The sequence below is a fragment of the Amycolatopsis sp. w19 genome (assembly GCF_051373225.1).
Lineage (GTDB): Bacteria > Actinomycetota > Actinomycetes > Mycobacteriales > Pseudonocardiaceae > Amycolatopsis > Amycolatopsis japonica.
The window spans coordinates 336709-424207 of the sequence record NZ_JBPQFM010000005.1; the positions used below are offsets into that span (position 1 = coordinate 336709).

The 87499-nt window shown below is 69.2% G+C and carries 82 protein-coding genes, 3 tRNA genes and 4 pseudogenes (1 of these 89 cut by a window edge); 43 read left to right on the forward strand and 46 right to left on the reverse strand.

Features of this window, described 5'->3' with window-relative positions; all coding sequences use genetic code 11:
- A protein-coding gene (locus ACSMFO_RS14415; protein ID WP_436458968.1) for a hypothetical protein crosses the window boundary here: on the forward strand, positions 1 to 2494 show its 3' portion. Its footprint begins 248 nt before the window's first position; 2494 of the gene's 2742 nt are visible here — the last part of the coding sequence; its start codon lies beyond the left edge, outside the window; the stop codon is at positions 2492 to 2494.
- A gap of 100 nt (positions 2495 to 2594) precedes the next feature.
- On the opposite strand, the gene ACSMFO_RS14420 is transcribed toward ACSMFO_RS14415, so the two are convergent.
- Positions 2595 to 3098 (reverse strand): hypothetical protein, encoded by a 504-nt coding sequence (locus ACSMFO_RS14420; protein WP_436458969.1) that lies wholly within the window; start codon positions 3096 to 3098, stop codon positions 2595 to 2597.
- A gap of 34 nt (positions 3099 to 3132) precedes the next feature.
- Here ACSMFO_RS14420 and ACSMFO_RS14425 point away from each other — a divergent pair, with 34 nt between their 5' ends.
- Positions 3133 to 4251: a hypothetical protein gene (locus ACSMFO_RS14425; protein ID WP_436458970.1), complete on the forward strand. Its 1119-nt coding sequence runs from the start codon at positions 3133 to 3135 to the stop codon at positions 4249 to 4251.
- 71 nt (positions 4252 to 4322) lie between these two features.
- On the forward strand, positions 4323 to 5165 hold the full coding sequence (locus tag ACSMFO_RS14430; protein ID WP_436458971.1) for a class F sortase: 843 nt from the start codon (positions 4323 to 4325) through the stop codon (positions 5163 to 5165).
- A gap of 182 nt (positions 5166 to 5347) precedes the next feature.
- On the opposite strand, the gene ACSMFO_RS14435 is transcribed toward ACSMFO_RS14430, so the two are convergent.
- The 3 genes from ACSMFO_RS14435 to ACSMFO_RS14445 all read right to left on the reverse strand — a co-directional run bounded on the left by ACSMFO_RS14435 (position 5348) and on the right by ACSMFO_RS14445 (position 12100).
- Entirely contained in the window at positions 5348 to 6076 is a 729-nt protein-coding gene (locus ACSMFO_RS14435; RefSeq protein WP_436458972.1) for a dienelactone hydrolase family protein, read from the reverse strand.
- A gap of 294 nt (positions 6077 to 6370) precedes the next feature.
- The gene (locus ACSMFO_RS14440; RefSeq protein WP_436458973.1) at positions 6371 to 7579 is read right to left on the reverse strand and encodes an amidohydrolase family protein; all 1209 of its coding nucleotides are present in this window, start codon (positions 7577 to 7579) and stop codon (positions 6371 to 6373) included.
- A gap of 60 nt (positions 7580 to 7639) precedes the next feature.
- Positions 7640 to 12100, reverse strand: a complete 4461-nt coding sequence (locus tag ACSMFO_RS14445) for a DUF6531 domain-containing protein (RefSeq protein ID WP_436458974.1) — start codon at positions 12098 to 12100, stop codon at positions 7640 to 7642.
- Between the two features lie 213 nt (positions 12101 to 12313).
- On the opposite strand from ACSMFO_RS14445, the gene ACSMFO_RS14450 reads away from it, so the two are divergent.
- On the forward strand, positions 12314 to 13840 hold the full coding sequence (locus ACSMFO_RS14450) for a nucleobase:cation symporter-2 family protein (RefSeq protein WP_436458975.1): 1527 nt from the start codon (positions 12314 to 12316) through the stop codon (positions 13838 to 13840).
- A 25-nt stretch (positions 13841 to 13865) separates the two neighbouring features.
- Here ACSMFO_RS14450 and ACSMFO_RS14455 read toward each other — a convergent pair whose 3' ends face one another.
- Both ACSMFO_RS14455 and ACSMFO_RS14460 read right to left on the reverse strand, forming a co-directional pair.
- Positions 13866 to 14585, reverse strand: coding sequence for a MerR family transcriptional regulator (locus ACSMFO_RS14455; protein WP_436458976.1), 720 nt, complete (start codon positions 14583 to 14585; stop codon positions 13866 to 13868).
- Between the two features lie 20 nt (positions 14586 to 14605).
- On the reverse strand, positions 14606 to 15439 hold the full coding sequence (locus ACSMFO_RS14460) for an alpha/beta fold hydrolase (RefSeq protein WP_436458977.1): 834 nt from the start codon (positions 15437 to 15439) through the stop codon (positions 14606 to 14608).
- 183 nt (positions 15440 to 15622) lie between these two features.
- Here ACSMFO_RS14460 and ACSMFO_RS14465 point away from each other — a divergent pair, with 183 nt between their 5' ends.
- The gene (locus tag ACSMFO_RS14465; RefSeq protein WP_005149851.1) at positions 15623 to 15826 is read left to right on the forward strand and encodes a cold-shock protein; all 204 of its coding nucleotides are present in this window, start codon (positions 15623 to 15625) and stop codon (positions 15824 to 15826) included.
- A gap of 102 nt (positions 15827 to 15928) precedes the next feature.
- The gene (locus ACSMFO_RS14470) at positions 15929 to 16573 is read left to right on the forward strand and encodes a GNAT family N-acetyltransferase (RefSeq protein ID WP_436458978.1); all 645 of its coding nucleotides are present in this window, start codon (positions 15929 to 15931) and stop codon (positions 16571 to 16573) included.
- Here ACSMFO_RS14470 and ACSMFO_RS14475 read toward each other — a convergent pair.
- Both ACSMFO_RS14475 and ACSMFO_RS14480 read right to left on the reverse strand, forming a co-directional pair.
- Positions 16563 to 17210, reverse strand: a complete 648-nt coding sequence (locus ACSMFO_RS14475; protein WP_436458979.1) for a response regulator — start codon at positions 17208 to 17210, stop codon at positions 16563 to 16565. The two genes, ACSMFO_RS14470 and ACSMFO_RS14475, sit on opposite strands and share 11 nt — an antisense overlap.
- Positions 17207 to 18403: a sensor histidine kinase gene (locus ACSMFO_RS14480; RefSeq protein WP_360124627.1), complete on the reverse strand. Its 1197-nt coding sequence runs from the start codon at positions 18401 to 18403 to the stop codon at positions 17207 to 17209. The genes ACSMFO_RS14475 and ACSMFO_RS14480 overlap by 4 nt, the downstream gene beginning before the upstream one ends.
- A 140-nt stretch (positions 18404 to 18543) precedes the next feature.
- On the opposite strand from ACSMFO_RS14480, the gene ACSMFO_RS14485 reads away from it, so the two are divergent.
- Positions 18544 to 19632: an alpha/beta hydrolase family protein gene (locus ACSMFO_RS14485; protein ID WP_436458980.1), complete on the forward strand. Its 1089-nt coding sequence runs from the start codon at positions 18544 to 18546 to the stop codon at positions 19630 to 19632.
- 244 nt (positions 19633 to 19876) lie between these two features.
- On the opposite strand, the gene ACSMFO_RS14490 is transcribed toward ACSMFO_RS14485, so the two are convergent.
- On the reverse strand, positions 19877 to 20833 hold the full coding sequence (locus ACSMFO_RS14490; RefSeq protein ID WP_436458981.1) for an SDR family NAD(P)-dependent oxidoreductase: 957 nt from the start codon (positions 20831 to 20833) through the stop codon (positions 19877 to 19879).
- Between the two features lie 56 nt (positions 20834 to 20889).
- Between ACSMFO_RS14490 and ACSMFO_RS14495 the strand changes: the two genes are divergently transcribed.
- Both ACSMFO_RS14495 and ACSMFO_RS14500 read left to right on the forward strand, forming a co-directional pair.
- Positions 20890 to 21282 carry a MerR family transcriptional regulator gene (locus ACSMFO_RS14495; RefSeq protein WP_038520341.1) on the forward strand — a complete coding sequence of 131 codons (393 nt, stop codon included), beginning with the start codon at positions 20890 to 20892 and terminating at the stop codon, positions 21280 to 21282.
- A 106-nt stretch (positions 21283 to 21388) separates the two neighbouring features.
- Entirely contained in the window at positions 21389 to 22375 is a 987-nt protein-coding gene (locus ACSMFO_RS14500) for an MCE family protein (protein ID WP_436458982.1), read from the forward strand.
- A 15-nt stretch (positions 22376 to 22390) separates the two neighbouring features.
- Here the strand turns inward: ACSMFO_RS14500 and ACSMFO_RS14505 are convergent, their stop codons facing one another.
- Both ACSMFO_RS14505 and ACSMFO_RS14510 read right to left on the reverse strand, forming a co-directional pair.
- Positions 22391 to 22813: a hypothetical protein gene (locus ACSMFO_RS14505; protein WP_174492075.1), complete on the reverse strand. Its 423-nt coding sequence runs from the start codon at positions 22811 to 22813 to the stop codon at positions 22391 to 22393.
- The gene (locus tag ACSMFO_RS14510) at positions 22806 to 23171 is read right to left on the reverse strand and encodes a hypothetical protein (protein WP_073846130.1); all 366 of its coding nucleotides are present in this window, start codon (positions 23169 to 23171) and stop codon (positions 22806 to 22808) included. Before ACSMFO_RS14510 ends, ACSMFO_RS14505 begins: the two co-directional genes overlap by 8 nt.
- A 425-nt stretch (positions 23172 to 23596) precedes the next feature.
- Between ACSMFO_RS14510 and lanKC the strand changes: the two genes are divergently transcribed.
- The 4 genes from lanKC to ACSMFO_RS14530 all read left to right on the forward strand — a co-directional run bounded on the left by lanKC (position 23597) and on the right by ACSMFO_RS14530 (position 29866).
- Entirely contained in the window at positions 23597 to 26140 is a 2544-nt protein-coding gene (gene lanKC, locus ACSMFO_RS14515; protein ID WP_436458983.1) for a class III lanthionine synthetase LanKC, read from the forward strand.
- Between the two features lie 39 nt (positions 26141 to 26179).
- Positions 26180 to 26323 carry a SapB/AmfS family lanthipeptide gene (locus ACSMFO_RS14520; protein WP_123798255.1) on the forward strand — a complete coding sequence of 48 codons (144 nt, stop codon included), beginning with the start codon at positions 26180 to 26182 and terminating at the stop codon, positions 26321 to 26323.
- Positions 26324 to 26465: 142 nt separating this feature from the next.
- Positions 26466 to 28133, forward strand: a complete 1668-nt coding sequence (locus ACSMFO_RS14525; RefSeq protein WP_436458984.1) for an ABC transporter ATP-binding protein — start codon at positions 26466 to 26468, stop codon at positions 28131 to 28133.
- The gene (locus ACSMFO_RS14530) at positions 28130 to 29866 is read left to right on the forward strand and encodes an ABC transporter ATP-binding protein (RefSeq protein ID WP_436458985.1); all 1737 of its coding nucleotides are present in this window, start codon (positions 28130 to 28132) and stop codon (positions 29864 to 29866) included. Before ACSMFO_RS14525 ends, ACSMFO_RS14530 begins: the two co-directional genes overlap by 4 nt.
- Here the strand turns inward: ACSMFO_RS14530 and ACSMFO_RS14535 are convergent.
- Both ACSMFO_RS14535 and ACSMFO_RS14540 read right to left on the reverse strand, forming a co-directional pair.
- Positions 29822 to 30241: an acyl-CoA thioesterase gene (locus ACSMFO_RS14535; RefSeq protein ID WP_081975695.1), complete on the reverse strand. Its 420-nt coding sequence runs from the start codon at positions 30239 to 30241 to the stop codon at positions 29822 to 29824. The two genes, ACSMFO_RS14530 and ACSMFO_RS14535, sit on opposite strands and share 45 nt — an antisense overlap.
- Positions 30235 to 31467: a hydroxyacid-oxoacid transhydrogenase gene (locus tag ACSMFO_RS14540; RefSeq protein ID WP_360092814.1), complete on the reverse strand. Its 1233-nt coding sequence runs from the start codon at positions 31465 to 31467 to the stop codon at positions 30235 to 30237. Before ACSMFO_RS14540 ends, ACSMFO_RS14535 begins: the two co-directional genes overlap by 7 nt.
- Positions 31468 to 31638: 171 nt before the next feature.
- Here ACSMFO_RS14540 and ACSMFO_RS14545 point away from each other — a divergent pair, with 171 nt between their 5' ends.
- The 3 genes from ACSMFO_RS14545 (at position 31639) to ACSMFO_RS14555 (ending at position 34198) form a co-directional block, all read left to right on the forward strand.
- Positions 31639 to 33300: a thiamine pyrophosphate-binding protein gene (locus ACSMFO_RS14545; protein WP_255355312.1), complete on the forward strand. Its 1662-nt coding sequence runs from the start codon at positions 31639 to 31641 to the stop codon at positions 33298 to 33300.
- A 260-nt stretch (positions 33301 to 33560) separates the two neighbouring features.
- Positions 33561 to 33731, forward strand: coding sequence for a hypothetical protein (locus ACSMFO_RS14550; RefSeq protein WP_162836881.1), 171 nt, complete (start codon positions 33561 to 33563; stop codon positions 33729 to 33731).
- A gap of 263 nt (positions 33732 to 33994) precedes the next feature.
- A complete protein-coding gene (locus ACSMFO_RS14555; protein WP_005163378.1) occupies positions 33995 to 34198 on the forward strand; it encodes a cold-shock protein in 204 nt (67 codons plus the stop codon).
- A gap of 70 nt (positions 34199 to 34268) precedes the next feature.
- Here the strand turns inward: ACSMFO_RS14555 and ACSMFO_RS14560 are convergent, their stop codons facing one another.
- Both ACSMFO_RS14560 and ACSMFO_RS14565 read right to left on the reverse strand, forming a co-directional pair.
- On the reverse strand, positions 34269 to 34931 hold the full coding sequence (locus ACSMFO_RS14560) for a response regulator (protein ID WP_436458986.1): 663 nt from the start codon (positions 34929 to 34931) through the stop codon (positions 34269 to 34271).
- On the reverse strand, positions 34928 to 36187 hold the full coding sequence (locus ACSMFO_RS14565; protein ID WP_436458987.1) for a sensor histidine kinase: 1260 nt from the start codon (positions 36185 to 36187) through the stop codon (positions 34928 to 34930). The genes ACSMFO_RS14560 and ACSMFO_RS14565 overlap by 4 nt, the downstream gene beginning before the upstream one ends.
- Before the next feature lie 198 nt (positions 36188 to 36385).
- Here ACSMFO_RS14565 and ACSMFO_RS14570 point away from each other — a divergent pair, with 198 nt between their 5' ends.
- From ACSMFO_RS14570 to ACSMFO_RS14600, 7 genes and pseudogenes are all read left to right on the forward strand, one after another.
- Positions 36386 to 37255 (forward strand): ATP-NAD kinase, encoded by an 870-nt coding sequence (locus ACSMFO_RS14570; protein ID WP_436458988.1) that lies wholly within the window; start codon positions 36386 to 36388, stop codon positions 37253 to 37255.
- A 113-nt stretch (positions 37256 to 37368) separates the two neighbouring features.
- Positions 37369 to 38499: pseudogene (locus tag ACSMFO_RS14575) on the forward strand (GAF domain-containing protein).
- Positions 38500 to 38565: 66 nt separating this feature from the next.
- Positions 38566 to 38688 carry a hypothetical protein gene (locus ACSMFO_RS14580; RefSeq protein WP_255432399.1) on the forward strand — a complete coding sequence of 41 codons (123 nt, stop codon included), beginning with the start codon at positions 38566 to 38568 and terminating at the stop codon, positions 38686 to 38688.
- A gap of 8 nt (positions 38689 to 38696) precedes the next feature.
- Complete coding sequence (locus tag ACSMFO_RS14585) at positions 38697 to 39824, forward strand: sensor histidine kinase (protein ID WP_436458989.1); 1128 nt, start codon at positions 38697 to 38699, stop codon at positions 39822 to 39824.
- Positions 39821 to 40459 (forward strand): response regulator, encoded by a 639-nt coding sequence (locus ACSMFO_RS14590; protein ID WP_436458990.1) that lies wholly within the window; start codon positions 39821 to 39823, stop codon positions 40457 to 40459. Before ACSMFO_RS14585 ends, ACSMFO_RS14590 begins: the two co-directional genes overlap by 4 nt.
- A 106-nt stretch (positions 40460 to 40565) precedes the next feature.
- Positions 40566 to 41951 (forward strand): hypothetical protein, encoded by a 1386-nt coding sequence (locus tag ACSMFO_RS14595; protein WP_436458991.1) that lies wholly within the window; start codon positions 40566 to 40568, stop codon positions 41949 to 41951.
- The gene (locus ACSMFO_RS14600; RefSeq protein WP_360092796.1) at positions 41951 to 42916 is read left to right on the forward strand and encodes a glutamate ABC transporter substrate-binding protein; all 966 of its coding nucleotides are present in this window, start codon (positions 41951 to 41953) and stop codon (positions 42914 to 42916) included. Before ACSMFO_RS14595 ends, ACSMFO_RS14600 begins: the two co-directional genes overlap by 1 nt.
- A gap of 43 nt (positions 42917 to 42959) precedes the next feature.
- Here ACSMFO_RS14600 and ACSMFO_RS14605 read toward each other — a convergent pair whose 3' ends face one another.
- The 4 genes from ACSMFO_RS14605 to ACSMFO_RS14620 form a co-directional block, all read right to left on the reverse strand.
- On the reverse strand, positions 42960 to 44429 hold the full coding sequence (locus ACSMFO_RS14605; protein ID WP_436458992.1) for a hypothetical protein: 1470 nt from the start codon (positions 44427 to 44429) through the stop codon (positions 42960 to 42962).
- 20 nt (positions 44430 to 44449) lie between these two features.
- On the reverse strand, positions 44450 to 45004 hold the full coding sequence (locus tag ACSMFO_RS14610) for a DUF3558 family protein (protein ID WP_436458993.1): 555 nt from the start codon (positions 45002 to 45004) through the stop codon (positions 44450 to 44452).
- Between the two features lie 10 nt (positions 45005 to 45014).
- On the reverse strand, positions 45015 to 45431 hold the full coding sequence (locus ACSMFO_RS14615) for a hypothetical protein (RefSeq protein ID WP_436458994.1): 417 nt from the start codon (positions 45429 to 45431) through the stop codon (positions 45015 to 45017).
- A gap of 94 nt (positions 45432 to 45525) precedes the next feature.
- On the reverse strand, positions 45526 to 46278 hold the full coding sequence (locus ACSMFO_RS14620) for an ESX secretion-associated protein EspG (RefSeq protein WP_436458995.1): 753 nt from the start codon (positions 46276 to 46278) through the stop codon (positions 45526 to 45528).
- Between the two features lie 137 nt (positions 46279 to 46415).
- Between ACSMFO_RS14620 and ACSMFO_RS14625 the strand changes: the two genes are divergently transcribed.
- Positions 46416 to 49091, forward strand: coding sequence for a tetratricopeptide repeat protein (locus ACSMFO_RS14625; RefSeq protein WP_436458996.1), 2676 nt, complete (start codon positions 46416 to 46418; stop codon positions 49089 to 49091).
- Between the two features lie 67 nt (positions 49092 to 49158).
- Here ACSMFO_RS14625 and ACSMFO_RS14630 read toward each other — a convergent pair whose 3' ends face one another.
- From ACSMFO_RS14630 to ACSMFO_RS14655, 6 genes are all read right to left on the reverse strand, one after another.
- Positions 49159 to 49743: a PaaI family thioesterase gene (locus ACSMFO_RS14630; RefSeq protein WP_038520311.1), complete on the reverse strand. Its 585-nt coding sequence runs from the start codon at positions 49741 to 49743 to the stop codon at positions 49159 to 49161.
- A gap of 9 nt (positions 49744 to 49752) precedes the next feature.
- Positions 49753 to 51168: an MFS transporter gene (locus tag ACSMFO_RS14635; RefSeq protein WP_038520309.1), complete on the reverse strand. Its 1416-nt coding sequence runs from the start codon at positions 51166 to 51168 to the stop codon at positions 49753 to 49755.
- Positions 51169 to 51382: 214 nt separating this feature from the next.
- Positions 51383 to 51841: a hypothetical protein gene (locus ACSMFO_RS14640; RefSeq protein ID WP_436458997.1), complete on the reverse strand. Its 459-nt coding sequence runs from the start codon at positions 51839 to 51841 to the stop codon at positions 51383 to 51385.
- A 4-nt stretch (positions 51842 to 51845) separates the two neighbouring features.
- Positions 51846 to 52403, reverse strand: coding sequence for a SigE family RNA polymerase sigma factor (locus ACSMFO_RS14645; RefSeq protein WP_436458998.1), 558 nt, complete (start codon positions 52401 to 52403; stop codon positions 51846 to 51848).
- Entirely contained in the window at positions 52404 to 52748 is a 345-nt protein-coding gene (locus ACSMFO_RS14650) for a hypothetical protein (protein WP_436458999.1), read from the reverse strand.
- 285 nt (positions 52749 to 53033) lie between these two features.
- Positions 53034 to 54275 (reverse strand): L,D-transpeptidase, encoded by a 1242-nt coding sequence (locus ACSMFO_RS14655; protein ID WP_436459000.1) that lies wholly within the window; start codon positions 54273 to 54275, stop codon positions 53034 to 53036.
- 421 nt (positions 54276 to 54696) lie between these two features.
- On the opposite strand from ACSMFO_RS14655, the gene ACSMFO_RS14660 reads away from it, so the two are divergent.
- Positions 54697 to 54900 (forward strand): cold-shock protein, encoded by a 204-nt coding sequence (locus ACSMFO_RS14660; protein ID WP_003097368.1) that lies wholly within the window; start codon positions 54697 to 54699, stop codon positions 54898 to 54900.
- Positions 54901 to 55018: 118 nt separating this feature from the next.
- Here ACSMFO_RS14660 and ACSMFO_RS14665 read toward each other — a convergent pair whose 3' ends face one another.
- Positions 55019 to 55438, reverse strand: a complete 420-nt coding sequence (locus ACSMFO_RS14665; protein WP_016330848.1) for a hypothetical protein — start codon at positions 55436 to 55438, stop codon at positions 55019 to 55021.
- Positions 55439 to 55985: 547 nt separating this feature from the next.
- Here ACSMFO_RS14665 and ACSMFO_RS14670 point away from each other — a divergent pair.
- The 5 genes from ACSMFO_RS14670 to ACSMFO_RS14690 all read left to right on the forward strand — a co-directional run bounded on the left by ACSMFO_RS14670 (position 55986) and on the right by ACSMFO_RS14690 (position 57574).
- Positions 55986 to 56243: a hypothetical protein gene (locus ACSMFO_RS14670; protein ID WP_020633070.1), complete on the forward strand. Its 258-nt coding sequence runs from the start codon at positions 55986 to 55988 to the stop codon at positions 56241 to 56243.
- Between the two features lie 126 nt (positions 56244 to 56369).
- On the forward strand, positions 56370 to 57149 hold the full coding sequence (locus ACSMFO_RS14675) for an SCO6745 family protein (protein WP_436459001.1): 780 nt from the start codon (positions 56370 to 56372) through the stop codon (positions 57147 to 57149).
- Between the two features lie 145 nt (positions 57150 to 57294).
- Positions 57295 to 57367 (forward strand) — tRNA-Glu (locus tag ACSMFO_RS14680).
- Between the two features lie 28 nt (positions 57368 to 57395).
- A tRNA-Asp gene (locus tag ACSMFO_RS14685) sits at positions 57396 to 57469 on the forward strand.
- A 31-nt stretch (positions 57470 to 57500) separates the two neighbouring features.
- Positions 57501 to 57574 (forward strand) — tRNA-Phe (locus ACSMFO_RS14690).
- Between the two features lie 125 nt (positions 57575 to 57699).
- On the opposite strand, the gene ACSMFO_RS14695 is transcribed toward ACSMFO_RS14690, so the two are convergent.
- Positions 57700 to 58479, reverse strand: a complete 780-nt coding sequence (locus ACSMFO_RS14695; protein ID WP_038520293.1) for a S1 family peptidase — start codon at positions 58477 to 58479, stop codon at positions 57700 to 57702.
- A 157-nt stretch (positions 58480 to 58636) separates the two neighbouring features.
- Between ACSMFO_RS14695 and ACSMFO_RS14700 the strand changes: the two genes are divergently transcribed.
- Complete coding sequence (locus ACSMFO_RS14700; protein ID WP_436459002.1) at positions 58637 to 59458, forward strand: arylamine N-acetyltransferase family protein; 822 nt, start codon at positions 58637 to 58639, stop codon at positions 59456 to 59458.
- A 4-nt stretch (positions 59459 to 59462) separates the two neighbouring features.
- Here the strand turns inward: ACSMFO_RS14700 and ACSMFO_RS14705 are convergent, their stop codons facing one another.
- A complete protein-coding gene (locus tag ACSMFO_RS14705; RefSeq protein WP_037333121.1) occupies positions 59463 to 59762 on the reverse strand; it encodes a GNAT family N-acetyltransferase in 300 nt (99 codons plus the stop codon).
- Positions 59759 to 62536, reverse strand: a complete 2778-nt coding sequence (locus ACSMFO_RS14710; protein ID WP_436459003.1) for a sensor domain-containing protein — start codon at positions 62534 to 62536, stop codon at positions 59759 to 59761. Before ACSMFO_RS14710 ends, ACSMFO_RS14705 begins: the two co-directional genes overlap by 4 nt.
- Before the next feature lie 246 nt (positions 62537 to 62782).
- On the opposite strand from ACSMFO_RS14710, the gene ACSMFO_RS14715 reads away from it, so the two are divergent.
- Positions 62783 to 63304: a hypothetical protein gene (locus tag ACSMFO_RS14715; RefSeq protein ID WP_038520286.1), complete on the forward strand. Its 522-nt coding sequence runs from the start codon at positions 62783 to 62785 to the stop codon at positions 63302 to 63304.
- On the opposite strand, the pseudogene ACSMFO_RS14720 reads toward ACSMFO_RS14715, so the two are convergent.
- Positions 63301 to 64686 (reverse strand): annotated as a pseudogene (locus ACSMFO_RS14720) (nucleobase:cation symporter-2 family protein). The gene ACSMFO_RS14715 and the pseudogene ACSMFO_RS14720 overlap by 4 nt on opposite strands.
- A 52-nt stretch (positions 64687 to 64738) precedes the next feature.
- On the opposite strand from ACSMFO_RS14720, the gene ACSMFO_RS14725 reads away from it, so the two are divergent.
- Both ACSMFO_RS14725 and ACSMFO_RS14730 read left to right on the forward strand, forming a co-directional pair.
- Entirely contained in the window at positions 64739 to 65953 is a 1215-nt protein-coding gene (locus ACSMFO_RS14725) for an NAD(P)/FAD-dependent oxidoreductase (protein ID WP_125731913.1), read from the forward strand.
- Between the two features lie 32 nt (positions 65954 to 65985).
- The gene (locus ACSMFO_RS14730; protein WP_073846192.1) at positions 65986 to 66708 is read left to right on the forward strand and encodes a Clp protease N-terminal domain-containing protein; all 723 of its coding nucleotides are present in this window, start codon (positions 65986 to 65988) and stop codon (positions 66706 to 66708) included.
- A gap of 306 nt (positions 66709 to 67014) precedes the next feature.
- On the opposite strand, the gene ACSMFO_RS14735 is transcribed toward ACSMFO_RS14730, so the two are convergent.
- Entirely contained in the window at positions 67015 to 67188 is a 174-nt protein-coding gene (locus ACSMFO_RS14735) for a hypothetical protein (protein WP_228694757.1), read from the reverse strand.
- Between the two features lie 240 nt (positions 67189 to 67428).
- Here ACSMFO_RS14735 and ACSMFO_RS14740 point away from each other — a divergent pair, with 240 nt between their 5' ends.
- Entirely contained in the window at positions 67429 to 67824 is a 396-nt protein-coding gene (locus ACSMFO_RS14740; RefSeq protein ID WP_228694755.1) for a hypothetical protein, read from the forward strand.
- An 82-nt stretch (positions 67825 to 67906) separates the two neighbouring features.
- Here the strand turns inward: ACSMFO_RS14740 and gndA are convergent, their stop codons facing one another.
- Positions 67907 to 69346 (reverse strand): NADP-dependent phosphogluconate dehydrogenase, encoded by a 1440-nt coding sequence (gene gndA, locus ACSMFO_RS14745; protein WP_038520275.1) that lies wholly within the window; start codon positions 69344 to 69346, stop codon positions 67907 to 67909.
- Positions 69347 to 69731: 385 nt separating this feature from the next.
- Complete coding sequence (locus ACSMFO_RS14750; RefSeq protein WP_073846193.1) at positions 69732 to 70640, reverse strand: MBL fold metallo-hydrolase; 909 nt, start codon at positions 70638 to 70640, stop codon at positions 69732 to 69734.
- Between the two features lie 220 nt (positions 70641 to 70860).
- Here ACSMFO_RS14750 and ACSMFO_RS14755 point away from each other — a divergent pair, with 220 nt between their 5' ends.
- Genes ACSMFO_RS14755 through ACSMFO_RS14765 form a run of 3 tightly spaced genes read left to right on the forward strand, consistent with a single transcriptional unit; the run spans position 70861 to position 73407 of the window.
- Entirely contained in the window at positions 70861 to 71718 is an 858-nt protein-coding gene (locus ACSMFO_RS14755) for a helix-turn-helix domain-containing protein (protein ID WP_037335949.1), read from the forward strand.
- A gap of 1 nt (position 71719) precedes the next feature.
- Entirely contained in the window at positions 71720 to 72535 is an 816-nt protein-coding gene (locus tag ACSMFO_RS14760; protein WP_073846194.1) for an SAM-dependent methyltransferase, read from the forward strand.
- 14 nt (positions 72536 to 72549) lie between these two features.
- Positions 72550 to 73407 carry an SAM-dependent methyltransferase gene (locus ACSMFO_RS14765; protein ID WP_436459004.1) on the forward strand — a complete coding sequence of 286 codons (858 nt, stop codon included), beginning with the start codon at positions 72550 to 72552 and terminating at the stop codon, positions 73405 to 73407.
- Positions 73408 to 73413: 6 nt separating this feature from the next.
- On the opposite strand, the gene ACSMFO_RS14770 is transcribed toward ACSMFO_RS14765, so the two are convergent.
- Together ACSMFO_RS14770 and ACSMFO_RS14775 are read right to left on the reverse strand one after the other, a co-directional pair.
- A complete protein-coding gene (locus tag ACSMFO_RS14770; RefSeq protein WP_038524575.1) occupies positions 73414 to 73674 on the reverse strand; it encodes a hypothetical protein in 261 nt (86 codons plus the stop codon).
- Positions 73675 to 73679: 5 nt separating this feature from the next.
- Positions 73680 to 73952 (reverse strand): hypothetical protein, encoded by a 273-nt coding sequence (locus ACSMFO_RS14775; RefSeq protein WP_240596030.1) that lies wholly within the window; start codon positions 73950 to 73952, stop codon positions 73680 to 73682.
- A 306-nt stretch (positions 73953 to 74258) separates the two neighbouring features.
- On the opposite strand from ACSMFO_RS14775, the gene ACSMFO_RS14780 reads away from it, so the two are divergent.
- Entirely contained in the window at positions 74259 to 74513 is a 255-nt protein-coding gene (locus ACSMFO_RS14780; protein WP_038520263.1) for a DUF397 domain-containing protein, read from the forward strand.
- 57 nt (positions 74514 to 74570) lie between these two features.
- Here the strand turns inward: ACSMFO_RS14780 and ACSMFO_RS14785 are convergent, their stop codons facing one another.
- The 7 genes from ACSMFO_RS14785 to ACSMFO_RS14815 all read right to left on the reverse strand — a co-directional run bounded on the left by ACSMFO_RS14785 (position 74571) and on the right by ACSMFO_RS14815 (position 80991).
- The gene (locus ACSMFO_RS14785; RefSeq protein WP_436459005.1) at positions 74571 to 75119 is read right to left on the reverse strand and encodes a hypothetical protein; all 549 of its coding nucleotides are present in this window, start codon (positions 75117 to 75119) and stop codon (positions 74571 to 74573) included.
- Positions 75112 to 76245 (reverse strand): hypothetical protein, encoded by a 1134-nt coding sequence (locus ACSMFO_RS14790; RefSeq protein ID WP_436459006.1) that lies wholly within the window; start codon positions 76243 to 76245, stop codon positions 75112 to 75114. The genes ACSMFO_RS14785 and ACSMFO_RS14790 overlap by 8 nt, the downstream gene beginning before the upstream one ends.
- Before the next feature lie 18 nt (positions 76246 to 76263).
- Positions 76264 to 76671 (reverse strand): FixH family protein, encoded by a 408-nt coding sequence (locus tag ACSMFO_RS14795; RefSeq protein ID WP_083649904.1) that lies wholly within the window; start codon positions 76669 to 76671, stop codon positions 76264 to 76266.
- The gene (locus tag ACSMFO_RS14800) at positions 76668 to 78116 is read right to left on the reverse strand and encodes a hypothetical protein (protein WP_436459007.1); all 1449 of its coding nucleotides are present in this window, start codon (positions 78114 to 78116) and stop codon (positions 76668 to 76670) included. Before ACSMFO_RS14800 ends, ACSMFO_RS14795 begins: the two co-directional genes overlap by 4 nt.
- A 99-nt stretch (positions 78117 to 78215) precedes the next feature.
- The gene (locus ACSMFO_RS14805) at positions 78216 to 79067 is read right to left on the reverse strand and encodes an oxygenase MpaB family protein (RefSeq protein ID WP_436459008.1); all 852 of its coding nucleotides are present in this window, start codon (positions 79065 to 79067) and stop codon (positions 78216 to 78218) included.
- Positions 79064 to 79612, reverse strand: a complete 549-nt coding sequence (locus tag ACSMFO_RS14810) for a TetR/AcrR family transcriptional regulator (RefSeq protein ID WP_162483774.1) — start codon at positions 79610 to 79612, stop codon at positions 79064 to 79066. The genes ACSMFO_RS14805 and ACSMFO_RS14810 overlap by 4 nt, the downstream gene beginning before the upstream one ends.
- Positions 79609 to 80991 (reverse strand): amidase, encoded by a 1383-nt coding sequence (locus ACSMFO_RS14815; protein ID WP_436459009.1) that lies wholly within the window; start codon positions 80989 to 80991, stop codon positions 79609 to 79611. The genes ACSMFO_RS14810 and ACSMFO_RS14815 overlap by 4 nt, the downstream gene beginning before the upstream one ends.
- A gap of 76 nt (positions 80992 to 81067) precedes the next feature.
- Here ACSMFO_RS14815 and ACSMFO_RS14820 point away from each other — a divergent pair, with 76 nt between their 5' ends.
- Positions 81068 to 82072, forward strand: coding sequence for a D-cysteine desulfhydrase family protein (locus tag ACSMFO_RS14820; protein WP_436459010.1), 1005 nt, complete (start codon positions 81068 to 81070; stop codon positions 82070 to 82072).
- A 78-nt stretch (positions 82073 to 82150) separates the two neighbouring features.
- Here the strand turns inward: ACSMFO_RS14820 and ACSMFO_RS14825 are convergent.
- Positions 82151 to 82702 (reverse strand): annotated as a pseudogene (locus tag ACSMFO_RS14825) (DUF998 domain-containing protein); the annotation flags it as partial.
- A 53-nt stretch (positions 82703 to 82755) separates the two neighbouring features.
- A complete protein-coding gene (locus ACSMFO_RS14830; protein WP_436459011.1) occupies positions 82756 to 83529 on the reverse strand; it encodes a protein phosphatase 2C domain-containing protein in 774 nt (257 codons plus the stop codon).
- A gap of 62 nt (positions 83530 to 83591) precedes the next feature.
- Between ACSMFO_RS14830 and ACSMFO_RS14835 the strand changes: the two genes are divergently transcribed.
- Positions 83592 to 83801 carry a sigma factor-like helix-turn-helix DNA-binding protein gene (locus tag ACSMFO_RS14835; RefSeq protein ID WP_004559389.1) on the forward strand — a complete coding sequence of 70 codons (210 nt, stop codon included), beginning with the start codon at positions 83592 to 83594 and terminating at the stop codon, positions 83799 to 83801.
- Positions 83801 to 84325, forward strand: a complete 525-nt coding sequence (locus ACSMFO_RS14840) for a Clp protease N-terminal domain-containing protein (RefSeq protein WP_436459012.1) — start codon at positions 83801 to 83803, stop codon at positions 84323 to 84325. Before ACSMFO_RS14835 ends, ACSMFO_RS14840 begins: the two co-directional genes overlap by 1 nt.
- 291 nt (positions 84326 to 84616) lie before the next feature.
- Here the strand turns inward: ACSMFO_RS14840 and ACSMFO_RS14845 are convergent, their stop codons facing one another.
- Complete coding sequence (locus ACSMFO_RS14845; protein WP_037333077.1) at positions 84617 to 85249, reverse strand: YczE/YyaS/YitT family protein; 633 nt, start codon at positions 85247 to 85249, stop codon at positions 84617 to 84619.
- A 61-nt stretch (positions 85250 to 85310) separates the two neighbouring features.
- On the opposite strand from ACSMFO_RS14845, the gene ACSMFO_RS14850 reads away from it, so the two are divergent.
- Positions 85311 to 86765 (forward strand): PLP-dependent aminotransferase family protein, encoded by a 1455-nt coding sequence (locus ACSMFO_RS14850; RefSeq protein ID WP_436459013.1) that lies wholly within the window; start codon positions 85311 to 85313, stop codon positions 86763 to 86765.
- A 514-nt stretch (positions 86766 to 87279) separates the two neighbouring features.
- Here the strand turns inward: ACSMFO_RS14850 and ACSMFO_RS14855 are convergent.
- A pseudogene (locus ACSMFO_RS14855) lies at positions 87280 to 87499 on the reverse strand (hypothetical protein); the annotation flags it as partial.

Consider the following 87499-nt stretch of genomic DNA (forward strand, 5'->3'; position numbering starts at 1 on the left):
GCCCGGCTCGTCAGTGAGTGCTTCCGGAACGAGCGGCACCGCCAGCCCGGTCCCCGCGGGGGACCTCCCGACAGCGCAGATCCCGACCGTCGGCAAGTTCCTCAGCGGCGACGTGCTCAGCGGTGGCGTCTTCACCGGCGGCCTGTTCGGCGGCGAGACGAAGCAGACGTCCGTCGACCCGAACCAGTCCGGCGGCCACTCGACCGGGGACACCACCCATGAGGGCGGCGGCGACGCGTGCGACTTCTTCCTGCAGCACATGTGGAAGAACGAGGACGGGATCCCGCTGCTGGGCAGCAACTCGCACGCCCTGACCTACCACACGGACCCGGCGTACAAGAACCTGATCCTGTCCATGGCCAGCGGTGCGATCGGCAACTCGCACATGCCGGTCATCGACGCCTACGGCGGGCCGCTGGGCTGGATCCCGATCTTCAACCCCTCGCATGTGCGGGGCCACGGCACCGACTACCTCACGATGGCGACGGGATGCGGCGGCATGGGGCTGCCCATCGACACCAAGACCATGGCCGTCGACATGTCCCGGCTGCCGACGCCGGAGAAGGTGATCAACTTCGTCCAGAAGGGGATGCCGAGCGTTCCCGACCCGGCGAGGGTCCTGGCACCGGACTACCTCTACAACACCCTCCAGGTCGCCGAGATCATGAACCGGCTCGGCCCCGGCACGGTGTTCACCCCGGACGAGTACCTGTCCTTCGCGGGCAACAACTTCGACGCCATGCGCCTGCTGTGGCAGACCGCGTTCGAAAAGGTGAGCAGCGGCGACCCGGCCGCGGTCCTGGACGTCCTGAAGGTCACCGACAACATCAAGACGTTCGAGTCGCTCGGCATGCCGGGCCTGCCCGGCTCGGGTGGTGACACGGCGACCGGGAGCTTGCCGCTCGTCGGTCCCGCCTTGGGCGGCGTTCTCGGCGGTTCGCCCACCAAGCCGGGCACCCCGGGGTCGTCTCCGCTGCGACCGGGCGTCCCGGCCATCGGCGGCACGCCGATCTCGGGTGAGGGTCCGACCATCCCGGCCGGCTCGCCGGTCTCGGGTTCGGTCACCTTCACGAACACCGGCACCGAGACGCTCACCAACCTGAGCGGTTCGTTCCCCGGCGGCACCGTCACCCCGTCCGCGACCTCGGTCGCGCCGGGCGGCACCGTCACCTACACGTTCACGGCCCCGGCGAAGCCGGGTTCGCAGAGCGCGAAGCTGACGATCACCGGCACCAAGCCGAACGGCTCGACCGTCAGCTCGGAGATGACGATCCGTTATGTGGGCAAGCCTGCTCCTGGTACGCCTGCTCCTGGTACGCCCGGTACCCCGGCTCCTGGTACGCCGGGACAGCCTGGCACGCCGCTCCCGGGTCTGCCTGGCCTGCCTGGTCTGCCGAGCCTGCCGGGTCTGCCCGGCGCCGGGCAGCCGGGTGTCGGCGGGATCCTCTCGCCGGTGACCGGTCTGCTGGGCAACGTGGTTCCGGGCTCGACCCCGAAACCGCAGCCGGTCCCGCAGCCGACGCCGCAGCCGACTCCGACTCCGGTTCCGACGCCGCAGCCGGTTCCGGTCCCGCAGCCGCACCCGACGCCGCAGCCGCAGCCGTCGGCGAGCATCTCCATCGGTACCCCGCTGGTGAACGGGAAGGCCGCGGGCAGCGCCCCCGGTCCGAACGTTCCGTCGGGCAGCCCGGTCACCATCACGATTCCGGTGACCAACAACGGCACCGTCCCGGTGTCCGGGCTGGGTGGCAACACCTCGCTCGGCAAGCTGAACTGCGGCTCGGCCCAGCTGGCGCCGGGCAGCACGGCCCGCTGCACGGTCACCACGACCGCGCGGCCGGGCTCGAACACCGCGCAGTTCAACTTCACCGTGTCGGGTCCGAACGGCACCCAGCAGAGCAAGGCCTGCCGGATCTTCTACACCGGTACGCAAGCGGGCGCGGGCAAGCTGTCGATCACCGGCAAGCCTTCGGTCAACGGCGCCGTGGTCGGCTCGAACTCGACCGCGACCGTGCCCGCCGGCAGCACGTCCACCATCAAGGTGCAGATGACCAACACCGGCACCGCGCCGATCGCCGACCTGCGGGGCACCTCGCAGAACGGCCGGGTCACCTGCAACGGGACGACGCTCGCGCCGGGTGCCAGCACTCAGTGCACGATCACGTTCACCGCGAGTCCCGGTGCCAAAGCGGTGAAGGCGACCTTCACCGGCAAGGACGCTTCCGGCAACACCTCGACCGTCGGTTTCTCGCAGAGCTACACCACCACCGGTGTGTGCACCTGCGACCCGGCCTCGTCGACCGCCACGACCGGAGCGGCCACCTCGGCCACGTCCGCGAAGGCAACCACGTCGACCAAGTCGGCCAGCTCAGCCACGTCGTCGACCGGCTCGACCACGTCGACCGGGCACACCACGTCGACCGGGCACACCACGTCGACCGGGCCGGCGGTCACCTCGCCGCTGTCCATGATCACCGGCGCGGGCACGCACTGACAGACATCGGCTGACGACAGCCGGACACCGCCGAGACAACTGATCAGCCTCAGCAGAGCGTGGAAAGGTTTCTCATGCGTACCTGGGTAAAACGGTCCATTCAGGCCGGGTTACTCGCAGGTGGCTTGATGCTCCTCGGCGTGGGTGTGGCCCACGCCGAGGAGGACACCGGGCCTTCGCGAACAAGTGACCAGGCGACCGACACGACCGCGGGCACCAGCCCGCTGACCACCGTGACGTCGCTGGTGTCGGGACTCGTGCAGCCGCGGCAGGCGGCGACGAACACGACCTCGGCATCCGCGTCGACACCCACCACGACGACAACAACCAGCACCGGCTCGGCTACGTCGCCGGGCACCGCGTCGGCGACTCGGCCGGTCTCGCCTGTGGCGCGAGTCCTCGCACCGGTCAGCTCCGCGCTGACCGCGCGATCCGACTCGTCCAGCCCGGTGACCGCGGCCACCTCGGCAATCACCGGGGAACCCGCGGGAAGCGGAGCCACCAGCGTCGCCGGGACAGTACCGACGGCGGCAACATCCGCCGGCACCACCACGGGTGACGACACGGCCAGTGCCGCCACGACCACGTCGACTCCGGCAGACACCGGCGGCGACAGTGGGTGCTCGTGCCACCTGACCATGGGCACGCCCACGGTCGACGGCACCAACGCCGGATCACCGGACACCGCCGTACCGGTCACCGCCGGCCGACCGGCGACCGTGTCCGTCCCGGTGACGAACACGGGTTCCGGCACGGTCAGCAACGTCAGCGGCACCACCGCCGACGGTGCGATGACCTGTTACGACAGCACGCTGACCGCCAGTGAAAGCACCGTGTGCACCGGGCCGTTCACGCCGACCGCGGACACCACCGCGGCACCGGTCACGGTCACCGGCACGACGGCGAACGGTGAGCAGGCCGGCACGACCGGCACCGCCCACGTCACGCCCGCCGCCAGCCCGGCGCCGGGTACCGGCGGCGACACCGGGTGTTCGTGCGACCTGACCATGGGCACGCCCACGGTCAACGGCACGGACGCCGGATCACCGGGCAACGCGGTACCGGTCACCGCCGGGCAGCCGACGACGGTGAGCGTGCCGGTGACGAACTCCGGCACCGGCACGGTCAGCAACGTCGAGAGCACCACTCCCAATGGCGCCTTGACCTGTGGTGACAGCACTCTGGCCGCCAATGAAAGCACCGTGTGCACGGGAACGTTCACGCCGTCCGCGGACACCACCGCGGCACCGGTCACGGTCACCGGCACGACGGCGAACGGTGAGCAGGCCGGCGCCACCGGCACGGCTTACCTCGCCCCCGCCGGCCCGGCACCGGTACCCGTTCCGGCACCGGCTCCGGCTCCGGCTCCGATGCCGGTACCGGGCACCGGCGACCCGCACGGTGACCCCGGAACCCATCCGGGTTCGCCGACCAGCGGCGGAACCGGCGGCACGACCGGTCACCAGACCGGTGGCTCCGGGCACGGCACCGTGGGTGCCGGTCAGGGAGTGGTCATGGTGGGGAGCGGTCTCGTTTCCCACGCGGCCGGAGCGCACAGCGGTTCGGCGGAAGCGTCCCTCCACGGCGCCTCCGGCGAGCACGTCGACGCCGGATACCCGGTGCCCGCCGGTGCTGTCGAGGCCGGTGGCGGCGGGACCGCTGACGATCAGTGGCCCGTCGGCGGCGGACTGGCGTTCCTGGTGATCGCCCTGCTCATGGTGACGGCGGTAGCCGCGCGCCGTCGTCACTTCCGATAGGGGGAACGGTGTGGTGTGGCCTTGCCCCGGCCACACCACACCATCCCTCCTCGTTCGACGACTGGAGAGGCATGGCTGTCGAAACCATCCGGACCCGGCTGCTCCTGCTCGCGCTGCTCGGCCTGTCGTGGATGCTGGCGGCCGTCACGTTCTTGCCGGGCAACACCGGTTTCGCCGTGGTGAGCGCGTCTTTCGTGATCATCGTCGGCGTCGGCTGGGAGACACTTCAGCAGGCCGGTCGGCAGCTGCGCCGAGGCAAGGACCGGCCGCGTCCCGGGTTCGGCGCGATCACCTCCGCCTTGGCCGCCGCGGCGGCATTGGGGCTGGTGATCAGCCTGACCACGAACCCGATGCCGGCTCCGCCCGCGCCTGCCATGGCGGCCCCACGACCGTCCCCGCCACCGGTGGTACCGGCCAGGACGGTCGTCGATCCCGCGGTCCGCGTGAACCCGATCGCGGTGCACATCCCCAAACTCGGCGCCGACTCGTCGCTGATCGAGCTCGGCCTCGACGCGAACCGGCGTATGCGGACACCGCCGGTGACCACGCCGATGCAGGCGGGCTGGTACGAGCCGGGACCGGCGCCCGGCCAGGCCGGGCCCGCGGTGATCGTCGGTCACGTCGACGGCGCGTCCCAGCCCGGCATCTTCTACCGGCTGCACGAACTCGCGTCCGGTGACCGCGTCACCGTCGAACGCGCGGACGGTTCCGTCGTCACCTTCGTGGTGCGCCGGACCGTCCACGCCCCCAAAGATCGCTTTCCCACCAAGGAGGTCTACGGCCGCACCGCCGGCCCGGAACTGCGGCTGATCACCTGCGGCGGTTCCTTCGACCGAGCCGCGCGCTCGTATCGCGACAACGTCATCGTTTTCGCTCGGCTCGAAGGAGACGACGGCCACGACCGGCATGGGTGAGCACACGCTTCGCCGAACGTCCGCGTCCTCGTCGTTCGCCAGTCCGCGCAGGATCGGCTCCGACACCACGGCGGGATTGGCGGCCAGCCGTTCATGGATCTCGCCGGGTCGGATCGTCGCGGTTCCGCTCAAGATACGGCCTGAAGCCGGGGCCGCGGCCGGTACCGCCGCGGCCCCGGACGTCACTTCAGGTGCCGGGCGAGGAACCGGCCCGCGGCTTCCCCGGCGAACGACGGGACGCCCGTGTGCCCGCCCATGTTGGCGTTCAACGTCTTCTCCTTGGAGCCGAAGGCGTCGAACAGATCCAGCGCCTGCTGCCGGTCGTTCCCTTCGTCGTCCCACTGGAGCAGGACGTGCAGCGGGATGGTGACCTGCCGCGCCTCTTCGAGGATGCTGCGCGGCACATAACTCCCGGCGAACAGGACGGCGGCTTCGACGCGCGGCTCGACCGACGCCAGCCGCGTGCCGATGGCGATCACCCCGCCCGAGAACCCGACGGGGCCGCCGATTTCAGGCAGTGCGAGGAGCGCGTCGAGGGTGACTCGCCATTCGGGAACGGCCGTTTCGACCAACGGCAGGACGAGCCGGTCGACGATGTCGTCGGTGACCGGCTCGCCGGCCTTCAGCACGCGCTGCAGATCGGCGCGGGCCTCGTCGACGACGGTGAAACGCGGCCGGTCACCGGCTCCGGGGAGCTCGATGGTGGCCGTGGCGTAGCCCTCCGCCGCGCAAGCGAGGGCGCGGGCCACGAGCCGCGGGTGCATCCTGCCCAGTCCGCCGGGATGGCCCATCAGGACCAGCGGGACCGGCGCCGCGGACTCCGGCGTCCACAGGATGCCGGGAATCTCGCCGAGCGTGAATCCGCGCTCGAGGACACCATCTTCGAGGCGTTTTTCGGAAGTGAAGTGCATGGTCGTGCCTTTCGGGAGTGCTCATGAGACGGCGCTCCCGGACGACCTATCGCCCGACCGTGACCCCGGAGGGGAGCACCCATGTCGAAATGTCCACGGGTACCACCTCCTCGTTCGCTCGCACGGCCTCCGGCAAGGTAGCAGCGGCCGCGATCAGGTGCCAGCGGTTTATTGAGAGGTAAGACCTGTAGCCGGGCGGTTTCGCATGACCGCAGGGACGACACACGTGATCAGACGGACGACACGCGTGTCCGGGCGGACGACTCGTGCCGGACCCGGCCGCGTGCCAACGGTTTAACCCACCACCGAAAGCCCGTCCGCCACGACGACGCCGTCGTGCAGCACCGTACGGTCCTTGCCCCGGTCCATCACCGCGCTCGTCGGGGTCTCGCCGTCCACCAGCACGAGGTCGGCACGGTCGCCGACGGCCACCCCCGGCCGGTCGGCGATGCCCGCCAGCCGCGGGACGTCGTGGCTCATGATCGACGCGCCGCCCATCGTGGCGACGGCCAGCGCCATCTCGATCAGGTCGTCGCGGCGGAAGCCGTTCGTGAAGGCGAGTTGCCAGGTGCGGTCGAGCAGGTCGCAGTTGCCGTACGGGCTCCAGTAGTCCCGCTGGCCGTCTTCGCCGAGGCCGACGCGCACGCCCGCGGTCGTGAGGTCCGCGAGCGACAGCTGGCCGTCGGTCGACGGCGCGACGGTCGCCATCGCGATGTCCAGTTCCGCGAACGTGTCGATCAGCCGGCGGCTCACCGATTCCGAGATCGAGCCCAGTTCGTACGCGTGCGACAGGGTGACCTTGCCGCGCATGTCCAGCGCGCGGACCCGTTCGATCACCAGATCGGTGGAGAACACACCCAGGTGGCCGGGTTCGTGCAGGTGGATGTCGACCTCGACGCCGTACTTCTCGGCGAGCCCGAACACGACGTCGAGATGCCCCTTGGGATCCTTGTCGAGCGAGCACGGGTCGATCCCGCCGACGACCGTGGCGCCCGAGCGCAGCGAGGCCTCCAGCACGTCCACGGTGCCGGGCTCGCGCAGGATCCCGGCCTGGGGGAACGCCATGATCTCGACGTCCGCATGCTTGGCGAAGCGCTCCTTCGCGGCGAGGACGGCGTCGAGCTTCTCGAGCCGGCAGTCGACGTCCACCTGCGCGTAGGTGCGCACGCGGGTGGTGCCGTTGGCGATCATCCGCTCCAGCGTCCCGGCGACGCGCTCGGGCAGCGGGACCTCGGCGTTTCGCCAGTTCTCGCGGTCGTTCAGCATCATCGCCCACACGCCGGGCGCGCCGGTGTGCGGCCGGAACGGCAGGCCGATCCGCGTCGAGTCCAGGTGGACGTGCACGTCGCTGAACGACGGGAACAGCAGCCGCCCGCGTCCGTCGACGGTGTCCGGCGCCGTCGCGGCGGCGGGATCGTGCGGCCGTACCGCGGTGATCCGGCCATCGGCCACTGCGACGTCGCTGCGCTGTCCACCCCAGGGGCGGACGTCACGGATCAACAAGGGAGCACCTTTCTCGACGAGCTCCCTTTGGTATACCAAAGTGCTCCTTCAGGAGCAACGTCAGGTGTCCCGGTACGGACGCTTGTGGCCGGTGATGGAGTTGTGCTTGGTGATGTCGACGCCCATTTCCTGCAGCCGTGGGTACTCGGTCACCTTGAACACGTTGTCGTCACGGCGGTACGGGAAGGTGTCGAACCCCTTGCCCGGCCAGCCGGGGAAGACCACGTGCGTGTCCTTGGTGGAGTTCTTGGCGAAGGTCTCGGAGACGAAGTCCCATTTCTCCTGGACGAGTGCCTTGTTCGGGTCTTTGGGATCGTTGATCCAACCGGGCATCCGGATGCCGTGGTCCTTGAGGATCCCTTCGAGCGTATTGCCGCCGTCCTTCTTCGCGATCTGCTCGGCCGTATCCATGACCGGGCCGAGGTACTCTTCGGACCCGTCGGTCTTGCGCCGCTTGTGCCCGCCTGACCAGAAGTAGTGCTTGTCGGCCTTCAGGATCTGTTCGAGTTCCGGCTTGAACGCCTCGAACTCCTCTTTCGTCATCTTGTCGACGCGCTTGTAGTGCCCCCTCGGGCTCCTTCGCGGCGGGATCGGTTGGCCCCTGTTGCCGATCGGCTGGGGCCGCGGCTGGTTGCCCGGACCGCTCCGCCCACAGGGCGGGACGAGGCCGAGCGGGTCGCCGATGAGCAGCGGCTGATCGACGTAGCCGACGGGGTTCGGCGCGGCCGCGAGGCCGAGCGGGTCCTGGCTGAGGTAGCGCGAGGTCCGCGGGTCGTAGTACCGGAAAACGTTGTAGTGCAACCCGGTTTCCTCGTCGCGGTGCTGGCCGGGGAAGGCCAGCGGCATAGACGCGGTGTCCGCGCCGGGCAGCGGCACACCCCAGAAACTGCTGCGGTCCTGCCAGACGAGCGTGCCGCGTTCGTCGAGCATCTCGGTCGGCGTGCCCGCCGGTGACGTGATCACGGCGCGGAACGTCACGTCTTCCGCGGCGCCGGTGCGCTCGATCTGCACGACCGGACGGTCGTCGTCGTAGCGTTCCCAGGTGAAGAGCCGGTAGGACTCGTCGGCGGGGTCGTAGTCCATGCGCTCGACCACGTTCATCCCGCTCCACAGGAAGCGGACGTCGTGCGTGAGTTCGGCCTCGCCGTCCTGATCGATCAGCCAGCGGCGTTTGGCGAACCGCCGCCCGAGCGGGTCGTAGTGGTACGTCCAGAGCGCGCCGTCGGGAGTGCGCACCGAGCGCAGCCGGTCGAGGTGATCCCACTCGTAGGCGCAGGACCGGTCGGCGGTGACGCGGCCCCGCTCGTCGGAGTCGTAGACGCCCTCGTCGTGGGTGAGGTTGCCCGCCGCGTCGTGGGCGAATCGCTCGACTCCGGCGGGTCCGCGTACCTCGCTGACCCGGCCCGCGGCGTCGAAGGCGAGCCGCCACGGCCGGATCGCGTCGTCGACGGCGGCGAGCCTGCCGTCCGGGCGGTAGCCGTACACGCGCTTCCCGACCCCCGCGATCTCCTCTTCGGCGAGCCGGTCTTCCGCGTCGAAGCGCCGCTGGAGCACCACAGTGCCGTCGACGCTGCGCGTGATCTCGCGTTCGGCGTCGTCGTAGCCGAATTCGATCTCGTGCCCGGCGATCTTCAGCGACCGCGGCAGTCCCGATTCGGTGAACCGCCACTCACTGTCCACACCGGACGATGTCCGGCGCAGGAGCGCGTCGCCTTCGTGACGCCAGCACACCCCGAGCCCGTTGATCGTGTCGACGACGACCTGATCCCCGTCGTCGTGCGCCATCTCGACCCGCGACTCGACGTTCTCGGCGACGATCAACCTGCCGAGCGCGTCGTATTCGTACCGCGTGACGTCGTCGGGCGTGCGCCGCGCCACGACGTTGCCCTGGAGGTCGTAGAAGTACTCGGTCGCGTCGCCCGTGCTGCTGGTCATGCGAAGCAGTTGCCCGGCGGCGTCGTAGGTGTAGCCGATCCGGCGGCCGTCGTAGTCGGTCTCCTCGACGAGCCGTCCCGCGGCGTCGCGGACGTAGCGCCAGGTGAGGCCGTTCGGATTCGTCACCGAGGTGAGCCGCAGTTCGCCGTCGTAGGTGAACAGCGTGCGCGCGCCCGCCGCGTCGGTCTCCTCCAGGACGAGGCCGAACGGGCCGTACTTGCGGCGTCGCGCGGCACCGGTCGCGTCGCGGTGCTCGACGACGTGGCCTTCCGCGTCGTGCACCCACGTCTCGCGGCCACCGTCGGGACCGAGCCGCCACGCGCGGCGGCCGTCGGCCGTCCAGCCGAGCTTCGCCGCGCCGCCGGACGCCGTGTACGTGAGCCGCGGGCGGCCGAACAGGTCGCGGTCGCCGGGGCGATCCGTCACGGGGGCGTCGGTGAGCGGGTCGGGCGCGTCCGGGATCTCCATCGGCAGCCCGGTGCCGGTGAGGGTGGTGGCCGGATCGAACGCGGGGACCGTCCGCCGGACGTCTCCCGCCGAGAGCCGGACCTCGCCCTCGGCGTGTGCCAGCGACACCGTTGCCCCGCCGGGCCGGTGGACGGCCACCAGTTCGCCGTGTTCGTCGTATTCGTAACCGGTCTCGCGGCCGATTTCGTCCACTGTGGACAAAAGCTCGTCGCGCCGGTTCCAGCTGTAGCGCTGGGAGTTGCCCAGCGGATCGATCCGTTCGATCAGTTGCTTGGCGTCGTTGAGGCGATACGTCCACGTGTGGCCGACGGCGTCGGTGTGCCGGGTCGTGCCGGGCTCGTAGGCGAACGTCGCGTTGTAGTAACCACTCGCGCCCACGGCGCGGACGCAGCGTCCGGCGTCGTCGTAGACGTAGCGGTACCAGGTGCCCGTGCGGTCCTTCCAGCCGACGAGCCGGTGCCCGAAGTCGTAGTCGAGTGTCATCGGGCGCCCGGCGTAGTCCGTGACGGTGCTCAGCTGGCCGTGCCGGTTGTAGGCGAAGCGCACGAGCGGCGGCTGCCCCGGAGCGCCGAGCGCGACGATCCGCCCGTTCGCCGTGCCGATCGCGATTTCGACGCCGTCGTCGCGGCGGAGTCCCACGGGAGAGCCGTCGGCCGCGTACGCGAATTCCGTGCGCCCGCCGTTCTGCTCGATGGCCACGAGCGGCAGGATCCGGCCCGCGCCGGCGAAACGCAGTTCGCGATCGCCCATCGACAGCCGGTAGCCGTCCGCCGCGCGGCGCAGCCGGTGCCGCGGACCCTGCACCGGCAGCACGGGCGTGGCCGCCGGAACGGGATAGGTGAGCACCATGCCGTCTTCGGCGTAGAACAGGACCCGATCGCCCGTGAACGCCAGCCTTTGGTCCATTGTGGACGTCCAAGAAGGACCGAACCAGCGTCCGGCGGTGTAGGACGAGAGATGCGTGCGGGAGAGCTCCAGCTCCGCCGCGTCGCCGGGCAACGTCACGTCGACCTGCTTCATGACGACCTCACCGGTCGCGACGTCGACGGGGTCACCGCAGTAGTTCTTGGAATCCGAAGGCGTCGAGCGGTCCCCGTTGCCGTCCTTCTTGGTGGTGTCGTTGTTCCCGCCCCGGTCCCGGTCGCCTCCGCCGCCGGCGCCGCTGCTGTTCGTCTGGTCGTTGTCGGACTTGGTGTTGGTGCCCTTGTCGTTGGAGTTGCCGCCACCGTTGTTGTTGCCGTTGTCGGGTTTGCCGTCGGCGCTGGAGCTGGTGGTGCCCTCGTCGGGATCCTTGTCCTTCTTGGTGTCGAGCCCGCGATCGTTGCCGCCCTTGGTCTTGGGCGGCGGCGGGGCGTCGACCTTCCCGCCCTTCAGTTTGCGCAGGGCCTTCGCCGCGTCGTCGAAGAGCGAGTCGGCCCGCTTGAGCAGCGGCATCAGGCCTTTGAGCGCCTTGACGAGTTTGGTGGTGATGTCGGCGATCTTCGCGGCGGTCTTGGCGACCGCGGTCACCACCTGCGGCACCACCCAGGTCAGCCCGATGCCGAGGGTGAACAGCACCTGCAGCGCCCAGCTGATGAGGTGGCCGACGAGTTCGGCGATGATGTCGCGGACGAGGGTGCGGACGGCGGCGACGACCTCGCCCGCGGTCTTGACCCCGCTGGAGGCTCCTTCGCAGCCCTTCTGCGCGGCCGTGAGGACGTTGACGGTGTCCGCCGAGCGCTCGCGATAGCGGTCCGCCGCGTCACCGGCCCAGGTCTGCAGGTCGGCCTTGACCAGGTCGGTCAGCTCCGTGCCGACGGCGCCGAGTTCCTTGGCGATGTTGGCCCAGGTTTCGGCCTGCGCCTTGATCTGGTCGGCGTCGCCGGTCAGGGCGTCGAGCGCGTCGGACAGCGGGCCGACGTGTTCGAGCAGCCAGCCGACGCCCGCGGCGAGGATCGACCCGAACGGATCCATGGCCATCGAAAGCGCGTCGAGAGCCGTCCCGACGGCGCCCATCGCGACGGCGGCCCAGTCGCCCTTCTCGATGCCTTCTTTGAGGTCGTTCGCCGATTCCAGCAGCGGAACGCCGGTGTGCCCCTTGGTGGAGTCCTCACGTTCAGCGACCAGCGGATTCGCCATGGTGTGCCGTCTTCCTGCCTTCGGGATCTCGCCGACTGGGCCAGGCGTTTCTACCATCGCCGCGCCCTGGCTCCTTGTGCGGGAAAGGATCTTTGTCCGCGCGCCGGAAGGACGACCCGTACGGGCAGGGGCTTGCAAGTTCTGCCATGCGGAAGTTAACCTCCGCAGATTGAAATTGCCCGGCATCGCTCGCTTCTACCGAGAGGCGGATCCATGGTGAAGAGGACGCAGGCCGAAACGGCCGCGAGCGGCAGGCCCGAGGACGAACGGCTCGGGATCGGCAAGAGTTTCACTTACGGCATCCAGCACGTCCTGACGATGTACGGCGGGATCATCGCGCCGCCCCTGATCATCGGCGGTGCCGCGGGCGTTTCGACGGCGGAGATCGGGCTGCTCGTCGCGTCGTGCCTGTTCATCGGCGGGCTGGCGACGATCCTGCAATCGTTCGGCGTCCCCTTCTTCGGCTCCCGGCTGCCGCTGGTCCAGGGCACTTCCTTCGCCGGCGTGGCGACGATGACCGCGATCGTCGCGGACGGCGGACTGCCCGCCGTCTTCGGCTCGGTGATCGCGTCCGCGGCGCTCGGCCTGCTCATCACGCCGGTGTTCTCGCGGCTGGTGAAGTACTTCCCGCCGGTCGTCACCGGGACGGTCATCACCGTGATCGGGCTCAGCCTGATGCCGGTCGCGGCCCAGTGGGCGATGGGCAACAACACCAAGTCGCCGGAATTCGGTTCGGTCTCCAACGTCGGGCTGGCCGCGATGACGCTGGCGATCGTGCTGCTGCTCAGCAAGGTCGCCGTCCCGGCGATCTCCCGGCTCTCGATCCTGCTGTCGATCGTGGTGGGCACCGTACTGGCCGCCGTGCTGGGCAAGGCCGATTTCTCCCAGGTCTGGGACGGCCCGATCTTCGCGGTTCCGGCGCCCTTCGCCTTCGGCATGCCGACCTTCGACGTCGCCGCGATCGTGTCGATGTTCATCGTCGTACTGGTGACCCTCACGGAGACCACGGCCGACATCCTCGCGGTCGGCGAAATCGTCGACACCCGCGTCGGCAAACGCCGGATCGGTGACGGGCTGCGTGCCGACATGGCGTCTTCGGCGATCGCGCCGGTGTTCAACGGCTTCATGCAGAGCGCGTTCGCCCAGAACGTCGGCCTCGTCGCGATCACCGGGATCCGGAGCCGGTTCGTGGTGACCGCCGGCGGCGTGATCCTGCTGATCCTCGGCATGCTCCCGGTGCTCGGCCGCGTGGTGGCCGCGATCCCGTATCCGGTGCTGGGCGGTGCCGGTCTCGTGCTGTTCGGCACGGTCGCCGCGTCCGGCATCAAGACTCTGTCCAAAGTGGACTACAACGGGAACATGAACCTGGTGATCGTCGCGGCCTCGGTCGGGATGGGCATGATCCCGATCGCGGCGCCGGAGTTCTATCACCACTTCCCGGCGTGGGTCGGCACGATCTTCCATTCGGGGATCAGCTCCGCCGCGCTCACGGCCGTCGTGCTGAACCTGTTGTTCAACCACCTCAAGCCCGCCAAGGCGGGCAGTGATCCGTCGGTGTTCGCGACGGCGACCAGGGTGATCGACTACTCCGACCTGAAAGCCTTCTCCCGGCTCGAAAACGGCGACAAGATCGTCGACGGCAAGATCGTGGACGCCGACGGCAAACCGGTCGAGGTGCGAGACGAGGAAGGCAGGCCGGTGTCCTACCGGATCGGTTCGGAGCCCGACGCACACGGGTGAGCGAGGCCGGGCGGGGAACTCTGAACTATCCGCGCTGGGCGCGCCGCCGGGCGAGCTCGCCGACAACGCGTTGCCACGCCGGGGAAGCCTCGGAGACACGGGAAACCACCAGCTCGCCGTACCCCGGACGGCCGCCCCGCCGCTCGTGTTCGACCGCCCAGGCGTCCAGGTCGTCGATGAGCGTGTCCAGGCGCGGATCGCGCGGGTCCCAGCCGACGGCCTGATCACAGGCGAGGTACACGCGGAGCGTCTCGGGATCGTCGAAGGCGGCGTTCTTCTCCCGGACCCGTTCCGGCACGGCGCGGGGATCCAGCGCCCGCATCAGGATCCACGCGTCGCGTTCGAGCAGCACCCGCCGCTCGCTGACGCCGAGACCGCGCATCCGCTCCAGGAGGGCGACCACGTCGGGCGGCAGGACGAGCCGCTCGCCGCCGGTCAGTTCGGCGATCCGGAGGCGGTTTTCGGCGAGCCGGTCGATCTTGCGCCGGAGTTCGGCGTCGATGTCGGAAATGGCGGCGGCGAACTCGGCGGGCTCCGCGTGCAGCAGCGCGTCGACGCGGGCCAGCGGCACCCCGGCGTCGGCGAGGGTCCTGATCCGGATGAGGTCCACCGCCGCTTGCGCGGTGTAGCGGCGGTAACCGGAGGCGTCCCGTTCGGGCTCGGGCAGGAGGCCGATGTGGTGGTAGTGGCGGACGGTGCGCACGGTCACGCCCGCGGTCGCCGCGAGCTGGCCGATCGTGAGCACCCGTCCTCCTCTTCCTGAGCCTAGAAGCCTTCGACGACGTCGCGGATCGCCTGGACCACCGCGTCAGGGCGATCGAAGCAGAGCCGATGATGCAGTGTGTCGGTGAGGACGCGTTGTTCCCCTCGGGAGAACCCGCCGACCCGGGCCGCGTCCATCTTCATCTTGGCCTCGTCGATCTCCTGCGGCGGATGCGCGACGACGGTGAGCGCGATCGCCGGGACGTCGGGCAGCTCCGGCCCGGATCGCAGTTCGGTGGCGAGCGCGACCAGCCCGGTGCGCTCCGCGGCGCCGATGCGCAGCCACTCGTCGCTCACCTTGGCGTCGACGAGCGCCTCGCGCACGTCTTCCGGGTAGTCCTCGCGCAGCTCGGCGTACATCGCGCGAAGGGCGGCGCGATCCGGACCGGGTGACGGCCGCCCGGCCGCCGACAGGCTCGCCTCGGGCGGCATGAAGCCGTCCCAGTCGGGATGGAGGGCGTCCAGGAAGACCAGCCCGGCCACGTCGCGCGGATAGAGCTGCGCGAACCGGTGCGCGTAGAGGCCGCCGAGTGAGTGCGCCGCCAGCACGTACGGGGCGGGAATGTCCAGGCTGACCAGCAGCTCGCGCAGTTCCGACGCGACCGCGGTGGCGGTGCGAGGCAGGGGGAGGGCGTCGCTGTGGCCCGTCCCGCCGCGGTCGTACACCACGGCGGTGGTGAACCGCGCGACCTCCTGCTGGACGCCGAAGTAGTCGAGGCCGACCGCGCCGGCGCCCGGCAAGAACACGACGGCGGGCCCACCGTCACCCGATCGGTGCACGAAAAGGCGGCGGTCGTCGATCTCCTGGAGTCCTCCGACAGGGGGTGTGTTCGTCATGCGGCAAGGCTCCGACCCTGACGCAGGGTCAAGGTCAAGCAGCCGGGAAGGTCGACGCTGACCTGGGGAAATGACCCGGTTCGGGATGGCAGCGTGTGCGAACGGGCAAGACCTGCGACAATGGACGGCGAGATCGGGGCATCGAATGGGCTCAGACTCGCTATGAAGAGCAGGTAAAAAAGTATGGCTCAGGGCAGCGTTAAGTGGTTCAACGGCGAAAAGGGCTTCGGCTTCATCGCTCAGGACGACGGCGGACCGGACGTTTTCGTGCACTACTCGGAGATCCAGGGCAGCGGTTTCAAGTCCCTGGACGAGGGGCAGCGCGTCGAGTTCGAGATCGGCCAAGGTCAGAAGGGCCCGCAGGCCCAGCGCGTCGTCGCCATCTGACTTTCTTCACGCCGAAGGCCTCCATCCGTACCGGGTGGGGGCCTTCGGGCGTTTCGGCTACCGATATCGTCGAAGCATGCTTGTGATCGTTCGTGAGCACCCGTGCGGCCGGACGCGGTGAGCCGCTCCGCCCTGGAGCCCGAGCAGGTCGGGCGGAAAGTGCGGTTGCGCGAGGTCGGCCTCCGGGACCGCCGGGTCCTGATGGGCTTCGACCGCGACATGGCCCGCGAGGCGACGCCGCTGATCGGCGGCGGGCACCGGCATTGGGCTTCGCACCGTTCGGGGTCCGCCGGCGACGACATCCACTTCGGCATCGAGACCGTGCGCGGCCGGATGCTGGTCGGCTCGGTCTGCACCATCGGCGCCGACCCCGCGACCGGCCGGTTCGGCTACGGCATCGGGATCGCGCCGCGCCACCAGCGCTGCGGCTACGCCACGGACGCCATCACCGTCCTGCTGGCGCATATGTTCGGACAGCGCGGCTTCCGCAAATGCGAGGTCAGCGTCTACGGCGGCAACCTCGCGTCGCTCTCGCTGCACGGCGGCCTCGGCTTCCGCGAGGAAGGCAGGCTGGCCGACACCGAGGTGGTGCGTGGCGAGATCAAGTACCTGGTGCGGATGGGCATCACGGCCGAGGAATTCGCCGCACGACCACCGGACGCCCTCGGCGACCTCGGCAGGCGTGGCCAGCACCGGCGGCCCCGCCGTGGCAAGCACTGGCGCGCGCCCGCCGCGGTCAGCGGCTGATCAGCCCGGACTCGTAGGCGAACACGACCGCCTGGACGCGGTCGCGGAGGCCGAGCTTCGTGAGGATGCGGCCGACGTGCGTTTTCACCGTCCCCGGTGAGAGGAACAGCAGTTCGGCGATCTCGGCGTTGGACAGGCCCCTGGCCAGCTGCTGCAGCACCTCGTTCTCACGTCCGGTGAGCAGGGCGAGCCGGTCGTCCGGCGGCGCCGCGGGCAGGCCGGTGACGACGCGGTCGAGCAGCCGCCGGGTGACGGTCGGCGCGAGGGTGGCCTCGCCGGAGGCGACCACGCGGACGCCGGAGAGCAGATCCGGCGCCAGCGCGTCCTTGAGCAGGAAGCCGCTGGCCCCGGCCTGGAGCGCTGCGTAGACGTACTCGTCCAGGTCGAACGTGGTCAGCACCAGGACGCGGGCGCGGTGGGCCGCGGCGATCGCGGCGGTGGCCTCGACGCCGTCCATCTCGGGCATCCGGATGTCCATGAGCACCACGTCCGGATCGAGGTCCGCCACCAGCGCGACGGCTTCCGCCCCGTCGCCTGCCTCGCCGACGACGGCGATGTCGTCCGCGTTGTCCAGGATCATCCGCAGGCCGGTGCGCACGAGCGACTGGTCGTCGGCGATGACCACCCGGATCGTCATGACGGCAGGGTCGCGCGGACGGCGAAGCCGCGTTCCGGACGCGGTCCCGCGTCGAAGGTGCCGCCCAGGACGTTCACCCGTTCCCGCATGCCCTCGAGGCCGTGCCCGGCGCCGGACGGCTCTTCCGTCGCGGTGCCGTCGTCGGTCACTTCGATCTCCAGCGTCTCGGGCCCATACCTCATCACGATAGTCACCGACGCCGCCGGACCGGCGTGTTTCAGGACGTTCGTCAGCGCTTCCTGCACGATCCGGTACGCCGCCAAGTCCACTGTGGACGGAAGTGGGCGGGGTTCCCCTTCGACCAGGAACTCGACCGGCGTCCCCGCGGAACGGATGTCGGCGGCCAGCCGCGGCAGGCGTTCCGCGCCCGGTTGGGGCTCCCAATCCGGCTCGTCCTGGCCGAGCGCGCCGAGCAGGCGCCGGATCTCGCCCAACGCGGTCCGTCCGGTGCCGACGATGGCGTCGAGCGCTTCCCGCGCCCGTTCCGGCCGCCGTTCCAGTTCGGCTTGGGCGCCCTGCGCCTGCAACACCACCACGGAAAGCGCGTGCGCGACGACGTCGTGCAGCTCGCGGCTGATGCGGCCGCGTTCGGCGGCCACGGCCAGCGCGGCCTGGGTGTCCCGCTCGCGTTCGAGGTCGGCGGCCCGCTGTTCCAGCACCGAAAGGCGGATCCGGCGCTGCCGCGTGTTCAGCCCGGCGAGCCACGCCACCGCGAGCGACAACCCGATGCCGGCGAAACCGCCCCAGTCCTGCACCTGGTCGTCTTCGGGTCCGGGAGGTGCCAGCCGATCGATGATGATGATCCGCGGCGGTGGCGGAGCCGGTTCCCGCGTATTCGCGTCGGCGGCGTGGATCGCCCACGCTCCGGCGACCAGCAGGCTCGCCGCCAGCAGGGCGAACGAAAGCCGTCGCGACCCCCAAGCCGCGACGGAGAAGAGACCGATCAAGGCCACGACGTCGACCGGGCGAAGATCGTTGCCCATGGCCAGATGCAGGAGTGAGACCGTCGCGCCGGTCGCGAAAGTGATCGTGGGATTACGGTGCCGGACGAGCAGGGAAGCCAAGGACACCAAGGAGGTCAGCCACCAGTCGAAGCCCTCTGGATCGTCGGCCGAGACCACAGTGGACAGTCCGATGAGCACGGTCAGCCCGATGTCCACGGCTTTCGGGTGGTTCCTGAGGAAGGAGAGCACCGGCCGAGCGTAATCCCGGATGGGGGCCTCGCGGATCCCTCTCGCGGCAGACATCGGGATACGACCTGCGGCAGACGCGCGAATACGACGACGGGTCCCAGGCTGGACGCAGGAAGATCCCCGACAGAAACGGAATCCTCATGAGAAGGCTTCTCGTCGCGCTGGTCGCCCTCGCCGGCATGGTTTCCTTGGCGAGCCCGGCCGCGGCGGCTCCACGACTGAAGTTGCCGCCGCCGACCGGCTCGCATCCCGTCGGCTCCAGCGATCTGCATCTGATCGACTCTTCGCGCAAGGATCCCTGGGTGCCGGCCGGGCCGCGCGAGCTGATGGTGTCGATGTTCTACCCCGCGCTGGTGCCGTTCGGCCCGAAGCGGCCCTACCTCACCTCGGCCGAGGCCAAGGCGTTCCTGACCGAATCGGGCCTGCCCGACGTCGACCCCGGGCTGCTCTCCGGGCTCCGGACCAGCGCCAGGGTCGACGCCCCGCCGCTCCTGGGGAGGCACGCGCTCGTCGTCCTGTCGCCGGGATTCGGCAAACCGCGCACCACGCTCACCGGCCTGGCGGAAGAGCTGGCGAGCAAGGGTTTCGTGGTCGCGCTGATCGGCCACAACTACGAGTCCCACGGCACCGCGTTCCCCGACGGGCGCGTCACCGAATGCGCCGCCTGCGGATCCGACTCCACGTTGCTCCCGCCGATCCGCTCCGCGGACGTCTCCTTCGTGCTCGACACCCTGACCAAGCCTTCCTCGCGCTGGGCCCGGCTGATCGACCGGACGCGGATCGGGATGGCGGGCCATTCCATCGGCGGGTACAGCGCGCCGACCGCGATGGTCGACGACCAGCGGATCCGGGCGGGCGTCGACATGGACGGCAGGCTGTGGTCGCCGATCCCCGCGTCCGGCATCGACCGGCCGTTCCTGCTGCTCGGCCGCGAAAGCGAGTACACCCCGGCCGGCCCGGACACGACCTGGGCGGGCAGCTGGCCGAACCTCACCGGCTGGAAGCGCTGGATCAGCGTCGCGACGGCCGGGCACGCGTCCTTCACCGACGTCGGCGTCCTCGGTGAGCAGCTCGGCCTGACCAAGCCCGGCCTGCTCGGTGGCGAGCGCGGGATGCGGCTGACCAGGGCGTACGTCTCGGCGTTCTTCGACGCGAACCTGCGCGGCGGGCACCAGCCGTTGCTCGACGGGCCGGTGGCGGACAACCCGGAGATCAAGTTCTGGAACTAGCCGAGGGGGACCCCGGTGAGGCCGGGGCCGAGTGGGGAAGATTCCGGCCGTCCAACGTCCAGGATCTTCCCCACTCGGTCGTCCGCCCAGGGGCGTGACCGGCACGATCACGGTTCAAGACCAGGACGGCCACCGCGACGATGAAGGAATTGGGACACTCAACGTCCCAATTCCTTCATCAACGACTCCCTGTGCGGAGGAGCCAGGACACTCGTCGGCGGAGACAGCGGCCGACACGTTCGCCTTAGCCGATCGACAACCCGGTGAGGCCGGCGGAGAACTTCCACAGCCGCTCGGCCTCACCGGCGTCGATCGCGTACGGACGCACGCCGACCCACTCGCCCTCCTCAGCGGCGATCTCGGCGACGTCGCAATCCTCGCAGTAGAGCCCACCGAGTCCGTCGAGCCGCGGCGACGTCGCCGCCCAGACCTGGGTGGCCGCGCCCTGCTCCGGCGATTTGAACTCCGGGTCGGCCTGGTTCCCGTGCTCGTCGATCCAGCCGCGCTCGACCATCTCCTCCGGCCGCAGATGCCGCTGCAGGGGAGTGAGGATGGCGCCCGGATGCAGGCTGAACGCGCGGATGCCGTGTTCGGCGCCGAGCTTGTCCAGGTGCACCGCGAACAGGACGTTCGCCGTCTTGGCCTGGCCGTAGGCGAGCCAGCGGTCGTAGCCGCGCTCGAACTGGACGTCGTCCCAGCGCATCGGCGACGAGTGGTGCCCGGACGAGGCCACCATGACGACGCGGGCGCCGCCGCCGGCCTTCAGAGCGGGCCAAAGCCGGTTCACCAGGGCGTGGTGACCGAGATGGCAGATCGCGAAATGCGACTCCCAGCCGGGGCCGACCCGCCGTTCCGGCGCGGCCATGATCCCGGCGCTCGCGATCAGGATGTCGATCGGGCGGCCGCTGCTGAGGAAGCGGCCGGCGAAGGCCTCGACGCTCGCCAGATCGGCCAGGTCGAGCTCGCCGACCTCGGTGCCGGGGATCCCGGCGAGGGTGGCCCCGGCGTCGGCCGGACGGCGCGCGGGGACGACGACATGCGCGCCGGCGTTCGCCAATGCCCGCGTGGTTTCCAGGCCCAGTCCCGAATATCCGCCGGTGACGAGGGCGAGCCTGCCGGAGAGGTCGATGCCGTTCAGTACTTCTTCGGCGGTGCTGCGCGCGCCGAAGCCGGAGCCGATCTTGTGTTGTGCGGTGGTCATGAGGCGGACGCTAAGAGCTAGAGGGCTCTCTAGGTCAAGGCGCTATCGTCGGTCCGGTGACGGAACTCGCGATCGGCCAGGTCACCGAGCGGACGGGCCTCAGCGTCCACGCGCTTCGCTTCTACGAGAAGGAAGGGCTGCTCGCGGCACCGGTGAAACGGGACGCGAACGGGCGCCGCGTGTACACCGAACACGACGTCGACTGGCTGCTGAACTGCACGAAGTTCCGGGCGTCCGGAATGCCGCTCGCCGTCATCCGCGAATTCGCCGAACTCGTCCGCCAAGGGCCGGGAAACGAGGAAAAGCGGCTCGAACTGCTGCGGGAGCACCAGAACACCGTCCGCGACCGGATCGCCGAGCTGGCCGACTGCCTGGAACTGATCAGCCGGAAGGTCGAGGTCTACGAGGAGCACGTCGCGCGGGGGACCGCGAACGAGCTCTGGCGTTAGGGTCCACAGTGGACAGACGTTGCCACCCGATCGGTGCAACGTTTCGCCTGGCGATGGGCAAGGGCGGCCCCTAAGCTTTGCCGCTCGTGACCTGCGAGGTGAGACGATGAGGTCCTTCGGCGCGGTGGATCCGGTCAAGGTGGCGCTCGCCGGGCTCACCACGATGGCCCTCGGCATGGCGGCGGCGCTCAACGCCGACGCTTTGCCGGTGATCGGCGGCGGCACGACGTATTCCGCCGAATTCTCCGACGCGGGCGGACTGCGCGCCGACAACGACGTCCGGATCGCCGGGGTGAAGGTCGGCAAGATTTCCGAAATCGACCTCGAAGGCGATCGCGTGCTCGTCTCCTTCCGGGTGAAGGACGCCTGGGTCGGCGACGCCACGAGCGCGTCCATCCAGATCAAGAACGTCCTGGGGCAGAAGTACTTGGCGCTCGACCCGCGTGGCGAAGCGATCCTCGACCCCGGAGACCCGATCCCGCTGCGGCGGACCACCGCGCCGTATGATGTCCTTGAAGCGTTTCGGGATTTGTCGAAAACCGTCGACGCCATCGACGTCGGCCAACTGGCGAAAAGCTTCGACACGATTTCGGCGACTTTCGCCGATACGCCCGCCGACGTCCGCTCCGCGCTCGACGGGATCACGAAGCTCTCCGGCACCATCGCCTCCCGGGACCGGCAGCTCCGGACGCTCGTCGCGAACACGCGGCAGGTCTCGCAGACCCTCGTCGACCGCGACACCGAGGCCCAGCGGCTGATCCAGGACGGCAACGCGCTGCTGCGCGCGATCTCCACCCGGCAGCAGGCGATCAAGGACCTGCTCGACGGCTCGAAACGGCTCGCGACCGCGCTCGACGGCATCATCGCCGACAACGACGGGCAGCTGGGGCCGGTGCTCGAACAACTCGACCGGCTGACGTCGATGCTCCAGCGCAATCAGGATTCGCTGGCCAAGGGGATCGCCGCGTTCGCGCCGGCGATCCGGGTGCTCACCAACGTCGCGGGCAACGGCCGCTGGATCGACGGCTACCTGTGCGGGCTGGTCCTGCCGACGTTCGGCCCGCTCAACGAAAAGGGCTGCTTCGAGAAGTGAGCGGCACGCTCTCCGTCAGGGCTTCGTCCGCCGCAACCAGAACAGCCCGATCACCGGCAGCACCAGCGGGATGAAGAGGTAGCCCTGCCCGTATACCGACCACACGGTGGCGTGGGGGAAGGCCTCGCGGTCGAAAAGGCTGAACGTGCCGACGGTCAGCACGCCGAGCAGTTCGACACCGCAGGCGATCAGCGCGATCCGCCACCAGCCCGCGCCGCGGCGGGCCAGCGCCACGGTGGCCAGCAGGTAGACGACGGCCGCGAACGCGGAGAGGGCGTAGGCCAGCGGGGCTTCGTGGAACTTGGTGCTGATCTGCACGGCAGCGCGTGAAGTCGCCGCCAACGCGAAGATCGCGTACACGGCGACCAGGATCCGCCCCGGGCCGGAGGCCTTGTCCGTCGCGGTGTCCACCGTCTTCTCCTCGGTTTCTTCAGGCACTGGCGCCCGCCCACACCTCGTGCAGCCGGAGCACCATCACCGGGATGGCGAGGCACGCGATGCCGAGGATCGCGGTGCTGGCCCGGGTGCGCTCGGCCAGCGCCCAGAACGTTCCGAGCGGGAGCACGACCAGGCAGCCGATCAGGTAGGCGAGATAGGTGGCCATGCTGCCGGGGCGGCCGCCGCCGATCAGCAGGACGACACCGATCACGAGCTGGGCCACCAGGAGTACTTCGATCACGGCGAGGCCGGCGAGTAGTGCGTTGTCCGGCAACTTCTTGCGCGCCGCCTGGACGAAACTCCACGCCGCGACCAGCGTCGCGCAGATCGCGACGGTCACCGCGAACCCTGTGATCACGTCGGCCTCCTTACCCGCTCCACCGGCGACAACGTACCTCCGGGCCGATCATCGCCGACGGGCGACCGGTGGGCCGCGTGGCGGGCGCCACGAGACGAAGAGTGGTCCAGACCTCGGGTGAATAGATCACGAAGCGCGGCCGGTTGGCGCTCTGTCAATTTCGTTGCGCATTATTGCGTTCAGTGCCTCCACCTGGGATTACGACGCCGGTGCGTTCCTGTTACACACCGACCGGGTGGTTGGAATCCGAGTTGATCTCACGCTGGGTACCCCTACCATTCGGTAGTTTTCGAATTCACGTCCCTGAACAGCCCATCCGAACCCCCGATATGGCGGATTGGCCGTTCGGGGTCCGGCGGGTGGAATATTCTGCATCGCGATGGTGCACATGGCCCATCCGATTGGTGCCAAGGAGGGGGCGCTCGATGGACGTCCGGTACGAAGCGTATTGCTTCGCCGATCCACTGTTCTTCGATGAACAGCGGGAAACCGGGGACGCCGCCGACGATTTCGCCTCCCTGTTGCCCGCTCCCGGGGACGGCTGGCGCACCGGGGTGCGCGGAGTGTGGCGGTTACTGCACCCTGTTGCTCGAAACCTTCCCTTGCAGGGCTGGAAAATCCACGTGTCGGCAGGTTTGGGCAACGCCGAGCGGGTGCTCGTGAAGGTGCACGAGCATTGTGTCGAGCACGCCGTGTCCTACAAGCATCTGCGTTCGCGGACGACCCTGCTGGCCAGGAATTCGAAATACGCCCCGCGTGACGGAAGCGGTAAGTTACTGACTCTTTATCCGGCTGACAACAACGAGCTGGAGCGTGTTCTCACGGCGTTGTCGGCGAAGCTCGACGGCGAGCCCGGCGCGTACATTCTCAGTGATCTTCGGTATGGTGCCGGCCCGCTCTACGTCCGCTACGGCGGATTCGCCGAGCAATGGGTCGAACTCGACGGCAAGCGGGTCCTCGCGATACGCAAACCGGACGGGACGCTGGTCCCGGACAAGCGCGAACCGACCTTCTCCGTACCCGACTGGGTGGCGATTCCGGAGTTCCTCGCGCCTCATCTCGCAGCTCGCAAGAGCGGCGGTGCGGATCAGTTCCCCTATCAGGTGAAAAGTTCTCTGCACTTCTCCAACGGCGGCGGCGTGTACCTCGCCGACCGGAAGGCCGACGACGAACGAGTGGTCCTCAAGGAGGCCAGGCCGTTCGCCGGCCTGGACCGGGACGAGGTCGACGCCGTCGAACGCCTCCGCCGTGAGCACGAGGTGCTGGAGCGGCTGAAGGGCATCGACGGCATCCCCACCGCCTACGACCGCTTCACCGTCTGGGAGCACCACTTCCTGGCGATGGAGTACATGCCCGGCGTCTCGCTCGGCAACTGGCTGGCCCGCAACTACCCGCTCACCCGGCGCGACACCACCGAGGCCGACATCGCCGCGTACACCGAACGCGCGCTGGCGCTGGTCCGGCGGGTGGAGGCGATGGTCGGCGAGGTGCACGGCCGCGGGATCGTCTTCGGCGACCTGCACTCGCTGAACATCCTCGTGGACGGGGACGACGACGCGGTCTCCCTGATCGACTTCGAGATGGCTTCGGACATCGAAAGCGGCACTCGGCCCGCGCTCGGCGCGCCCGGCTTCCGTGCTCCGAGGGACCGGAACGGGTTCGAGGTCGACGAGTACGCGCTCGCTGTCCTGAAGCTGTGGATCTTCCTGCCGCTCACGACGCTCCTCGAACTCGCCCCGGCGAAGCTGCGCGGGCTCGCGGACTTCGTCCAGCAGCGCTTCGACGTCCCGGAGGGCTACGCCGACTCGATCGTCGCGGAGCTCGCACCCCGGAACGTGCCGCCGCTCACGAGCGCCACCGAGCTGGACCAGGAACGGCCGGATTGGGCGCTGGTCCGCAAGCAGATCACCGAGGCGATCCTCGCCAGCGCGACCCCCGAGCGCACCGACCGGCTCTTCCCCGGCGACATCGAGCAGTTCCGCGTCGGCGGAGCGTGCTTCGGCTACGGCGCGGCCGGCGTCCTCCACGCGTTGAAGGCGGTCAGCGGTGAGCGGCATCCCGCGCACGAACGCTGGCTGCTGGACGCGATCCGCCGCGATCCGCCCGGACGGCCGGGGTTCTACGACGGCTCGTACGGGATCGCGTACGTCCTCGAAGAGCTCGGTTACCGCGAAGAGGCCACCAGGCTCTTGGCGGCGTCGACGACGCTGGTCGAGCAGACCACCGACCACGGTCTGGAAGGCGGCCTGTCCGGGATCGGGCTCACTCAGCTGCACTTCGCGGTGGCCCGCAAGGACAACGAGTTCGGCAGGCAGGCGCTCGCCACCGCCGTCCGGCTCGCCGAAGCGCTGGAGATCGCCGACCCGCCTGGCGACTTCGGCCGCGCCGGGTTGCTCAACGGCTGGTCCGGTCCGGCGCTGCTGTTCGTGCGGCTGTTCGAACGCACCCGCGAAGAAGGCTGGCTGTCCTTCGCCGACCAGGCGCTGGAGCGGGACATCGAGGAATGCGTCGAGTCCGACGACGGCTCGCTGCAGGTCCGCGACGGCGAGACCCGCACGTTGCCCTACGCGGGTGTCGGCAGTGCCGGGATCCTCATGGTCGCCGAGGAGCTGGCGAAGCACCGTCCCGACGCGAAGGCGTTGAAGAGCCTTCCCGGCCTGCGTGAAGCGTGCCGCGGCGAGTTCGTCATCCACCCCGGGCTGCTGTTCGGCAGGGGCGGGCTGATGACCGCGCTGGCCATGGGCGCCGAACCGGACCAGCGCGTCCGCGACGCCATCGACCTGCATCTTTCCCGGCTGGCCTGGTACGCGGTGCCGTACAAGGGCGGCCTGGCGTTCCCCGGCAACCAGCTGCTGCGGCTGTCGATGGACGTCGTCACCGGCGGCGCGGGCGTCCTGCTCGCCTTGGCCGCCACCCTGGACGGGAAGGCCGCGCTGCCTTTCCTGTCCTCCCGAACTGCCGTCCGATGAGGGCGGCGGACCAAGAGGTAACTAGTGAAAGGGAACACCATGGAACTGGTTCTCGACCTGCAGGCCCTGGAAGCCCCCGAGGTTCTCGAAGGTGGCGGCGGTGGCAGCCACGGCGGCGCGAGCAACCTCAGCCTGCTGGCCTCCTGCGCGAACAGCACCGTCAGCCTGCTGACCTGCCACTGAGTCACGGCTGAGCACTGAAGGCGCGGGAGCGGCACAGGCCAAGTGCGCCGCTCCCGCGTCTTCATTTTGCCTTCCGGTTCATCTCGTTGGGATCACGGTGTCCGCCGGCGCGGTCGCGGGGTCACCAGGACTAAGGAGTGGGATGGCGGGTTCCGCCGATCGGTTGCTGGTCACGGTGACCGCACTGGATCGTCCCCGCCTGATCGCGCTGATCTTCAGCGCGCTCGCCGGGACGGCGGCGGGGCTGCTCCTGCCCGGCGCGCTCGCCGCCGCGGTCGACGCCGTCGTCGCCGGACGGCCCAGCCTGCCCGAGGTCACCTGGCTGATCGTCCTCGGCGTCACCGAAATCGCCGTCGGCCTGATCGGCGGCATCCTCACCGCGCGGATGACCGCGTCCGCCACGGCCTGGCTGCGCCGCAAGCTCGCCGACCGCTATCTCGCGCTCGGCACCCGATCGACCTTCGCCGACGGTGACGCGATCAGCAGGCTCACCGGTGACTGCACCGGCGCGGGACTGGTCGCCTCCGTCGTCGTGCAGCTCGGGTCGACCACCCTCATCTCCGGTGGGGCCGTCGTCCTGCTCGCGCTGATGGACTGGCGGCTCGCGCTCGTCTTCCTCGGCAGCATCCCGTTCGGCCTGATGCTCGCGCGCACCCACCTGAAGAACACCGCCGACGACGTCCTCACCTATCAAGAGGTGTCCGGCGAGCTCGCGGCGAGGATGGTCGACGCCGTCGCCGGGCTCCGCACGATCGCCGCGTCGGGCACCGCCGACCGCGAAGCCGACCGTGTGTTGCGGCCGTTGCCGAAGCTGAGCCTCGCCGGCCGCGGGATGTGGCGGACGCAGGCCCGGATGGTGTGGCGGTCCGGTCTGCTGCTGCCCGCGGTCGAGCTCGCGGTGCTCGCCGCCGCCGGTTTCGGGGTGCTGGAAGGCAGGCTGACCGTCGGCCAGGTCCTCGCGGCCCTCGGCTACGTCGCCCTCGGCATGGGCCTGATCACGCAGATTCCGTTGCTCACCACACTTTCCCGCGCGCGGTCGTGTGCGTGGCGGATCACCGAGGTGCTGGAGGCGCCGGTCCCTGAACCGGGTGACCTCGGCGTCGTCCCCGGGCGGGGCACGCTCGAACTGCGCGGCGTCACCGTCGAGGGCGCGTTGCGCGACGTCGACCTGCTCGTGCGGGGCGGCCGGTTCACCGCGGTCGTCGGGCGGTCCGGTTCGGGGAAGTCCGCGCTGGTCAACGTCCTCGGTGGGTTGCTGACCCCGGACGAGGGGACGGCGACGCTCGACGGCCGTCCGCTGGAGAAGCTGCGGCCGTACGAGCTCCGCGCGGTCGTCGGGTTCGCCTTCGAGCGGCCCGCGCTGCTCGGCGCGACGATCGGCGATGCCGTCGGCTACGGCTCGTGGGCCGGGGAGGCCGCCGTACGCGCCGCCTGCCGGTCCGCGCAGGTCGACGACCTGATCGTCCGGCTGCCGGACGGCTACCGGACGCCGCTCAGGGAAACCCCGCTCTCCGGCGGGGAGGCGCAGCGGATCGGGCTGGCGCGCGCGATCGCGCACGCGCCGCGGGTGCTCATCCTCGACGACGCCACCGCCAGCCTCGACACGGTCACCGAAGCCGCCGTCGAGGAGGCGATCGAACGCACTTTGCCCGGCAGGACCAGGGTGGTGGTGACGCATCGCGCGGCCACCGCGTCGCGGGCGGACACGGTGGTGTGGCTGGAAGACGGCCGCGTCCGGGCGGTCGGCACCCATGACGAACTGTGGCGGACTCCGGCTTATCGCGCTGTTTTCACCGAGGGTGCGCAATGAGCGTCTGGGGGCTCTACCGCTCGGCGCTGGCCGGGCAATGGCGCGGCGGGCTGGTGCTGCTGGCCTGCTCCGTACTGGAGAGCGCGCCCGCGTTCTTGTCCGGTCGCCTGGTCGAACTCGCGGTTGACGAGGGGTTTGCCGCGGATCGGCCAGGCACCGGACTGCGTTGGCTCGCGGTCTTCGGGCTGGTCGCCGTGATCGGCGCGTTCGGTTCGCGGCTGGTGTGGCATCAGCTCGGCAAGGTCGTCGAGCCGTTGCGCGACGCGCTGGTGACCGCCGTCGTGCGCGGGGTCCTGCACGATCCGGCGCCACCGCGGAATCAGCCGGACGCCAGCGGCGTCGCCCGCATCACCCAGCACGTCGAGGTGGTGCGTGACGCCACGGCCGGACTGCTGGTGCAGGCGCGCGGGATGATCGTGACGACGGTGGCGGCGCTGGCCGGGTTGTTCACCGTCGCCGGTTCGCTCGCGTTGATCGTCGCGATCCCGGTGGTGGTCTCGGTCCTCGTGTTCGCCTGCCTGCTCCCGTCACTGGCGCGGCGTCAGCGCGCGCTCGCGCTGGCCGACGAGCGGACCGCCGAGGTCGCGGGCGCGTCGTTGTCCGGTATGCGGGACATCGTCGCGTGCGGCGCGGAACCCTTGGCCGCGCTGGAGCTCTACGACGCCATCGACACGCAGGCCAAGGCGGCCGTGCGGGTGGCGCGGTCCGGGGCGGCCCGGACGGTCGTGATCGCGACCGGTGGTTTCGTTCCGTTGCTCCTGGCGTTGCTGGTGGCTCCAGGCATGGTCCAGGCCGGGGTGCTCACCGCCGGTGCCGCGCTCGGCGCGCTGGTCTATCTGGCGACGACGATGCAGCCGGCGTTGCGCGGGCTGGCCGCGACCGCGAGCACCGTGGTGCTGCGGCTGATCGTCGCGCTGCGGCGGCTCGCGGAGACCGCGCAGGCCGAACCGGAACCCGACGGAACGGCCGAACCCGACGGGACCGCGATCTACGTGCGCGACCTGACCTTCAGCTGGGGCGCGGCCGCGCAACCGGTGGTGCGAGGACTCGATCTCCACCTGCGGCCCGGCGAGCGGCTCGCGGTCGTGGGGCCGAGCGGTATCGGCAAGTCGACCTTGGCCGGGCTCCTGACCGGCATGCTCGAACCGCAGGGTGGCCGGGTGCTGCTCGGCGGGGCGCCGGTCCGGGAGGTCCCGGCGGCGCTGCGGCACCGGATGATCGCGCTGATCCCGCAGGAGGCCTACGTCTTCGCGGGGTCCGTGCGGGACAACGTCGGCCTGTTCGCGCAGACCGCGATGGACGGCGAACTGCTGGCGGCGGTGCGGGCCGTCGGCGCGGAACCGCTGGTCACGCGGCTGGGCGGGCTCGACGGCGAGATCGGGCACGGCACGCTGTCCGCCGGTGAGGCGCAGTTGATCGCGCTCGCCCGGGTGTACGCGAGCGACGCGACCGTCGTCATCCTCGACGAGGCGACGTCGCACCTCGACCCGCCCGCCGAAGCCCGCGCGGAACGGGCGTTCGCCGAGCGGGGCGGGGTGCTGGTGGTGATCGCGCACCGGCTGACGTCGGCGCTGCGCGCGGACCGGGTCCTGGTGATGGACGGCAAGGAAACCGCCCTCGGCACCCACCTCGAACTCATGGACCGGTCCACGCGCTACGCCCAGCTCATGCACGCGTGGTCGCCGCGGCTACCCCAGCCCAGTGCGCAGTTCTTCCAGCGCGCTCCTGAGTAGCCCCTCGACGGGGACCGGCCGCCGGGATTCACGATCGACGAAGACGTGCACGAAGTGACCTTCCGCGATCACCGTCTCCTTCGAATACATCCCGACCTCGTAGCGGACGCTGGACCGGCCGAGATGGCCCACCCGCAGGCCGACTTCGAGTTCTCCCGGGAACGACACCGAAGCGTGGTACTTGCATTGGGATTCCACGCACAACCCGATGACCTCACCGGTCTCGATGTCGAGTCCGCCGCGTTCGATCAGCCAGGTGTTGATCACGGTGTCCATCACCGAATAGTGGACGACGTTGTTGACGTGTCCGTAGACGTCGTTGTCCTTCCACCGCAACGGAACCGTCTGCCAGTGCGGATACTCGGCGTTCACCACAGCGTCACCGATTCCCGCAGGATGACGGCGAGGTCGGCTTCGGACGCCTCGCGCGGCGCCGTCGCCAGCAGCCGTTGTTGTTTCACCGTGCCGGAAACCAGTGAGTCCACATCGGACTCGGTGTAGCCGACGGCGCCGATCCCGTTGGGGATCCCGATCTCCCGCATGATCTGCCCGAGCACCGCGGGCAGATGATCCCGCAGATCGCCCGGCCATTCGTAATCCGGCGCGAGCAGCCGAGCCACCCGGATGTGCCGTTCGGGCGCGGCGTCGAAGGTGAACCGGAACGCCGCCGGCGCGGTCAGCGAGACGGCCATCCCGTGCGGCACCATCGCTTCGTCGCCCGGGTACCCGGACGGGTGGAAGTCCCGCACCTGCCCGGCGATCGGATACGCGTTGGCGTGCGGGATGTGCACCCCGGCGTTGCCGAACCCGAGCCCGGCGAACGTCGCCGCGAGCGCCATCGCCTCGCGCGCCTTCATATCGGAGCCGTCGCGCACGGCCGCGGGCAACGCCCACGACAACAGCCGCAGCGACTGCTCGGCGAACATGTCGGCCAGCGGATTCGAGCCACAGTAAGGAACCCGGTCCTCCGGCCGCTTCCGGTCGAACTCGGTGTACGGCTTGGCCGTGTAGCTTTCCGCTGCGTGGCAAAGGATGTCCATCCCGCTCGCGGCGGTCACCTCGGGCGGCTGCGAGACCGTCAGCCTCGGGTCGACCACGGCGAGGCTCGGCCGCATCCGGAGATGGCTGATGCCGCTCTTCACCCGCAGCGACAACACGTCCAGCACGCAGACCGTGGTGCTCTCCGAGCCCGTCCCGGTGGTGGTCGGCACCGCGACCAGCGGTTTCAGCGGCGAACTCGGGGCGCGGCCGCCGCCGACCGGCGCGTTGACGTAGTCCATCAGGTCGCCGTCGTTGCTGGTCAACAGGTTCACCGCCTTGGCGGTGTCGATGGCCGACCCGCCACCGACGGCGACGAAGGCGTCCCACTCGCCCTGTCCCCGGGCGAAGTCGACGGCCTTCCGCATGCTGACGTCGGTCGGCTCGACATGCACGCCGTCGAAGACGACGGCTTCGATGCCATAGGTCTCGATGCCTTCGGCGATCCGTTGTGGCCAGCCCGTCGCGGCGACACCCGCGTCGGTCAGGACGAGCACCCGGCGAGCGCCGTACTGGGTGAGGTCGTAGCCGATCTCATCGCTCGACCCGGTGCCGTACTTCAAGGCAGGCGCCCCGTAAGTGAAAACAGTTTCACGTCCGGCGGTGGCTGAGGTCACGTTTTCGTGCTCCCTTGCTCGAACACGTTCCGAATATCGGACATTCCGCCGCTCCGGGGTTGCCGGAATCGGAAGATCGCTTGACGGCACCGATCACCGCCCGCCTAAGCTCTTCTCATTAGATACCAACCGGGAGCGTCCGTCGCCCAGACGGCCGTGCGGATCCTGACCGAGGCGCAGATCCACCGCGTGTACGCGGTGGTGGGTGAGTCCTTCCTGGATCTGCTCGACGCGCTGCAACGCGAGCGCTCGATCACCTTTGTCTCGGCGAGGCACGACTCCGGCGCCGCCTTCATGGCGGAGGCCGAAGGCAAGCTCACCGAGCATCCCGCGGTCCTGCTCGCCGGCCGCGGCCCGAACGCGGCGAACCTCGCGATCGGCGTCTCCACGGCGTACCAGGACGAGAGCCCGATGGTCGTCCTCCTGGAGAACCCGCCGCAGGATCCCGGCCCGACGAGCGAGCTGCCCACCGCGGACCTGACCGCGATGTTCGAGCCGATCTCGAAGTGGACCGGCCGCGCGGAATCGCCGGACGAGGTCCCCGGCCTGCTGGTCGAGGCGCTGACCCGCTGCCGTGAAGGGCGGCCGGGACCCACCGTCGTCGCCGTCCCCGCCGATTTCTGGGGTGTCCCGTTCGACTCGGCCAAACCGGTCGCCTCCGTGCGGCCGCCGGCCACCGGCGCGCTCGGCCGGACCGCCGAGGCGGTCGCGCAGCTGGTCGACGAGGCCCGCTACCCGGTGGTGATCGTCGGCGGCCGGGCCCGCGCGGCGCGCGACGAGCTGATCGCCGTCGCCGACGAGCTCGCGCTGCCGGTGTACAACGCGTTCCGCCGTCAGGACGCCTTCCCCGAGAACCACGCGCGCTACGCCGGCCATCTCGGCATCGGCATCCCCGCGCGGCAGCTCGACGCGCTGGAGCGCGCGGACCTCGTACTCGCGCTGGGCACGCAGCTCGACGAGGTCACCACCCAGTCCTTCCGCTACCCGACGCCGTCGCAGACGCTGGTGCTGGTCGGCACCGGGATCGAGCCCGCCCGCCGCGGCGGCCTGACCTTCCGGGTCGACTCCGAGGTGGAGCCCTTCCTGCGTGAACTGCGCAATGTCGCCTCGCCTCGGCAACGGCGCGCGTCGGCCGCGAACGCCGCGGTGCACACCTTCATGACGCCGCCCGACACCAGCGGCGCCACCCGCGTCCACCCCGCCGACGTCATCCGCGCGGTGCGCAAACTCGCGCCGGAAGACGCGATCGTGACCAGCGACGCGGGCAACTTCGCCCAGTTCATGCACCGCTACTGGTGTTTCACCGCGCCGCGCAGCCAGCTCGGGCCGAGCAACGCGGCCATGGGTTACGCGGTCCCCGCGGCGGTCGCGGCGAAACTCGCCGAACCACGCCGCACGGTGATCGCGATGGCGGGCGACGGCGGAGCGCTGATGACCGGGCAGGAGATCGAGACCGCCGTCCGCTACCGGGTGCCGGTGACCGTGCTGGTGTTCCAGAACGGACTGCACGGCCCGCTCGCCGTGCACCAGGCACGCAAACACGGGCGGCTGTCGGGGGTCACCGTCCCCGTCACCGACTTCGCGTCGTGGGCGCGCGGGCTCGGCGCAGCCGGGTACACCGTGGACGATCGGGAAGAGCTGGAGCCGATCATCGCGAGCGCGCTGGTGCGGCAACGGCCTTGTGTGATCGACATCCGTACGGATCCGGACGTGGTGACGCCGGACATCCGGCTGACGAGCCTGCTGGGCGCGTCGAGGCAGCAGCAGGGCGGCCAGTAGGGGCCGCCACGCCGATTACCGGGCGGTACTTTTTCTCAGGGGATACACAGAAACCCTTGTGGTGCCGCCTTCACCTGCCCCAAAGGGTGGGAACGAGGTGACGACTCGGCCGACTTTCGGTCGCGGACACCGGATTTTGTCGGTCGGCCGTGGCACAATCGCGGCAACACCGAGAGTCCGATATGGACCGGGGCAATGGCCGGTGGGGTTGTTGGCACGCAGTACGTACCTAGAGCGTTGTGTTGACACTGGGAGAAAACATGGCTGACGAAGCGAAGCCACAGGACAAGTCCGTTTCCGGCGTGGTGCCGGTGCTGTTCAGTGCGGACGCGGAGACCCACGACATCGCCGTCGTGGCCACGAACCGGGAGGCGTTGCGCCGCTCGCCGTTCGGCAACGAGGCGCCGCTGCGCGCGGCCAGCGGGGAATAGCCCGGCCGGTGACCGCTCCGGACGGAGAGGTACAGTCGGCGAAGGTGCAGTGCGGCTGCGCACACCCGAGTGATGGCGCTTGTCGGCCTGCGTGAGGTGTGCTTTACTGCACCAGGTCTCGATTTTTGTGTTCGTGTTGGTTCACGCTCGCAGAACTCAGCGGGCGTAGTGTCTCCTCGTGTTTCCGGGGAAGCAAACCGTCTGGTCATGACCCGGGCTGCCGACGTGGCTTCCTGTTTGTTTGTGTTGCATATGGAGATTTTATGACTCAGGGCACTGTGAAGTGGTTCAACTCCGAGAAGGGGTTCGGCTTCATCACTCCCGACAACGGCGGCGGCGACGTCTTCGTGCACTACAGCGAGATCAAGGGCAACGGCTTCCGTACCCTCGAGGAGAACGCCCGCGTGGAGTTCGAGATCGGGCAGGGCGCGAAGGGTCCGCAGGCCACCTCGGTCACCGTGATCTGATCCAGGTTTTCCAAGCAGGGCCGCCATCCCCTCGGGGAGGCGGCCCTGCTGCTTTTTCCGGGACCGTTCTTCACGCGGGGGAGACGAGTCCCGCCTCGTACGCGAGCACGATCGCCTGAGCGCGGTCCCGCACCCCGAGTTTCGCCAGTATCCGGCCCACATACGTCTTCACGGTCTGCGCCGACAGCACCAGATCCGCGGCGATCTCCGGATTGGACCGTCCTTTCGCGATCAGCCGCAGCACTTCCCGCTCGCGTTCGGTGAGCACGTCGAACCGCGCCGGGGACGGCCGCGGAACCGGAGCGGTGGCCACGAAGTTCGCGATGAGCCGCTTCGTGACCGCGGGGGAGAGCAGCGCTTCGCCGGCGGCGACCACTTCGATGGCGTTGATCAGTTCGGCGGACGGCGCGTCCTTCAACAGGAATCCGCTCGCGCCCGCCCGCAGTGCCTCGTAGACGTAGTCGTCCAGATGGAACGTCGTCAGGACGATCACCTTCGGCTTCGCCTCGTCGCCTTCGAGCAACCGTCTCGTCGCTTCGATCCCGTCCATGACCGGCATCCGGATGTCCATCAGGACGACGTCCGGTCGCGTCGCCAAGGCGGAAATACCCGCGAGCGCCGCGATTCCGTCGCCGGCTTGGCCCACCACGTCCAGCCCCGGCTGCGCGTTCAGCAGGCCGGCGAAACTCTCGCGCACCAGGGCCTGGTCGTCGACGATGAAGACGGTCGTCACGCGTCACTCACCCTCGGGAGATCCAGTTCGACGGCCACGCGGAAACCGCCGTCCGGCCGCGGCCCGGCCTCGTAGGTGCCGCCGATCAGCGTAACGCGTTCGGCGATCCCGGCAAGGCCGGTGCCGTCGCCCGCCGTAGGTGCCGCGGGCCTCGACGGCGCCCCGTTCTCGACGAGGATCGTGAGCCCGTCCGGTTCTCGCCGCACCGCGACGTCCACTCCCGCCCCCGGACTGTGCCGGGCCGCGTTGCTCAGCGCCTCCTGCAGGATCCGGTACGCGGCCAGTTCGACCAAGGCGGGAATGCCGTCCCCATCGTCGATCTCCGCCCGGATCTCGATCCCGGACGCCCGGCAGCCGTCGATCAGCGACGGCACCTCCGCGAGCCCGGGCTGCGGCTCGTGTTCCGGTTCGGCGTCGGTGTCGCGCAGCACCCCGACCAGCCGCCTGGCTTCGTCGAGCGCTTCCCTGGCCGCGACCCCGATGGCGTGGAACTCCTCGGCCGCGGCCTCGGACACGTCCGGGACGCGATAGCGCGCGCTGTCGGTCCGCAGCGCGATCAGCGAGAGGTGATGGCCGATGATGTCGTGCAGCTCCCTCGCGATCAGCGCGCGTTCCTGCAACGTGGCCAGTTTCGTCCGCTCCTCGACCGTCGTGCGCTCGGCCGCGTCGGCCTGCTCCAGCGCCCGGCGGCGTTGCTGCATCCCGTAGCCCGCCACGATGGTCACGGCCACCACGACCAACGACCACACCAGGGTCTTCGTACCCGCGCGCGGCAGCTGGGCGATGCCGACCGCGACGGCGAGTGTCACCGCGATGATCGAAATCCCTTTGCCCTGCCCAGGTTTCGTGCGGGCGAGTGTCATCGCGAGCACCGGCAGATAGGGCAGGACCTGTACCTGCAACGGCCATTCCGACAGCGTGGGGCCGAACAGCGCGTAGTCGGCGGGGAAGAGGAGCGCGATGATCGCGCTGACCATTCCCGCCGCCGCCACCCGGACGGCGGTCAGCGGGAAGCGGACGACGAGCAACGGCGGTGTGATCTGCAGGATCAGCAGGAAGAAGATCAGCGGCACACTGCTGCCGCCGAGGTAGCGCGCCCACGAGCCGTAGGTCAGGCCCAGCAGTACCGCGAGCGCGGATCCGGCGAGGACTGCTTTGACCCAGGCCGGCCCGCGCCACCAGGCCGACGGCGGTTCGAGATCGGCGTCGCGGCCGATGAGGAGCGCCCACCCCAGAGAGGCGCCGTACGAGTCCATGGCTCGACGCTAACGACGCCGACGACCGGGCACATCCCCTCCTGGGGGACACCAGGAGTCCCCCACGGGGTGTGGGAGGGTTTGTCCGTGGCGCTCGCCGAAGTCGCGGTGGCTTTGTGATGCAACCTCGTGCAACTCTTTCCTTCGTGGCCCGGACGTCGTTTCCTTGTAGGGACTTGGCGCGGCAGCGGAGGACATGTGGGCGAAGCGGTTGCGGGGATCGTGGCGAACCCCGCTTCGGAGCGTGACATCCAGAGCCTGCGTTCGGCACTGAGGGTGGCCGGCGTCGGCCGCGTGATGGTGTGGACCGACGCGGGCAAGATCATCGGCACCGTCCGCCGGATGGTGGACGCGGGTGCGAGCGTGCTCATCTGCCTGGGCAACGAGACCATGATGCGGGCCGCGGCGGCCGCCTGTGGCGACGTCCCGCTGCTGATGCTGCCCGCCGGGGGCGCCGACGAGTCCACCGTCGCCGGGCTCGCCGCGGGGCTGGTGGCCACCCACCAGGTGGACACGGACCTGGTCACGAACCGCGCCACCGTGCTCGAAGTCGTCACGAAGGCCCGGCGCGAGATCGCGCTGATCGACGTCAGCGTGTGTTCGGAGAGCCGGTGGGATCCCGCGTCGCTGACCGAGCTGTACTGCACGTTCGCCGTTCCGGACGGCGTCGGGCTGTCGAGCATCCCCGGGCGGCTGTGCCCGAGCCCGAAGTCCACTGTGGACGGTGTCGCGGTCTCGCTCGGGCCGGTCGACGAGACGCCGTACGTCGTGCAGGCGCCGATCGCGCCCGGCGAGGTGCGGGCGGTGGGCGTACGCGGCTGGAGCGTGCTGGAAGCCGGGGTCCGCGTCGATCTCGCCGCGGGCGGCGGCTCCATCGCGCTGGACGGCCAGCCGCATTTCGTGCTCAAGCCAGGAGAGAGCGCTTTCGTCGAGTTGAAGCCCGAGGGGCCGTGGTGCGTCGACGTCCGTGCCGTGATGGCCGAGGCCACCCGGACCGGGCTGCTGCTGGGCCGGAAACCGACGGCGGCCCTTCCCACGCCCCGGCTGGCGGACGCACCCTTGCCCTAGCCCAGGTCACAGAGACCTTCCGCTCCCCGGTCCACCCGGGCACACTGGCCTGAACAGAGCAGAAGGAGTAGGCCAGGTGCAGCTCGAGGCGGCACGCGCGTGCCCTCGCCGAAGTGCGCGAGGCCGCGCTCGCCGGGACCACGCTCCCGGGCAGGCCACGTGCGGTGATCGGCGCGTCCTGGCAGCGTATGCGGCGGCTGGGCCTGGACCCGGACCACGGCTCGCCGACCCCTCCGCTCGCCCCGGAACAGCTGGAAGCCCGGCGTCGGGGCAGCGGCCTCGCCGAGCAGGCCGCGCACATCATGGTCGTCGTCGACGCCGACGGCCGGGTGCTCTGGCGCGACGGCAGCACCGCGGTCCGCCGTCGCGCCGACGGGCTCGGTTTCGTCGAAGGGGCGGACTGGCACGAACCCGCCACGGGCACCAACGCCATCGGGACGGCGCTGGTCGCCAGGCATCCGGTGCAGGTCTACTCGGCCGAGCACTACGTCAGCAACCAGCACGACTGGACCTGCGCCGCCGCGCCACTGCACGACCCGAGGAACGGCAGGCTGCTCGGCGCCGTCGACCTCTCGGGACCGGCCTCCACCGTGCATCCGTCCACCCTCGGCCTGGTCGACGCGGTCGCGAAGCTCGCCGAAGCGCATCTACGCACCACACATTTCTCGGATCTCGAGCGGTTGCGCGGTCTGGCCACGCCCCTGCTCGCCAAGGTGAAGGGGCGGGCGGTCATCACCGACCCGCACGGCTGGATCGCGGCCTCGGCGGGGCTCGTCCCGGTCGGCCGGATCGCGCTGCCGAACGACGCCGCCCCCGGCCGCACCTGGCTGCCGACGTACGGCAACTGCCTGCTGGAGCCGCTGCTGCAACTCTTAGCCTCGTCCGGCTCACCGAGGAGGAGGACGCGTCGCCGACCCGGGTCGTGCTCGATCTGAGGTCGTCGCGGGAAAGCACGCTGCGCGTCTCGGGCGCGGCAGGCACCTGGTCGCATCGGCTGAGCCCGCGGCACGCGGAGATGCTGTACGTCCTCGCGCGCCATCGTCAGGGGAGGTCGGCCTCGGAACTGTCGCTCGACCTCTTCGGCCGTCACCGTCCGCGCGGAGATGTCCAGGATGAGGCGGCATTTCGGCGGATTCCTGCTGGCCAGGCCGTACCGGTTCGACGACGACGTCGAGGTCGTCATCGAGCGGCCCGCCGACGGCGACGTCCTGCCGCACTCCGTCGCGCCCTCCGTCCGGGCTTGAGGTCCATCCCCGCCTCCACCCGCCGGTGGTCCCGCTCCACCCCTCGGCGTGCCTAACGTCCGTGACATGGGAAAAATGAACGTGAAAGGCCTGTTGGGGCTGGTGGTCGTGGGTGTCGTCGTGCTGCTCGGGTTCCTGGCCTACCGGCTGATCCTGGTCGAGATGATCACGCGGCTGAGCGATCACTGAGGGGAAAAATGGGGAAGCGGGAGAAGCCGCTGCTGCCGGACACGATCGCGCCGAGCTGGCTGGTCGTCCAGGCGCTCGGCACGGCCGCGGTCGTGGTCGTCCTGCTGACCGCGAGCGAGTCCAGTCCGTGGATCTGGACGGCGTACGGCGTCAGCGGGGCCTGCTGGCTGGGCTTCGTGGCGACCTCCCCGCGTTTCCCCCGGGTGGCGACCGTGCTGCTCGCGGTGGCGAGTGTCGCGCCGTCGATCGCGCTCGGCTGGGCGGAGGACTCCTCCGCCATCGTGCTGGCGGTGGTCACGGTCAGCCGGTTCGCCACCCTGACCGAGCCGTCGGTGGCCGCCATCCTGGGGGTGGTGGGGCTCGACGCGAGCCTCGCGGCGGTCACCGGCCTGGTCGCGGGCGCGACCGAACCGCTCGTGTTCGGCAACGTCGGTGTACTGCTCGTGCTGATGCTGCTGGGCTTGAACCGGCGGCAGTACGAGGTGCAGGCGGTTCAGGCGGCGGCGTTGCTGGAACAGACCAAGCTGGCACAGTCCGAACACGCGCGGGCGGCGGCGCTCGACGAGCGCACCCGCATCGCCAGGGAGATCCACGACGTACTCGCGCATTCGCTGGGAGCACTGGGAGTCCACCTGGAGGTCGCCGAGGCGCTCCTCGCCGAGAAGTCCGATGTGGACGGTGCGCTCGGCAGAGTCAGGTTGTCACGGCGGTTGGCGGCGGACGGTCTCGCCGAGGCGCGGGACGCAGTCGCCGCCCTGCGCAACGACGTCCCGTCGCCTGCCGAAGCACTGCGGCAGCTGGCCGCCGCGCACCACGACGGGGCGACCTTCGAGGTGCTGGGGGAGCAGCGGCCGCTGCCGTCCGCCGCGGTGGTCTCGCTGGTCGGCGTCGCGCGGGAGGCGTTGACCAACGCGGCCAAGCACGCCTCCGGGCGGCCGGTGTCGCTCCGGCTCCACTTCACTGAGGCGGAGGTCCGCCTGCGAGTGTGGAACGAACTCGGCGAAACCGTCCGAACGGAGGACACCGGCGGGTTCGGGCTCACCGGGATGAGGGAGCGGCTCGCGCTCGCCGGTGGCACGCTGGCCGCGGGCCCGGATGACGGGCGCTGGACGGTGGAGGCGGTGGTGCGGGCGTGATCCGGGTGGTCGTGGTCGATGACCAGCAGGTCATGCGCGAAGGGCTCGTCGCGCTACTCGGGCTGATCGACGGGATCGAGGCGGCCGGCGCCGCGGGCGACGGACGGCAGGCACTCGACCTGCTCCGCCACACCGCGGCCGACGTCGTGCTGATGGACCTGCGCATGCCCGTCTTGGACGGGGTGGCAGCGACCAGGCTGCTCAAACGCGATCACCCGGAGGTCGCGGTCGTCGTCCTCACGACGTACGCGGACGACGCGTCGATCGCCGACGCGTTGCGCGCTGGCGCCCGCGGCTACCTGACCAAGGACGCCGGACGCGCCGAGATCGGGGCGGCCGTCCGCTCGGCCGCCAACGGGCAGGCGATCTTCGCCGCGGAAGTCTCCGACAGGCTCGTCGCCGCGCTCGACGCGCGATCGGTCACGCGGGCCAAGGTCGAGCTGCCCGATGGCCTCACCACACGCGAAGCCGAAGTGCTCGGCCTCATCGCGCGCGGGCTGTCCAATCCGGAAATCGCCGCCGAGCTGTTCATCGGCGAGGCGACCGTGAAAAGCCATATCAACCACGCCTTCGCCAAGATCGGTGTGCGCAATCGTGCGGAGGCCGTGCGGTACGGCCTGGAAAAAGGCCTTTGAACCGGCCGGGAGATCACGTGCCGATGACACACGCCGGTGTCACTGGCTGCGCTGATCCCGACTCGGATACCTTCTTTGCGGATAGAGCCAATGGGGAGGATCGGCGATGACGAGCACTGTGACCCGGCCGGGGAGCCCCGCGCCACCCCCCGCGCCGGAAGGCCGCGGCGGGATCGCCGGGCTGCTCGAGCTGCCGGGGAACGGGATCCGCGCGATCGTCCGCTCCGCGGCGACCACGCCGGGCAGGCTGTCCGTGATCGCGATCGGGCTCGTCCTGCTGTCGCTGGTCGCGGGACTGTTCGGCACGCTGGCGGCGCAGGACAAGAAGGACACGATCAACGGCCTGATCGACCACCGCGAACCGCTGGCCGCCGCCGCGCAACAGGTCTATCGCGCGCTTTCGGACGCCGACGCGACGGCCGCCAGTTCGTTCCTCTCCATCGGCACCGAGCCGCCCGCGATGCGCCAGCGGTACGACCGCGACATCGCGGAGGCCGGCGCGGCGCTGGCGAGGGCGGCATCGGACTCGTCCGGCGCGGGCAAGGCGGCCGAGCAGATCAACATCCTCGGCCGCGAGATCCCCGTCTACACGGGACTGATCGAGACCGCACGCGTCTACAACCGGCAGGGTTATCCCGTCGGTGCCTCGTATCTGCGCGAGGCGTCGGAACTGATGCGGGCGAAAATCCTTCCCGCCGCACAGGATCTCTACCGGACCGACACCGACCGGCTCGCCGCCGAACAGGACGACGCGACCGGATTCCCTTGGCTGGCAACGGCTTTGCTGCTCGCCCTGCTCGCCGCGCTGATCGTCACCCAGGTGCACCTGACGCGGAAGACCAACCGGCTGCTGAACGTCGGGCTCGTCGTCGCGACCGCGTCGGTGGTGGTCGCCCTGCTGTGGGGCGCGGTCGCGCTGATCGTGCAGAGCACCCTCGTCGGCAGCGGTGAGGAAGACGGCTCGCACCAGGTGGACGTGCTCGTCCGGGCCAGGATCGCGGCGCTGCAGGCGCGAGCCGACGAAACGCTGACCCTCGTCGCCCGCGGCGACGGCGCGGCGTATGAAAAGAACTTCGGCGATCTCGCCGCGCAACTCGGCGGGACGGACGGCCAAGGCGGTCTGCTGGGCGAGGCCCGCGGACTCGCGGCGGGCGGCGCGGCCGCGGAGAAGGTGGACGCGGCCATCCAGGCGGCGTCGGCGTGGTTCAAGGCGCACGGCGAGGTACGGCGGCAGGACGAAGACGGCTTCTACCAGGACGCCGTCGCCACGGCCACCCGCGACGACAAGAAGGACAGCGCGGCCGGGGCGTTCCTGCGGCTCGACGAGAACCTGGTGGCCGCGATCAACGTGGGACGACAGGAATTCCTCGACGACACCCGCGGCGCCGACCGCGCGCTGACCCTGCTCGCGCCGGGTATCGCGGTGCTGGCGGTGCTGGCGGCGGCGGGGTCGGCCTTGGGAATCCGTGAACGGCTGAGGGAGTACCGGTGATGCGGAACGGTCTGCGAACGGCCGTGCTCGGCGCGGTTTTGGTACTGGCGACGGCTTGTGGCAGCGCGGGGGCGCCGGTCGACCCGGCACCCGTCGGCGACGTCGCGCCGCCGCTGCCCGCGAACGTCGGCGGCGCCGACAACACCGGCGGTGGCGGAACGACCGACACGAGCTGCAATCCGCTGGCCAGCCTGCGGCCGACCAGCGGCACGTCGATCACCAGCGGCTCGACGATGGCGAAGATCAAGGAGAACGGCAAGCTCGTCGCGGGCGTCGACCAGACGACGTTCCTGTTCGGCTTCCGCAATCCGACTTCGGGCCAGCTCGAAGGGTTCGACATCGACATGGTCAACGAGATCGCGAAGGCGATCTTCGGCAGCGCGGAAGGCCGCGTGCAGTTCCGGGCCATCCCGTCGAAACTGCGGGAAGAAGTGCTCGAGAAGAAGCAGGTCGACATCGTGGTGCGGACCTACAGCATCACCTGCAGCCGGCTGAAGAAGGTCAACTTCTCGACCGCTTATTACCAAGCGGGGCAACGGATCCTGGTCGAATCCGGCTCCAAGGTCGGGCAGCTTTCGGACCTCGCCGGGCGGCGGGTGTGCGCGACCAAGACGTCGACCTCGCTGACGAAGATCGCGGCGGATCCGTCGAAGCCGGTGCCGGTGTCGGTGGACAACTGGTCGGACTGCCTGGTGATGCTGCAGCAGAAGCAGGTCGAGGCCGTGTCGACGGACGACGTCATCCTCGCCGGGATGCTCGCGCAGGACCCGACGCTGAAGATCGTGGGGGACCGGTTCACCGAGGAGAACTACGGCATCGGTATCCCGAAGGAGAACGAGGACATGGTGCGGTACGTGAACGCCGTGCTGGAGAACGTCCGCGGCGGCGCGTGGCAGGCGAGCTACGCGAAATGGATCGGGAACAAACTCGAGGGCGGGACGCCGCCATCGCCGGTGTACAAGTGAGAACGGGCCGTTCGGGATTCGCTCCCGAACGGCCCGCTTCGTCTTACGGGGACTTGTCGCCGATCACCGGCGGCACCGGCTTCATCTCGCCGTCGTAGCCGCCGAACAGGACGTCGGCGTCTTCCTCCTGCAGGTAGTTCGGGGCCTTCTTTTCCTTGTCCTCTTCCTTCTGCCCCTTGCCACCGGGCGCTCCGGCCCCCATCGGTCCGTGCCCGCCGCTCTTGCCCGCCGCGGCCGCGCCACCCCGGGTGACGCGCTCCTCCGACAACTTGCCCGACCCGGATCCGCCGCCCTTGCCCGCGAGCTTCTCGGCGTCACCGGCCGAAACCTTGCCACCCGCGAGCCGCTCGGCGACGTTGCCCGACCCGCCGTTGCGCCCGAACCCGCCACTGGTCAACCGGTTCGCCGCACTGCCGCCCGGCCCGCTCGTCGTCCGGCCGGGCTTGCCGCGATACTGCTCGCTGCCCAGCCGCCCGAGCCCGGTCGGACCAGGCCCGTTCATCGCCGCCAACCCCGGCCCCGGCCCCGGCCGGAACGACCCCGGCGGCCCGCTGACCGGCTGATTCGGCCCCGGCACGCCGGTGTGCCCACCGCCCGTGGTGATCCCGGGCCCCGGCGCCGGCCCGCTCGGACCACCCGGCACTCCTGGCCCTGGACCACTGTTGGGCCCAGGCCCCGGCCCGCCGCTGAAGCCCCTGGGCTCGGTACCCCCGGAAAACCCGGACGCCGTCGTCGACTCGCCCATCTCCGGCGGCGGGGCGAAGGTGGGCTGCTTGGAATTGACGTCGAAGAGCGACTGGTCGTAGTTGTGCATCACCTGCGCGGCCTGCTGATGCGCCTGGAACGACTGCTCCTGCTTGGCCGAGATGTTGCCGACCGTGTCCACCGCGCCGGCGAGATTCCCCGTCGCGAGCTGGTTGAGGGCGTTCTTGTACTCGGCGTTGCGGTCGAAGGGCACCTCTTCGGGCATCGAGTTCTTCGCGGAGGTGGCCGCTGCGGCGGACTGGGAGAAGCGGTTGGAGGCCAGGTACGCGCCGTCGCCCGCGGTGTCGGCCCACTTGCTGATGTTGGTGAAGAAATCGGTGACCGACTTGGCGCCGTCACCCTGCCAATGCTCGCCCTCTTTGCCGATCGCGTCGCGGACGGCGTTGCTGAAGTTGTTCAGGGAGTTGCCCTGGTTGTTCCAGAGCTCGCCCTTCTCGTCGATGTCCAGCGGATCGAGGTCCTGCGTGACCATGTTCTTGAGCTCGCCGTGAGGGACGGCTTCGTAGCGCTGGTCCGACGGGTTGAGGCCGGTGCGGAACTGCTGGCCCTGCGAGAGCGCCGCGGCCTGCTCGGCCGAGTACTGCCCGGCCTTCGCCTCAGCCGTCAACCTCGCGGTCACGGAGTTGCCGCCGGGCCCGGCGTTGGTCTCGTTGTACGTGTCGGAGTACCGCTTGGCCTCGTACGTCCGGCCGGGATTGCCCAGCGCGGAGAACTTGCTGTCGAAGTCGTCTTGCCCGACGTTGACCATGGTCCCCTCCCGTTCCGTCGTCAGTTGCCTCTAGGCAGTTTCGGTTCAGCGGCCGTGGCGATTTCCCTGGACAGTGCGCAGGCTTCCTCGTTGGTTCCTGTCTGTTCCAGCGTGGTTGACGCGGTCATTCGTGCGTTCGGACCGACAGCGACGGCGACTGTGCAGGCATCGGTTCCCGCGTCACCCGGGATTTCCACCGCTTCACGGCCGTTCAACTTCGAGGGGACCTTGGTTCCTTGCCCAGGCGACAGCTTGTCGATCCCGGCCTCGGGGACGAGGTAGATGCTGACGGAGGCATAGCCGCGTTTCGCGGTTCCACATCCGTTGTCACTCTCGTAGGTCTCCACCTTCGGAGGCTCGAATCCCTTGGCCGCAGTCGTCGGCTCCAGCAGGTCGCAGGCTTTCAAAGCGCCGAAGACATCTGCAGGATCAGTACCTGAAGAGGGCGCCGTGGCTGGGCCGGGTGACGTCAGTATGGGCGTCGCTGTTCCGGGTTTCTCCGACGAACAAGCGGTTGCGGTAAGTAACGCGATCGTCAGTGCCGGCAATAGGCGGTGGCGAAGGTGAAGTTTCATAGGAAAGAAGTCAGCCCTGCTTCAGATTCTTGAATGCGTCAGCACCATGTTCGTCTTGCTGCTTGTACTTGGCCTTTGCCAGGTCGATGGCTTCGTTTGCTCGGAGCACGATGTCTCTCAGCATGTCCAACTGTTTCTTCGCGGACAAGTCGTCACCATCTGCTACCAGAACCGTATGGTCGCCGATCCGCTGTGCGTACGGACCGGTGCCGAGCTTTGGTTTTTCCGCAAGACGTTGGAACCAGCGTTTGTTGCTGTTCCACTCGTAGACGTAGTCGTTGATCGCCTTCTTCAGAGCCTCTCCAGCCTCCTCGCTGACAGCGAACCGCCCTTCCTTGGCGGCAGTCACCATCGCGTCGGCCTGCGCCGAGAAGTCACCCAGCATCTCCGAGAAGTTGCCCGGCGGTCCGCCGGTGCCGTCCGTCATGGTCTCTCCCCTGTACCAAGTCCCGGTTACTCGTAGCGCTCGTCAGGTCACGATATCAGCGGAAACGGCCTCGAAGGCCGCCTTCCGGCGAGGATCACGCGCTGCCGACGCGGGCGGCTTCGACCAGGTCGTGGACCCATCGCGCCAGGTGAGAGCCACTCGTCGGGGTGAACGTGCGGCGGACTTCGCCGTCGGGGAAGCGGTCGGTGGTGAGCATGAAGCGGCCCTGAAGGCTGTCGAACCACTGGACGCTCTTCTGCTGCGGTTTGCCCCGATCGTCGCGCAGGGTGACGCTGATCGTGCCCAGCCGCGCGAGCGGGTGTTCGAAGAAGCGGGCGGCCGCGCCCAAGCGGAGGTTGTTCGGGTCCTCGTCGAACGGGTCGTCCGGTCGTTTGGCCGGCGGGAGCGTGCTGGACGTCGTCACCCGACCGGGGAACGGCGGCAGGGACGGCAGATAGCCGAGCAGCGTCGCGACGACCTGTTCGGGGTAGACCGGCTCGAAGAGGATGTCGAAGCCGCGCTGTTGGCTCACGATGCCCAGGCGGCTGTTCCACGCACCCCGATAGAGGTATTCGGCGTCCTCCTCGACCTCGTGCGCCTCCATGGTGAGGACGAAGTCCCCGGTGGCCCAGAGCCGGAGGGATTGTTCGTAGTCGCGCAGGAGTTCGCGGCCGTGGGCGAACCCTCGGTCGGCCAGCTCCGCCCAGACCTCTTCGCAGTGCCGCTCGCGTTCGGTGATGGTGGTTCCGACGGTCGGGATCTCGAAGGGCAGCACGAATCTGCCGAGCCCGAGTTCTTCGAGTACGACGTCGAGCTGGGCCATCGACATCGAAAATGACGCAGGCACCCGGTCCTCCCCCTCATCACCTGCTGAATCGGTTCTCTCCCGCACCGTAGCGGGTTCGACCCGGCGCGGGCACGACCTGGGCGCTCACCCCCTAAGATCTGGGGTGACGTGGTCGCGGGGGATTTCGGGAGGTACCAGTGTCGGAAGAGCCGCGCCGTCCTCGGCACGCAGCGCCGGACGACGCCACGCCGGAGCGTGAGGCGGAGTCCGCGTCCTGGACGCCGCCGGCGCCGGTCCGCTGGGAAACGCCCGAACCGTCCATTTCCGGCAGGCTCGATCTCGCCGAGCCGTCGCGGCCCAAGCCGAAGCCCCAGCCGGAGACGGACGCCGAGCGCACGATCTACCACGCGCCCGTCCAGCGTCCGCAGACTCCGCCGCGTGGCCAGCAGCGGTCGATCCCCGGCGCCGAGGATCCGACTCGTCCGCCGGGCGACATGGCCCCGGTGAGCCCGCAGACCCAGGTCGTCCGCCCCGCGTGGCAGGCACCCGCCGACGCGCCGCAGCCGACCAGCGTGCTCTCCTCGCCGGCACCGGAGACGCAGAGCATCATGCCGCCGACGCCGCGCGTCGACAACGGGCCCGGGCCGTTGCCGGACCCGGGCACGGAAAGCGTCCTTCCCGAACGTTCCAGCGAAAGCCGGGGAACCGGCACCGGCACCGGATCGGGCAGCCACGGCACCGGAACCGGGACCGGGACGGGTTCGTTCCCCGGAACCGCACGCCGGACGTCGTCCCGCACGTCGCGTCGCGGCCGTCTCGGCGCCGGGCTCGTCGACGTCCCGCAGGTGCCGTACCGCGACCCGGCGTCCGCCGTCCTCGAGAACCCGATGGTGGCCGAGGAGAAACGCTTCTGCGGCAGCTGCAGTGCCAAGGTCGGCCGCGGCAAGGACGGCAAGCCCGGTTCGCCCGAGGGCAAATGCGAGAAGTGCGGGAACCCGTTCTCCTTCGTCCCGAAGCTGCGGCCGAACGAGATCGTCGGCGGCCAGTACGAGGTGCTCGGCGCGCTCGCGTACGGCGGCCTCGGCTGGATCTACCTCGCGCAGGACCACAACGTCAGCGACCGCTGGGTGGTGCTCAAGGGCCTGATCGACACCGGCGACGCCACCGCGATGGCGGCCGCCGCCAACGAGCAGCGGTTCCTCGCCGAGGTCGAGCATCCCAACATCGTCAAGATCCACAACTTCGTGCAGCATCCGGACGGCGACACCGGCAACTCGGTCGGTTACATCGTCATGGAGTACGTCGGCGGTCAGTCCCTGCGCCAGCTCGCGCTCGCGCACCACCGCGAGACCAAGCGCCCGGAGCCGCTGCCGATCGGCCAGGTGATCGCCTACGGGCTCGAGATCCTGCCCGCCATGGGTTACCTGCACGGCCAGAACCTGCTGTATTGCGACCTCAAGCCCGACAACGTCATCCAGACGCACGAACAGCTCAAACTGATCGACCTCGGCGCGGTCCGCCGCATCGACGACTACGAGAGCCCGCTGTTCTTCACCACCGGCTACAGCGCGCCCGAACTGGCGACGCACGGCGCTTCGGTGGCATCGGACCTGTACACGGTCGGCCGCACGCTCGCCGTGCTCAGCTTCGAATTCTCCGGTTACACCAGCAAATACAAGACGACCTTGCCCGGCCCGGACGTCGTGCCGCTGTTCGCGCTCTTCGGTTCGTACTACCGCTTCCTGAAGCGCGCGACGCACACCGACCCGGACCGCCGGTTCATCGCGGCCGAGGACATGGCCGACCAGCTGACCGGTGTGCTCCGCGAGATCATGGCGCTGGGCACCGGGAAACAGCGTCCTGGCGCGTCGACCGTCTTCGGGCCGGAGACCCGCACGTTCGGCGTCGACATGGTCGTTCCGGAACACGGCGGGAGCGTGCCGCTGCCCGATCCGGGCGAAGTGGTCGCGGGGCTCCCGATCCCGCAGGTCGACACGGACGACCCGGCGGCCGGTGTGCTGGCCTCGACGGTCGCGCTCGATCCCGCGGGCGCGATCGAGTCGCTGTCCGGGGCACCGCGCGAGTCGATCGAGGTCCGGCTGCGCATCGTCCGCGCCCGGATCGAGCTCGGTGAGCTGGTCGAGGCACAGCGGCAGCTACAGGCCGCGCAGTACCTCGCGATCAAGGCCGGTTTCCCGCACGACTGGCGGATCGACTGGTACCGCGGCCTGATCGAGCTCGCGGGCGGACGGTCCCGCGTCGCGCACGTCGCGTTCGAAGCGGTGTACGACGACCTGCCCGGCGAGATCGCGCCGAAGCTGGCCTTGGCCGTCAGCGCGGAAGGGGTCGGGGACTACTTCGGCGCCGCGCGCTACTACGAGCTGGTGTGGCGAACGGACCGCTCGTACGTCAGCGCCGCCTTCGGGCTCGCTCGCGTGTACCTCGCGCAAGGCGCCAGGGCCAGCGCGATCGAGGTGCTGGAAGCCGTCCCGGCGTCGTCGTCGCATCACGTCGCCGCGCAGGTGGCCGCGATCAAGATCAAGACCAGGATCAACGGTGGCGGCAAGGATCCGGTGACGGTGTCCGAGCGGGATCTCGTCGACGCCTCGACGCGTTTGGAGCGCCTGCAGCTCGACGCCGAACGCCGCACTCGTTTGTCGGCGGAGGTCCTCGAAGCGGCGTACGGCTGGCTCAACTCGCAGAACCAGCCGACACCGGGCGCGAAGGTCCTGGGCTGCGCCTTGGAGGAACGAGACCTGCGGTTCGGGCTCGAGCGCTGCTATCGGACGTTGGCGCGGTTGGCCGGATCGGTCGACCAGCGGGTCGAACTCGTCGACAAGGCGAACGCGATCCGGCCGCGAACCCTCACCTAGCCCCGCATTTCGTCCTCTGAACGCGGTAGTTGGGCGTACGAACCACCGCATTCAGAGGGCGAAATGCTCAGGGGTTGATGTCCCACTCGCGGGCGCGCTTGGCCTTTTCGTGTGCGGCGGCGAGCTTCTGCAGCGCCTCGGGGTCTCCGTGGGTGCTGAAGTGCTCGAACTCGACCCGCACGAACAACGCCCGCGCGCGCACCGCGACAGGGCCGTCTTCGGCGTCCAGCCGGCCGTCGGCGCTCACGTAGATCTTCCGGCCGGCGATGCCGTCCAGTTTCGTGGCGATGTACAGGGTCGAGCCGACCGGAACCGGCCGGAGGAAGTCCGTCTCCAGTTTCCCGGTGACGGCGGGGCGACGCAGCAGGTTGCCGACGGTCGAGCCGAGCGCCTCGTCGAAGGCGCATGCCAGCAGACCGCCATGGGCGAGGCCGGGCGCACCCTGGTGGGCGGAGGTGACGGTGAACTTGGAGTACACCGTCGTCCCTTCGCCCACCGTCGAATGCAGGTGGAGCCCGGCCTCGATCTCGTCGCCGCACCCGAAACACTCACCGAAGTGGATGCCGAGGTGGCTGCCCTGCTTGGGGGCTTCCGGGTGGACGGTCGCCGGTTCGACTTCGACCGGCGGCCACGGCTGCGAGATACGGCTCATGGAAAGACGTTAACTCGCCGGTAGCTCCGAAGCGCCGCCGGGAGTGGCCGTTTCCGGTTTCCGGCGCCGCGCGATCCGCGAGTTCACGATGCCGCGCAGCGACACCCCGGCCGTTTCGGGCAGCAGCAGGATCGGGATGGCCGCGATCGCCGCCGCGCCCATCAGGTAGTACGCGGGCCACAGGTTGTCACCCGTATTGGTCACCAGGCTGCCGATGATGTACGACGCCGTGCCGCCGAACGCCGCGGTGGAAACGCTGTAGCCGATGGAGAAACCGCTGTAGCGTTCCTGGGTCGGGAACATCGCCGGCAGCGTCGCCGCGAGCACGGCGAGGATCAGCACCAGCGGCACCGCGATCATCACCAGGCCGAGCATGAGCTGCCAGGCGTTCCGGTCGTCCGCGGCCGCGCCCATCAGCGAGAACGCCGGGATCGGCAGCACCAGGAAGCTCGCGCAGCACGTGATCAGGATGGGTTTTCGCCCGATGCGGTCGGACAGCATGCCGACCGGCACGATCAAGATCAACATCAACCCGATGGTGGCCAGGATGATGAGCAAGGGTGTGTGCCCGCTGAAGCCGACCACGTCCTTGAGGTACGTCTCCAGGTAGGTGATCACGATGTAGTCGGCGACGTTCAGCATCACCACGATGCCGATCAGGTGCAGGATCGACGTCCAGTGCTTCTTGAGCAGCGCCTTCAGCGGCGACTTTTCGACCTGGTTCTTCTTCTCGATCTCCTGGAACAGCGGAGTGTCCTCCAGCTTGTTCCGCAGGTACAGACCGACGATGCCGAGCGGACCCGCGATCAGGAACGGCAGGCGCCAGCCCCATTCGCGCATGGCCTCGTCGCCGAGCACGACGGTGAAGATCGTGACGAAGCCGGCGCCCATCGCGAAGCCGACGAGCGTGCCGAATTCCAGCCAGCTTCCCCAGAAACCCCGGCGCCGGGCGGGCGCGTACTCCGCGATGAACGTCGCCGCACCGCCGTACTCACCGCCCGCCGAGAAGCCTTGGATGGTGCGCAACAGGATCAGCAGGACCGCCGCGGCCGGGCCGATCGTCGCGTAGGACGGCAACAGACCGATGATGAACGTCGACCCGGACATCAGGATGATCGTCAGCGCGAGAACCTTCTGGCGCCCGATCTTGTCGCCCAGCGGACCGAACACGAAGCTGCCGAACGGCCGGACGATGAACGTGATCGCCAAGACCGCGAAGGTCGCCAGCGCGCCTTCGGAAGTGCTCGACGCATTGAAGAAGACCTGCCCCAGAATGGCCGGCATGAAGCCGAAAACACCGAAGTCGTACCACTCGATGCAGTTACCCATCGCCGCCCCGGCGACGGCCTTTCTGATCTGTTCAGGTGGAGCCTCCGCCGGTTCCCCTTTTTCCTGATGTGACGCGCTCAGCGCCTCTTCGGCCATGGGTTTGACCTCCCGACCCACCCGTTTACTTACCCATCGTCGAGGGTTTGTTCCCTCGACCGTAGGGGTTCAAACGTCCGGGTTCAGCGTTTTGGAGCGGTCGCGCGAGGGCCGTTCCGCCAATACGGTGACGAAGCACCAGGTGAAGCCGATGTCGGAGAATTTCCGATTACTTTGGGTCACACTTCGGGAATCGGACGTTCCGGACGGGAGATCAGCGGGTCGTGGCCGTCGTCGGAGGCTCGCTCGGCTGCTTCGTCGGGGTGGGCGCGCGATGGGGACCGGTCGTCGTCGTACGGCCGGGTGGGAGGGACCTCGGCGTCGAACGCGGCTGATCGGTCATCGGCGCGGAAGCGGGTGGAGCAGGCGTCCCGGGAGTGACCTCCGCCCGCGGGGGCGACTCGGACGGTGCGGGGGAGACCGGTGACGGGGCGATCGTCGACAGGCCCGGCCCGGCGGGTCGGACCGGCGCGGGCCCCTCGCCACCGCGACCGCCGACGGCGATCGCGCCGAACACGATCACCGCGATCGTCGCCAGCGAACTGCCAGCCACGGCCAGCCGCTTGCGTCGTCGCCGGATCCGGCCACCCCGCTCGATGATGTCCGCCGCCCGGATGCCCAGCGGGGGACCGCTCGCGCCGTGCGAAAGCACGCCTTTGATGTCCTCGTCCATCTCCTCACCTCCCATCGTCGTGCGCTCCGCTCAAGGCCAGTTCACTGAAATGCGGACCGAGCCGTTTACGCAGGGTCGCCAGACCCCGCGCACCCTGGCTCTTCACGTTCCCGGTGCTGCAGCCCAACGCCGCGGCCGTCTCTTCGACGCTGAGATCTTCGAAGTACCGCAGGACGAGCACGGCGCGCTGCTTCGGGGCGATACCGGACAGGGCGTGCCTGACCAGCATCTCCTGTTCCGTGCCGTTGGTTTCGCCCGGGACGTCGGGAAGAGCGTCCGTGAGCTTCTCCCGTTTGCGCCAGACGCGCCGATGCTCGGAGAGGAACGTCCGCAGCACGATCTTGCGCGCGTAGCCGTCGAGCGCGTCGTGCCGGGAGAGCCTCGGCCAAGCCAGGTACAGCTTCAGCAGCGCGGCCTGGGTGATGTCCTCGGCCTGATGCCAGTCGCCGCACAGGAGGTACGCGGTGGCACGCAGGCTGTGCGCGCGCTCGTCGAAGTACCGGGCGAACTCACCGTCCCACGGCGAGCCCGTCCCGGTCTTCGACGAGCGGCTCGGCGTCACCTAGTTACCGGCTCCTTCGACGATGGCGGGGAGGTGCAGATCCCCGGTCGGCCCGGCGGGAACGGCCTTGGGCACGCGGTGCTCGCCCGGCGCGGCGACGGCGGGGGTCTGCGGGAGGCTCCGCGGCGGGGCGGTCGTGGCGCGGGGCGGCTCCGCCGGCCGCGTGGTGGTGGGCTCCTTGGCCGGCGGCTGGGGCGCCTGAGTGGCCGTCGGCGACGGCGCGCTCTGATCGGCCGACGCCAGCGACGTGGTCGCGAAGGCGGCGCCGCCCGCCAGCAGCAGCGCGCCGAGAGTGAGAGCGATACGAGTACGCAAGAGTGTCTCCTCGATCCGGGCGCCGCTCATTGACCGCGGCGCCTTACGTCGTTAGACATGCGTGTCGCCTCGCTGCCGGTTGCAGTGACTTTTCGCGCGCTGACGGAAAAATTTCGCCGGGCGCTCGACCGCAGGTCAGCGAGGGTAGTTGCCTCAGCGCCCGGCAAAACTTTTCCGTGGCCTTCGGCCAAGAGCGGCGCGCGGGGTGAAGTCTTCCCGTCGCGCTGACGCGCTCCCGGAAGACGCGTCCCTCGCCCAAGCACGAACGGCCGGAGACCACAGGGGTCTCCGGCCGCCCGGTTCCATGGAAGTACTTCAGCTCGCGAGAGCGGAGAGCTTGGACCACTCGTCCCAGGAGTAGGTCCAGTCGCTGTAGTCGCGCGCGCGGTTGATCTTCTGGGTGCTGCCCTCGATCTCGACCGGATCCCCGACCAGGGCGCCGTCCATGTACGCCTTGGCGTTCGCCGGCGCCAGGTTCACGCAGCCGTGCGAGATGTTCTTCTTGCCCTGCGCCCAGATCGAAGGCGCGTAGCCGTGGATGAACTCGCCGTTGGTCGAGAACCGCACCGCGGACGGCACGACGATGTTCTCGTAGTCGTAGCGCTCGTTGGTCATCGAGTACGTGTCGTGCTTGGACATCACCACGTGCGTGCCGCTCGGCGTGACACGGCCCGGGTCGGCGTCGAGGCCGTAGCTGGCCGGGTAGTCCGCGATCTGCTGCCCGTCGCGGATCACGAGGAGCCGGTGGGTCTGGGTGTTGCCCTTGACGATCTGCGAGCGGCCGATCGTGAAGCTCGCCGAGCGGTCTTCCTTGCCGTACACGCCTTCGCCGATCTTGACGCCGTAGATCTTGGCGTTGAACTTCACCGTGGTGCCGGGCTGCCAGTAGGCCTTCGGCCGCCAGTGCACCGAAGTGTCGTCGTGGACCCAGGCCCAGGAACCCTCGGTCTTCGGCGTGGTCTCGACCGAGAGCGCCTTCTCGACCGAGGCCTTGTCGGTGACCTTGCTCGGGAACGTCAGCGTGATCGGCATGGCGATGCCGTACGTCTGCCCGTCGAAGACGTTGATGTTCGCGCCCACCTGCTTGCGCGGCTTGACCGTGGTGAAGGCACCGCCGATGTCGACGGGTTTGCCGTCGGTGCCGGTGGCCTTGCCGGACCACGTGTAGGACTTGCCGTAGCCGAGCTGCTCGGTGGTGGACCAGCTCTTCTTGTCCTCGGACGGCTGCCCCGCGACCTGCTTGCCGTCGGGGTTGGTCAGCACGACCTGGTCGAGCGTGCCGTCGGCGACGCTGACCTTGATGGGCTGCCCCGGCGCGACGTCCTGCGCGCCCGCGGCGGGCTCGTACGTCAGTTTGGCAGGCGCGGGCGCCTTGCCGCCGGTGTCGCTGCTGACCGGCCCGCCGCCGTCCGGCCCGCTGGCCGACACGGTCGGCTCGCTGCTGCACGCCCCCAGCGTCAGAACGGCCACCAACCCCAGTGCCGCGATCGCCGCCCGGCGGCGCGCGGTTTCCGTGAACCTCAAAGCTTCCCCTTTGCTCCCCTGTACACCGACCATGACGTCCGGACAGCCCCGTAAGTTGATCCCATCGAGAGTGATGCGAGTCACAATCGGGTGGATCGTAGTTCACGATCGGGGCATGGCCGACTTCGGTCCGTGTCCGACGATGACCTGAGGTCGGCGTGCGGCGACAGGCTAGCGAGGGGGTCCGACAGAAGCCGGATCGGTATACGACGTTCCGGTGACCTTGGTACTTGGGGGTGCCCAGAGTCCGATCACGGGCTTCAAATATGGCCAGATCCCGGTACGCTGCCATCAGGCCGTCGTTTTGCGTGTTCGTGGCTTCACACTCGCGGAACTTCTGACGCGAGCCATGAGCCGGTGACGCGCTCTTCGCTCGACTCGTTGGAACCGCCCGGGACGGTCTGGGTGTCGCTTCGGAGGCACTCGAAGCGGATGTGCAACGAGGAGTACAGCGGTGGCGCAAGGCACTGTGAAGTGGTTCAACGCGGAGAAGGGCTTCGGCTTCATCGCGCAGGATGGCGGCGAGGGCGACGTCTTCGTTCACTACTCGGAGATCGAGGGTCGCGGTTTCCGCACGCTCGAGGAGAACCAGCGAGTGGAGTTCGAGGTCGGTCAGGGCCAGAAGGGCCCGCAGGCCCAGAAGGTCCGCGCGATCTGAGTCCGCCCTTCAGGCGTTGCTCAGACTGATCGGAAAAGCCCCCGGCGATCTCGCCGGGGGCTTTTCCCTTTGCCGCTCAAGCTTCTTCTGATGTGCTGTTCCGTTCCGGGGCGACGGGTCAGCGGGGGACGGGCTGCTCCCACGCGTTGGCGTCGAAGCGGAACTCGTCGGTGTGGGCTTCCTCGTGGCGGCGCTGCTGGGCCGAGTTGGCCTGCGACTCCCACGAAAGGCGCTCGAGGATCCATTCCTGCGCCAGCGCCTGCGGCGACAGGTTGCGCTCGGCGGCGGCGTCCTTGAGCTGTTCGCAGGCGATGAGGTTCATCCGCAGCTGGAAGACCTGCGCTTCGCCGAAACGCTTGCCGGTGCCGGTGCTCTCCGGGTCGTTTTCCGGGGCGAGGGCACGAAGGTAGCTGGTGAGCTCCGTGTCTTCGACGACCGCTTCGGCCTCCTTGGTGGGGGAGTTGCGGTGACGACCGGGGTTGACCGGCTTGAGGTTCGTGCGGCTGCCGCTACGACGGCTCAGGGAAGGAAGGGGCACCGGGCCACGATAACGGTTCGGTCTCGGCAAACCAACCACAGTGAGCCACGACACACCGATTCTTTTGTCTCGAATGGCCCAGCACCCAAACGGGCGACGCCACCGATGATCACTGAACGCGACTTTGGAGCTGCGAAGTAACCACTCGCGCGAGCGTCGCTGGGGCACGCGGCCGCCACCGGTGCGGGGCCCGCCAACCGCCACCTGAAGGAACCTGGGGTCTGGGGGTGGCCCCCAGAAAACGGAGCGACCCCCGCGCCAGGGGGAGGAACGCGGGGGTCGGAGGGGATCTCCACAGGCGCTGACCGGGGGTGTGTCAGCAAATCGATTGTTGCACGGTTTCCTGAGAAGGGCGAGTGGGCGCGGGCAGAATTCCGGTCAGGGCGCCACCTCTGGTTCGCCTGTGGTTCATGTGGCGCGGGTGTGCGCGTGATCGCTCTGCGTTGTGCGGAGCGTGGCCACAGGTTCACTCTCCGGGGGGCTGTGTGTCGCGGCCGGCTCTGGCTAGCCTCGCGGCCAAGCTGTTCGTTGGCCGTCTGGAGGAACCATGGGTGGGTCTGTGGAAGTTCGACAGTTCCTCCTTCGGTACGAAGGTGCCGATGGGGGAAGCTCGACGACGTTGGCCGGTGGTCTGCCGGCACAGCGCACGGGTCAGGGGGACGCCCAGCGGGTGTCCGACGACCAGGTGCGGCGTGCCCGGCTGGCGGTCGCCAACGGGGCGCTGGGCGTCGATGACTGTGTCCAGTTGCTGGACATGCTGGGGTTGACGCTGGACGAGGACGGGCAGGCGCCCGTCCAGCGCTGAGTTCGTTCGTTCACGAGGCCCGGTCGCGCGGGGTGTGCCGCGCGGCCGGGCCTTCGTTCGTCCTCGACGACCGTCCGTCAGTTGTGTAACACTGTTATCAAACAACTGGCGGGAAGGTGTGGCGACATGGCCGACGAAGCGGCGATCGCGGTGGCGCGGGAGATCCGGGGTCCGGTGCAGGTGCTGGGCGGGAAGTTCATGACCTCTCCGGAGCTCGCCGAGGTCGAGACGGAAGTGGGGTTGTCGCCGCGGTCGCTGTACCTCCGCGGCCGGTCCGCGGTGCTGGGAGACCCGCCGCCGAAGGTGGTCTCGGAGCTGTTCGGCATCTTCCCGTCCTGGCTCTTCGAGTTCGCTCTTCCGTCCGCGACGGCGGCGCTCGACGCGGCCTCCGCGGTCCGTGCCTACTCGCGGTCATCGGCGAACTGGGGGCGCGTCAACCTTTCGGGTGCCGACGGCCCCGGTCGTTCGGCGGATCTGCTGTTCCGTCTCGTGGACGCCGCGGACGCGAGCGGTCTCGCGTTGTTCGCCGGCTGGCAACTCGCCGAACGTCCGGCGGACGACGTCGAGCGGCTGGCGTTCGCGCTCATGGTCTTCCGCGAGTTCCGCGGCGGCATCCACTTCGCGGCCCTTCGCGCGGTGGGCCTGACGGTGCCCGAGGCGGTCGTCGCGGATCCGGAAGGCGGCCGTGGCCGTCTCCTGCGCACCGCGTGGTCCGAGGAGGCCACCGACGGGCTGATCGCCGCGGCGGAGGCGAAGGGCGATCTGCGGCGGCGGTGGCGGCAGGCGGAAGACCTGACCGACCGGCGCGTGGCCGAGCTCCTCGCCGTCACTCTGACGGACGACGAGCAGGAGGAGCTTCGGCGCCGTCTTGGAGCCCTGCGGGCCGCCTCGGCCCTGATATCCTGAACTCACCGCGTTCTCGCAGGTCCCAGCCCTGTGAACAACTAGAGGACCCCCTGTGCGGGAGCCGAAACAGGGGTGTCCTATAGTTATGTTCGCTCCCGGGGACACCGGAGAGCGCGGGTCGGTCGGTTCGCCGAAACCGAACCGGGCTCCCATCGTCCAGCGGCCTAGGACTCCGCCCTTTCAAGGCGGCAACGCGGGTTCGAATCCCGTTGGGAGTACGCAGTACAGTTACAAAGCAGTATGCAAGGCCCTGTGGCGCAGTTGGTTAGCGCGTCGCCCTGTCACGGCGAAGGTCGCGGGTTCGAGTCCCGTCAGGGTCGCAAGATCGTTCGGCTCCTCGCCGGCGTTCCCGGCCAGGTAGCTCAGTTGGTACGAGCGTCCGCCTGAAAAGCGGAAGGTCGCCGGTTCGACCCCGGCCCTGGCCACCGCTCGACGAACCGCCTCGATGCACATCGAGGCGGTTTTTTCATATCTGGGGCCGATTACCCGGCAATGCGCGGTGGCGTCCGATGTCGCAGGAGCATCGGGCGCCACCGCGCGGTGCGGTGTCCTACTTGCCGGTCTGCTGCTTGATCCAGTCGGTGAACGCGGTCACGTCGGTGTAGATGCCCGGCATCTCCGGGCAGCTGGCGGTCTGGCCGCGGCTGGTCGCGCCGACCAGCGTCCACTTGTCGCCGGCCTTCACGACGGCGGGGCCGCCCGAGTCGCCGTAGCAGGCGCTGGCCTTGCCGCCCTGGTTGTCCATGCACAGCTCGCTCTCCGCGTCGTAGGCCCCGGAGCCGGAACAGCCGGAGTCTTCGGCGATCTTGGTGTCGAGCTGCTGGAGGACCACCGGTGCCTCACCACAACCGCGCGTGGGGCAGGTCAGGCCCCAGCCGATCTCGCGCACGTCGGTACCCGCCTGCGGCGACTGGCCGATCTCGATCGGCGCCGCCTCGGCGGCCTTGGTCAAGTGCACCAGGGCGATGTCGTACGGGCCGGAGCCGTCGTACTTCTCGTGGACCACGAACTTGTCGACCTCGGCGACCTCGCCGCCCTTGGTGTGGTCGGTGGTGTTGATGCGGTACTGCCAGTTCGACGGCTGCTCGCCCTCGACGCAGTGCGCGGCGGTCACCAGCCACTCCGGCGCGATCAGCGACGCGCCGCAGTTGTGGTCACCGCTCTTGGTCTGCATGGACGCCATGAAGGTGTAGGTCTCGGTCGCGTCCACACCACCCACGATCAGCGGCTGTACGCCCGAGGGCGGTTGGGCGGCGGCAGCGGGCATCGCCAATCCGAGCACGGCGGCCGCTCCGGTCAGCAGACCGGCGACGAGGGAACGAGTCCTCATCTGCTTTCTCCTTCCACACCGGTGTGTTTCACCGGTTCACTCCGGAAGGGTGGCCAATCGTCACTCGTTCGTGGAAGTGACGAAAGTCGGTGGCCGTTGCCAGTTACCAGTTGGCCGATCTTGACTTCGAGTTAGGTGGAGGTGTCAATCTCGATGCATGACAATCGCATCCGAGCAGGTCGACGAATGGACCGTCGGCACCCTCGACCTCGACGCGTACCTCGGCCGGATCGGTCAGAGTCGCGCGACGCCCTCGGCCGCAGCGTTGCGCGAGCTGGCGAAGGCGCACATCCTCGCCATTCCGTTCGAGAACGTCGACGTCGTTTTGGGGCAGCACAAGGGAATCGCGCTCGAAGACGTGATCGGCAAACTCGTCGGCCGTAGTCGTGGCGGCTATTGCTACGAGCACGGAAGTCTTTTCGCCGCGGCCGCCGAGCAACTCGGTTATTCCGTGCGCCGCCTGGTCGCGCGCGTGCAGCCGCAGAAGAACGGGCCGTACACGCATATGACGCTCGCGGTCGAGGCGGACGGCGTCCAGCATCTGGTCGACGTCGGCTTCGGCGCCGGGATGCTGGTGCCGATGCCGCTGGTCGACGGCGCGGTGGTGGATCAGGCCGGCTGGCCGCACCGGCTCGTCGCCGACGGAGACTGGTGGCGCCTGCAGAAGAAGGAAGGCGAAGACTGGACCGACCTGCACGCCTTCACGCTCACGCCGATGCACCGGATCGACTACGAGGTCTACCACCACTACACGTCGACACATCCGCGGTCGCCGTTCACCGGGCAGCTGGTGGTCATGCGGCTGGAGGAAGGGCTCAGCCGCAAATTGGTCGGCGAGGAGTTCATCGTCGAACGTCCGGACGGGACCAAGGAGACCACCACGATCCCGCCGGAGCGGCTCGACGCGACACTGCGCGAACTGGACGTCGTCCTCACCGAGGACGAGCTCGCGAAACTGCTGAAGATCTACCCGGGCTGAGGGCTCAGAGCTCGAATTCGGCGCGCTTGTCCTCGGGGACGAGGTCCTCGTACTCGCGGTGCTTCGCGATGAAGGAACGCACGTATGGGCAGTAGGGCAGGACGGACCTGCCCTGCGCCCGGACGTCGTCGAGCGCGGCGGTCACGAGCTTGCCCGCCAGGCCCTGGCCCGCGAAGTCGTCCGAGATTTCGGTGTGCAGGAACAGGATCGCGTCGGTGCGCGTGCGGGTTTCCAGGAACCCGGCGGTTTTCCCGTCCACGACGATGTCGTAGCGGTCTTCTCCGGCTTTGATCTCGACACTCATCCAGCTGCTCCGAAAAGTTCGTCCGGCGGCGCGGGGCGACCGAGATGGAAGCCCTGCGCCTGGTCACAGTGCAGCTCACGCAGGACCGTGAGCTGCTCTTCGTCTTCGACACCTTCGGCGACGACGATCAGGTCGACGGCGTGCGCCATCGCGATGATGCTCTTGACGATCGCGGCCGCGTCCCGCGATTCCGCGATGCCGGTGACGAAGGTGCGATCGATCTTGAGCGTATCCAACGGGAGCCGTTGCAGCTGGGCGAGCGACGAGTAGCCGGTGCCGAAATCGTCGATCGCCAGTGAGACACCGAGATCGCGCAACGACGTCAGGACTTCGGCGGCCGCGGCCTGGTCCCGCATCAGCGCGCTCTCGGTGACTTCGAGGGTCAGCGCGTGCGGCGGCAGGCCGGTGGTCTTCAGCGCGTCCTGCACCCCGGCGACCAGATGCGGATCGTCCAGCTGCCGGGCCGACAGGTTGACCTTGAGGTTCAGGTCGATGCCGAGCTGCTCGCGCCGCCTGGCGATCTCGCGCGTGGTCGTGCGCAGGACGTACTTGCCGATCAGGTTGATCAGGTCGCTTTCCTCGGCCAGCGGGATGAACTCGGCGGGCGAGATCGTGCCGTGCGCGGGATGTTTCCAGCGCAGCAACGCTTCCACGGCGACCATCTCGCCGGATTCGATGTCCACGACCGGCTGATACGCCGTCCAGAGTTCCTCGTTCTGCAGGGCGTCGCGCAGATCCTGCTCCATGCGCAGCCGCCGCTGCATCCGCTCGCGCAGCTCGACGTCGAAGAACTCGTAACGCGCCCGGCCGAGCGTTTTCGCTTGGTACATCGCGACATCCGCGTCGCGCAGCAGATCTTCCGCGGTCCGGGTGTCGTCGTTGGCCGCGGTGACGATGCCGATACTGGCGTCGATGTGCAGCTGCCTGCCGTTGACGGTGATCGGCTCGGTCAGCGCCTCACGCAGATGTTCCGCCAGCGCCTTGATCTCGTCCGGTTCGGTGATCTCCGCGGTGACGACGACGAATTCGTCGCCGCCGAGCCTGCCGACGAGATCGTTCTCGCCGATGCCCCGGCGCAGGCGTTCGCCCGCGATGCGAAGCACCTTGTCGCCGACGGAATGCCCGAGAGAATCGTTGATCACCTTGAACTTGTCGAGGTCGATGAACAGCAGCGTGGTCAGCTCGGCGCGGCCGGCGCCGGACAGCGCCTCGGCGAGACTGTCCAGCACCAGCGTGCGGTTCGCGAGTTCGGTGAGCGGATCGTGCGTCGCCTCGTGGGCGAGCCGCTCGCCGATGGCGCGGCGTTCGGTGATGTCGGTGAACGAGGCGACCACCGCCTGCGCCGACGGATCTTCCGGGGTCAGCAGCCGCGACGTCAGCGAGATCCAGACGTCGTCGCCGGCGGGCCTGCGCAGCCGCAGCACGAGGCCGGTCAGGGTCGCCCCGGTGCGCCGGGTCACCACCGAAGGCATCCGGGCGGGCGGGATACGGCCCTGCTCGTCGTACAGCTCCAGCGTCACGCACGGGACGCCGATGAGGTCGTCGTGGCCGACGCCGATGATCCGGCACGCCGCCGGGTTGGCCGATTCGATGAGCCCGCCAGGGCCGATCACGACCACGCCTTCGTCGAGCGACGCGACCACCGTGCTGTAGTGCTGTTCGGCCCGTCGGCGGGCCGTTTCGTCGGCGCAGACCAGGACGAAACCGTCGTTCATCTCGGCGGCGGAGATACGGATGGCCAGTGTCGAGCCGTTGCGGTGGCGGTGGGTCGTCTGCATGACGCCGCCCCGGCGCAGCACCGTTTCCGGGTCGAGCGTGGCGCCGACGAGCTCGCTCACCGTGCCGCCGATCGCCTCGCCCGCCGTCCAGCCGTAGACGTTCTCGGCGGCGGGGTTCCAGCTGGTCACCACGCCGCTGCCGCTGGTCGCGATGATCGCGTCGCTGACGTGGCTGATCAGCGCGGCCTGGTAGCGCAGCGTCGCTTCGGCGGCCTTCTGCGCGCTGATGTCGCGCATGATGACCTGGAACGCCGGCCTGCCTTCCCAGGTCGTGCGCACGGAAATGCTCTGGACCAGGTACTTCGTGCCGTCGAGGCGGAGCATGACGGTGTCGGCGGGAACGGTCGACGCGCCCTGGCGGTGCAGCGACGCGATCCGGTCCAGCAGGGCCGGGAGCGACTCGTCGGCCACGAAGTCCATGATCGGACGCCCGATCAGCTCGGCGGTCGAGGACGCGCCGAGCGCGGTGAGGGCGGCTCGGTTGACGTAGGTGACAACACCGGCTTCGTGGACACAGACCGCGTCGGGGCTGAGTTCGACCAAAAGCCGGTAACGGTCAGTGAGGTCTTCAAGTGCCTGCCGGTTCTCGCGGACGTCGGTCACGTCGGTGGCGATACCGAGCAGCCCCGACGAGCCGTTGTCGTCGCCGATGGTGCGGGCGCGCAGGCGGACCCAGCGGATCTCGCCTGCCGGGTTCCGGAACGACTGCTCGAGTTCGAACTCGCGCCAAGGCGGGGAGGTGCGGGTGCCGGCGGTCAGCGGGGCCACCAGATCGGCGAGCCTGGACTCGATCTCGGCTTCGGTGAGTGCGCCTCCACCCAGGAGGTTCTCCAGTCCGGGCAGCCAGGACAGGGTCTCGGCCTCGAAGTCGTACGACCAGATGGCGGCGTGGTCGCCCGCGAGGCCGAGATCGCCGAGCGGCTCGTTTCCGAGCGGCGCGCCTGCCGGACGACCGGAATTCCCGGCCCCGGGCACGGCGAGGGCGTCAGCCTCCATGATCCGTCCGAACCCCCTCTTCCGGTGCTGGCACCGTCGATTACACCACCCGCGGAGGGCGCTGTATACGCGAGCCGAAGACGGGCCAACGCCGATATGCGCGGAAGCATATGAATACACGCTGTGTGACTGGCCTACGCTGGCGTGTTCCATCGGGTGAATAATTTTTGGTTAACTTCACCCGTTCGGCGGTGAGTTGCGGTAAAACTACTCCTCGCTCGTTCCCGGTGCGAAAGGTTTCAGCTGGTGGATGACGACGATGTTTCGGTCGCCGACCTGCTTATTCGTGAGGGCTGGGACGACCACGAGGAGTCACAGGCAAAGTCACGCTGGAGAGTTATCGCGGTGGTGATCGCCGTGGTCGTCGCCTGCGGTGCGGCCGCCGTTCTCGTCGGGTTCGACGCGGATCCCGAACAGAATGCGGCGCCGAACCCGATCAGTGTCATCGAGATGCCGAAGCGGCCTTCGGAAAACGGAGGAGCCGACGCGACTTCGGCCGTTCCGTCCACCGAGACGGTCGAAACCGGGGACGGCGGGACCTCGACGCGGCCCAGCAAGACGACGTCCAGCCGCCGTACGTCGAGTTCGGCCGCGCAGACGTCCGACTCGCCGGACCCCGCCACGCCGACGTCGTCGAACGGGCCCGCGGATCCGCCGCGGACCACCGGGTCCACGGTCGTTCCGCAGCCGCCCAACCCGACTCCTCCGCCGCCCTCGACGACGCCGACCGAGGAATGCAATCTGTGGCCGAAGTGGCTCTTCTGTTAAGGCGCTTGCAGTAGGTCGGGATCTCGGCGTTTGCCGAGGTGGTTGAACAGCAGGTTGAGGGGTGAAGGCGACGATCGCGGCGACCGTGATCGGGCTGCGCAGATGGTCTGCAACCACGCCGGGAAGTGCTGGAAGAAGATCGAGTTCCCGAACCGGTTCGTGGCGAACGCGGGAAGCAGGCCGACCCCGACCGACACCGCGACGATGAAGGTGTTGTGGTTGCCGGAGAACTCCACCTTCTTCAGGTTCTGCACGCCGACCGCGGCGACCATCGTGAACATGACCACCGCGACCGCGCCGATCACCGGTTCCGGTACGGCGGCGACGAAGGCGCCGACCTTCGGCACCAGACCCATCAGCACGAGCAGACCGCCCGCCATCGCGACCACCCACCGGCTGCGCACCCCGGTCATCTGCACGAGGCCGACGTTCTGCGCGAAAGCCGTGTCCGGGAACGAGTTCATCGCGCCATCGAGGATGGCCGAGAGACCATCGGTGGCGAGACCGCGCGCGAGGTCGGAATCCGTCGCGGGCCGTCCGGTGATCTCGCCGACGGCGACCAGGTCCGCGGTGGATTCGGTGTAGGTCACCAGCATCACGACGCACATCGAGAGCACGGCCGCGATCGGGAAGGTCGGCGGGCCGAAGTGGAACGGCGACGCGAGGCCGAACCAGTCGGCGTCGGCGATGCCCTTGAAGTTCACCAGTCCCATCGGGACCGCCGCGAGCAGGCCGATCAGCAGCGCCGGCAGCGGGCCGATCTGGCTCGCGAATCCGCGCAGGACCCGGGTGAACTCCGGCGATCACCGCGATCACGCCGAACGCCAGCGCGATGTTGGCGGGCTTCGCGTAGTCCGCGATCCCGTGTCGTGGCCGGTGATCAGGCCGACGCCCGGCCCGATGAGCGAGATGCCGATGACCATGAGCAGCGTGCCCGAAACCAGCGGCGGGAAGAACCGGATCATCTTCGCGAAGGGTTTGGCGATGAGCAGGCCGAACACACCCGACGCGATCATCGCGCCGTAGACGGCCTGCATGCCGTACTGGGACGCGATCATGATCATCGGGTTGACCACGATGAACGTCGCGCCCGCCACCACCGGCAGCCGGATGCCGAAGATCCGCCCGATCCCGATCGCCTGAATCAGCGTCGCGATACCCGCGACCAGCAGATCCGCGTTGACCAGCAACGCGATCGTCGCCGCGTCCAGTTTCAGCGCGCTGCCCACGACGAGCGGGACGGCCACGGAGCTCGCGTACATGATCGTCATGTGCTGGAGGCCGAGCAAGGTCAGCTTCGGCAGCGGCGGGCGGGCGTCCACCGGGTGGACCTCGGGCCTGCTCATGGAGCCGACCGTAGCGCGTCCTCGCGTGAGGATCATGTCACGCGCGGGCGGTGTTGAATGGGCATCGGGCACAACGGAAGGAGCGCCGATGGAGACCGTCCTCGTCGTAGGGGCCGGGCAGAGCGGGTTCGGGGTGGCGACCTCGCTGCGGGACAAAGGGTTCGGCGGGCGGGTGGTGCTGATCGGTGACGAACCCGGGCTGCCGTACCAACGGCCTCCGTTGTCGAAGGGCTATCTCGCCGGGACCGCGGGCGACGCCCAGCTGCGTTTGCGGCCCGAGGACTTCTTCGCGGAGAAGAACATCGAGCTGATCCCGGGCCGCGTCGCGTCGGTGGATCGCGACGGGGCGAAGGTGGTGCTCGAGGACGGGAGCGCTCACGAGTACGACCATCTGGTGCTGGCGACGGGATCGGTCAACCGGGTCCTGCCGGTCCCCGGGTCCACTTTGGACGGCGTGTTCACCTTGCGCACCAAGGACGAGGCCGATGTGCTGCGGGCCGCACTGGAAAGCGCGGAGAACGTGGTCGTGGTCGGAGGCGGGTTCATCGGGCTGGAGTTCGCCGCGCACGCCGGGCGGCCCGTGACGATCGTCGAGGCGCAGGACAGGCTGATGGCCCGCGTCGCGACTCCGGAGGTCTCGGCGTACTTCGCCGCTCTGCATGAGGAGGCCGGCCACACGATCCTGCTCGGCAAGGGGGTCGCCGCGTTGCGCGGCGAGGGCCGGGTGGCCGAGGTCGAACTGAGCGACGGCAGCCTGCTGCCCGCCGATCTGGTGCTGGTCGGGGTCGGGGTCGAGCCGCGGACACGGCTGGCCGAAGGGGCGGGGCTCGCCGTGGCGAACGGTGTCGTCGTCGACGAGCACCTGCGCACGAGCGACCCGAAGATCTCGGCGGTCGGGGACTGCGCGAACTTCCCGTGTGTCCAGGCGGGTACGGCCACGCGGCTGGAGTCGGTGCAGAACGCCGTCGACCAGGCGCGGGCGGTGGCCGCCGTCATCGCCGGCGAACCCGCGCCTTACGACAGCCTGCCGTGGTTCTGGACCGACCAGCTCGGCGCGAAACTGCAGATCGCCGGGATCCTGACCGGGGCGGAGAAGACCGTCGTGACCGGGGATCGGGAGGGCGGGAAGTTCTCGGTGCTGTCGTTCCGCGACGGCGTGCTCGCCGGGGTCGAGTCGGTGAACCGGCCGCCGGACCACATCGCCGCGCGCCGTCTGTTCGCCGCGGATCCGGCGCCGCGATTCGAGACGCTGGAGGCCAACGGCTTCGATCTCAAGGCGACCTTCGCGTCAACCCGTGGTTGACGATTGGCAAGCGTCAACCTAGAGTTGACGGCATGACGAATCCAGTCCGGCTCGACGACCTCATCTCCCACATCAAGCAGCAGCATCCCGACGGCGACGTGCTCGGCCAGCTGTCCGACGCGGTCTTCCTCGGCGAACACCTCGGCGAAGTGGCCGACCATCTGATCGGCCACTTCGTCGACCAGGCGCGGCGTTCCGGCGCGTCCTGGACCGAAATCGGCAAGAACATGGGGGTTTCCAAGCAAGCGGCGCAGAAGCGCTTTGTCGACTCCAGTGGCTCGTCGCTGGAAGACCTGGTGAAGGTGTTCAGCCGCTACACCGATCGGGCGCGGCACGTCGTCGTCGCGTCGCGGGACGCCGCGGTGTCGGCGAAGAGCCCGCAGATCGAGCCCGTGCACCTGGTCCTCGGGCTGCTCTCCGAACCGGCGGCGCTCGCCGCCGGGGCGATCGTGGCACAGAAGGTGACTCTCGAAGCCGTTCGCGAGGCCGCGGAGGCGAAGCTGCCGGAACCCGCCGCCGAACCGGTGGAAGCGGCGAAGATGGCGTTCGGCGCGCAGGCCAAGAAAGCGCTGGAGCTGACCATGCGGGAGTCGCTGCGGCTCGGGCACAACTACATCGGCACCGAGCACATCCTGCTGGCCCTGTTCGAACTCGGCGACGATTTGCTGACCGGGCTCGGCCTCACGAAGGACAACACCGAAGCGGTGATCGTGCGGGCGCTGGCGGAGATCGTCGCTGCACGCGGGGAGGGCTGAAAGCGTCCTTCACCGCGTGAGACGCGGTGAAGGACGCTTTCGTCTCATGTGATGCGGGGAAAGTCCCCTTCAGCAGCTATCCACAGGAACCCTGGTTATCCACAGGCTCGGAAATCGGGTCTGGGCAGAACTCGTGGCCGGCCCCACGATCGAAGAATGAAAAAAGGATCATGGGGCGACACCCCTGAACTTCTGATGGCGAACAGCGACCACGGCGTCATCCGGGTGGCGCGCCTTCAAGAGATGGGCGTCTCGTCGACCACTGCGTACCGAAGATGCGGACCCAGCGGCCCTTGGACGAGACTTTTACCCGGCATCGTCCTTCTCTTCAACGCACCACCCTCGCGCGAGCAGCAGGTCGCCGCGGCGATGCTCTACGGCGGCGAGTCCGCACTGCTCACCGGTGGTGAAGCTTGCCGGATCCACGGCCTGCGAAATGTGCCCGACACCGGTGACGAGATCCACCTTCTCGTGCCGCATGAGCGGAAACTCCATAACTACGGCTACGTGGTCGTCGAGCGGACACAACGGCTGCCCCGAACCGTGAACCGGGGTGGTCGCCCGCTGGCAGACGTCACTCGCGCGACACTCGACGTCTCTCGCAGGCAAACGGAAGTCAGGCCAGTCCGGGCCCTGATGAGCGAAGTGGTTCAGCGCAGGTACAGCTCTTTCGAGCGGCTGTCCCACGAATTGGCCCACGGCAGCCAACGGGGAAGCGCGGTGCCTCGGCTGGTCCTTTCGGAACTGGCTTCCGGGCAGGAGTCGGTCGCCGAGATGGACGCCCGGCGAGTCTGGGAGCGGTCCGGTCTGCCTGAACCGGTGTGGAACAAGAAGCTGTACGACGGGGAGGGCCGGTTCGTCGCGAAACCGGATGCCTGGTTCGACGATGTCGGACTGGCCTGGGAGGTCGACTCGCTGTCGTTCCATCTCCAGGTCGTGGACGGTTTCGACCGGACCTTGGCGAGGAACGGACGGTACGCGGTGGCGGGCGTGTTGGTTCTCCAGACCTTGCCGTCGCGGCTGCGGACAGAGCCGGACAAGGTGGTCGCCGAGTTGCGGGCAGCCCACGCCGCAGCCGCTGCTCGGGTGCGGCCGAATGTGCGGATCGCGAGTTGACGAAGGGGCCCTTCACCGCATGCCATGCGGTGAAGGGCCCCTTCGTGGCGTCCTATGCGGGGAAAGTCCCCTTCAGCACTTGTCAGGCCGGGGATTCCGGGCGACCGTCGGCGGCCCAGGCGGTGTGGAACGAGCCCTCGCGGTCGACGCGGCGGTACGTGTGGGCACCGAAGTAGTCCCGCTGCCCCTGCACCAGTGCGGCGGGGAGCCGCTCCGCGCGCAGACCGTCGTAGTAGGCCAGCGCGGTCGAGAAGCCCGGGGTCGGGATGCCCAGCCGCACCGCGGTCGAGATCACCGAACGCCAGGAGTCCTGGGCGTCCTCGACGGCCTTGCGGAAGCCGCCCGAAGTCAGCAGCGTCGGCAGCGCGGGCTCTTCGGCATACGCGGCCGTGATGTCGTTCAGGAACTTCGCGCGGATGATGCAGCCGCCGCGCCAGATGGACGCGACCTTGCCGAGGTCGATGTCCCAGCCGTATTCGGCGCCGCCCGCCTGGATCTGGTTGAAGCCCTGGGCGTACGCCACCACCTTCGACGCGTACAACGCCTGCTCGACGTCGTCCGCGAAAGTGTCCAAAGCGGACCCCGTCAGCGGGGCGCGCGAGGGACCGCCGAGACCGCGCGAGGCCTCACGCAGGTTCGACGAACCGGACAGCGAACGGGCGAAGACGGCTTCGGCGATGCCGCTGATCGGCACCCCGAGGTCCAGTCCGATTTGGACGGTCCAGCGGCCGGTGCCCTTCTGCTCGGCCTGGTCCGCCACGATGTCGACGAACGGCTTGCCGGACGCGGCGTCGGTGTGGGCCAGCACCTGCGAGGTGATCTCGATCAGGTACGAATCGAGCCGCCCCGAGTTCCAGGTGCGGAAGACCTCGGCGATTTCGGCGGGGGAGTAGCCGCCCGCGCCGCGCAGGAGGTCGAACGATTCGGCGATCAACTGCATGTCGGCGTACTCGATGCCGTTGTGCACCATCTTCACGAAGTGCCCGGCGCCGTCCGCGCCCACGTGCGTGCAGCACGGTTCGCCGTCGACCTTCGCCGAGATGTCCTCGAACAGCGGCCCGAGCGACTGGTACGACTCCTTGGACCCGCCCGGCATGATGCTCGGCCCGTGCAGCGCGCCCTCTTCACCGCCGGACACACCGGTGCCGACGAAGTGGATTCCCTTCTCGCGCAGCGCGGCCTCGCGGCGCCGGGTGTCCGCGAAATGCGCGTTGCCCGCGTCGACGATCACATCGCCCTTCTCAAGGAGCGGGACGAATTCGTCGATCACGGCGTCCGTCGGCGCGCCTGCCTTGACCATGATCACGACCTGGCGCGGACGCTCCAGTGCGTCGACGAAGTCCTGCGCCGAATACGCCGGGATGAAGTCGCCCTCGTCGCCGAACTGCTCGACCAGTTCCTTCGTCCGCTGCTCGGAGCGGTTGTGCAGGGCCACCGTGTGCCCGTGCCTCGCGAGGTTCCTGGCCAGGTTGCGGCCCATGACCGCCAGGCCGGTGACCCCGATGCTCGCCTTCTTGCTCATCCGCACCCTTCCGCTTCGATTCCCGTGCCGAGCCTATCCCCGTTGAGGGATACGGCGCCGGGGCGAGAAGGGATCAACCGGGAGTTGTCCACAACCGGGCCTGCCTGTGGACAACTCGGCTCGCGCGGCCTGAGGCGGCGCTTGCGGCGGTACGCTGGGTTCGGGGTCGCCCCCCCAGGGACGGGTGGGGGCTGCTTGTGGGGCACTAGGCGGATTTCGGGTGTCTTGAAGGGAGCATTTGGGACGTTGGATGTCTCAAAGGTGGCCTTTGGGACGTGCGGGGACGCGGGCAGCGGCCGGGAGGGTTGCGAAAGCCACTTTCGCAACCCTCAACGTTGCGAAAGTGGCTTTCGCAACACCCGCCGCAGGAGAGAGCAGGGGCTAGTCAGGAGAAGCACCGGATGGGCGCACCGTTGAAGGTGACCATGTCCGCCAGCGCCGCCCCCAGGTCGATCGCCCCGCCCCACTCCAAGCCGTCCAGTTCGGCATAAGCCCGGTGCAGGTTCGCCGGAAGCCGTTCCTGTTCGGACAGTGTCTCGTAAGGCCCCAGATCCGCTTCGCGAGCGGCCTGCAGGGGCGTCAGCCCGGCGGCCTTCCCGTACGACGCGAGTTTCTGCAGGAAACCCAGGTATCCGTCGACGACGTCGATCGCCTCGGGGCCGCACACCGGGCCGTGGCCCGGCACGATCGTCTCCGGCTCCAGCGAACGGACCAACTCCAGCGCCTTCCGCCACCCGGCGGGCGAGCCCATCAGCGCGAAGGGGCTGCCGCCGTTGAAGATCAGGTCGCCGACGAACAGCACCCGCCGCTCCGGCAGCCAGACGAGTACGTCGTTGGTGGTGTGCGCGGCGTGCCCGGGATGGATCAGCTCCAGCCGGACGTCGCCGGCGTGCACGGTCAGCCGGTCGTCGAACAGCACCTCGGGCGGCCGCAGCTCCAGATGGCCCCAGTCGTTCCCGGTGAACGAGTTCTCGTAGGTGTTGATCCCGGTCGCGACCATCACCTCGCGCGTCTTCCGGTGCCCGACGATCGTCGCGCCGGTCGCCAGGTAGTTGCCGTTCGTGTGGTCGCCGTGATGATGCGTGTTGACCACAGTGGTCACCGGCGCCCCGGCGGTCGACTCCGCCGTCGCCAGCAGCGCCCTGGTGCGCCGTTCGGTCGAACAGGTGTCGATCACCACCGTGTGATCGCCCGCGGCGACGAAGCCGCAGTTGTTGATCCACCACGAGCCGTCGGGCTGTACGTACCCGAACACACCATCGGTGACCTGCCTGGCGAAGGGGGATTGGTCCACTCGGTCACTATGCCCGACCGCCGTGCCCGAAATGTGACGAGATCGCTCCGCCACCAGGGTGACGTACCAGGTGACTGGTGTTTTCGGCCGTTTCCTGGAACGCTGCGCAATGTCATCATCGAACCCCGCAAGGTGAAGTACCCTGGGTGGGTTCGAGTATTCGCGCGCAGGACGGCGGGCAGCCGCGGTCCTGGTCTATGTGGTCCGGGAGAGCAAGGCGATGGCCAGCACCGTCACCTCGCGCCGGAAGCAGCTCGGGAACGAGCTCCGGCATGCCCGCAACGCCGCGCGGATGACACAGCAGCAGGTCGCCGAAGTGCTCGGCTGCACCCAGGGCAAGGTCAACAAGATCGAGTCCGGTGCCGTCGGGGTCAAGCTCGGGGATGTGCGATCGATGCTGAACGCGTTCGGGATCAACGGCGACGAGGCCGACACGTTGATGAACCTGGCCCGCGCCGCGGCCGGGCAGCGCGGCCACTGGTCCGGCTACCGATCCGTGGTGCCGCACTGGTTCCGCACCTTCACCGACCTCGAACCCGCGGCCGCGGAGATCCTCACCTGGCACGGCGAGCGCATCCCCGGCCCGCTGCAGTCCGAGCACTACATGCTCAAGCAGTTCACCGAAGCCGGCGCCACCGACGTCACATCGCTGGTCCGCAACCGCTTGGACCGTAAGGCCGTCTTCGAGCAGCAACAACCGCCGTACTACCGGTTCATCATCAGCGAGGGCGCCTTGCGCCGCGCTCCCGGCGGCTCCGCCCCGGCGGTGATGCTGGACCAGGTCGAGCATCTGTTGGCTTTGGACAAGCATCCGCGCGTGTACGTGCACGTGCTGCCGTTCGGCGCGCGGCTCGCCGCCGTGCCCAACGACTTCACCATCATGCGTTTCCCGGACCGCACCAGGGATTTCGTCTACATCGAACATTCCGCCGGCGGGTTGTACCTCGACGACGTCAAGGACTTCAACATCTTCGTGGACTCTTGGGACAGATTGCGCGGCGCCGCGCTGGAGCGTCAGGAGACCCGGCAGTTCCTCAAGGAACTCGCCGAGCTGTACAGAACACAGATGCAAGCCTGAGATGGACCCGCGGTTCCTCCCCGAAGGCGTCGATCTCGAGCGGCCCAACGCCGCCCGGATCTACGACTGGGCGCTCGGCGGGACCGCGAACTGGGCGGTGGACCGGGAATTCGGCGAACAGCTGGTCAAGACCTTCCCGCTCATCCGCGCCCTCGCCAGGGCCAACCGCGCCTTCCTCGGCCGGGCAGTGCGGCATTGCGCCGAACACGGCGTGAACCAGTTCCTCGATCTCGGTTCCGGCGTGCCGACGGTCGGCAACGTCCACGAGATCGCCGGTGAGGTCGACGGCGACAGCCGGTGCGTGTACGTCGACAACGAACCGGTCGCCGTCGCGCACGCCCGCATCCTGCTGGAGAAGAACGGCGACCCCGCCAGGCACGCGGTGATCGGCGGAGACCTGCGCGAGGCGGACGAAGTCTGGGAACACGCCTTCGACACCGGCGTGCTCGACCCGGCGAAACCGGTCGCCCTGCTCACCGTCGCGGTCCTGCATTTCGTGCCGGGCCCCGCGCTCGGCGACGTCATCGCGCGCTACCGGCGGCTGCTGCCCGCCGGTTCGTTCTACGTTCTTTCCCACGTCACGATGTCCGACGTGGAGGGTGACGAGCTGGGACAGGTCCAGCGCGTCGTGAAGCAGTACGAACAGTCGAGCACGCCCGCGTCCTTCCGCGACAAGGACGAGATCCTCGGTTTCTTCGGGGATTTCGACCTCGTGGCACCGGGTCTGGTCCCGGTCGGCGCATGGCGGCTGGACGACCCCCGCTCGCCTGCGCTTAACTGCGCCATCGGCGGGGTCGCCCGCAAACCCGGTTCCTGACGAGGTGTGACGGTATGACGACGCAGCACGACCCCATCGACCCGGTGGCCCCCGAGGGAGTCGATCTCGAACGACCCAACGTGGCCAGGGTGTACGACTGGTTCCTCGGCGGTTCGGCCAACTGGGCCATCGACCGCGAGTTCGGCTCGCAGGTGCTCAAGCAGTTCCCCGAGGTCAAGACGTTCGCCCGCGTCGGCCGCGACTTCCTCGGCCGTGGCGTGGGATACCTGGCGCGTCAAGGGATCACGCAGTTCCTCGACATCGGTTCCGGCGTGCCCACCGTCGGCAACGTCCACCAGATCGCGAGCGCGATCAACCCGGACAGCCGGGTCGTCTACGTCGACATCGAACCGGTCGCCGTCGCGCATTCCCAGCTGCTGCTGGAACGTGAGGGCCTGCTCGGGCGGCACGCGGTACTGCAGGGCGACGTCCGGGATCCCGCCGACATCTGGAAACGCGCCCTCGACACCGGCGTGCTCGACCCCCGGCAGCCGATCGGGCTGGTCCTGGTCGGCCTGCTGTACTTCCTCGGCCCGGAGGAGCCCGTCCACGAGATGGTCCAGCGCTATCTCGATTTCCTGCCGTCGGGTTCGTACTTCCTGTCCTCGCATCTGACCGAGGACGGCGTCACGCGCAAGGAAGGCGACAACCGGGAGAACGTCCAGGAGCTGTACAAGAAGACCAGCGCGCCGTTCCACCTGCGGTCCCGCGCGGAGTTCACCGCGTTCTTCGACGGGCTGGAGCTGGTCGAGCCGGGTATCGACTGGATGGCCACCTGGCATCTCGACGAGGCGGATTCCCGTGCCAGCGACCGGTTCGCGGACGACCCGACGTTCACCGGCGGCCTCGGCGGATTGGGCCGCAAGCCCTGATCCTCGTCAGGCCCGGCCGGTCAGATGCCCGATCAGGGGCGTCAGCTCGAACTGACCTTCGAGCGGCCGGCCGGTCCTGATCAGGTCCCGGTGCGCGCCCGGCGAATCGACTTCGGAATTCCACGGCGGCTGCTTGCGCAGCGGCGCCTGGATGAGGCTGAACCCGAACCGCTGGCGCAGTTCCAGTCCGATGTTGCGGTGGTGCTTCGCCGAGGCAAGGCGTTCGTCCTCACGGCGGAACAGCAGCGTGGTGAGGCGGACGGCCATGGCGGTCACACCCCCCGGCTCGGACGCGGCAACCGCGCCTGGTCCGCCGAACCGGCGAGGCCGAGGCAACGTTCACAGGGCATCCCCGAACCGACGGGGACCCATTCCAGATGGTCGTAAGGCATCGCCGCGCCACAGCGGGCGTGCAGGAACTCGGGGTGCGAACCCCCGGAGTGCAAGTCGAAAAGATGCGCGGAGCGGCGGCTTTCGCCCGCCGTCCCGGCCATGAGCCTGCCGACGGCGAGTACCGTCGCCGGCATGGTGTCCTGAATGATCACGCTGATCCTCCCCCACGAGGTCGGCGGTGGGTGGTCATGCGCCGCGGGACCGGTGTCCCCGCTGGTCACCTGCCGTCGATGGCCTGCCGGAACGGCGAAACGTACTGCGAGCGATTCACCAACAACCGAGCCCCGGCCGCTGCGATTAATCCTACTCCTGGAATAATCTTCATGTCGAGGGTGGGCGGAGTTGATCACCCACTTGGCCGTGCGGGATAGTCCCGTTGAGGCAGGGAGAAGCCGGGACCGTGACGGTTCGCGCAGGTCGCGACCCGCACCCCCGACCGACGTTCGGAGGTACGACCAATGGCCGATTATCCATCGGCGGCGGATTACGATCCGACCACGGCCGTGTCGCTGTTCGACGACTCCGCGTGGGAGAAGTCCTTCGCGAGCGAGCCCAACGGGGGGAACTGCGTCGAGGTCAACCTCGGCCGGGAAGGCCTGGTGGGGGTCCGTGACACCAAGCTGGCCGCGAGTCCCGTCTTCGTCTTCGATTCCGGTGAGTGGAACGCCTTTCTCAAGGCGGTCAAGGCCGGACAGTTCGATTTGAGCCCATGACGAAAGGCTCGCGCATCCATTGGGACACGCGAGCCATCCGATCTTCGTCACTTCGAGTCACACCGTCGCGGGAAGACCGTTCCCGCGTAGCCGGGATTTCGTGCGCCGCCAGGCGACGGCGATCAGGACGGCGAGGACGATCAGCGGGATCAGGCTGATCGACCAGCTCACCGCCATCGGCGGCCCAGGCTGCTCCAGCACCGCCAGATCACGGAGTTCTCCCGTGCCCTTGCCCGCGGGCCCGTCGATCTCGAACCGGAACGTCCACGAGCCCTGTGTCTGCAGGGCCCGGATGTCCAGTCCCCACACCTCCAGTTTCCGCGGATGCTTCGCCAGCGGCTGGGGACGGCCCAGCCGCCCGGTCTCCGGATTGAGGAACGCGAGCGTCCCCGACTTCCCGGCGATCCCGTCGTCCGGGATGAACGTGAAATCCAGCGATTGCATGGCGCGCAACGGCCACGTGCTGAAGCCGACGGTCATCCCGTACGGTCCGACCTGGACCCGTTCGGTGTGGACGATGTTCACCGGTTCGTAGGCGTTCGCCGCTGGCGTGGTCGCGAACAGCAACCCGATCGCCGCCGCCAAGGCCAGCAATGTCTTACGCATGCGCGTTCTCCCCCTTCGCCGGGGCCAGCAGCCTCAGCATCCCGCCGAACCGCCACCCGGCGAAGCCGCCGAGCAGCCCGACCACCGCTCCGGCGGCGCCGGTGGCGAACACGACCGCCCAGGGCATCCGGTCGGAGCCGTAGACGATCGCGTTCTGGATCGGCATGCTCGCGCCGACCAGCAGCCCGCCGACCACGCCTGCCAGCACCGAAACCCGGCCGGCCGACCAGCCGCGCCGCGAAAGCAGATACACCGCTTCGAGTACGGCCGCGATCGGCAGCAGCGCCATCGGCATCATCGAAGGCATCGCGGGGACGCCGTCGATGTAGTCACGCATCGGCAGGCCGACGGCGCTCGCGTACGCCTCGGCGGCCCACGGCGAGAACCACCAGGTGATCGCCTGGATGACCGCCAGCGCCGTGGCGACCCGGACGGCGCCGCCCGGCCGCCCCCAGAACCCGGCGCCCGCCGAGACCAGCAGCACCGAAAGCAGCGCGATGCCGACGGAGACGACGTCGAGCCCGTCGACGTCGATCTGCTGCAGCCCCAGCACGGTGACCGTGCTGAACGCGATCAGCACGCCGAGGCTGCCGACCACGCCGACGGTGCCCCAGCGGTGTTCCCGCGCGGCCGCGAACACCATGACCGTGCCGATGATGCTCAGCGTGATCGACAGCAGCAGCCCGATATGCGGCGGCGAGTCGATCACCGCGTCGAAGCCGTACAGGCCGTGCCACCACTGGTCCCACAGGCCGTACAGCAGGAACATCGCCGCGCCAGTCCCGGTCACCAGGTAGCCCGCCGGTGCGGCGAAGATCTTGCCGAAGACGTTGATGGCGCGGCCGCCGACCCGCGCGTCGACCGGACGTCCCGCCCGGCGCGCGGCCGTGGTCATCAGCACGACCACGAGGCTCGCGAGCCCGGAGATCGCACTGCCCGAATACAGGAACAGATGCGGCATCGTGAAGAACGTGTCCGGGCCGACATCGCCGTGCCACTGGATGTCCCAGGTCAGCCCGACCAGTGAGATCACCGATCCGGCCAGCACCGTGCCCGCCGGTACGAGACCGGTGCGTTCACTGCGCGCCACCGGGACGGCCCTCGCCCCTCCCGCGGTGAGATCCATACCCCCGACCTCCCTCTCTTACTTGACCAGCAAAGGAAAAACGTGCTGCGTGGCGCCGGACGGCCCGCGCAGTGAAACGGTGATCTCCCATTGCCCCGACATCGGCAGCAGGACGTCGCCGGTGCGGAACCGGCCCGGCCCTTCCGCGATCGCGGGCGACGGGGCGAGCGCGTGCCCCATCTGGGGCATCACGGGTTCGAGCGTGACGACGTCCGGCGTGGCACCGGAGACGGTCAGCGCGAAGACATTGCCGCCCTGGTGCGGATCTTCGACCGACATCTGCACCGTGTACGGGCCCTGCGTCGAACGCTGCACCTGCGCCCCGCCGCTGCTCGGCCACACCAGCCAGGCCACGATCGCCACCGCGAGCACGGCGACCACGGAGATCAGCAGAACCGGTTTTCGCCCGTCCACTGTGGAATTCACTGTGGTGCCCCTTCCGCCGGGACGTCGATCTCCATGGGCACGGTCAGCACCGTGTAGTCGCGTTCGGCCTGTAGCCAGACGCGGTACTTGCCGGGCGCGGCGAAGGTGTAGGTGAACGGGACGTCGGGGCCGTACGCGGCGACCGTTTCATCGGGTTTACCCGGCATTCCCGGCGACTGCGGGATCATCGAGTGCACGTGGGCCCAGGTCGGCGCGGCAGCGGCATCCGCGCCGACCCGGTGGTCGCCGGTGATCGGGCCGACGACGATGAGGTGGCCGAGCATGCCCAGCCAGGGTTGGAGATCGGCCTTGCCGAACCGCGCGGTGATCGTGGTCGGCGTTCCCGGCCTGATCTCGACGTCGACCGGATTCCCTTGTATCACCCGTTTTCCGGCTCCGGTGGGGACAGGATCGGCGGGGGAATCCGTTCCGGCCGCGACGTCCAGCGTGGTGCGGAGCAGTTGCACGCCGCCGCCTCGCCGGGCGAGTTCCGCGGCGACGGCGTAGGTCCCGGCCTCGGGCGGGGTGAACTTCATCCGGTAGTCACCGGGTCCGACGCGCACCGGATGCAGATGCCAGAGCCTGCCCGTCGGCGAGATGACGACGAGATGGATCAAAGCGTTGTCGTGTACCAGAAGATCGTCGACGGGGCGGCCGGTCGAGCCGTCGGCGAGGGCGAGGCGCACCTCGGCGAGCGCGCCGGCTCGTGCATTCGGCGACCGAACGGCCAGATTCACCGGCGGCCGCGATAAGTCCACTGTGGACATCTGAGCGTTCGCGTATGGGTCTTGGATGTTGTCGATCGTCGGATCCAGGGCCGTACCGGGCGCGGGCGGCGGCGGAGTGGACGCCGACAGCATCGCGCCGGTGACCGCGACCGCGAGCGCGGCGACCATCCCACCGGCGGGGATCAGCGCGAGTTGCGGCCGCCGGACGCGGAGCGCGACGACGAGACCGAGCACCAGGAACACACCCGCGGCGACGAAGCCGCCGAAGGTGGCCTTCTCCCACGGAGGGATGACCCTGGCCGGGACGATGAACGGGATCGACGCGGTGTCCGTCCCGTCGTCCAGGCCGAGCTCCCACGGACCCGGCTGATCGACCCGCAGCTGTGCCGCATGGGCGCCGGGTTTCCCGTCCAGCTGCACCGTGGTTTCGGAAAACGTGGTCCCGGCGGTGGACGCGCGCAGTTTCAGCGTTCCCGGCGCGCTTCCGGTGTGCGTCACGACGTCGATGTGCAGCGGCCCGGGCGCGATGTCCATCCGCCGCAGGATGACCGTGAGATCCCGGGTGCCGAGCGTCTGCGCGACCTGGACGTCCGCGCCGCTCGACACGCCGTCCGCCCGCGCGGTGCCGGACAGCAGAACGGACGCCAGCGCGCAGAGCACGAGTACGCGGGCGATGACCATCGGCGCCGTGCGCCGCCCCCTCGGTGAATTCCCCATCCCGGCTGAAGTTAACGACGACGGCCCGGGAAAGCGTCACAGCGCGGAGTGAATCGGGGTCCCCCGTACAGGGGACTTCGCCCCTTACTCCGGTGGGGGTCAGCCCCCGAGGAAACGATACGCGCGTGGATGCGCCCGGAACCAGACGTTGAGCCTGCCGATCCGCCGTACGAGCGAGGAACGCAACGTCACCGGCACCAGGCCGCCGAAGAATCGCACCACGCGACGGAATCGGTCGAATCGGCGCTGGTCACGGTCAGTCCACTGTAGACCGAGGCGGTCTCGCAGCGCGGGTGGCAGCGTGGCGCGGATGACGAACATCTGTCCCCGATGCTGCCACCGTTGAAGCCGGACCCACCGTTTGTCGGGCAGCCATCGCCACGGTTTCTTCACCGTGCGGATCGTTTCGAACAACGTCGAAATCGTTTCGTTCGGGCCGAAACCGTCGATCATGTCCGCGTAGTACCGCTCGAATTCGGGCCACGTCGGCGGCAGGTCCTGCTCGCGCAGACCGAGAAGCCGTCCGACGTCGCACATCTGCGCGTAGTATTCGTCCACTTCGGACCGGGTCATCGGTGTTCCGTAGAACCGTTGTGTGTCAACGGGAACCATGACGAGCGTGGCGTGCACCCAGGCGTACGCGTGCGGGTTCAGCGCGCTGTAGCGGCGGCCGTCGTCGACGCCGGTGAACCGCCGGTGCAGTGCGCGCAGCCGGTCCGCCTCGTAGCGCGCGCCCTCCGGGCCGCCGTAGATGTAGATGGACAGCGACGCGGCCGTGCGCATCAGCCGGGTCCACGGATCCTCGACGTAGTCGGAATGATCCCGCACCCCGGCCGCGACGACCGGATGCGCGACCTGCAGCACCAGTACCTGGCCCGCCAGCAGCCCGGCCCGGAAGTCGCCGAAGTACTTCCACGCCGCCGTCCCCTTGACGATCGGCGGACCGGTCATGACGCGCCGCGGACGAGCATCATCAGCGACTGCGCCACCCCGACGCCGTCGTCTCCCGTGGCCAGCCTGCGCAACTGCAGGCCGGCGATCAGCGCGACGACGGGACCGGTCAGCCGTTCCGGCGACGGCACGCCGAGCGTTTTCAGGATCACCAGCGCGAGTTCGTCATACGCGGCGAAACAGCGTGCGGCCGCGTCCTGGAGTTCCGGGTCGCGCGCGGCCTGAAGGTACAGCTCGTGCGCGCCGAGTTCGTCGGTGCCGAACGGCAGCTGCGCGATGACCTGCTCGACCACCGACGCGGCCTGCTCGACACTCAACCCTTGCTCGCGGTACGCGTCGACGAACCCGGTCAGCTTCGTGGTCTCTTCCTCGACGAACAGCAGCATCGCCTCGCGCAGCAAGGCGGTCTGGCTGGGGAAGTGGTAGGTCAGCGTGCCGAGCGAGACGCCGGCCGCGGTCGCGATCCGGCGGTTGGTCAGCCCGCCGACACCCTGTTCCCCGACCACCTTGAGGGCGGCGTGGAGAATGGCCTCGCGGGTGTTCACCAAGCGGTCTCGGGTTTGCGGTCCTGCCACCGTTCGACCTCTTCCAGTTGCGCGGCCAGCGAGATGAGCCGCTCCTCGGCGTGCGAGGGGCCGAGCAGCTGACCGCCGAGCGGCAGGCCGTCCGGGGTCAGCCCGGCGGGGACGTTGACCCCCGGCCAGCCCAGCACGTTCCACGGCCAAGCGTAGGGGCACGCGGCGATCATGGCCTGGTCGGTCTGCCAGCCGGAGAGCCGGTCGAAGGTGCCGATCCGCGGGGGCGGGGTGGCGGTGGTGGGCGTGAGCACGACGTCCACCCGTCCGAACACCGAGCCGATCTGCCGCTGCAGCAACGGTTCCGTGGCGCGCGCGAGCCGCAGCGCCGGACCGGCCAGCGCCGAACCCTGCCGTGCGTTGGCGCGGGTGCGCGGATCGAGCCGCGCCTGGTCCGGGACGCGACGGGACCAGTCACGCACGCCGACGAGCGAACGCGGCAGGAAGGTGAGGCCGATCAGCCGGTAGTCGGGTTCGATCTCGACGATCTCGTGGCCGAGTTCGGCGAACCGCTCAGCGAGGCGGACGACGGCCGCGTGCGCCTGCGGATCGAGCTTCGTTTTCGTTGCGGTGAAAGGGATCCGAGTGGACAGCCCGATCCGCATCCGGCCCGGTTCGCGGCGGGCGGCGGCCTGGAACGCGGTGCCGGTGCCGGCGGCGACGTCCAGCAGGAGGGCCGCGTCGGCGACGGTGCGCGCGAGCGGGCCGACCACGGTCAGGCCGTGGAAGAGTTCGCGTTCGGTCGGGACGCGGCCGCGCTGCGGTTTGATGCCGACCAGATCGGTCCACGCGGCCGGGATCCGGATCGACCCGGCCCCGTCGGAACCCAGCGCGGCGGCGATCACCCCCGACGCGATGGCCGCCGCCGCGCCGCCGGAGGAACCGCCCGGCGTGCGCTCGGTGTCCCATGGATTGCGGGTCGCGCCGAACGCGGGGCCTTCGGTGAACGGCCATTGGCCGAGTTCCGGGGTGTTGGTCTTGCCGATGAGCACCGCGCCCGCCTCGCGGAGCGCGGCGACGGGCGGGGAATCCGTTGTCGCGACGGAGAAATCGCCCTCGCAACCGAACGCCGTCGGCAGTCCGGTGACATCTAGGTCGTCCTTGATCGCGGTCGGGACGCCGAGCAGGGGAGCGGATTCACCGGCAGCGAGCCGCCGATCGGCTTCCTCGGCCTCACGAAGGGCTTCTTCGGCGCGAAGGCATTTGAAGGCGTTGAGAACGGGCTGGCTGGCTTCGGCCTTTTCGAGCGCTTGCCGGGTGAGTTCGACGGAAGTGACCGCGCCGCCGGCGAGCATCGAGGCCTGTTCGGCGAGGCCGGTGAACGCGAGGTCGGCCTTCGAGGTGGTCATGGGTTCCCCCTGCAGGTTCTCGTTCGTTCAAACGAACGATACCAGCCGATGGCTTCGGTGTGGTTACGTGAGGCTCATGAACCTCGATCGCTTCCCCCGCGTCGACCTCGGCGGCTACCCGACGCCGCTGCATTCCGCGCCCCGGCTGGGCGAGGCCCTCGGCCTGCCGAACCTGCTGCTCAAACGGGACGACGTGCATCCGCTCGGCGTGGGCGGCAACAAACTGCGCAAACTCGAGTTCCTGCTCGGCGCGGCGATCGAGAACGGCGTCGACACGGTGATCACCTTCGGCGCGCTGCAGACCAACCACGGCCGCCAGACCGCCGCCGCCTGCGCGAAGCTCGGGTTGCGGTGCGAGCTCGTGCTGACGGCGAAGGTTCCTCGCGACGGGGACGCGTACGAAAGGTCCGGCAACGTCTCCCTCGACCATCTCTTCGGCGCGAACGTGCACATCTGCCGCGACGGCGAGGAGACCGGAAGGACCTACGACCGGCTGATCACCGAAGCCGCGGCCGAGGGGCGCCAGGTGGCGACGTTCCCGGTCGGCGGCTCCGACGGGGTCGGTGCGCTCGGTTACGTCGCGGCCGCACGGGAGCTCGCCGGGCAGCTCGCCGAGCTGGGGATCACCAAGGCGAGGCTGGTCGCCCCGCACGCCAGTGGCGGGACGTCCGCGGGGCTCGTCGTCGGGACCGCGGACCTCGACTGGCTGACACTGGACATCGCCTGCGTCAGCCATCCGGTCGACGAAGCCCTCGACAATCTGGCCGATCTCACCATCGCCGCCTCCGCGCTGCTCGGCACCGAGCCGCCGTCACTCGACGGTCTGCGCGTCGACGACCGCACGATCGGCCCCGGCTACGGGATCCCGACCGACGAGACGTGGGACGCGGTGCGGCTTTTCGGCCGCACGGAAGGAATCGCGCTCGATCCCGTGTACACCGGCAAAGTGGGCGCCGCGCTGATCCGCTGGGCCGCCGAAGGCCATTTCGCGCCCGACGAGCACGTTGTCTTCCTGCACACGGGCGGGCTGCCCGGCCTCTACGGCTACGCCCCGGAATTCGCCGACGCGGTGCGCCGCTGACGCGACCTTCAGCATCCCGGCGATCAGGATCACGTGGGCCACCAAGGAAACCCGCTGCATGACCCCGACCGGCGCGATATCGGTCAGCGTCTTGAAGAACGGGATGTCGGCCAGGCGCACGAAGATGAAGCTGAGCCCGAAGACGACGAGACCGGCCGCGCTGCCCCAGGCCAGGCGCCCGACGAGCCTGGCCGCCGGGGTGCCGCGCAGGTTGTCGCGCAGGGTGAAGCCGGCGGCGGGCAGGCTGAGGAACGCGATGAGGCACGCGTAAAGGTGGATCTCGCCGCTGACCGGATCCGGGAATTCGGGGTAGCTCGCCGGGAAGATCGCGGCCGCCGCCAGCCCGAGCGACCACAGCACGAACAGCAGCTTCGTGGTGCGGCTGAGCGGGATCCCGGCCGCGGCCAGTGCGCCGAGCGCGGTGAGCGAGCCGATCGACAGGGAGAGCACGCTGGCGCCGAGCATGCCGGTGCCGCGGTCGACGTAGGCGTAACTGGACAGCGTGTCGAACACCGGATCGCGTGAACTGATCAGATGCAGCACGACCATGGTGAACAGCGCCCAGCCGATGGCCGCGCCCGACGCGATCAGCCAGGGTCTCGTCCGCGATCTCTCCCCAGGGAACGTCATGCGTCCAGCCTGCTCGCGCGGGCGCGGCTTTCCGATCCGGGAAGCCCCCGGTTTTACCCTGGGGCTACCCCGAAGTCGACCAGTACCAGTAGCTGGTCATCGTGCCTTTTCGCGCGGGGCCAGCGCTCGCCGTCGGGGTCCTGTTTCTCCGCCGTGCGCACCGCGTCGAGGACGGCGTCGGGGCCACGCTCCCGGCTGATGGCGAGCACTTCCGGCCAGTCGAACAGGCCGTACTCGTCGACGCCGATCGCGACGCCGTCGGTGGCCAGCAGCAGGGCGTCGACCGCCGAACGCGGCCAGCTGCGGCGGACGGCCTCGGCGGCGGCCTTGGGTTCCGCTTCGGCGACCCAGAAGCCGTCCGGCGCGTTGCGTTTCGCGCGGACGTCGGCGCCGGTGCGGAGCTGGCCGCTTTCGCGCAGGGAGGTGAGCCTGTCGTCGGTGAGCGGGTCGGCGCCGGAAGGGCCGAAGGCGACGATGGGGCTGTCGGCGAGCACCAGCCCGTCGACGGTGTCGTCGGTCCAGCGCGCGATCGCGACCGTGCTCGACGGCGAGCGTCCTGGTTCGAGGCCCTCGCGCTGGGCGACGTCGGCGATCGACTCGGCCAGCAGGACCGCGAGATCGGCCTGGGGTTCGGCGGTCAGCGCCCGCGACAGGCTGTGCACGAGCAGGCTCGCGTACCAGCCGCCGGACGGCAGATCCGGCCTCGGCGCGGTCGCTCCGTCCAGCACCACCACGGCGTTGCCGAGTACGGCGACATGGTCTTCGGTGGGGCGCGTCGCTCCGTCGGCGCCTACTCCGTCCCTTTCCGCCACTGAGATTTCGGCCATGTCCCCGACCCTAACTGTCAACTGAGGTTGACGCGGACAGGATGTCAACGTAGGTTGACGTCATGACCGAAGCGACAGATCTGGCCGCGCGAGCCGGCGACCGCGATCCCCGGGTGGGATTGCGCGCCGTCGCCGCCTTGCGCCGGCTGTTGGAACAACTCGAGGCCGTGCAGGTCCGCAGCGCGCGGGTACACGGCTGGTCCTGGCAGGAGATCGCGGCCGAGCTGGGGGTCAGCAGGCAAGCGGTGCACAAGAAGTACGGGAGGCACTGATGTTCGAACGTTTCACGCCCGAACTGCGCGAGGTCGTCGTCGGCGCCCAGCGGGTGGCGTCGGACGAGACGTCCGCCAACGTCGATCCGCTGCACCTGCTGACGTCGCTGGCCAGGGGGACCGGCGTGCTGACCGCGCTGGGCTGCCCGGCGGACGAACTGGCCGACGACCTCCGCCGCGTCCGCCGCCGGGGCGGGATCAGCGACGCCGATGTCGAAGCACTGAGCGGGTTCGGCATCGACGTCGAGCACATCGTCGAGCGGGTCGAGCAGACCCACGGCCCGGGAGCGCTGACCGGCGGGCAGCGCGCGGGACGTGGTCACCGGCCGTTCACGCCGGAGGCGAAGAAGGTGCTGGAGAAGAGCCTTCGCGAAGCCATCGATGTCGGCAGCAAGCGCATCGAAGGCGAGCACCTCCTGCTCGCGCTGACAGCCGTTCCCGGCGTGGTCGCCGACGTACTCGCGCAGCGGGGCATCGACTACCTCGCCGTCCGGCGCCTCCTAGAGCAACGCGAGGCGAGCTGATCAGCTCGTGAGCGGTGCACCCGCTCCGGCATCCGATTGATGCCTTTATGCCCGTTTCCGGACGGGGTCGTGAGTGATAAAGAGGGTTAGAACGACCCAAAACACTCACGACCCGTGCGCAAAGTGAACAAATCGGGCATTTTGTCCCCCGAGGTGTCCCTTATGGACAGTCAAGAGCGCGCCAGGTCTCCGTGGCGAGCACTCACGAGGCCGTGCCCCATCGCGCCGCCGCTCTTGCTCGCCCGGCGCTTTCGCGTGACCGGATGGACGACACGTGTGTCGTCCCTCCAGTCACGCGTGGGCGCGTTCCCGCCACACGACGTACGGCAGGAACGCCTGGGTCAGGGGGCCGATGGCGAGCGCGTAGAGGACCGTGCCGACGCCGACCGTGCCGCCGAGCAGCCAGCCCGCGGCCAGGACGGTGATCTCGATGAGGGTCCGGACGAGGCGGATCGACTTGCCCGTCCGGGCCGAGAGACCGGTCATCAGCCCGTCGCGGGGGCCGGGGCCGAGCCGCGCGCCGACGTAGATCGCGGCGGCGAGGCCGTTGAGCACGACCCCGGCGACGAGGTTGAAGATCTGCCAGCCGAGCACGTCCTGATCGGGCAGGAAGACCCGCACGAGGTCGACGGTGAGCGAGATGACCACGACGTTGGCCGCGGTCCCGATCCCCGGTCGCTGCCGCAGCGGGATCCACAGCAGGAGAACGAGGACCGACGCGATCGCGGTGACCGTGCCGAACGAGAGACCGGTGATCTTCATCAGGCCTTCGTGGAGCACGTCCCACGGGTCGAGGCCGAGTCCCGACCTGGTCAGCATGGCCATGCTGCCGCCGTAGAGGGCGAGCCCGCCGACGAGCTGGAGCGAACGGCGGGTGGTGTCCTGGGAGATGCCGACAGGTTTGAGGTCGAGTTTGAGTGCCACGTGTGCACCATCAGGGGTAAGTGGCTACCTTGACCATGACCAATCTGGAACAATTGGTCTTATGGAACCGCTGATCCCGCTGACTGGACGCGTTTCGGGCCCGAAATTGGCCATCTTGCTGGGGAGTTGGCGGCAGAGTGGTTCTCGACACGGTGCCGCGGATCTGGCGGCCGCCGTCGAGCTGCTGGTCCTCGACGGCAGGCTGCCGCTCGGCACGAAACTGCCCGCCGAGCGGGAGCTCGCCGAAGCGCTGGACGTCAGCCGCACGCTGATCGGTGCCGCGCTGGACAAACTGCGCGCCGACGGCCTGGTCGCGAGCCGTCGCGGGGCGGGTTCGTGGATCGCGGCGCACGGCGGTCGCGGCCGGAGCGCGATCCTGCCGACCGGCGAGGACCTCATCGACCTCGCCCAGGCCTGCCCGCCCGCCGTCGCGGGCCTGGTCCCGGCCGTCGATGCCGCGCGGAAGGCGCTGGTGGACCACCTCGGCGAGAACGGCTATCAGGTGCGCGGCCTGCGGGTCCTGCGTGAGCGGATCGCCCGCCGCTACACCGAACGCGGCCTGCCGACCAACGCCGATCAGGTGATGATCACCAACGGCGCGCATCACGCGTTCGTGCAGGTCCTCCGCATGTTGGCCGGCCCCGGCGACCGGGTGCTCGTCGAGCAGCCGACGTACCCGAACTCGCTGGAAGCCATCGGCGCGGCCCACGCGATCGGGGTACCGGTGCCCTTGGACCCGGTCACCGGATGGGACGTCGTCGGTATCGAAGCCGCGCTGCGGCAGTCCGCGCCGAGGCTCGCGTACTTCGTCGCGGACTTCCATAACCCGACCGGCCTGCGCATGGACGCCGCCGGCCGGGAACGGCTCGCGGCCGCGCTGAACCGCGCTCGGACCCCGGCGATCATCGATGAGACGCTGGTCGAGCTGGACCTCGAAGGCGATCCGGTGGACGGACCGCCGCCGCTGGGCGCGTTCATGGGCGATCTCGGCATCACGATCGGCTCGGCGTCCAAATCGCACTGGGCGGGCCTGCGGCTCGGCTGGATCCGCGCGTCCGAGGACATCATCGGGCGGCTGGTCGCCGCCCGGTTCGCCGTCGACCTGGGGTCTCCGGTGTTCGAGCAGCTCGTCCTCGCGGAACTGCTCGACGACGGCGGGGCCGCGCTGGCACATCGTCGTCAGGAGACGCTGGCCCTGCGCGACGCGCTGACCGGCGCGCTCAACTGGTACTGCCCGGAGTGGACGTTCACCGTCCCGTCCGGCGGGCTCTCGCTGTGGTGCCGTCTGCCGGAGCCGATGAGCACGCGGCTGGCCGTCGCGGCGGCGGGACACGGGGTGCAGGTGGCGCCGGGCTCGCGGTTCGGTGTCCACGGTGGTCTGGAGCGCTGGCTACGGCTGCCGTACGCGCTTCCGGCCGAGACGCTCTTCGAGGCCGTACGCCGTCTCGGCGCGGCGGCCGCTTCGGTCGCCGCGACCCCCGCCGTCGTCGCCCCGGTCGCCGTCCAGGTCACCTGACGCCCCGCATTTCGTCCTCTGAATGCGGTCCTTGCGCGTGCAACTACCGCATTCAGAGGACGAAACGCGGGCCGGAAACGGAAATAGCCGGTGCGCCGGCGGGGCGGCCGATGCTCCAGGGAGGGCATCGGCGCCGCACGACCAGCGCACCGGCTATCCGGCCCGTCCCGAGGCCGAAACCTCGGGACGGGCACCGCGGCGGTTACCCGGCACAGCCCCTCGACGTGCCGGGAACCGCCCGCGGTTCAGGCGGACTTCGAGCTTGGCCGGCTCCTGCTCGGCGCGGTGAGCAGAAGCCCCCGGAGTCCACCCGGTGCTGGTCCCGGCGCCGCAGGGGCAGCGCGGCGCCGGGGCCGGGATCCGAACCGGCCGGGCGCGGTCGGCCGTTCGGAAAGACTTTGGGGTTGCCTGAAAAGGGGCAGGCGAAAGCGGCTTATGCCAGAGGATTCAGCAGGCGTCGAAACCAGAAGTTGATCTTGGTTTGGACGTGGTTCTCCCCGGCGACCCGGTCAGGTCAGTCGGGGGAGGTGGCGGGAAGCGCGGCTTCCCGGCCGGTGCGCTCGCCTTCGTGATCGCAGCCGGTTCCGAGGAGCTTCAGCTGCGTGGCGGGGATTCCGGAGTCGAGGACGGCGAGCGGCCCGCGGCCGCCGCCGGTGTTGTCGTGTCCGGGCTGGGCGGTCGTCGTGGGCGCGACCGGCGCCACCGGGGCGCTCGGCAGGCCACCGCCGCCGCCC

Excerpts from the sequence above, each read along its gene's own strand:
- ACSMFO_RS14850 (WP_436459013.1), top strand. The coding sequence starts at position 85,311 with ATGGAACCGCTGATCCCGCTGACTGGACGCGTTTCGGGCCCGAAATTG.
- ACSMFO_RS14830 (WP_436459011.1), bottom strand. The coding sequence starts at position 83,529 with ATGGCCGAAATCTCAGTGGCGGAAAGGGACGGAGTAGGCGCCGACGGA.
- ACSMFO_RS14800 (WP_436459007.1), bottom strand. The coding sequence starts at position 78,116 with ATGGGGAATTCACCGAGGGGGCGGCGCACGGCGCCGATGGTCATCGCC.
- ACSMFO_RS14640 (WP_436458997.1), bottom strand. The coding sequence starts at position 51,841 with ATGGACGAGGACATCAAAGGCGTGCTTTCGCACGGCGCGAGCGGTCCC.
- ACSMFO_RS14670 (WP_020633070.1), top strand. The coding sequence starts at position 55,986 with ATGGGTGGGTCTGTGGAAGTTCGACAGTTCCTCCTTCGGTACGAAGGT.
- ACSMFO_RS14565 (WP_436458987.1), bottom strand. The coding sequence starts at position 36,187 with ATGGACTCGTACGGCGCCTCTCTGGGGTGGGCGCTCCTCATCGGCCGC.
- ACSMFO_RS14555 (WP_005163378.1), top strand. The coding sequence starts at position 33,995 with ATGACTCAGGGCACTGTGAAGTGGTTCAACTCCGAGAAGGGGTTCGGC.
- ACSMFO_RS14835 (WP_004559389.1), top strand. The coding sequence starts at position 83,592 with ATGACCGAAGCGACAGATCTGGCCGCGCGAGCCGGCGACCGCGATCCC.
- ACSMFO_RS14525 (WP_436458984.1), top strand. The coding sequence starts at position 26,466 with ATGGCGGGTTCCGCCGATCGGTTGCTGGTCACGGTGACCGCACTGGAT.
- ACSMFO_RS14580 (WP_255432399.1), top strand. The coding sequence starts at position 38,566 with ATGGGAAAAATGAACGTGAAAGGCCTGTTGGGGCTGGTGGTCGTGGGT.
- ACSMFO_RS14585 (WP_436458989.1), top strand. The coding sequence starts at position 38,697 with ATGGGGAAGCGGGAGAAGCCGCTGCTGCCGGACACGATCGCGCCGAGC.
- ACSMFO_RS14710 (WP_436459003.1), bottom strand. The coding sequence starts at position 62,536 with ATGGAGGCTGACGCCCTCGCCGTGCCCGGGGCCGGGAATTCCGGTCGT.
- ACSMFO_RS14530 (WP_436458985.1), top strand. The coding sequence starts at position 28,130 with ATGAGCGTCTGGGGGCTCTACCGCTCGGCGCTGGCCGGGCAATGGCGC.
- ACSMFO_RS14805 (WP_436459008.1), bottom strand. The coding sequence starts at position 79,067 with ATGACCGGTCCGCCGATCGTCAAGGGGACGGCGGCGTGGAAGTACTTC.
- ACSMFO_RS14445 (WP_436458974.1), bottom strand. The coding sequence starts at position 12,100 with ATGGCGAATCCGCTGGTCGCTGAACGTGAGGACTCCACCAAGGGGCAC.
- ACSMFO_RS14490 (WP_436458981.1), bottom strand. The coding sequence starts at position 20,833 with ATGACCACCGCACAACACAAGATCGGCTCCGGCTTCGGCGCGCGCAGC.
- ACSMFO_RS14785 (WP_436459005.1), bottom strand. The coding sequence starts at position 75,119 with ATGCGTAAGACATTGCTGGCCTTGGCGGCGGCGATCGGGTTGCTGTTC.
- ACSMFO_RS14840 (WP_436459012.1), top strand. The coding sequence starts at position 83,801 with ATGTTCGAACGTTTCACGCCCGAACTGCGCGAGGTCGTCGTCGGCGCC.
- ACSMFO_RS14675 (WP_436459001.1), top strand. The coding sequence starts at position 56,370 with ATGGCCGACGAAGCGGCGATCGCGGTGGCGCGGGAGATCCGGGGTCCG.
- ACSMFO_RS14780 (WP_038520263.1), top strand. The coding sequence starts at position 74,259 with ATGGCCGATTATCCATCGGCGGCGGATTACGATCCGACCACGGCCGTG.
- ACSMFO_RS14730 (WP_073846192.1), top strand. The coding sequence starts at position 65,986 with ATGACGAATCCAGTCCGGCTCGACGACCTCATCTCCCACATCAAGCAG.
- ACSMFO_RS14770 (WP_038524575.1), bottom strand. The coding sequence starts at position 73,674 with ATGGCCGTCCGCCTCACCACGCTGCTGTTCCGCCGTGAGGACGAACGC.
- lanKC (WP_436458983.1), top strand. The coding sequence starts at position 23,597 with ATGGACGTCCGGTACGAAGCGTATTGCTTCGCCGATCCACTGTTCTTC.
- ACSMFO_RS14450 (WP_436458975.1), top strand. The coding sequence starts at position 12,314 with ATGGTGAAGAGGACGCAGGCCGAAACGGCCGCGAGCGGCAGGCCCGAG.
- ACSMFO_RS14430 (WP_436458971.1), top strand. The coding sequence starts at position 4,323 with ATGGCTGTCGAAACCATCCGGACCCGGCTGCTCCTGCTCGCGCTGCTC.
- ACSMFO_RS14425 (WP_436458970.1), top strand. The coding sequence starts at position 3,133 with ATGGGCACGCCCACGGTCGACGGCACCAACGCCGGATCACCGGACACC.
- ACSMFO_RS14475 (WP_436458979.1), bottom strand. The coding sequence starts at position 17,210 with ATGACGATCCGGGTGGTCATCGCCGACGACCAGTCGCTCGTGCGCACC.
- ACSMFO_RS14600 (WP_360092796.1), top strand. The coding sequence starts at position 41,951 with ATGCGGAACGGTCTGCGAACGGCCGTGCTCGGCGCGGTTTTGGTACTG.
- ACSMFO_RS14610 (WP_436458993.1), bottom strand. The coding sequence starts at position 45,004 with ATGAAACTTCACCTTCGCCACCGCCTATTGCCGGCACTGACGATCGCG.
- ACSMFO_RS14635 (WP_038520309.1), bottom strand. The coding sequence starts at position 51,168 with ATGGCCGAAGAGGCGCTGAGCGCGTCACATCAGGAAAAAGGGGAACCG.
- ACSMFO_RS14520 (WP_123798255.1), top strand. The coding sequence starts at position 26,180 with ATGGAACTGGTTCTCGACCTGCAGGCCCTGGAAGCCCCCGAGGTTCTC.
- ACSMFO_RS14790 (WP_436459006.1), bottom strand. The coding sequence starts at position 76,245 with ATGGATCTCACCGCGGGAGGGGCGAGGGCCGTCCCGGTGGCGCGCAGT.
- ACSMFO_RS14765 (WP_436459004.1), top strand. The coding sequence starts at position 72,550 with ATGACGACGCAGCACGACCCCATCGACCCGGTGGCCCCCGAGGGAGTC.
- ACSMFO_RS14615 (WP_436458994.1), bottom strand. The coding sequence starts at position 45,431 with ATGACGGACGGCACCGGCGGACCGCCGGGCAACTTCTCGGAGATGCTG.
- ACSMFO_RS14735 (WP_228694757.1), bottom strand. The coding sequence starts at position 67,188 with ATGCGGCACGAGAAGGTGGATCTCGTCACCGGTGTCGGGCACATTTCG.
- gndA (WP_038520275.1), bottom strand. The coding sequence starts at position 69,346 with ATGAGCAAGAAGGCGAGCATCGGGGTCACCGGCCTGGCGGTCATGGGC.
- ACSMFO_RS14755 (WP_037335949.1), top strand. The coding sequence starts at position 70,861 with ATGGCCAGCACCGTCACCTCGCGCCGGAAGCAGCTCGGGAACGAGCTC.
- ACSMFO_RS14650 (WP_436458999.1), bottom strand. The coding sequence starts at position 52,748 with ATGAGCGGCGCCCGGATCGAGGAGACACTCTTGCGTACTCGTATCGCT.
- ACSMFO_RS14485 (WP_436458980.1), top strand. The coding sequence starts at position 18,544 with ATGAGAAGGCTTCTCGTCGCGCTGGTCGCCCTCGCCGGCATGGTTTCC.
- ACSMFO_RS14595 (WP_436458991.1), top strand. The coding sequence starts at position 40,566 with ATGACGAGCACTGTGACCCGGCCGGGGAGCCCCGCGCCACCCCCCGCG.
- ACSMFO_RS14655 (WP_436459000.1), bottom strand. The coding sequence starts at position 54,275 with ATGGTCGGTGTACAGGGGAGCAAAGGGGAAGCTTTGAGGTTCACGGAA.
- ACSMFO_RS14605 (WP_436458992.1), bottom strand. The coding sequence starts at position 44,429 with ATGGTCAACGTCGGGCAAGACGACTTCGACAGCAAGTTCTCCGCGCTG.
- ACSMFO_RS14700 (WP_436459002.1), top strand. The coding sequence starts at position 58,637 with ATGACAATCGCATCCGAGCAGGTCGACGAATGGACCGTCGGCACCCTC.
- ACSMFO_RS14630 (WP_038520311.1), bottom strand. The coding sequence starts at position 49,743 with ATGAGCCGTATCTCGCAGCCGTGGCCGCCGGTCGAAGTCGAACCGGCG.
- ACSMFO_RS14435 (WP_436458972.1), bottom strand. The coding sequence starts at position 6,076 with ATGCACTTCACTTCCGAAAAACGCCTCGAAGATGGTGTCCTCGAGCGC.
- ACSMFO_RS14820 (WP_436459010.1), top strand. The coding sequence starts at position 81,068 with ATGAACCTCGATCGCTTCCCCCGCGTCGACCTCGGCGGCTACCCGACG.
- ACSMFO_RS14550 (WP_162836881.1), top strand. The coding sequence starts at position 33,561 with ATGGCTGACGAAGCGAAGCCACAGGACAAGTCCGTTTCCGGCGTGGTG.
- ACSMFO_RS14725 (WP_125731913.1), top strand. The coding sequence starts at position 64,739 with ATGGAGACCGTCCTCGTCGTAGGGGCCGGGCAGAGCGGGTTCGGGGTG.
- ACSMFO_RS14460 (WP_436458977.1), bottom strand. The coding sequence starts at position 15,439 with ATGACGAACACACCCCCTGTCGGAGGACTCCAGGAGATCGACGACCGC.
- ACSMFO_RS14705 (WP_037333121.1), bottom strand. The coding sequence starts at position 59,762 with ATGAGTGTCGAGATCAAAGCCGGAGAAGACCGCTACGACATCGTCGTG.
- ACSMFO_RS14465 (WP_005149851.1), top strand. The coding sequence starts at position 15,623 with ATGGCTCAGGGCAGCGTTAAGTGGTTCAACGGCGAAAAGGGCTTCGGC.
- ACSMFO_RS14760 (WP_073846194.1), top strand. The coding sequence starts at position 71,720 with ATGGACCCGCGGTTCCTCCCCGAAGGCGTCGATCTCGAGCGGCCCAAC.
- ACSMFO_RS14500 (WP_436458982.1), top strand. The coding sequence starts at position 21,389 with ATGAGGTCCTTCGGCGCGGTGGATCCGGTCAAGGTGGCGCTCGCCGGG.
- ACSMFO_RS14695 (WP_038520293.1), bottom strand. The coding sequence starts at position 58,479 with ATGAGGACTCGTTCCCTCGTCGCCGGTCTGCTGACCGGAGCGGCCGCC.
- ACSMFO_RS14815 (WP_436459009.1), bottom strand. The coding sequence starts at position 80,991 with ATGACCACCTCGAAGGCCGACCTCGCGTTCACCGGCCTCGCCGAACAG.